103 protein-coding genes and 2 other RNA genes (1 of these 105 running past the window's edge) are annotated in these 113,591 nt (G+C 64.1%); 64 read left to right on the forward strand and 41 right to left on the reverse strand.

The genetic code is table 11. From position 1 onward, the window contains the following. The 6 genes from QM672_RS06645 to QM672_RS06670 all read left to right on the forward strand — a co-directional run. Positions 1–1,338: sugar ABC transporter ATP-binding protein (locus QM672_RS06645; RefSeq protein WP_415081424.1), on the forward strand; the 1,338-nt coding region annotated here is incomplete at its 5' end. Next, positions 1,331–2,356 (forward strand): ABC transporter permease, encoded by a 1,026-nt coding sequence (locus QM672_RS06650; RefSeq protein ID WP_367623268.1) that lies wholly within the window; start codon positions 1,331–1,333, stop codon positions 2,354–2,356. The genes QM672_RS06645 and QM672_RS06650, both read left to right, overlap by 8 nt. After that, on the forward strand, positions 2,353–3,384 hold the full coding sequence (locus tag QM672_RS06655) for an ABC transporter permease (RefSeq protein ID WP_311941845.1): 1,032 nt from the start codon (positions 2,353–2,355) through the stop codon (positions 3,382–3,384). The genes QM672_RS06650 and QM672_RS06655 overlap by 4 nt, the downstream gene beginning before the upstream one ends. Before the next feature lie 10 nt (positions 3,385–3,394). Then, positions 3,395–4,243: a sugar phosphate isomerase/epimerase family protein gene (locus tag QM672_RS06660; protein WP_311941842.1), complete on the forward strand. Its 849-nt coding sequence runs from the start codon at positions 3,395–3,397 to the stop codon at positions 4,241–4,243. Between the two features lie 381 nt (positions 4,244–4,624). Next, on the forward strand, positions 4,625–5,032 hold the full coding sequence (locus tag QM672_RS06665; RefSeq protein ID WP_415081428.1) for a hypothetical protein: 408 nt from the start codon (positions 4,625–4,627) through the stop codon (positions 5,030–5,032). 375 nt (positions 5,033–5,407) lie between these two features. Further along, the gene (locus tag QM672_RS06670; RefSeq protein WP_415081430.1) at positions 5,408–6,268 is read left to right on the forward strand and encodes a hypothetical protein; all 861 of its coding nucleotides are present in this window, start codon (positions 5,408–5,410) and stop codon (positions 6,266–6,268) included. A gap of 46 nt (positions 6,269–6,314) precedes the next feature. Here QM672_RS06670 and QM672_RS06675 read toward each other — a convergent pair whose 3' ends face one another. The 4 genes from QM672_RS06675 to QM672_RS06690 form a co-directional block, all read right to left on the reverse strand. Then, positions 6,315–7,766, reverse strand: coding sequence for a sensor histidine kinase (locus QM672_RS06675; protein WP_367623264.1), 1,452 nt, complete (start codon positions 7,764–7,766; stop codon positions 6,315–6,317). Further along, a complete protein-coding gene (locus tag QM672_RS06680; protein ID WP_311941833.1) occupies positions 7,763–8,437 on the reverse strand; it encodes a response regulator transcription factor in 675 nt (224 codons plus the stop codon). Before QM672_RS06680 ends, QM672_RS06675 begins: the two co-directional genes overlap by 4 nt. Positions 8,438–8,488: 51 nt before the next feature. Continuing rightward, positions 8,489–8,863, reverse strand: coding sequence for a hypothetical protein (locus QM672_RS06685; protein ID WP_311941830.1), 375 nt, complete (start codon positions 8,861–8,863; stop codon positions 8,489–8,491). 113 nt (positions 8,864–8,976) lie between these two features. Next, positions 8,977–9,603, reverse strand: coding sequence for an outer membrane protein (locus QM672_RS06690; RefSeq protein ID WP_415081433.1), 627 nt, complete (start codon positions 9,601–9,603; stop codon positions 8,977–8,979). A gap of 924 nt (positions 9,604–10,527) precedes the next feature. Here QM672_RS06690 and xylB point away from each other — a divergent pair. After that, on the forward strand, positions 10,528–11,985 hold the full coding sequence (gene xylB, locus QM672_RS06695) for a xylulokinase (protein WP_415081435.1): 1,458 nt from the start codon (positions 10,528–10,530) through the stop codon (positions 11,983–11,985). A 116-nt stretch (positions 11,986–12,101) separates the two neighbouring features. Next, entirely contained in the window at positions 12,102–13,316 is a 1,215-nt protein-coding gene (locus QM672_RS06700; RefSeq protein WP_311941821.1) for a hypothetical protein, read from the forward strand. Positions 13,317–13,406: 90 nt separating this feature from the next. Here the strand turns inward: QM672_RS06700 and efeO (QM672_RS06705) are convergent, their stop codons facing one another. From efeO (QM672_RS06705) to QM672_RS06725, 5 genes are all read right to left on the reverse strand, one after another. Continuing rightward, positions 13,407–14,237 carry an iron uptake system protein EfeO gene (gene efeO, locus QM672_RS06705; protein WP_311941818.1) on the reverse strand — a complete coding sequence of 277 codons (831 nt, stop codon included), beginning with the start codon at positions 14,235–14,237 and terminating at the stop codon, positions 13,407–13,409. Between the two features lie 41 nt (positions 14,238–14,278). Further along, positions 14,279–15,571, reverse strand: coding sequence for an iron uptake transporter deferrochelatase/peroxidase subunit (gene efeB, locus QM672_RS06710; RefSeq protein ID WP_415081438.1), 1,293 nt, complete (start codon positions 15,569–15,571; stop codon positions 14,279–14,281). Between the two features lie 13 nt (positions 15,572–15,584). Beyond that, the gene (gene efeO, locus QM672_RS06715) at positions 15,585–16,754 is read right to left on the reverse strand and encodes an iron uptake system protein EfeO (protein WP_415081440.1); all 1,170 of its coding nucleotides are present in this window, start codon (positions 16,752–16,754) and stop codon (positions 15,585–15,587) included. Next, on the reverse strand, positions 16,751–17,590 hold the full coding sequence (gene efeU, locus QM672_RS06720) for an iron uptake transporter permease EfeU (protein WP_311941808.1): 840 nt from the start codon (positions 17,588–17,590) through the stop codon (positions 16,751–16,753). Before efeU ends, efeO (QM672_RS06715) begins: the two co-directional genes overlap by 4 nt. Positions 17,591–18,061: 471 nt before the next feature. Further along, complete coding sequence (locus tag QM672_RS06725) at positions 18,062–18,571, reverse strand: hypothetical protein (RefSeq protein WP_415081442.1); 510 nt, start codon at positions 18,569–18,571, stop codon at positions 18,062–18,064. A 236-nt stretch (positions 18,572–18,807) separates the two neighbouring features. Between QM672_RS06725 and QM672_RS06730 the strand changes: the two genes are divergently transcribed. Further along, positions 18,808–19,767, forward strand: a complete 960-nt coding sequence (locus tag QM672_RS06730; protein ID WP_415081444.1) for a hypothetical protein — start codon at positions 18,808–18,810, stop codon at positions 19,765–19,767. A 43-nt stretch (positions 19,768–19,810) separates the two neighbouring features. Here QM672_RS06730 and QM672_RS06735 read toward each other — a convergent pair whose 3' ends face one another. Together QM672_RS06735 and QM672_RS06740 are read right to left on the reverse strand one after the other, a co-directional pair. After that, a complete protein-coding gene (locus QM672_RS06735) occupies positions 19,811–20,578 on the reverse strand; it encodes a glucose 1-dehydrogenase (protein WP_367623256.1) in 768 nt (255 codons plus the stop codon). A 125-nt stretch (positions 20,579–20,703) separates the two neighbouring features. After that, positions 20,704–21,000 carry a hypothetical protein gene (locus tag QM672_RS06740; protein WP_367623255.1) on the reverse strand — a complete coding sequence of 99 codons (297 nt, stop codon included), beginning with the start codon at positions 20,998–21,000 and terminating at the stop codon, positions 20,704–20,706. Between the two features lie 619 nt (positions 21,001–21,619). Between QM672_RS06740 and QM672_RS06745 the strand changes: the two genes are divergently transcribed. From QM672_RS06745 to QM672_RS06770, 6 genes are all read left to right on the forward strand, one after another. Continuing rightward, a complete protein-coding gene (locus QM672_RS06745; RefSeq protein ID WP_311941794.1) occupies positions 21,620–22,072 on the forward strand; it encodes an NUDIX hydrolase in 453 nt (150 codons plus the stop codon). Between the two features lie 153 nt (positions 22,073–22,225). Beyond that, entirely contained in the window at positions 22,226–23,257 is a 1,032-nt protein-coding gene (locus QM672_RS06750; RefSeq protein ID WP_311941791.1) for a transporter, read from the forward strand. Positions 23,258–23,332: 75 nt separating this feature from the next. Then, entirely contained in the window at positions 23,333–24,097 is a 765-nt protein-coding gene (locus tag QM672_RS06755) for a site-2 protease family protein (protein ID WP_415081447.1), read from the forward strand. 113 nt (positions 24,098–24,210) lie between these two features. Further along, a complete protein-coding gene (gene ettA / locus QM672_RS06760; RefSeq protein WP_311941785.1) occupies positions 24,211–25,866 on the forward strand; it encodes an energy-dependent translational throttle protein EttA in 1,656 nt (551 codons plus the stop codon). 279 nt (positions 25,867–26,145) lie between these two features. Further along, positions 26,146–27,129 (forward strand): cytochrome b, encoded by a 984-nt coding sequence (locus QM672_RS06765; protein ID WP_415081450.1) that lies wholly within the window; start codon positions 26,146–26,148, stop codon positions 27,127–27,129. Between the two features lie 147 nt (positions 27,130–27,276). After that, positions 27,277–27,957, forward strand: a complete 681-nt coding sequence (locus QM672_RS06770; RefSeq protein ID WP_415081452.1) for a hypothetical protein — start codon at positions 27,277–27,279, stop codon at positions 27,955–27,957. A gap of 49 nt (positions 27,958–28,006) precedes the next feature. Here QM672_RS06770 and QM672_RS06775 read toward each other — a convergent pair whose 3' ends face one another. Beyond that, positions 28,007–29,344, reverse strand: a complete 1,338-nt coding sequence (locus QM672_RS06775; protein WP_415081454.1) for an Hsp70 family protein — start codon at positions 29,342–29,344, stop codon at positions 28,007–28,009. Between the two features lie 378 nt (positions 29,345–29,722). Between QM672_RS06775 and QM672_RS06780 the strand changes: the two genes are divergently transcribed. From QM672_RS06780 to QM672_RS06805, 6 genes are all read left to right on the forward strand, one after another. After that, positions 29,723–30,448, forward strand: coding sequence for an SDR family oxidoreductase (locus QM672_RS06780; protein ID WP_149251462.1), 726 nt, complete (start codon positions 29,723–29,725; stop codon positions 30,446–30,448). Between the two features lie 169 nt (positions 30,449–30,617). After that, positions 30,618–31,388 carry a trans-aconitate 2-methyltransferase gene (tam, locus tag QM672_RS06785; protein WP_311941774.1) on the forward strand — a complete coding sequence of 257 codons (771 nt, stop codon included), beginning with the start codon at positions 30,618–30,620 and terminating at the stop codon, positions 31,386–31,388. 106 nt (positions 31,389–31,494) lie between these two features. Then, positions 31,495–32,133: an SGNH/GDSL hydrolase family protein gene (locus QM672_RS06790; protein WP_311941772.1), complete on the forward strand. Its 639-nt coding sequence runs from the start codon at positions 31,495–31,497 to the stop codon at positions 32,131–32,133. A 250-nt stretch (positions 32,134–32,383) separates the two neighbouring features. After that, on the forward strand, positions 32,384–33,466 hold the full coding sequence (locus QM672_RS06795; RefSeq protein WP_415081457.1) for a 3-deoxy-7-phosphoheptulonate synthase: 1,083 nt from the start codon (positions 32,384–32,386) through the stop codon (positions 33,464–33,466). Between the two features lie 95 nt (positions 33,467–33,561). Continuing rightward, complete coding sequence (locus tag QM672_RS06800) at positions 33,562–33,936, forward strand: hypothetical protein (RefSeq protein ID WP_415081459.1); 375 nt, start codon at positions 33,562–33,564, stop codon at positions 33,934–33,936. Positions 33,937–34,019: 83 nt separating this feature from the next. Then, the gene (locus tag QM672_RS06805) at positions 34,020–34,631 is read left to right on the forward strand and encodes an MOSC domain-containing protein (RefSeq protein ID WP_415081461.1); all 612 of its coding nucleotides are present in this window, start codon (positions 34,020–34,022) and stop codon (positions 34,629–34,631) included. A gap of 34 nt (positions 34,632–34,665) precedes the next feature. On the opposite strand, the gene QM672_RS06810 is transcribed toward QM672_RS06805, so the two are convergent. Next, complete coding sequence (locus QM672_RS06810) at positions 34,666–35,223, reverse strand: dihydrofolate reductase family protein (RefSeq protein WP_415081463.1); 558 nt, start codon at positions 35,221–35,223, stop codon at positions 34,666–34,668. 201 nt (positions 35,224–35,424) lie between these two features. Between QM672_RS06810 and QM672_RS06815 the strand changes: the two genes are divergently transcribed. Both QM672_RS06815 and metF read left to right on the forward strand, forming a co-directional pair. Beyond that, positions 35,425–36,423 carry an ArsR/SmtB family transcription factor gene (locus QM672_RS06815; RefSeq protein WP_415081465.1) on the forward strand — a complete coding sequence of 333 codons (999 nt, stop codon included), beginning with the start codon at positions 35,425–35,427 and terminating at the stop codon, positions 36,421–36,423. After that, positions 36,423–37,316 (forward strand): methylenetetrahydrofolate reductase [NAD(P)H], encoded by an 894-nt coding sequence (metF, locus tag QM672_RS06820; RefSeq protein ID WP_311941752.1) that lies wholly within the window; start codon positions 36,423–36,425, stop codon positions 37,314–37,316. The genes QM672_RS06815 and metF overlap by 1 nt, the downstream gene beginning before the upstream one ends. A gap of 115 nt (positions 37,317–37,431) precedes the next feature. On the opposite strand, the gene QM672_RS06825 is transcribed toward metF, so the two are convergent. The 3 genes from QM672_RS06825 to QM672_RS06835 form a co-directional block, all read right to left on the reverse strand. Then, positions 37,432–38,238: an aminoglycoside N(3)-acetyltransferase gene (locus QM672_RS06825; RefSeq protein ID WP_415081468.1), complete on the reverse strand. Its 807-nt coding sequence runs from the start codon at positions 38,236–38,238 to the stop codon at positions 37,432–37,434. A 26-nt stretch (positions 38,239–38,264) separates the two neighbouring features. After that, positions 38,265–38,798: a GNAT family N-acetyltransferase gene (locus QM672_RS06830; RefSeq protein ID WP_415081470.1), complete on the reverse strand. Its 534-nt coding sequence runs from the start codon at positions 38,796–38,798 to the stop codon at positions 38,265–38,267. Positions 38,799–39,027: 229 nt separating this feature from the next. Continuing rightward, positions 39,028–39,735 carry a B3/4 domain-containing protein gene (locus tag QM672_RS06835; RefSeq protein WP_415081472.1) on the reverse strand — a complete coding sequence of 236 codons (708 nt, stop codon included), beginning with the start codon at positions 39,733–39,735 and terminating at the stop codon, positions 39,028–39,030. 203 nt (positions 39,736–39,938) lie between these two features. Between QM672_RS06835 and QM672_RS06840 the strand changes: the two genes are divergently transcribed. The 7 genes from QM672_RS06840 to QM672_RS06870 all read left to right on the forward strand — a co-directional run bounded on the left by QM672_RS06840 (position 39,939) and on the right by QM672_RS06870 (position 45,823). Then, positions 39,939–40,967 (forward strand): CorA family divalent cation transporter, encoded by a 1,029-nt coding sequence (locus tag QM672_RS06840; protein WP_311941741.1) that lies wholly within the window; start codon positions 39,939–39,941, stop codon positions 40,965–40,967. Between the two features lie 61 nt (positions 40,968–41,028). Then, complete coding sequence (locus QM672_RS06845; RefSeq protein ID WP_415081474.1) at positions 41,029–41,784, forward strand: N-acetylmuramoyl-L-alanine amidase; 756 nt, start codon at positions 41,029–41,031, stop codon at positions 41,782–41,784. A gap of 156 nt (positions 41,785–41,940) precedes the next feature. Further along, positions 41,941–42,343: RNase P RNA component class A (gene rnpB / locus QM672_RS06850), an RNA gene on the forward strand. 211 nt (positions 42,344–42,554) lie between these two features. Continuing rightward, positions 42,555–42,806: a GlsB/YeaQ/YmgE family stress response membrane protein gene (locus QM672_RS06855; RefSeq protein WP_415081476.1), complete on the forward strand. Its 252-nt coding sequence runs from the start codon at positions 42,555–42,557 to the stop codon at positions 42,804–42,806. A 171-nt stretch (positions 42,807–42,977) separates the two neighbouring features. Continuing rightward, positions 42,978–43,160 carry a CsbD family protein gene (locus tag QM672_RS06860; protein ID WP_415081478.1) on the forward strand — a complete coding sequence of 61 codons (183 nt, stop codon included), beginning with the start codon at positions 42,978–42,980 and terminating at the stop codon, positions 43,158–43,160. 155 nt (positions 43,161–43,315) lie between these two features. Beyond that, a complete protein-coding gene (locus QM672_RS06865; RefSeq protein ID WP_415081480.1) occupies positions 43,316–44,845 on the forward strand; it encodes a PAS domain S-box protein in 1,530 nt (509 codons plus the stop codon). 147 nt (positions 44,846–44,992) lie between these two features. Further along, on the forward strand, positions 44,993–45,823 hold the full coding sequence (locus QM672_RS06870) for a transglutaminase family protein (protein ID WP_311941725.1): 831 nt from the start codon (positions 44,993–44,995) through the stop codon (positions 45,821–45,823). Positions 45,824–45,863: 40 nt separating this feature from the next. On the opposite strand, the gene QM672_RS06875 is transcribed toward QM672_RS06870, so the two are convergent. Beyond that, the gene (locus QM672_RS06875; RefSeq protein ID WP_367623239.1) at positions 45,864–46,898 is read right to left on the reverse strand and encodes a DUF4424 family protein; all 1,035 of its coding nucleotides are present in this window, start codon (positions 46,896–46,898) and stop codon (positions 45,864–45,866) included. Positions 46,899–47,149: 251 nt separating this feature from the next. On the opposite strand from QM672_RS06875, the gene rsmH reads away from it, so the two are divergent. The 6 genes from rsmH to murD all read left to right on the forward strand — a co-directional run bounded on the left by rsmH (position 47,150) and on the right by murD (position 54,714). Continuing rightward, positions 47,150–48,187 carry a 16S rRNA (cytosine(1402)-N(4))-methyltransferase RsmH gene (gene rsmH / locus QM672_RS06880; protein WP_415081483.1) on the forward strand — a complete coding sequence of 346 codons (1,038 nt, stop codon included), beginning with the start codon at positions 47,150–47,152 and terminating at the stop codon, positions 48,185–48,187. Next, positions 48,184–48,540, forward strand: coding sequence for a hypothetical protein (locus QM672_RS06885; protein WP_311941718.1), 357 nt, complete (start codon positions 48,184–48,186; stop codon positions 48,538–48,540). Before rsmH ends, QM672_RS06885 begins: the two co-directional genes overlap by 4 nt. A gap of 11 nt (positions 48,541–48,551) precedes the next feature. Next, positions 48,552–50,357, forward strand: coding sequence for a peptidoglycan D,D-transpeptidase FtsI family protein (locus QM672_RS06890; protein WP_415081485.1), 1,806 nt, complete (start codon positions 48,552–48,554; stop codon positions 50,355–50,357). A 151-nt stretch (positions 50,358–50,508) separates the two neighbouring features. Further along, on the forward strand, positions 50,509–51,960 hold the full coding sequence (locus tag QM672_RS06895) for a UDP-N-acetylmuramoyl-L-alanyl-D-glutamate--2,6-diaminopimelate ligase (protein ID WP_415081487.1): 1,452 nt from the start codon (positions 50,509–50,511) through the stop codon (positions 51,958–51,960). A 211-nt stretch (positions 51,961–52,171) separates the two neighbouring features. Continuing rightward, positions 52,172–53,293, forward strand: coding sequence for a phospho-N-acetylmuramoyl-pentapeptide-transferase (gene mraY / locus QM672_RS06900; protein WP_311941710.1), 1,122 nt, complete (start codon positions 52,172–52,174; stop codon positions 53,291–53,293). A gap of 14 nt (positions 53,294–53,307) precedes the next feature. Beyond that, complete coding sequence (murD, locus tag QM672_RS06905) at positions 53,308–54,714, forward strand: UDP-N-acetylmuramoyl-L-alanine--D-glutamate ligase (RefSeq protein ID WP_415081490.1); 1,407 nt, start codon at positions 53,308–53,310, stop codon at positions 54,712–54,714. Between the two features lie 11 nt (positions 54,715–54,725). Here the strand turns inward: murD and QM672_RS06910 are convergent, their stop codons facing one another. Continuing rightward, the gene (locus QM672_RS06910; protein ID WP_415081492.1) at positions 54,726–55,610 is read right to left on the reverse strand and encodes a LysR family transcriptional regulator; all 885 of its coding nucleotides are present in this window, start codon (positions 55,608–55,610) and stop codon (positions 54,726–54,728) included. Between the two features lie 113 nt (positions 55,611–55,723). Here QM672_RS06910 and QM672_RS06915 point away from each other — a divergent pair, with 113 nt between their 5' ends. Then, the gene (locus QM672_RS06915; protein WP_311942024.1) at positions 55,724–55,909 is read left to right on the forward strand and encodes a 4-oxalocrotonate tautomerase; all 186 of its coding nucleotides are present in this window, start codon (positions 55,724–55,726) and stop codon (positions 55,907–55,909) included. A gap of 82 nt (positions 55,910–55,991) precedes the next feature. On the opposite strand, the gene QM672_RS06920 is transcribed toward QM672_RS06915, so the two are convergent. After that, complete coding sequence (locus QM672_RS06920; RefSeq protein ID WP_415081494.1) at positions 55,992–56,960, reverse strand: alpha/beta fold hydrolase; 969 nt, start codon at positions 56,958–56,960, stop codon at positions 55,992–55,994. 78 nt (positions 56,961–57,038) lie between these two features. Between QM672_RS06920 and QM672_RS06925 the strand changes: the two genes are divergently transcribed. From QM672_RS06925 to QM672_RS06945, 5 genes are all read left to right on the forward strand, one after another. After that, complete coding sequence (locus QM672_RS06925) at positions 57,039–57,656, forward strand: TetR/AcrR family transcriptional regulator (RefSeq protein WP_415081778.1); 618 nt, start codon at positions 57,039–57,041, stop codon at positions 57,654–57,656. 178 nt (positions 57,657–57,834) lie between these two features. Beyond that, on the forward strand, positions 57,835–59,004 hold the full coding sequence (locus QM672_RS06930; RefSeq protein ID WP_311941699.1) for an FtsW/RodA/SpoVE family cell cycle protein: 1,170 nt from the start codon (positions 57,835–57,837) through the stop codon (positions 59,002–59,004). Further along, entirely contained in the window at positions 59,001–60,092 is a 1,092-nt protein-coding gene (gene murG / locus QM672_RS06935) for an undecaprenyldiphospho-muramoylpentapeptide beta-N-acetylglucosaminyltransferase (RefSeq protein WP_415081496.1), read from the forward strand. Before QM672_RS06930 ends, murG begins: the two co-directional genes overlap by 4 nt. A gap of 168 nt (positions 60,093–60,260) precedes the next feature. Next, on the forward strand, positions 60,261–61,664 hold the full coding sequence (gene murC / locus QM672_RS06940) for a UDP-N-acetylmuramate--L-alanine ligase (protein WP_311941693.1): 1,404 nt from the start codon (positions 60,261–60,263) through the stop codon (positions 61,662–61,664). A 190-nt stretch (positions 61,665–61,854) separates the two neighbouring features. Further along, on the forward strand, positions 61,855–62,535 hold the full coding sequence (locus QM672_RS06945; RefSeq protein ID WP_311941689.1) for a DNA alkylation repair protein: 681 nt from the start codon (positions 61,855–61,857) through the stop codon (positions 62,533–62,535). Positions 62,536–62,568: 33 nt separating this feature from the next. Here QM672_RS06945 and QM672_RS06950 read toward each other — a convergent pair whose 3' ends face one another. Both QM672_RS06950 and QM672_RS06955 read right to left on the reverse strand, forming a co-directional pair. Next, on the reverse strand, positions 62,569–63,120 hold the full coding sequence (locus QM672_RS06950) for a DUF4269 domain-containing protein (protein WP_415081499.1): 552 nt from the start codon (positions 63,118–63,120) through the stop codon (positions 62,569–62,571). Next, positions 63,117–63,638 carry a nucleotidyltransferase family protein gene (locus QM672_RS06955; protein ID WP_415081501.1) on the reverse strand — a complete coding sequence of 174 codons (522 nt, stop codon included), beginning with the start codon at positions 63,636–63,638 and terminating at the stop codon, positions 63,117–63,119. Before QM672_RS06955 ends, QM672_RS06950 begins: the two co-directional genes overlap by 4 nt. 307 nt (positions 63,639–63,945) lie before the next feature. Here QM672_RS06955 and murB point away from each other — a divergent pair, with 307 nt between their 5' ends. The 13 genes from murB to QM672_RS07020 all read left to right on the forward strand — a co-directional run bounded on the left by murB (position 63,946) and on the right by QM672_RS07020 (position 78,952). Beyond that, complete coding sequence (gene murB, locus QM672_RS06960) at positions 63,946–64,863, forward strand: UDP-N-acetylmuramate dehydrogenase (RefSeq protein ID WP_394308039.1); 918 nt, start codon at positions 63,946–63,948, stop codon at positions 64,861–64,863. A gap of 361 nt (positions 64,864–65,224) precedes the next feature. Then, positions 65,225–66,121: a cell division protein FtsQ/DivIB gene (locus QM672_RS06965; protein WP_415081503.1), complete on the forward strand. Its 897-nt coding sequence runs from the start codon at positions 65,225–65,227 to the stop codon at positions 66,119–66,121. Continuing rightward, complete coding sequence (gene ftsA, locus QM672_RS06970) at positions 66,118–67,443, forward strand: cell division protein FtsA (protein ID WP_068282115.1); 1,326 nt, start codon at positions 66,118–66,120, stop codon at positions 67,441–67,443. The genes QM672_RS06965 and ftsA overlap by 4 nt, the downstream gene beginning before the upstream one ends. A gap of 239 nt (positions 67,444–67,682) precedes the next feature. Further along, on the forward strand, positions 67,683–69,347 hold the full coding sequence (gene ftsZ, locus QM672_RS06975; protein WP_415081506.1) for a cell division protein FtsZ: 1,665 nt from the start codon (positions 67,683–67,685) through the stop codon (positions 69,345–69,347). A 326-nt stretch (positions 69,348–69,673) separates the two neighbouring features. Then, a complete protein-coding gene (lpxC, locus tag QM672_RS06980; RefSeq protein ID WP_311941670.1) occupies positions 69,674–70,633 on the forward strand; it encodes a UDP-3-O-acyl-N-acetylglucosamine deacetylase in 960 nt (319 codons plus the stop codon). Between the two features lie 262 nt (positions 70,634–70,895). Continuing rightward, positions 70,896–71,762 (forward strand): outer membrane protein assembly factor BamD, encoded by an 867-nt coding sequence (locus QM672_RS06985; protein ID WP_311941667.1) that lies wholly within the window; start codon positions 70,896–70,898, stop codon positions 71,760–71,762. A 116-nt stretch (positions 71,763–71,878) separates the two neighbouring features. Next, positions 71,879–73,552, forward strand: coding sequence for a DNA repair protein RecN (recN, locus tag QM672_RS06990; protein WP_367623225.1), 1,674 nt, complete (start codon positions 71,879–71,881; stop codon positions 73,550–73,552). A gap of 20 nt (positions 73,553–73,572) precedes the next feature. Next, positions 73,573–74,202 carry an REP-associated tyrosine transposase gene (locus QM672_RS06995; protein ID WP_415081509.1) on the forward strand — a complete coding sequence of 210 codons (630 nt, stop codon included), beginning with the start codon at positions 73,573–73,575 and terminating at the stop codon, positions 74,200–74,202. A gap of 105 nt (positions 74,203–74,307) precedes the next feature. Continuing rightward, positions 74,308–76,443: an NAD-dependent DNA ligase LigA gene (gene ligA, locus QM672_RS07000; RefSeq protein ID WP_415081511.1), complete on the forward strand. Its 2,136-nt coding sequence runs from the start codon at positions 74,308–74,310 to the stop codon at positions 76,441–76,443. Continuing rightward, the gene (locus tag QM672_RS07005; RefSeq protein ID WP_415081513.1) at positions 76,427–76,915 is read left to right on the forward strand and encodes a DUF3828 domain-containing protein; all 489 of its coding nucleotides are present in this window, start codon (positions 76,427–76,429) and stop codon (positions 76,913–76,915) included. The genes ligA and QM672_RS07005 overlap by 17 nt, the downstream gene beginning before the upstream one ends. Before the next feature lie 69 nt (positions 76,916–76,984). After that, positions 76,985–77,842: an AraC family transcriptional regulator gene (locus QM672_RS07010; protein WP_415081515.1), complete on the forward strand. Its 858-nt coding sequence runs from the start codon at positions 76,985–76,987 to the stop codon at positions 77,840–77,842. 98 nt (positions 77,843–77,940) lie between these two features. Continuing rightward, the gene (locus tag QM672_RS07015) at positions 77,941–78,660 is read left to right on the forward strand and encodes an AzlC family ABC transporter permease (RefSeq protein ID WP_246683796.1); all 720 of its coding nucleotides are present in this window, start codon (positions 77,941–77,943) and stop codon (positions 78,658–78,660) included. Continuing rightward, positions 78,650–78,952, forward strand: coding sequence for an AzlD family protein (locus QM672_RS07020; RefSeq protein ID WP_415081518.1), 303 nt, complete (start codon positions 78,650–78,652; stop codon positions 78,950–78,952). The genes QM672_RS07015 and QM672_RS07020 overlap by 11 nt, the downstream gene beginning before the upstream one ends. Positions 78,953–79,062: 110 nt before the next feature. Here QM672_RS07020 and QM672_RS07025 read toward each other — a convergent pair whose 3' ends face one another. The 4 genes from QM672_RS07025 to QM672_RS07040 all read right to left on the reverse strand — a co-directional run bounded on the left by QM672_RS07025 (position 79,063) and on the right by QM672_RS07040 (position 83,766). Next, on the reverse strand, positions 79,063–79,593 hold the full coding sequence (locus tag QM672_RS07025) for a hypothetical protein (protein ID WP_415081520.1): 531 nt from the start codon (positions 79,591–79,593) through the stop codon (positions 79,063–79,065). Positions 79,594–79,629: 36 nt separating this feature from the next. Continuing rightward, complete coding sequence (locus QM672_RS07030; RefSeq protein WP_415081522.1) at positions 79,630–81,441, reverse strand: aminopeptidase P family protein; 1,812 nt, start codon at positions 81,439–81,441, stop codon at positions 79,630–79,632. Between the two features lie 184 nt (positions 81,442–81,625). Then, positions 81,626–82,549, reverse strand: a complete 924-nt coding sequence (locus QM672_RS07035; RefSeq protein WP_311941643.1) for a 50S ribosomal protein L11 methyltransferase — start codon at positions 82,547–82,549, stop codon at positions 81,626–81,628. A 47-nt stretch (positions 82,550–82,596) separates the two neighbouring features. Beyond that, positions 82,597–83,766 (reverse strand): aminotransferase, encoded by a 1,170-nt coding sequence (locus QM672_RS07040; protein ID WP_415081524.1) that lies wholly within the window; start codon positions 83,764–83,766, stop codon positions 82,597–82,599. A gap of 95 nt (positions 83,767–83,861) precedes the next feature. Here QM672_RS07040 and QM672_RS07045 point away from each other — a divergent pair, with 95 nt between their 5' ends. Together QM672_RS07045 and QM672_RS07050 are read left to right on the forward strand one after the other, a co-directional pair. Continuing rightward, on the forward strand, positions 83,862–85,097 hold the full coding sequence (locus QM672_RS07045; RefSeq protein WP_311941637.1) for a cytochrome P450: 1,236 nt from the start codon (positions 83,862–83,864) through the stop codon (positions 85,095–85,097). Positions 85,098–85,317: 220 nt separating this feature from the next. Continuing rightward, positions 85,318–86,685 carry a dicarboxylate/amino acid:cation symporter gene (locus QM672_RS07050; RefSeq protein WP_367623216.1) on the forward strand — a complete coding sequence of 456 codons (1,368 nt, stop codon included), beginning with the start codon at positions 85,318–85,320 and terminating at the stop codon, positions 86,683–86,685. A 100-nt stretch (positions 86,686–86,785) separates the two neighbouring features. Here the strand turns inward: QM672_RS07050 and QM672_RS07055 are convergent, their stop codons facing one another. Together QM672_RS07055 and QM672_RS07060 are read right to left on the reverse strand one after the other, a co-directional pair. Further along, positions 86,786–89,146, reverse strand: a complete 2,361-nt coding sequence (locus QM672_RS07055) for an ATP-dependent helicase (protein ID WP_415081527.1) — start codon at positions 89,144–89,146, stop codon at positions 86,786–86,788. 118 nt (positions 89,147–89,264) lie between these two features. Next, the gene (locus QM672_RS07060; protein ID WP_415081529.1) at positions 89,265–90,158 is read right to left on the reverse strand and encodes a DMT family transporter; all 894 of its coding nucleotides are present in this window, start codon (positions 90,156–90,158) and stop codon (positions 89,265–89,267) included. Between the two features lie 104 nt (positions 90,159–90,262). Here QM672_RS07060 and QM672_RS07065 point away from each other — a divergent pair, with 104 nt between their 5' ends. Further along, positions 90,263–90,901, forward strand: coding sequence for a LysE family translocator (locus QM672_RS07065; RefSeq protein WP_415081531.1), 639 nt, complete (start codon positions 90,263–90,265; stop codon positions 90,899–90,901). Positions 90,902–90,984: 83 nt separating this feature from the next. Here the strand turns inward: QM672_RS07065 and QM672_RS07070 are convergent, their stop codons facing one another. The 3 genes from QM672_RS07070 to QM672_RS07080 all read right to left on the reverse strand — a co-directional run bounded on the left by QM672_RS07070 (position 90,985) and on the right by QM672_RS07080 (position 95,119). Further along, positions 90,985–92,964 (reverse strand): ABC transporter permease, encoded by a 1,980-nt coding sequence (locus QM672_RS07070; RefSeq protein WP_415081533.1) that lies wholly within the window; start codon positions 92,962–92,964, stop codon positions 90,985–90,987. Then, on the reverse strand, positions 92,961–94,037 hold the full coding sequence (locus QM672_RS07075) for a quaternary amine ABC transporter ATP-binding protein (protein WP_415081535.1): 1,077 nt from the start codon (positions 94,035–94,037) through the stop codon (positions 92,961–92,963). The genes QM672_RS07070 and QM672_RS07075 overlap by 4 nt, the downstream gene beginning before the upstream one ends. A 110-nt stretch (positions 94,038–94,147) precedes the next feature. Continuing rightward, entirely contained in the window at positions 94,148–95,119 is a 972-nt protein-coding gene (locus QM672_RS07080) for an ABC transporter substrate-binding protein (RefSeq protein ID WP_082979403.1), read from the reverse strand. A 318-nt stretch (positions 95,120–95,437) separates the two neighbouring features. Between QM672_RS07080 and QM672_RS07085 the strand changes: the two genes are divergently transcribed. Continuing rightward, positions 95,438–96,250, forward strand: a complete 813-nt coding sequence (locus tag QM672_RS07085) for a DUF817 domain-containing protein (protein WP_415081538.1) — start codon at positions 95,438–95,440, stop codon at positions 96,248–96,250. Here the strand turns inward: QM672_RS07085 and QM672_RS07090 are convergent. Next, complete coding sequence (locus QM672_RS07090) at positions 96,237–96,755, reverse strand: thioesterase family protein (protein WP_311941611.1); 519 nt, start codon at positions 96,753–96,755, stop codon at positions 96,237–96,239. The two genes, QM672_RS07085 and QM672_RS07090, sit on opposite strands and share 14 nt — an antisense overlap. A 209-nt stretch (positions 96,756–96,964) precedes the next feature. Between QM672_RS07090 and QM672_RS07095 the strand changes: the two genes are divergently transcribed. Continuing rightward, positions 96,965–98,377 carry an FAD-binding oxidoreductase gene (locus QM672_RS07095; RefSeq protein ID WP_311941608.1) on the forward strand — a complete coding sequence of 471 codons (1,413 nt, stop codon included), beginning with the start codon at positions 96,965–96,967 and terminating at the stop codon, positions 98,375–98,377. 222 nt (positions 98,378–98,599) lie between these two features. Here the strand turns inward: QM672_RS07095 and QM672_RS07100 are convergent, their stop codons facing one another. Then, positions 98,600–98,761 carry a hypothetical protein gene (locus tag QM672_RS07100; protein WP_156771335.1) on the reverse strand — a complete coding sequence of 54 codons (162 nt, stop codon included), beginning with the start codon at positions 98,759–98,761 and terminating at the stop codon, positions 98,600–98,602. A gap of 729 nt (positions 98,762–99,490) precedes the next feature. Between QM672_RS07100 and QM672_RS07105 the strand changes: the two genes are divergently transcribed. Continuing rightward, on the forward strand, positions 99,491–103,156 hold the full coding sequence (locus QM672_RS07105) for an AsmA family protein (RefSeq protein ID WP_415081541.1): 3,666 nt from the start codon (positions 99,491–99,493) through the stop codon (positions 103,154–103,156). A gap of 307 nt (positions 103,157–103,463) precedes the next feature. Here QM672_RS07105 and QM672_RS07110 read toward each other — a convergent pair whose 3' ends face one another. The 3 genes from QM672_RS07110 to fumC form a co-directional block, all read right to left on the reverse strand. Further along, a complete protein-coding gene (locus tag QM672_RS07110; RefSeq protein WP_068282176.1) occupies positions 103,464–103,679 on the reverse strand; it encodes a ribbon-helix-helix domain-containing protein in 216 nt (71 codons plus the stop codon). 9 nt (positions 103,680–103,688) lie between these two features. After that, entirely contained in the window at positions 103,689–103,877 is a 189-nt protein-coding gene (locus QM672_RS07115) for a DUF4169 family protein (protein WP_311941598.1), read from the reverse strand. A 112-nt stretch (positions 103,878–103,989) separates the two neighbouring features. Further along, positions 103,990–105,399, reverse strand: a complete 1,410-nt coding sequence (fumC, locus tag QM672_RS07120) for a class II fumarate hydratase (protein WP_415081544.1) — start codon at positions 105,397–105,399, stop codon at positions 103,990–103,992. A gap of 195 nt (positions 105,400–105,594) precedes the next feature. On the opposite strand from fumC, the gene ssrA reads away from it, so the two are divergent. Both ssrA and QM672_RS07130 read left to right on the forward strand, forming a co-directional pair. Continuing rightward, positions 105,595–105,945: a transfer-messenger RNA gene (gene ssrA / locus QM672_RS07125) on the forward strand. Between the two features lie 104 nt (positions 105,946–106,049). Further along, positions 106,050–106,664: an SspB family protein gene (locus QM672_RS07130; protein WP_415081546.1), complete on the forward strand. Its 615-nt coding sequence runs from the start codon at positions 106,050–106,052 to the stop codon at positions 106,662–106,664. A 56-nt stretch (positions 106,665–106,720) separates the two neighbouring features. Here QM672_RS07130 and QM672_RS07135 read toward each other — a convergent pair whose 3' ends face one another. The 6 genes from QM672_RS07135 to miaA all read right to left on the reverse strand — a co-directional run bounded on the left by QM672_RS07135 (position 106,721) and on the right by miaA (position 113,099). Then, entirely contained in the window at positions 106,721–107,533 is an 813-nt protein-coding gene (locus tag QM672_RS07135; protein ID WP_415081548.1) for an aminoglycoside phosphotransferase family protein, read from the reverse strand. Positions 107,534–107,671: 138 nt separating this feature from the next. Next, positions 107,672–109,177: a Do family serine endopeptidase gene (locus QM672_RS07140; protein WP_415081550.1), complete on the reverse strand. Its 1,506-nt coding sequence runs from the start codon at positions 109,175–109,177 to the stop codon at positions 107,672–107,674. Between the two features lie 189 nt (positions 109,178–109,366). Next, on the reverse strand, positions 109,367–109,570 hold the full coding sequence (locus QM672_RS07145; RefSeq protein WP_105862061.1) for a DUF2065 domain-containing protein: 204 nt from the start codon (positions 109,568–109,570) through the stop codon (positions 109,367–109,369). Between the two features lie 280 nt (positions 109,571–109,850). Beyond that, positions 109,851–110,768 carry a protease modulator HflC gene (gene hflC, locus QM672_RS07150; RefSeq protein WP_311941583.1) on the reverse strand — a complete coding sequence of 306 codons (918 nt, stop codon included), beginning with the start codon at positions 110,766–110,768 and terminating at the stop codon, positions 109,851–109,853. Further along, positions 110,765–111,895, reverse strand: coding sequence for an FtsH protease activity modulator HflK (hflK, locus tag QM672_RS07155; protein WP_311941581.1), 1,131 nt, complete (start codon positions 111,893–111,895; stop codon positions 110,765–110,767). The genes hflC and hflK overlap by 4 nt, the downstream gene beginning before the upstream one ends. Before the next feature lie 271 nt (positions 111,896–112,166). Beyond that, entirely contained in the window at positions 112,167–113,099 is a 933-nt protein-coding gene (gene miaA / locus QM672_RS07160; protein ID WP_394308079.1) for a tRNA (adenosine(37)-N6)-dimethylallyltransferase MiaA, read from the reverse strand. Between the two features lie 17 nt (positions 113,100–113,116). On the opposite strand from miaA, the gene serB reads away from it, so the two are divergent. Beyond that, positions 113,117–113,591: the 5' portion of a phosphoserine phosphatase SerB gene (serB, locus tag QM672_RS07165; protein ID WP_415081554.1), read on the forward strand. It continues 416 nt past the right edge of the window; only the first 475 of its 891 coding nucleotides appear in the window; its start codon is at positions 113,117–113,119; the stop codon falls past the right edge of the window.

The following is a 113,591-nucleotide window of genomic DNA, read 5'->3' on the forward strand; positions in this document are numbered from 1 at the left end:
AGCGGCGTCTATCGCCCCGAACCGGGCGGCGAGATGCTGTTCGATGGGCGCACCATAGACGGCCTCAGTCCGGCGCGCGCCCGGGCTCTGGGCATCCAGGTCATCTGGCAGGACCTGGCACTCTTTCCCGAAATGGCGGTGGCCGAGAACATTGCCTTCGAACGCAATCTCGGCGGCGCCCCGCGCCTGGTCAACTATGCGGCCATGAAGGCGGATGCGCGGCGCATCCTGGACCGGCTGGGTGTCGAACTCGATCTCGATGCGCCCGTGCGCACGCTTTCGATCGCCCAACGCCAGATCGTGGCGATCGCTCGTGCCCTGGTGGCCGACGCCCGGCTGGTCTTCATGGATGAGCCCACCGCCTCACTCAGCCAGGCGGAAACCGATGCGCTGCTGGTGATCGTGCGGCGCCTGTCGGCCGACGGTATCGCCGTGGTCTTCGTCAGCCATCGCCTGGCCGAGGTGCTCGATGTCTGCACCCGCGTCACCGTGCTGCGCGACGGCCATTATGTCGGCACCTATCCGACAGCCGGCATGACGCAGACCCGCCTGACCGAGCTGATGACCGGCAAGACCTTCGACCAGGCCGTGCAGGCGCGCGATCATTCCGCTTCGCCTGTGGTCTTGCAGGTGGAGAAACTGACGCGGCCGGGCGATTATGAGGATATCAGCCTCACGGTCCGGCGCGGGGAGGTCCTGGGCCTGACGGGGCGATTGGGGGCGGGGCGCACCGAACTCGCCCTGTCGCTCTTCGGCCTGACCCGGCCGAGTTCAGGCAGCATTCGTCTCGAGGGCAAGGCCTTGTCGCTTGCCTCCAACCGGGCCGCCATCGACGCCGGCATCGCCTATGTCTCGGAAGATCGCCTGCAGCTTGGCCTGGTCCAGCCGCAGTCGATCGGCGACAACACGGCCGTCACCGTGCTGGACAGGCTGCTCGATCTCTTCCGGCTGATTTCGCCGGCCCGGCGCAAATCGCTGGTCGATGACTGGGTCAAGGCCCTCGCCATCAAGGTCTCCAATCCCGACAATGCGGTGTCGACCCTGTCCGGGGGCAACCAGCAGCGCGTGGTGCTGGCGAAATGGCTGGCCACCAAACCGAAGCTGCTGATCCTGGATTCGCCCACGGTTGGCGTCGATGTCGGTGCCCGCGCCGGCATTTTCGCCATCATCCACCGGCTGGCGCAGGAAGGCATGGCCATCCTGCTGATTTCCGACGAGATCACCGAAGTCTATTTCAACGCGGATCGCATCCTGCACATGCGCGATGGTCGCATCATCGACGAATACATTCCGGGCGAAGTGTCCATCGACAAGATCGAGGAGGATGTGCATGCCTGACAAACGCAACTGGCCGATCGGCGCCACCGAGCGCTGGCTCATCCTGGTGATCCTGGCCCTCGTCGCGGGCCTTGCCCTCACCACCGACACCTTCTTCACCCTGTCGAACCTGTTCGACCTGATGAACACCTCGGCGGTGAACGTGATCTTCGCCGCCGGCCTCCTGGTGGTTCTGATCGCCGGCGGCATCGATATTTCCTTCGCCGTCGGTGCCTCGGTGGTGCAGTACCTCACAGCGCTGACGGTGATGCATCTGGGTGGCGGCAACTGGGCCGTCGGCCTGGTGGTCGCCGGCGGCTTCGGCTTCCTGCTCGGCGCCTTCAACGCCGCGCTGATCTATCATTTCCGCATCGTCTCGATCGTGGTGACGATCGCGACCTTCAACCTCTTCTTCGGCACGCTGATGTTCCTCACCGGCGGCGTCTCGCTTTACGACCTGCCGGACTGGCTGACGGACCGCATCGTGCTGTTCAGCGTTGCGACGGGCGACGGCTCGGCCGAATTGACGCTGCCCGTCGCCGTCATGGCGCTCTGCGTGTTCGCCACCTGGCTGTTGCTGCGCAGGACCACGCCGGGCCGCCAGCTCTACGCCATGGGTGACAATCCCGAGGCGGCGCGGCGGGTGGGCATCAATATCGGCGCCATGCATTATCTCGCCTTCGGCTGGCTCGGCCTGATGGCCGGTATTGCCGGGCTGATGCAGGCCCATTATGCGCAGGAAGTGGTGCCCAACGCGCTCTATGGCCGCGAGCTCGACGTTCTCGCCGCCGTGGTGCTCGGCGGCGCCCGCCTCGGCGGGGGCAGGGGCACGCTGCTCGGAGCCATTCTCGGCATCTTCCTGGTCGCCATCACCGAGAACGGCCTGAACCTGCTGGGCATCACGCCCTATGCCTTCAAGATGATCATCGGCGCCATCATCCTGATCGCCATCACTTTGTCGAGCGACGGTGTCGCGCGGCTGATCGGATCCATGAAAGCCGGGTCCCGGCGCGCGCCCACAGCCCGGAGGGCGGCATGACGACACCGACATCGACCTCCAATCAGGCCGGCAAGTCCGGTTTCGCGAACCTGCTGAGCAGTGACATTGCCGGCCTGATCGGCTTCCTCGTCCTGGTGGTGGCGGCGCTGAGTTTCAGCACCGATCGCTTCTTCACGGCCACGACGTTCTCATCCATCGCCTTCCAGCTGCCCGAACTTGGGCTGCTGACCCTGGCGATGCTGATGCCGATCATTTCGGGCGGCTTCAATCTGGCGGCGACCTTCACGGCCAATATCGCCGGCCTTGCCATGGCCTGGGTGCTGCAATCCTATGGCGGGGTGGATGCCGGCGTCGGCGCCTTCGTCCTCGGGGTGGCCGCGGCATTGATTACCGGCGCGGCGGCGGGCTGGCTGATGGGCATCATCATCGCCTATACCGGCGCCCATCCCATCCTCGTCTCGCTCTCGATGATGATCTTCCTGCGTGGGCTCGGGGAATTCCTCACCCATGGCGGCGATATATCGGGCTTTCCCGATTTCGTGCGCGAGATCGGCCACGGCACGCTGATCGGCATTCCCGTGCCGCTCTGGATCCTCGCCGCGGCGGCCCTGCTCTGGCATGTGGTGATGACGCGGGCCCGGCTCGGTTTCGCCACCCGCATGATCGGCTCCAACATCGAGGCGACGCGCTATTCCGGCATCGATACCCGCCGGTCGGTAACGCTGATCTACACGCTGTCCGGCTTAATGTGCGGCATTGCCGGCGTGGTGATGCTCGCCCGCTTCAACTCGGTGCGTGTCGGCCATGGCGAGGCCTATCTCCTGATTACCGTGCTTGCCTGCTTCCTCGGCCGCGTCGATCCCTTCGGCGGGTTCGGGCGGGTGATCCCGGTGGTGATCGCCCTCATCATCCTGCAGGTCATCGCCTCCGGCCTGAACCTGCTCGGCGCCAACCAGCATCTGGCCACGGCGATGTGGGGCGCCTTCCTGCTGGCGGTCATGATCCTGCGCTGGGTCTGGGCCCGCGAGTTCCTCCAGTCTCTCTTCACCCAAAAGCCAACACATTGAGGATATTGCCATGAAGGGCTTCGGCATTCACACCAGCCTGTGGTCGCATAGCTGGACCCGCGAGGCGGCGGAGCTGTCGATCGCGGAGGCAGCCAAATACGGGCTGGCCTTCGTCGAGATCGCCCTGCTGGAGCCGGCCAAGGCCGATACCGGCCACACCCGGGCTCTCCTGGAAAAGCACGGCGTCGATGCGGTCTGCTCGCTCGGCCTGCCCAACGACTCCCGCCCCACCAACAATCCGGACAAGGCGCTGGAATTCCTCACCCTGGCGCTGGACAAGACTGCCGAGATCGGTGCCAAGGCTCTGTCCGGCGTCGTCTATGGTTCGATCGGCGAGCGCACCGGCAACCCGCCGACCGAGGCCGAATATGACGCGGTCGTCAAGGTGATGGACAAGGCGGCCGCCCATGCCCGTACGCTCGGCCTGGAACTCGGGCTGGAGGCGGTCAACCGCTACGAGAACCACATGATGAACACCACCGAGCAGGTGGTCCGCGTCATCGAACGCATCGGCGCGCCCAACGTCTTCCTCCATCTCGATACCTACCACATGAACATCGAGGAGAAGGGCCAGGCCAACGGTATCCTCAAGGCCGGAGAGCATCTCAAATATATCCACCTGTCCGAGAGCGACCGCGGTGTCCCCGGCACTGGCACGATCGCCTGGGATGAGGTGTTCGCGGGTCTGGCCGGCATCGGCTTCAAGGGTGGCATGGCCATGGAGAGTTTCATCCATATGCCGCCGCAGCTCGCTTCCGCCCTGTCGGTCTGGCGCCCCGTCGCCAACAGCCGCGAGGAGATCCTGGCGGAGGGCCTGCCCTTCCTGCGCAACAAGGCCAAGCAATACGGCCTGATCTGAACCCGTCTGCCGGTTCGGCCAACAAAAATCCTCCGGCCTCCATGGGTCGGAGGATTTTTGTTTGTCCGGCATGAGGGGGCATGCCCTACCGGCGGAAGCCATGTCGACCGGTTGGCAGCCGGACGGAGGGGACGCAATGTCCGTGCAATATGGGCGAGCGATAGGGGAAACATCGAAGGTTTCAGGGTGATTCGCGCCCTATGCCGGAAGGTGTCATCGTGGAAGACAGGCCATGTGTCCCTATCCCATCGCCGATGCAGCTTTGCTCGGCCTTTGTAGATCGTCTCAATATCTCGCACACGACGATTGTCTGGACGGCCGCCGGCCCAACTCGCAGGCAAGGACCCCTCCCGGTCACGCTTGATCGGAGGCGGCTGCGCGATGTTGGATCCGATCAAGCCGAGTTTCGATCGCATGCCTCGCCCCAATGGTCTGGCGGCGGCCATGGCGACAGCCGGGGTGGACGCCGCCTCGCTTGCACGCCGTGCCGGAGTGAATGCGGGCGATATCGATGCCTGGGTCCACGGGCAACGCGACCTGCGACCGGCCATGGCCACGCGGCTTTCCGCCCATCTCCATACGACGGCGGCCGATCTGCTGATCGGTCTCGGCTGTGGCGAGCCGCTGCGGCAAACGGGCTTGCTGCCATGCGACGAGACCATCGCCGGAGCCGCCGGACCAGTCTGGCTGGAGCGTCTCGCCGGCCGGGACAACCTGGCCGAGACCGTATTGATGCTCTCTGCGGCCATTCTCATGGGGATCGTCGGCTGTCTGGCAGTGCTGGACTAATGGCCTCCTCAGATGTCGAAGGTGACATAGATGAGGCCCAGCAATGCCAGCATGACGAAGAGCATGGCTGCGATGGTCAAGGTCCCGCACCTTCCCGTGTGAAGGATGGCACTATAGCGGAAGGGTGTTTCCCGAGTTTTTCCGCTTTGTGAAGCGCTGCGTCGCTCCCGCGTCGCGCCGGTTTCGGCATTGGGCCAGCGGCATAGGCCTATGCCGTCATATCGTTCTGGCCGAAACCTCTCTTCATTTTTCGGCGCGTTGCTTGGGGTTTGCGGTTCTCCAGGGAACTGTGGCCCGGTATGCCCGAACCTATATCTCGGCGGGATCGGCGCGGCGGCAAGGCCTCTCGCGCAAGCGATTGTGCACGGAGGTTCCATGTGGAAGTTCACTGAGCTCGCGGATTGGTGGAGCCAGCAGCAGAAGGAATCCGAAGCGATCCTGGACAAGTGGGTCGAGGATTCAAACTACAGCCAAGGCGCGATGATCGTGGGGGCCGGTACCAAGGCCCTGATGACGTTCGGTGCCGGTTTCGTTGACGTCTTGCGGCTTGGGGATGGGCTCGCCAAGGGCACGGCGGCCGGCGCCGGGCAGGATGGGCTGCGGCTCCTCGCGATCCTGCCGGTAGGCAAGGCGGCCCAGATGGTCCGCTCCGTCAAGGGCGCGATCATGGCCAAGCTCATCGTCGACATCAATCCGAATGCCGGCATCTGCGCCTGGGTTGCTTCGGCCAAGGCCCTCACGCAGATCGGCGCCAAGGTCGACGGCAAGCTCTTCGTCACCGTGGACGACCTTGCCAAGGCGGCCGGCCTCGACATCGGTGCGCTCGGCGGCCTTTCCATGCAGGGGATGGAGAGGATGCTGACTCGGCTCGGTGCGCGTTGCGGCGCCATCCGTGTCATCAAGGCGGAGCAGGACGTCGCGCGTATGGTCGGACACGATGGCAGCGTGGTGATGGTCATTGTGGAATTCGAACGCTCCGGCTCGATGAGCTACCATGCCTTTTATGCCTATCGAACGCCGATCGGGCAGTTGCGCTACATGGACAGGACGGTGCAGGCGGCCAGTACCAAGATCTACCAGAGTATCGACGAGATCGCGAAGATCTATAGCACGGAAGCGATGAGGCCCATCCAGGCCATGAAGATCGAGAACATGTTCGTGAAGACCGTGGCGCATGAGCTACCGCGCCTGGTCCTGCCGGTACTCGGCGTCGTTGCCAGCGAAGACGGGCGCTGATCGCTCTGCGATTGGCCAGGCCCCGGTATGCCGAACGGGTATTGCCTCAGGCCGCCGCGCGGAGCGGCGGAAGCTCGATCCGCACGTGAGCTCCTTTCCAGGAGCCGTTGACGATCGCGATGCTGCCGCCATGCAGCTGCGCGATCTGGCGGGCGAGATTCAGCCCGAGTCCGGCGCCGCGCGAAAGCGGATGCAGGCGATAAAAGGGTTCGAACACGTTCCTATGCTCCTCGGCCGGGATGCCGGGCCCTTCATCGCGCACCTCCAGGCCACCGGCTGCGTCGACCGCCACCGTGATGGTGCCATGGCCGCCGCCATGCTCGATGGCATTGCGGATGATGTTGGCGAGAGCCTGCTCGATCTGCAGCACATTGGCTTCGACCTCGACCTTGCCGTGCGGCGGTTCGAAGGCCAGGTCGTAGCCGGCCTCGATCGCGAGCGGCGCAAAGTCGGCGGCGACGCGGCCGGCGAGTTCGGCAAGGTCGACCGCCTGCCGGTGGTTGGCGGGGCGATCGAGCAATTGATGGTCGAGCAGTTGCTGGGCCAGATGCGAGAGGCGCTCGATGTCCTGCCTCAGCCGCAGGCTCTGCGGTTCTTCCTTCAACAATTCCGCCCGCGTGCGCAGAATGGCGATCGGTGTGCGCAGCTCGTGGGCGGCATCGGTCAGGAAGCGGTTGTGACGGTCGAAGCCTTGGGCGAGGCGGGCCAATGCCTGGTTGAACGCATGCACCAGCGGCACGATCTCCTGGGGCACGTTCTCGACCGGCAATTGCATGGCGCGCGTGCTGACATCGATGCGCGCGGCCTCGTTGGCGGTGCCGACCAGGCCGGCCAGGGAGCGGCGCACCACGGCGGGCGTCGTCACCAATGTGGTCACGCCCATGACGACGATGATCGGCACCAGGAAGATGGCAAGGCCCACGACGATGCCCGGGAGGACCCGGGCCCAATTGGCACTGCCGTCGGGATTGCGGGCCATGTCGACGGTGGCGGTCACGTTGATGATGAAGCCGTCCGCTTCGGCCCGCGAATGCAGGGTGGAGGTGACGATCTGGACCGGGCCGGCCTTGGTGTCCACTTTCTGCACATAGGCTTCCGGGCGCATTTCCCGGCCCTCTTCCTTGCCGGCGAAGCCGATATTGGCGTGATCGACCGCCCGCAGCAGGTCGCCGAGATCGCGATCATAGTCAGCCGGAACCGAGCCGATGCGCAGGCTCTGTCCCGACTGGTCGCGGATGATGTACCAGACATAGGGATATTCGGTACGGAAGTCGGCCAGTTCCTTGGTGTCGCTGACGATGAGCTTGCCGTCCTTGTCGCGGTCGATGGCACTGGTGATCGCGGCAACCGCCGCCTCGTTGTCGACCATGAGCTGGGGATTGGCGACCGAGAGCGCGGTGATGAACAGCACGATGAAGAAGACGAGCATCGCCGCCTGCAGCAGGATCAGCCGCCGCACCAGGATCCATTGCAGGGAGCGCGCTCGCGCCTGCTTCATGAGGCGGCCCGCAGGAGATAGCCGAGATTGCGGATGGCGCGGATCTCGATGCCGGCGGCGAGGTCGTCCAGCTTGCGGCGCAGGCGGGAAATATGCGCATCGAGCGCGTTGGAGCCGATCTCGTCGTCGAGGGCGTAGACAGCTTCCTCCAGCGCGCTGCGCATGATGGTGCGTCCCGGTCGGCGGATCAGCGTTTCCAGGACGAGGCGCTCACGCCGTGGCAGGTCGAGCGTCTGGTCGTCGATCAGCGCCTCACGATGGCGGAAGTCATAGGTGAGGCGGCCGACGACGGCCTGGTCGGCCCGCAACGTATAGGGGCGGCGGTGCAGGGCGCGCAGGCGAGCGACCAGTTCCTCGGTGGCGAAGGGCTTGCCCATATAATCGTCGGCACCGGCGTCGAGCCCGGAGACCCGGTCCTGCAGGCCGCTCATGGCGGTGAGGGCGATGACCGGCGCCTCGACATGCAGGGCGCGCAGGCGCGGGATCAAGGTCAGGCCTTCGCCGTCGGGCAGGCGACGATCGAGCACGATGGCGTCATAGGACCCGATGCGGGCCATTGCCTCGCCATCGGCCAGGTTCGAGGCATGGTCGACCACGACGTCCTGGCGTTCCAGGGCCGTCTTGAGCACGGACGCCATTTCCGGTTCGTCCTCGATCAGCAGGATGCGCATGGGACCCTTCGTCCGTCTTCAGTTCGCGCCGGTCTCGACAACGAGCCCGGATCACTCGCATTCCAGGCTTGGCTTGCGGAAATTCGTGATGAGCCAGCGCTCGCCTGCGGCGCGGGCGTAGAAGGTATAGAAGCATTCCTGTCGCTCGACATAGCCGGGCGTTTCCGTGGTTTCGACGTCGGTGCCTCGCCGGGTCCGGCGGACTTCGCTCCTGGCGCTGCCGGGCACCACATTGGTGGAAACCTTGCGCCACTGGTAGGCGCGCTGGCCAGGGCCGAGATCGAGTATGCTGGTCGGCGGCCCATAGTCCAGCATCACCGTTTCAACCGGGCCACCGACATAGTTCTTCATGACGGCGGAAGCGCAACCCGCCAATAGGAGAAGGCCTGCGGCGAGCGCGACTGCGAAAGCGCGATGAAAAGACATTGATGATTCCAGACTGTATTTGGCTCTAGAAGCTGAAGATTGCGCCGACATTACGAGGGGCCGACCGGATCCGGCCTGGCGCCGGATCCGGTCGGGGACCCCAACAGCGATCCCTAGAATCGGTAGTTGAGGCCCGCTTTCAAAGCGTGGCTGCCGATGTCTTCCTTGGCATGGCCGAAGGACGAACGCGTCTTCAGGCCGGGGGTACGGACATAATTGTATTCGAGCTTGAAGGAGACCCTGTCGGAGAAGGCCTGTTCGACGCCGGCGCCCATCAGATAGCCGGTCTTCCAGCCGTCCCTGACGCGGGCGCCGCCGGTGCCCTCGAATTTGGTGAAGGCGAAGCCGGCCGTGCCGTAGAGCAAGGTGCGATCGAGGGCGATGCCGGCCCGGCCCTTCAGCGCGGCCCGCCATTTTTCCCTGATCTTGCCGCCTCGCGCCCGCCGCTCGGCGCCACCGAGATTGGACCCCTCGACTTCGGCGCCGATGACCGCCGGGCCAAGGCGCATGTCGTAACCCGTCTGGAGGCCCAATTGGAGGCTGTTGCCCTTGGCGAAGGGGTTGGCCGATTTGGCCGACGCTGCGCCGGCATGCACGCCGACATAGGAGCCGCTGAAGGACGGGGGCGGCGCGTAGCGGGGGGAAGTGTCGTAATAGTCCTCGGCCCAGGCAGGGCCGCAGCCGGTCACGGCGAGGGCCAACAGGCCTGCTGCGAGGGGGATGAGCAATTGCGTACGCACGTGTCTACTCCACTGCACGCGCCGACTGCTGCGCGGCAATTGCCACGGCGAGCCGGTGCGCGGATTGTCAGGTCCGGAGCCGTGTCTCCGCTAAGGGAGCGGCCCCTTCGGGCTGTCTTTCGCTGGTGGTGACGGTTTGCCGAGATCACAACGCCCTGCGACGCACCGGCATCGGTAAGAATCACAGGGACGTACCGCAGCCAGGCGTTGCAGCGCTCGGCGTCAGAGGAGGAAACGACCAATGGTGGTTCGCCTCATCTCACCTGTCTCGATTCGAGCACCTGAAAGACATGGGCCATCATGCAGGCGAACATTACGTCCACATTGCGCTAGTAAATCTTTTGAATTATTTTAGGATCTGTAGGTGTATTCAATTATTATTCACGAATATTTCATAAAATCATTATTCCGGCTTGTATCCGTCAGAAGGTCGTTCGCCCTGTCGTACGAATTGTGGGAGCGGACCCGTGCGCTTGGTGCAATTCCCATCGGCTCGGTGCACGGTTCATGCGCGAGCCGTCTTTCCGCCCGCCGATGCGCGGCCGTCAGGTTGTGTCCAAGCCCGCACGCCTCAGCCAGTCCCATGTCGAGTGCGAGGACGGGCCATTGAATCAGAGGCAAGCGCCGATGTTGTCAGAGGAGGATATCGGCATCGTGTTCACCCCACCGTACGACAAAAAAAGCATCAGGGGCTGTAGAGCGTAGGTGCCCTGGCCAGGACGGCGAATGGCGTCGCCGTCTACAGCCCCTGATGGAAGTCGGGGTCCACGAGCCCCTTGCATAGGTCAGGCGCAGTGACACGGCCGTGAAACTCGCGGTTCGACGCCCCGCGCCCGTATCCGCGCGCAGTTTCCGCAGGAGGGGGCTTGCCCCGGCTTTCCAGCCTGGCGCATGATCGATTCGAATAATTCTTCGGAGGAATACGTGTTTCTAGGGCTTGATATCGGCACGTCTTCGGTCAAGGCGCTGCTCGCAGATGGCGAACAGCGCGTCGTTGCCAGCCACGACGTCGCGCTCACGGTGCAGCGGCCCCATCCCGGTTTTTCCGAACAGGCGCCACAGGCCTGGGTCGAGGCGGTGATATCGGCCGTCGATGCCCTGAAGGCGACCCACCCCAAGGAGATCGCCGCCGTCGAGGGCATCGGCCTGTCGGGCCAGATGCATGGTGCCGTGCTGCTCGGGGCCGACCATCAGCCGCTCCGGCCTGCGATCTTGTGGAATGACGGCCGATCCCATGCCGAATGTGCGGAACTGGAGGCCAGATGGCCTGATCTGCGTGCGGTGACCGGCAACAAGGCAATGCCGGGTTTCACGGCTCCCAAATTACTGTGGGTCGCCCGCCACGAACCGGCGATTTTTGCCGCGACGCGCCTCGTCCTGTTGCCCAAGGCCTATGTGCGCCTGGCCCTGACCGGCGAGGCGATCGAGGAAATGTCGGATGCGGCGGGCTCGCTCTGGCTGGATGTCGGCCGGCGGGACTGGTCGGATGCGGCGCTTGCCGCCACCGGCCTGTCGCGCGAGGCCATGCCGCGCCTAGTCGAGGGCTCCGAGCCTGCCGGTCGCCTTCGGGCCGATCTCGTGGCGCGTTGGGGCATGGCCAAGGCCCCCTTGTTTGCCGGCGGTGCCGGAGACAATGCTGCCGGCGCGGTGGGCCTTGGCGCCATCAGGCCGGGCTCGGCCTTTCTTTCGCTCGGCACTTCGGGCGTGCTGTGGGCGACCACCGATCGCTTCCTGCCCAATCCCGCCCATGCCGTGCACGCCTTCTGCCATGCCGTGCCGAAGACCTGGCACCAGATGGGCGTGATTCTCTCGGCTGCCTCCAGTCTCGCCTGGATCGCCGGCGTGCTGCAGACCAAGGAGAGCGCCTTGCTGGCGCCGCTCGGCGACAAACCCGTGGCGCCGTCGCCGGTGCAGTTCCTGCCCTATCTTTCCGGCGAGCGGACGCCGCATGACGACACCGTCATCCGCGGCGCCTTTACCGGCCTCGCCCATGAGAACGGACGCGAAGCGATGGTGCAGGCCGTGCTGGAAGGCGTTGCCTTCGCCTTCGCCGATTGTCGCGATGCCCTGGCGGCAGCGGGAACCGACATTGCCGGCGCCGACGTGATCGGTGGCGGTTCGCGCTCGCGCTTCTGGCTCGAAATCCTCGCCAATGTGCTGGGATTTCCGGTTTACCGCCTGGCCGATGGCGAGACCGGCGGGGCTTTCGGCGCGGCGCGCCTGGCGCGTCTGGCCGTCTTTGGCGAGGATCCGCTGGCGGTCTGCACCCCGCCGCACCGCGTCGAGACGATCGAGCCCGACCCCGTGCTGGCCCCGGCCTATGTCGAGGCCCTGGCCCGTTGGCGCGGGCTCTATCCGGCGCTGCGATCGGCGACTGCCTGAAAGGCTATATCGCAGAGGTATTTTGCGCCGGGGCGAGCGCAATTTTGCCGTCTTGTACCGTAAGTTGGTCTGGAACAGGCGCCCAATTCCGCGGCGCCGTAGGGATGGCAATTCCGTTGACACGCACTTTGCTGCTCGCGTCCGTTCTGATGAGCCTTTGCCTTGCTCCTGCTGCGGCGCAGGACGCATCGCCTTCACCACCGCCGCCGCCGGCATTGCCACCCCAGCCGTCTTCTCCGCCACCGGCCAAGGCCCTGCCGAGTGCAGCCGCCTTCAAGCTCGCCGAGAGCATCGTCTTCTTCTACGTGCGCAAAGATCCTGCGGCGGTGCCCGACATGCTCGCTGCCATGAGGAACTCGCAAACGATCGCCGGCACCGGTCTCTCGCGTGCGACACTGGCCGGCTTTTTCTCCATGCTGTTCCTGCAGAACCGCGCCCGCGTGGGCGGCTGGATCGGGGCCGGCGCCGACTATCCGGCCGACAGCAAGTCGGTCCTCATCTTCGCGTTGTGGCAGTCGGGCAATGCCGATCTGATTGCTTCGCTTTTCCACGAGGAGCCCGGCTTTCTCAGGGACAAGCCCGGCAATCTCTACACGCTGGCGCCAAGCCGGCCGGTGGAGATGGATCTCAAATGGGGGGCCTTCTTTGCAACCGGCAATCCGGGTTTCCTCGCAACCTTGGTCGACGCGCTCGATCCGGGCAGGGCGTTGACCGGCAGCAACGAGCTCGACAAGTCGATCCGCATCAATGCTGCGCAAGGCCTCGCCTATAATCTGCGCCAGCATGAGGTGTTGGAACGCTATCTGCGGCGGCGGGCCGTAGAAGCTTCGGGCCCTTACAAGCAGGCGCTCGACGCCCTGTTGGCGAGTAGAAGCCAGATCTTCAAGCCTGCCCCCGACCGCGACGGTGATTTTTCAGGCAGCATCGCCATGCTCAAGCTGCCCGACAAGTCAGGAGCGAATGGTGACGTCCCTGAGGCGGCGGTTCTGACCGGGACGATGCCCCAGGCACGCCGCGGCGATACCATCGGCGTGACCGTGCTGTTTTCCGGCATGGCCCTGCAGGAGGATCTTTCTGCGAATGTGAGCTACGACATCAAGGTGACCGGGCCCGACGGCTCAGTCGATCCCCGTTCGGCGCAGCAGGACGTGACGGCGCTCAAGGAAAAGGTTGGCGGCCGCTTCAACCTGGTCGACAGCCGCTCGACCCTGTCCGTTCATTTCGAGCCGAACGACAAGCCTGGCCCCTATCGCATCGACGTCCTGCTCAAGGATAATGTCGGCGATCGCAAGGTCACATTGACCCGCTCGATCGAACTGATCGACAGATAGAGAGGCTGTCATGGTTCACAACAGCCTCTAGCCGCGAGCGATGGGCGGGCCCGAAGGCCCGCCGCCCGACAGAGCATTCCGCTCTGGATTTCAGTTCAAGCCGAGCGTGCCGCGCAGCTTGGAAAGATCTTCCGCCAGCGTGGTGATCGGACCCTGCAGGGCCGTACGGTCCTCAGGTGTCAGCTTGTCATAGGTCTCGTAGCCGTCCTTGGTCTTGTACTTGGCCAGGATCTTCTCGACCGTCTCGAAATTCGTGCCGATCTTCTTGGACAGGTCCTTGTCGGCCTTGACCGTCAGCGGATGCAGGAGATCGACGATCTTGCGGGCGCCGTCGATATTGGCCTTGAAGTCCCACAGATCGGTGTGGCTGTAGCGATCTTCCTCGCCGGTGATCTTGGTTGCGCCGACTTCCTCGATCAGCGCAGCGGCACCGCCCACCATTTTCTCGGGCGGAATGGTGAGGCCGGCGATGCGCTTCTGCAGTTCGGCGACATCGGTGTTCAGCTTGTCGGCGAAGCTGGAGAGACCCTCGGTGCTCTTCTTTTCGAACAGGCCATATTCAAGGCGATGGAAGCCGGTAAAGGCATCGTCGGCCTCTTTCTTCTCATGATCGTCGGCGCGCGAATCGATGCTGCCGTCGAGATCGGAGAAGAGTTCGGCGACCGGCTCGATCATCTCGTAGTGGAAGCGGGTAGGGGCGTAGAGGGCCTGGGCCTTCTTCAGATCGCCGGCCTTGACCGCGGCCGTGAACTTGGCGGTGTCCTCCACCAGTTTCTTGACACCCTTGCTGATGTAGACCTTGTAGTCGGCCACAGGCTGGACCAGGTCCAGCGGGGAGACGGCCGGCGCGTTGGCGCTGGCGGTCGTGGCAAGACCGATGATCGCGGCGCCCAGCAGCATGCGCCATTTGAGATGTGTCATGGGGTTCTCTCTCTCTCTTCAGTTCAAGGTTGAAGGATCGTTCAGGCGGTCTCCGCCAGCAGGGACTGGCCGAGAAATGCTGTCTTGTCGGGAATGCCGGGCAGGATGAAGAAATAGCCGCCGCCGACCGGCTTGATGTATTCCTCCAGCGGTTCGCCGTTCAGGCGTTGCTGGACCGTGGCAAAGCCGGCATCCAGATCGGACTGGAAGCAGATGAAGAGCAGGCCCATGTCGAGCTGGCCCGACTTGGTGATGCCGTTGGAATAGTTGAAGGGACGACGCAGGATCAGATTCTTGCCTGAGTCCGCCGTACGCGGATTGGCAAGGCGGATATGGGCGTCCAAAGGCGTGCGCTTGCCTTCCGGGTCGTCGTGGTAGCTGGGAATGTCGGCTTCGACCTTCATGCCGAGCGGAGCGCCGTTCGGCTTGTGCCGGCCCATGATGGCTTCCTGCTCGCCGAGCGGCGTGCGGTCCCAGCGCTCCACGAAATTGCGGATGATGCGCACCACGCCGTAGCTGCCGCCGGTCGCCCAGGCAGGCTCCGTGGCGCCATGCTGGACCCAGACCAGGCGGTTCATCTCGGCCTCGTCCTTGTGGTCGGGATTGGCCGTGCCGTCCTTGAAGCCGAGCAGGTTGCGCGGTGCCGATTGGGTTTCGCCTGTCGCGCGCGGCGGCGGCACGAAGCCTTCCTGCTTCCAGCGCACCATCAGCAGATCCGGCGTGTTCTTCACGATGTCGCGCAGGGCATGCAGGTTGCTGTCGGTGGTGTTGGAGCAGATCTGGATCATCAGATCGCCGTGGCAGAGTTCGGCCGACAGCGCGTCGTTGGGAAATTGCGGCATCTTGATCAGCTGCCGCGGCTTCTTGTCGGCGAGCCCGAAGCGTTGGTCGAACAGCGAGGCGCCCACGCCCACGGTGATGGTGAGATTGTCCGGGGAGACCACGGGCCCCATCAGCCCGGAATCGGGGGGCGGGAACTTCGGATCGATCACCGGCGGCGTGCCGCCCTGGGTGAGGAAAGCGATGCGATCGGTGAGGACACGGAACAGGCGTTCGAGATCGCTGCGTTTGGTGGCGAGGATGTTGAAGGCGACCACCAACCCCATCGGCGGGCGATCGGTGGTGACGCCGGCTTGGTGGGCCCCGAGATAGGTCACACGGTCGCTGAGATGGCCGGTGGAACCGGCTTCCTCCGCAGCTGCCTGCTGACTTGGCAGGGTAGCCAGCAGCGCGCCGCCGCCGGCGGCGCCGAGGCCCAGCAGCATGGAGCGTCGGCCCGGAGAACGCGGGGCGTCCGTGTCAGGTTGGGGCGGGCAGGGGGTCTTGTCGGTCATTGTTCCTTCCCCTTCAGTCGAGGCCTAGCGTGCCGCGTAGCGTCGACAGGCTTTCGGCCAGCGTCGTTACCGGCTTTTGCAGGGCCACACGATCGTCCTGGCTCAAGGTGTCATAGGATTTGAAGCCGCCGTCGGGCGTGCGGTATTTGGCAAGGATGGCATTCACGGCGGCGAAATTGTCGTCGATGCTCTTCTGGCGCGCCGCATCTGCCTTGGTGGTCAGAGGGGCGAGCAGTTCGACGATCTTGCGGGCCCCGTCGATATTGGCCTGGAAGTCCCACAGATCCGTGCGGCTGTAGCGGTCTTCCTCGCCGGAGATCTTGTTGGAGGCGACTTCCTCGATCAGCACGGCCGCGCCGCCGACCATCTTGGAAGGCGGTACGACCAGGGTCGAGATCCGGTTCTGCAGCTCGGTGACATCGGCCTGCAATTTGTCGGCGAAAGGCGCGAGCCCCTCGGTGCTGCCCTGCTTGAACAGGCCGTATTCCAGACGATGGAAGCCGGTAAAGGCCGGATCGGCCTCCAGCTTCTCGAAGACATCGGCGCGGGCGTCGATCGACTTGTCGAGATCGGAAAACAGTTCGGCAACGGGCTCGATGCGCTCATAGGACTGGCGGGTCGGCGCATAGAGTTCACGGGCCTTGGCGAGGTCGCCGGCCTTGATCGCGTCGGTGAAGGCCTTGGTCGCTTCGGTGAGGTCGTCGACCTCCAGGGTGACATAGACCTTGTACTCGGCCAGCGGCCCGATCAACTGCGTCAGGCTCGGCTTGACCTCCTTGGGGGCATTGGCGAGCGCGGTGACCTTGAGCTTGCCCCTGGGATTGGTGAGCAGGCCGCAGGCGATCTCGTAGTCGCCCGGCTCGAGCTTGGCGGTCAGCTTCTGGGTGAAGCCGGGAGCGATGTTTTCGCGCTCCTCCACCACCATCACGCCTTGCAGGATCTCCCATTCCATCGCCCGGTTGCTCTTGTTGGTGATGGCGAAGGTGGTGCGCCCTTCGGGAACCGTCAGTTCGTTCGGCTCGCAGGCCGTCGCCGTGACGGCGATGGCGACGGTATCGCCGGCCTTGGCCGTCTCGGATCCCGGCGGCTTGGCGACCAGGAAATAGGTGCCGACGCCCACCGCCACGATGAGGGCGAGCATGCCGGCCCCGACAGCCGGATAATTGATGCGCGGGGCTGTCACGATCGTGCGGCCTTCGATTTGGATGGGGACGGAGAGGTTGGCGCCATCAGGAAGAGGAACAGCGCCGGGATGAGATAGAGGAGATAGGCGATCACCTCGCCATGGGTGGGCGTGTCGTGATAGCCGAACAGGCCGCCGAGCACGGTGCCGAGCGTGCTGTCGCCGGGCAGGACGCCGGAGATGTCGAAGGCGATGCCCTGCAGATGGTTCCACAGGCCGGCTTCGTGCAGCGAGCGCACCGCCGTCGCCACCAGGCCGGCCGCCACGAAGATGATCAGGATGCTGGTCCAGCGGAAGAACAGGCGCAGATTGAGGCGGGCGCCGCCGTAATAGAGCGCGATACCGAAGACGGCCGCGCAGACGAGGCCGAGCGCAGCACCGAGCGGCGCGCCATAGCCGACATTCTGTTCGAAGGTCGCCAGCAGGAAGAAGGCCGATTCCAGCCCTTCGCGCGCGACCGCCAGGAAGACCATGCCGACCAGCGCAAGGCCTTGATGGTCCGATGAAGCCAGGGCGGCATCGACGGAATGCTGCAGTTCGGCCTTGATGCTGCGCGAGGCCCGCACCATCCAGAACACCATGGCGGTCAACAGGCAGACCGCGATCAGGCCGACCACGGCCTCGAACAGTTCCTGGGTGCGCTGGGGAAATTCGGCGCTGGCGACATGCAGCGCGACGAACACGGAAAAAGAAAGGCCAACGGCCAGGATGATGCCGCACCACACGGCCGGCATCCAGGCGCTTCGCCCGGTGACACGCAGATAGCTCGCAACAATGCCGACGATCAGCGCTGCCTCGATGCCCTCCCTGAGCATGATGAGAAATGGTACGAGCATTGTGTCGTTCCTGCGCGCCCCCACAGCCGATGCAAGATTAACAATCGGCAAGCTATTACACGCGTTCAATTCTGCTGAACAAGGGGCTATGACGCAGAAAACCGTTATGGATCAAAGATAAGAGTGATTCTAAATTATAGTTCATAGCAATTCTAAATTGTGCAATTCCCGATCTATTTTTAGAGTTATTCCAAAGCGGGTAAATAATCCTGTCTTCTCCGAGAGCTGCGCTCGGGCTAACTGCGCTGGCGAGCGTGTGCGGGAAGATTCGACCCGCCCACGATCCCGCTCATGCGGAAGGCCATGCGGTCTTGAATGGACCGTCCGAATGCCGGTGCGTTTGCGATTTGATGGCCTCTGCAAGAATCGCAAATGCGCACCGACTACGACGAGCGAGGGCGAAAAGGCATTCGGCCGGGAGCGCCTTGCTCCGGGATCGGTGAGAAGCCCCTTGTCCGGATGCCCGAAAGATTACCCGCGCCTTTGCGAGACGGCAGCCCGGAATACGGTGGCGACGCGGGCCGCAAAGCTGCGGGCGGCGGTGACCACGACCCAGATCGGGGTGCCTTCCAGCCAGTCGAGCAACATCCGGCGGATCCAGTCGATCAGGCCCATGAGCCAGGCGAACCAGCTTATGGTCATCAGCTTGGGCTTGCCGGCGGCATAGATGCGCTCGATCAGCAGGAAGCTCGCGAGATAGGCGATGGCCAGGATGAGGAGGCCACGAACCAGCCGGCCCTGGCCCAGGAGCAGCAGGCCGTAGATCTTCAAGGGTTCGGCTACGGCAAGAGGTACGGCGAGGAGAACGAGGATGACGAAACGCGGCAGCGCTGCGACGGCGCGCTCCCCGATTTCGACGAGGCGCAGGGCGGCGAAGCGGCGGATCAGCGGTCCGTAGATCGGGCGGGCCAGTTCGTCGATGATCACCAGGATCGCAAGGAGGACCTGCAGCGGCAGGAGGACGAGGCGCTTGAGCGTCATGGCAGTACAGGATCCTCGAACGGACGGCGGGCCAGGGAAAGCCGCATCCGGTGAATGTGAGAAGCTGCCGCGCGGTTGGCAACGCCCATTCCACGATATTCCCACGCGATGTTTACGCTTTCGACCGTCAATTGGGGAGTGGCGATGCTGCCTTGGTGGCATTTCTCCCACTTTTGCCTTATTGCGCGGGGTGTAATGAGCGAGCCCGGCAGGGGGCGTTCGGTTCAGGAGAGACGATGGAAGCGCGCGAACGTATCGGCCTGGCGGCTCTTGGCACGATCGGGCTGGTGTTGGCTGTCGGCGGTTTTGTGCTGCACAGCCCAGCCCCGCATTCCGCCGTGGCGGAAGCGGCGATGGCGGGCGCGGAGACGACGAACCCGCAGCCGGTACCCGCAGTAAAGGCGGGCCAGGCTCCTGCACCGATCCCCGCGGCACAACCCACCCCCTATGCCGACTGCCTGCGCAAGGGGATCGGGATGAAGCTCGGCAGGGCGAGCCTGCGTGTTTCCGGTCCGCCAGCCTTGACGCTGGTGACGGGAGAGAAAGCTGACGAGGAGATCAATTTCTCGACCAAGGCCGGATTGGAGAAAGCCTGTTCGCAGCCCGAGGTGACGGCCAAGGCGTTGGTGCTCACGCTGGAGGCGATGGACAAGCCCTTCGGCGCGGCAGCGAACTGGCGGGCAGAATTCTGCAAGGAGGGCGAGGATACCGCTACGCTCTTCCTGTGTCGCGGCGAGGAACGGCCGAGCGGGGCGCTGCGCTCGTTGGCCACCATTGCGCTCTATGAACCCGCTTCCTTCCAGGGCGACAGCATGTTCCAGACGCAGGCCCCGGACCTCGACAATTTCAAGGCTTGGAAGGATCGGCTGACCAAGGCGGGGACGCCGCCTCCCGCCCAGCCGGACGGCGACTATGACGTCTATCCAGGCGGGATCTGGCTCGAACGCGATGCCAAATCCGCTGCGCCCTTCCTGGTTTCCTGTGACGTGGACGGCCTGCCGGTCACGGGCGAGCATTATTGCGTCGGCACGCTCGGCCTTGAAGGGGGCCTGCGGGCGCGGCTGGAGTTTCGGACGGTGACGCCGCAGATCGGCCGCGAGGCTGCGGCAGCGGCGGCCCACTTCAAAGTCCTGCTGGCGGCCTGGCAGGCCGCAGCGTCGCAGTCTGCACCAGTCTCTTCCCAGTCCGGAAAATAGCTCTTGCCGCAGCGCTGTCGGGGCGATGATACCGTAGGATTCCTCAGACACAGGCCGTGAGGCCGCCGTCGACATAGAGGATGTGGCCGTTGACGAAATTGGAGGCATTGCCGGCGAGGAAGATGGCGGCTCCGGCCAACTCCTCGACCTTGCCCCAACGTCCCGCCGGCGTACGCGCCTCGACCCAGGCGGAGAAGGCAGCGTCCTGCATCAGCGCCGTGTTGAGCTCGGTTTCGATATAGCCCGGACCGATGCCGTTGACTTGGATATTGTAGCGAGCGAGTTCTGCGCACAGGGCCTTGGTCATCGTGCGCACGGCGCCCTTGGCAGCGACATAGGGCACGATGTTGGCGCGGCCAAGTTCGCTCATCACCGAGCAGATGTTGATTATCTTGCCGGAACGCCGTGCGATCATGCCGCGCGCCGCGGACTGTGCGACCAGGAAGACACCCTCGACATTGGTGGATTGCACGTCGCGGAAGGCGTCGAGCGGAAAGTCCACGAAAGGGGCCCGGCGCTGGATGCCGGCATTGTTGACCAGGATGTCGAGGCGGCCATGGCGGGCTTCGATGGCCGAGATCGTCGTTTCCACGCCGGCGGGGTCGGTGACGTCGAAGGCGGCCGTCTCCACGGTCAGGCCTTCTTCGGTGAGTTGGCGGGCGGCGGCATCGAGCCTGGCCTGGTTGCGGCCGTTGAGAACGACGGTCGCACCGGCGCCGGCCAGTCCGCGGGCAATGGCCAAGCCGATTCCCTGGCTGGAGCCGGTGACGAGGCCGATCCGCCCCGTCAGGTCGAAAATATCAGTGAGCATGGCGAACCTCCCGCCATCAAGCTATCGCTTGGGCCGGCAGGCAGCCAGGCGTTTTCATCTGACCAATAAAAAAGGCTCCGAGGCGGGCCTCGGAGCCACATCGAGCCGGTCTAGCCGGAGGAGGCTTACTTCTTGACGGCCGCGATCAGCTCGTCATAGGCCTTGCAGAGCTCGTCGGTCGGCTTGCCGCCGGCGGACTGGGCAGCCTGGGCCTTGGTGAGCAGCTCCTGCGCCTTCTGAGCCCAAGTCTGTGCGTTCGCCTGAGCCTTGGCCGGATCCTTCATGGCGTTGGTCATGGCTTCCGTCAGGTCCTTGCCCTTCTGGGTAATAGCCTCGACCGTGCAGCTCGAGCTGCCACCGCCACAGGAGGCGAGGGCGAGAGCGAGAGAGCCGAAAGCGGCGGCAAGCAACATTTTTCTCATGGGGCTTCCTTTCCTCACCGTGGAAGGTCGGTTTTGGATCGCCCAAAACTTCGTGGTGCTGCGGCACAGGTGAGAATGCGCCGGCGGCGAACCCCTAGCCGGCCATCATCATGCACGACGTGCGTTTGTGCACATCTCGCCCGAATCGAAAGCCGCCCAGTCCACTCGCCATAAGCGAAGCGATGAGGAGTTTCAACACAATGCTGCCGCATTCGACCCTGTACTGTTCGGTAATATGATGGTTATTCACAATGAAACAGCAAAATTGCACCGACATGACGCACATGTCTCCAGGGAGAGCAGATCGGCTATTCGTTCGCCTCCCGTAGTTTCTATTGCAATGCAACAAGACGGCATCGTTGCAGGAGAAAGGGATTGCATACGACAAAAAAATAACAACATAAGGGTCTATGTGGTGTCTTGTCAGACCAGAACGACCAGCTGTCAGAGGACGCCTGGAAACTTGCCCGCAAGTTCGTTGCCTATTGAGGAAACGCGCTTGTTCGAAAGTGGTAGAACAAAGTTGGTGTGCAAAGGCACGCGAATGCTAAGGAATATTTGATATATTTGCGGTATGAGTAGAGCTGCCGAGTGCAGTGTTGGAGTTTCCTCACGTTACATGGCCAGAGTCGACAAATATCCTCTCAAGTCACCCGTTGCAGCCACGGAGCTTCGCCAGGTCGGTGCGTTGCCCTTGCGGATCCAGCGCGGGAAGATCGAGGTTTGCCTGGTGACCACACGGGAAACGCGGCGCTGGACCATCCCCAAGGGATGGCCGATGAAGGGCCATAAGGACTGCCGCGCTGCCGCCATCGAGGCTGAAGAGGAAGCAGGGCTGCTTGGCAAGATCGGCAAGGAACCGGTTGGCGAATATCTCTACTGGAAACGCCGCGATCTGCATTTCGATCTCGTCCGCGTCTTCGTCTATCGTCTCGACGTCACCGGCCATCTGCCGGTCTGGCGCGAGATGAACGAGCGCGAAGTGCGCTGGTTCGCCCCGGGGGACGCCGCTCTTCTGGTCGAGGAGCCTGGTCTGTCCGCCCTGCTGGAGCAGGTCGCCAGCCCTGCATGACAGTCGCTACGCGACTGTCATCCCTCTGTCACATGGTTGATCTAGCCCCGTCATTCCAGGCGGCTATCCCAGGGGCGGGGCGTTGCCTGAACTTGAAGCTATGCGGCGTTCGGGCCTCGGGTGGGGAGGCGTGGACCGCTTGGCGGAGGCGCCATGGACAGTATTCAGCAGCAACAACTGCCGGGCGTCAATTTCGTGCCGGCGGCTATCGCCGGCCTGATTTGGGCCTACCGCTTTCGCGAGGGCTACGAGCCCGAAGCGATCGATCCGCGCGACGTGCCGGCAGCGCTGGCGGCGGAGGATGGCTGGCTCTGGCTGCATTTCAGCCTGACCGATCGGCTCGCCCGGGATTGGCTGTCTTCCTTCGAAGATCTTCCCGAACAGGTGCGGGCCCTGTTCCTGGCCAAAGACGAGCCGCTTGGCCTGCACACGATCGACCACGTCATCTTCGGCGTCATCGCCGATTTTCACAGCGAGCTCGGCGGGGAGAGCGACCATCTTGGCCGCCTGCGCTTTGCGCTGAACGAGAGGCTGGTGATTTCGGGGCGTCGGCATCCGCTGCGTTCGGTCGAGGAGATCCATCGTGCCGTGCAGAAGGGGCTCAACCTGCCCGCCGCGGGGCGTCTGATCGAGACGATCATCGATCGCTTCTGTGATTCGGTCGCTCGTCGCGTCGCCGGCATGACCGACGAGCTCGATACCGCCGAAGACCGCGTCGTCGAGGACATGGCCGCCACAGAGCGGGTCCGGCTGATCGAGGTCCGCCGCATGACGGTCCGGGTCCACCGCCAGCTCTCTTCGCTCGGCCATGTGCTGCGAGATTGGGAGGAACGTTCGGACGAGGCCGACAAGCCGGCCCTGCCGATTGCGGCCGAACGCCTGGCCGACCGGCTGGAATCGCTCGATCACGACATCCTCACCCTGCAGGAACGGGCCAAGCTCTTGCAGGATGAGGTCGGGGCGCGGCTGGCCGAAGAGACCAACCGCTCGCTGCGCGCGCTCTCGATCCTGACAGCCCTGCTGCTGCCCGGTAGCCTCGTTGCCGGCATTTTCGGCATGAACACCAAGGATCTGCCCTTCCTCGAGACGGAAGGAGGGTTCTGGTTCGCCATCCTGATCGGCGCGGCGGCGACGGCGTTGTTCTACTGGATCCTCCGACGCGTTGGGGCGGGGTTGCGCATCTGAGCGCCATGCCTGCCCTTGCGAAACGAGGCGCAACTTCCCACAATAGGGCAACCTTTTTTCGAGAATGAGTTCCCCTTGTCCAGAGTTGCGGCGATGCCCTGGCGCCTGAGCGCCAATTTCCTCCCGATCCTCGCCGTCTTCCTGGTGACGGCCGTCAGCCTGGCGACGGGCTGGTTCGATTCAGGCATTGCCGTGTTCGCTTTCGTGATCTCGGGCTGGCTGATCTCGCTATGCCTGCACGAAGGGGCGCATGCGCTCGCCGCCTATTGGGGCGGGGATCGGTCCGTGGTGGAGAAGGGCTATCTGAGCCTCAATCCGCTTGCCTATGCCGACCCGTTGACCAGCTTCGGCTTCCCTTTGCTCTTCCTCATCCTGGGCGGCATCGGCCTGCCGGGCGGGGCCGTCTATATCAACCGGGCCGTGCTCAAGAACCGGCACTGGGATGCCTTCGTGGCCCTGGCCGGGCCGATGGCCAATCTCGTCTGCCTGATCGCTTTGGGGCTGCCTTTCCTCATCGGCCTGCCGGAGACGATGGGCTCGCCCCAGCTTTGGGCCGGCGTGGCCTTCCTCGCCGCGCTGCAGGCCTCGGCCGTAGTGCTCAACCTCCTGCCGGTTCCCGGCTTCGACGGCTTTGCGATCATCCGGCCCTATCTGCCCTATGAGATGCAGGCCCAGGCCAATGCCATCGCACCCCTGGCGATGATGGGCTTCCTGTTCCTGTTGTTCACCACCCAGGTCAGCGGGGCGATCTGGAACGCGGTCTACAGGCTTGCCGCCTTGTTCGACATCTATCCGAACTATGTGGCGCTGGGCTATTATCTGTTCCGTTTCTGGCGGTAGCCCCATTCGCGGGCAGGGCTGCGCGCTAATTACGGCTGCGCCCTTGCCCCGCTGCCCCCGCTCGGCTACACACCGCCCCAATCCCCTTTCCACGAAAGCTCGAGCAGGCAGCAATGGCCGCGTATCAATTCGTCTACCACATGCAGGGTCTGAACAAGACCTATCCGGGCGGCAAGAAGGTCCTCGACAATATCCATCTGTCCTTCTACCCCGACGCCAAGATCGGCGTGCTCGGCGTGAACGGCTCGGGTAAGTCGACGCTGCTGCGCATCATGGCCGGCATCGACAAGGACTTCACCGGCGATGGCTGGGTGGCCGAAGGCGCCCGCGTCGGCTATCTGCCGCAGGAGCCGCAGCTCGATCCCAACAAGAGCGTGCGCGAGAACGTCATGGACGGCGTCGCCGCCAAGAAGGCGATCCTCGACCGCTACAACGAACTCGCCATGAACTATTCGGACGAGACGGCGGACGAGATGACCCGCTTGCAGGACGAGATCGACGCCAAGAATCTCTGGGATCTCGACAGCCAGATCGACCAGGCCATGGACGCGCTGCGCTGCCCGCCCGACGATGCCGACGTTTCAACGCTTTCGGGCGGTGAGCGCCGCCGCGTGGCGCTGTGCCGCCTGCTGCTCGAACAGCCGGAACTCCTGCTGCTGGACGAACCGACCAACCATCTCGACGCCGAGACGGTGGCCTGGCTCGAAGGTCATCTGCGCACCTATCCGGGTGCGATCCTGATCGTCACCCATGACCGCTATTTCCTCGACAACGTCACGGGCTGGATCCTCGAGCTCGATCGCGGCCGCGGCATTCCCTATGAGGGCAACTACTCCACCTGGCTGGTGCAGAAGCAGAAGCGCCTCGCCCAGGAAAAGAGCGAGGAAGCGAGCCGCCAGAAGCAGCTGGCCGCCGAACAGGAGTGGATCGCCGCGAGCCCGAAGGCGCGCCAGGCCAAGTCCAAGGCCCGCATCAACGCCTATGAGGACCTGCTCGCCAAGGCCAACGAGAAGGGCCCGACCACGGCCCAGATCATGATCCAGACCGGTCCGCGCCTCGGCGGCAAGGTCATCGAGGTCGAGGGTGTCTCCAAGGCCTTCGGCGATCGCCTCTTGATCGACGATCTCTCCTTCTCGCTGCCCCCCGGCGGCATCGTCGGCGTGATCGGCCCGAACGGCGCCGGCAAGACCACTTTGTTCCGCATGCTGCTCGGCCTGGAAAAGCCCGATGCCGGCACCATCACCTTCGGCGATACGGTGCAGCCGGGCTATGTCGACCAGTCGCGCGATGCGCTCGACCCGAACAAGACGGTGTGGGAAGAGATCTCCGGCGGCAACGAGATCCTCTATCTCGGCAAGCGCGAAGTGAATTCGCGTGGCTACACCTCGGCCTTCAACTTCAAGGGCGGCGACCAGCAGAAGAAGGTCGGCGTGCTCTCGGGCGGTGAGCGCAACCGCGTGCAACTCGCCAAGATGCTGAAGGAAGGCTCCAACGTTCTCTTCCTCGACGAACCGACCAACGACCTCGACGTGGAAACGCTGCGGGCCCTGGAAGAGGCGCTGGAGAACTATGCCGGCTGCGCCGTGATCATCTCGCATGATCGCTTCTTCCTCGACCGCCTCGCCACCCATATCCTCGCCTTCGAGGGTGACAGCCACGTCGAGTGGTTCGAGGGCAATTTCGAGGCCTATGAGGAAGACAAGAAGCGCCGCCTCGGCATCGATTCCACCATTCCCAAGCGCATCCAGTACAAGAAGTTCTCGCGCTAAGGGTTAAAAACGTGCAGGCCGATCTCTCGATCTGCCTCTGCGCATGATGCTGCGAGTCATTTGGGGGCGGGTCTTCTGACCCGCCTCTTGCCGTTTTGGGAGGCACGCAATCTAGCGCTGCCCGAGATCTCTTGGCTGAATCCTGGCCGTCGATCGCGAAAGCAGCATCTGGACTGCCGGGACGACGTCAGGCAATGACGGAAGGTTGTGTTTTCGCGGTCTGCCGATCAAGCTCGGCAGGAGGCCATCCTTGACCCCGAGGCGAGCATGGAGACGCCGATGGCATTGTCCCGTTCACCGGCAATCGTCGCGCGAGCCGTCGGGCTGTTGCTCTTCCTGGCCATAGGAAGCCAGAGCCTTGTGGCGATACTGCGCGGTTTTCCGGTAGGGCAGGGTGGCCTGTTCCTTTGTTTCTACATTCATGTCTGGGTGTCGATCTATGACGGCATCTTCGACAGGAAGCGTCGCATCGTCTGGTTCCTCATGAGCTTCGCCTGGATCGGCGCTCTGGCTGCCGATGTCCTCTCCTACGTCCTGCCCTGGGGCCAAATGGCGGGGTGGAGCGCGACGGTTCTTGCCAATCTGGTATCGCAACTGCCGGTGAGCCCCGAATGGCGGGCGGCGCTGCTCGATACGCTTGTCGCTTTCTTCGCCTCCGATATTGGATTGGGGCTTCGTGTGTCGATCATCTTGCTTCCGGTCTTGCTGCTGATGCTTGACGGTGCGCTGATGCATAATCGCGACGAAATGGGGCAATGGCGCCGGCGTAAGGAGGGGCGTGCGGGCCGCCTTGCAATCGCGACACTTGCCTTGGCACTGGGAGCCGCCTCTGCGCTTGTAATTGAAATGGTGACGGCGCCTGCGAGGAATGCGGCCTCGCCGGACGCGTACGCCATCCTGCCACCTTGGAATTTCCTGCCCTTCTACGCCATCCTGCGCAGTTCGCCCGATAAGCTTGCCGGATTGCTCGCCATGGTGGCGGCGATGGCAGTGATCCTGCCCGTGCCCTGGCTCGTCTCGGCCGGCAATCGCCTGCGCCCCTTGCGGCACTGGTTCCAACTGGCCTGTGCGTTGCTGATCACCTGCTGGCTTGGCCTTGGTTGGCTCGGTGGCCAGCCGCCTGAAGAGCCCATCATCTGGATGAGCCGGGGACTGGCCGCTTGTTATTTTGCCTTCTTCCTCGTTGTCTTGCCTTTCTTCGCGATTTGGGCGCGCCGGCAGACGAAAACCCAGGCACATGCGACCGCAGCCGCTTTCGACTAAGCGGATTGAGATTGCATGCCATCGCTATCGAATCGTCTGGCGCCGACCTACTTTCGGAGCTCCCATCGTGGAATGACAGTCGTGGGAAATGCAGCGTTGCCATCCAGACGTCGATCCGATCTGAACCGGTTCGGATTCTATCTGGGCATGCTTGTGATGCTGATCGGGCTGGGCAGTTGCGGCAATCAAGTCATTACCGACAAGCCTCTCTATGCGAAGGCCGGCGATGCCAATTCCGTGCGGCTGCGCGATGGTATCTGGATTGGCGGCGACAATTGCAGACAGCTGCATAACGGAACCCTTTCGGGCCGTGACTGCCAAGGGGTCTTCCGCATCGCCGGAAGGCGCCTGGATTTCATCGTCGAAGAACCCGGGAGCAGGCACCCCAATCCCTCTTTTCGGTATCAGATTGCCGATGGTGGTATTTTGGTCGCTCAAGCAAGATTACTGGTGGAGCCTGGAGAGGCTGCGCGTTCTCGCGAAATGGCGGATCTGAGGCGCAACCCCAAATATCTCTATGTTGGTCTGCGTCCACTTTCCAAGGACGAGCGCGGTCAAATCACGGCGGTGAAGGCCTGGATCCTTCAATGCGGCGTTCCCGGACCTATCGAACGCCGCTACTCAGACTCTGTCATCCGCAGGCCTGTCGCCGGGACATTATTGCCTGGGGTGACGATGGTCGGCGACAACTGCACCGTCGACGGGGCAACGACGCTGTTTGCATTGGCCCGCGCTGGCGAGAATTGGGAAGGGGCCATGATGGTAAAATGGCATTTTCCCCGTCTGGAGCAATTCGTGAAAGCGCAGCAAGGCCGGGGTAAACCATAGAGCTGCTCACGCAGTGTCTTCGTGCCGGTCTGAAGACCGGCACACCGGGTCACGCCGCCTTCCTGACCTCCCAGCGCTCCTTCTGCTTGTCCTGCCCGATCAAGGCGAGGCCATAGGCGATCGACTCGAACTGGTCGGTGGAGACCAGGCGCTCTTCGCCGAACCGCTCGGCGAAGAGCTTGCGGATGGCCGGCACGAAGGAGGTGCCGCCGGTGAGGAAGACGCGCTCGATCTCCTCGGCCCGGGTGTTGGCCCGGCTGAGGCCCTCGTCGAGGCTCGCCTCGATGCGGGCGACGTCTCCGGCGATCCAGCGCTCGAAATCGCGGCGCTTCAGCGGAGCCGTAATCTCGATGTCGCCGCCGGCGAAACGGAACTCGGTCTCGTCCTGGCTTGATAGCGCGATCTTGGCTTTCGATACCGCGCTGTAGAGTGAGAAACCCATGTCGAACTCGATGATCTCGATGAATTTTTCGAGCTTTTCCGGTTCCACCGCGACCTTGGCTAGGTCTTGCAAGCCCTTGAGATCGCCATTGGTCTTCATCATGGCGAGCTGGTGCCAGCGCGCCAAATTGGCATAATAGTGATTGGGGATCGACAGTTCCTTGTCGAAGGAGCGGAAGCGCCCGCCCTTGCCCAAGCGCGGCGAGACGATGCGGTCGACGATCGAATAGTCGAAGGCGTCGCCGGCAATGCCGATGCCGGAATGGGCGAGGGGCTCGGCCTTCAACTGGCCGGCGACCTGCTCGAAACGCATGATCGAAAAGTCGCTGGTGCCGCCGCCGAAATCGGCGACCAGCACGGTCGCGTCGCGCTTGAGCTGACGGGCATAGAAGAAGGCCGCGCCCACCGGCTCATAGACGTAGGTGGGGCTGCTGACGCCGAGGCGCTCGAAGGCGGTCTGATAGCGCTGCATGGCCAGGTCGTCATCGGGCTGGCGGCCGGCAAAGGTCACGGGACGGCCGATGACGAGGTTGGCCGCCGACAGATCGAGCCGGCCGTCCGCATGCTTGACCAGCGTGTTGAGGAAGGTCGCCAGCAGGTCCTCGAAACGGAAGCGCTCGCGGAAGATGCGGGTCTCCTGGAAGGTGGCGCTGGCGGCAAAGCTCTTGAAGGACTGGATGAAGCGGAAGGCGGTGGTCGCTTCGACGAATTGCTCGATGGCCCAGGGGCCGCCCTCGACGCGAATCGTGGACTTGCCCGGGCGGCGCTCGTCCCAGAAGCACAGGGCGGTGACGAAATGGTTCAGGCTCTGGCCGCCATGCTCGAAGTTCAGCGCCTCGGTGCGGCCGTCGGCATGGGCAAAAGCGACCACCGTATTGCTGGTACCGAAGTCGATGCCGATAGAGACAGGGGCGCTCTGTCCCGTTGCTGGGGATTGGGGCGGCATGAGGCCTCCTAGGGCGTTTTGCGATCCGTCGGGGCCGACAAGAATCGCAAGGACGCGTCGAAGCTGAGGGCAGAGCAGGTAAAGCGTCCAGGATTGAACGCGCTTTGCTCCGGCGATGGGGAAGAGGGCCGCGGGAAATAGCCCATGAGGCGCGCCAAAGCCAGAGCAAAGTGCGTTCAAGTGTGAACGTCCCTTTGCTCTAGCTCCTTGTTCCCAAGCCAATCCGAAAGATTGGCTCAAGCGTCTTTGCGATTCGAAGTGACTCCGTTGAATCGCAAAACGCTATCGTGCCGATCCAAAATTTCCTGACTTTGATTTGTCAGACTTGTCAGCAGCCTCCCGCCCGCTACCATGCCGCCAAACATGCGGGAGGACGCGATGGAATTTGCCGGCGAGCGTATCGTGGTAACGGGAGCAACCAAGGGCATCGGGCGGGCCACCGCCAAGCTGCTGGCGGCGCGGGGCGCTGAGATCATTGCCATCGGGCGCAACCAGGCCGAGCTCGAAAGCCTGTCCGCCGAGACCGGGGCGGAGATCCATGCCGTCGACCTCGCCGATCCCGAGGCCGTCCGCGCCGTGGCCCGTTCGATCCAGCCCGTCGACCGGCTGGTCAACAATGCCGGCACCACCACGCTCGAGCCTTTCCTCGAAACCAGCGTCGAGGCCTTCCAGGAATTGATGTCGGTGAACGTGGTCGCGGCCATGATCTTCGGCCAGGAATGCGCGCGTAGCATGATCGCCCGGGGCAAGAAGGGGGCGATCGTCAACGTATCCAGCATTTCCTCTTCGATCGGCTTTGCCGATCACGCGGCCTATTGCGCCAGCAAGGGTGCGCTCGACTCGCTGACGACGGTGATGGCGAACGAACTCGGGCGCCAGGGCATCCGCGTCAATGCGATCTGCCCGACGGTGATCCTCACGCCCATGGCGGTGAAGGCCTGGAGCGATCCCGCCAAGGCCGCGCCCATGCTGCAGCGCATCCCGCTGGGACGCTTCTTCGAGCCGGAGGAAGTGGCCGAGACCATCGCCTTTCTGCTCAGCGACAAGGCCTCGATGGTGAACGGCGTCGCCATGCCGGTGGATGGTGGCTTCCTGATCACCTGATGCGGCCGGCCTCGTTCCGTCTGCCGGTGCTGTGGCATCGTGCCGAACAAGCGTGCCTGTTCTCAGCATTCGCGGTGCGACAATGAGACCTGCAGCATCGGGTCCAGTTCCGCTGGCGGATACGGCGCGTTAGACGCTTCGTCGGGGCGAATGTTCAAGGATATTTTTCATGGCCGATTGGAATCCCTCGCTTTATCTGCGCTTCGAGGACGAGCGCACGCGACCGGCGCGCGACCTGCTCGATCGCGTCCCCCTGGCGGCGGCTGCTCTTGCCGTCGATTTGGGGTGCGGCCCCGGCAACTCCACCGAGCTCCTGGCCAAGCGCTGGCCCGCGGCCGAGGTGATCGGCATCGACACCTCCGAAACCATGCTGTCGGAGGCCCGCAAACGCCTGCCTGCGGCGCGCTTCGAGCAGGGGGACGTGACCAGCTGGCAGGCCGAAAAGCCGCCGGAACTGATCTTCGCCAATGCGGTGATGCAATGGGTTCCCGGACATGCGGCGCTGTTGCCGCGCCTGCTCGCCCAGACCGCGCCGGGCGGCGTGCTGGCCGTGCAGATGCCCGACAATCTGGCAGAGCCGTCCCATCGCCTGATGCGCGAGACGGCCGCGGACGGCCCCTGGGCGGCCAGACTCGGCGATGCCTCGCGCATCCGCGAGCGCATCCAGCCGGCTGAGGACTACTACAACCTGTTCGCCGGACAAGCGTCCTCGATCGATATCTGGCGAACCACCTATTATCACGTGCTTGATAATGCGCCGGCCATTGTGTCCTGGTTGCGGGCGACCGGTCTGCGCGCCTTTCTCGATCCGCTCGATCCCGAACAGCAGCCGGCCTTTCTGGAAAACTATACGGCGCGCATCGCGAAGGCCTATCCGCCGCGGACCGACGGCAAGGTGGTACTGGCCTTTCCGCGGCTCTTCATCGTGGTGCAGCGCTAGATCCTGGGATAGCAGGCGTCTCGCCTGCAATTCCCTTCACACCAAGCGCGGTAATTCCAAGAGCAGGCGAGACGCTTGCGATCCCAGAAGAAAGTTTGTCGTTCCCATGAAGAATGTTCTTTGTTTCGGCGATTCCAACACGTTCGGTACGCCGCCTCTGGCCAGCCTGGACGAGGCCCGCCGCTATGACGGCAAGACGCGGTGGCCGGGAGTGATGCGCAAGATCCTCGGCCACGCCTGGCATGTGATCGAGGAAGGCCTGCCGGGGCGCACCACCATCCGCGACGACCTCATTGAGGGCATCCACAAGAACGGCCGGCGCTATCTCGCCGCCTGCCTGGAGAGCCACCGCCCGCTTGACGTCATCGTGCTGATGCTGGGCACCAACGACCTCAAGGCTCGCTTCGGCGCGCCGCCGGAAGACATCGCCGCCGGGGTCGACATCCTCGCCGGCATCATCGCCGCGACGCCCAATCTCGACCGGCCACCGGCCAGGCTCCTGATCGCCTGCCCGCCGCCCATCCGCGTAGTCGGCTGCCTCGGATCGCTCTTCGCCGGCGGCGTGGAAAAATCGCAGGCTCTGCCGCCCCTCTACGAAGCGGTCGCGCGCAGGCACGGTGCCGAATTTCTCGACGTTGGCAAGCTGATCGAGGTGAGCCCGATCGACGGCATCCATTATGAAGCCGACGCGCATCTCGCCCTCGGGCAGGTGTTTGCCGAACGGGTGCAGGCGCTGGGAAGCTGATTGCTTGCCGGCAAATTCGCACGTGACAAAACCTTTCGCCGTCGCTATATGCCTGCCATGACCTTTGCATCCGCCCCCACCTTTTACTGGTATTTTGGCTTTCGCAGGCCTCAGGCGGAGGTAGGGGTGCGCTCGATCTGAACTTAGCAACAGATCAAACCCAGACAACCGCCAGCCCGACTGGCGGTTTTTTTATGCCGCCGGCCGGGACCCACCAGAACCCCAACGAACCGAGACTGGAACCCAGGCCATGTTGAGCACCACCGACGATCTTCGTATCCGTGAAATCAAGGCGTTGACCACGCCGGCTGACGTGATGGGCGAGCATCCCCGCACGCTGGAAGCCACCCGCACCGTCACGCAATCGCGGCAGGCCGTGCACGATATCCTGCGCGGCAGCGACGATCGTCTCGCCGTGGTGGTCGGCCCTTGTTCGATCCACGACCCGGTGGCCGCCCTCGACTATGCCGATTGCCTGATGAAGCTGCGCCAGCGCCTGGGTTCCTCGCTGGAAATCATCATGCGGGTCTATTTCGAGAAGCCGCGCACTACGGTGGGGTGGAAAGGCCTGATCAACGACCCCGATCTCGACGGTTCGTTCCAGATCGACAAGGGGTTGCGCATCGCCCGCAAGGTGCTGCTCGACATCAACAATCTCGGTCTGCCGGCGGCCTGCGAATTCCTCGACATGACCACGCCGCAATATATCGCCGACCTCGTCGCCTGGGGCGCCATCGGCGCGCGGACCACCGAAAGCCAGATCCATCGCGAACTGGCATCGGGCCTCAGCTGCCCCGTCGGGTTCAAGAACGGCACGGACGGCAATGTGCGCATCGCGGTCGACGCGGTGAAATCGGCCTCGCAACCCCATCACTTCATGGCGGTGACCAAGGATGGCCGTTCGGCCATCGCCTCGACGTCAGGCAATGAGGACTGCCATATCATCCTGCGCGGCGGCAAGAGCACCAATTACGATGCGGCGAGCGTCGAGGCGGCCTGCAGCGAAGTCGCCAAGTCCGGCCTGTCGCCGGTGGTGATGATCGATGCCAGCCATGCCAACAGTTCGAAGAAGCCGGAGAACCAGCCGCTGGTGCTGGCTGATATCGGCACGCAGCTTGCGGCAGGCGACAATCGCATCATCGGCGTGATGATCGAGAGCAACCTCGTTGCCGGCCGCCAGGACCAGGTGCCCGGCAAGCCGCTGACCTATGGCCAGAGCATCACCGATGGCTGCATCGACTGGGACACCACCGTCTTCGCCCTCGAACGCCTGGCACTGGCGGTCGAGCAGCGCCGCATCGCCAACCGCGACGCGGTGAAGGTCGGGGCGTGATCGGGGGGCGGGTCTTCGGACCCGCCTTCCACTGTCGCCGATTTGACGCGGCCCGCCCTGAGCCGGCATGGTCGCGCCGGAACGGAGGCGAGGACGTGAGCGATACACAGATCATCAAGAAGGTCGTTTTTGCCGTCTGGTGGCGGATCGGCATTCCCGTGGCCCTGTTCGTCTTCGCCGTAGGCTGGGCGCTGAATTTCCTGTTCTATGTCGCGCCGATGTTGCAGGTCACCGGTTCGATTTCCCATTATGGCGCCATGCTGATCGCCGGGCTGCTGGGTGGCGACGTCTCGGCCTTTCTGGGTGACGGCGGCCTCATTGGCAATGTGGTGATCGGATTCTTCCGCGCCATTCTCGATAATCTGCCGATGCTGGTCGTTCTGGTGCTGCTGACACGCTGGCAGATCCGGCTGCACATGCCCCGCATCCTGCGCGATTGTGGGTTGGTGAGCGCAGGCGAGGAGAGTTGAGGCCAGCCATCGAGCGGCATCTTTGCGTCGCTGCCGATTCGATGGCAGACCGAGATTCCCATGCTGCCAGGCGAGGTGAGACCATGCCGGATCCTTTGATCAACACCACCTCCGACATCGCCGTCAGGCCCGTGCTCAAGCGTGCGGGGCGGGTGGCCATGGTCGCTGCAGCCGGCGGAGATGCGATCGGGGCGGAAAGGCTTGCCGAGCTCGTGCTCACGCATGAGGGCATACCGGGCGATCGGCATGCCGGCTTCCTCAGGCCTGCCGATGTGCGTGTGCCCTGGTTCGAGCGTAATGCGCCGATTCACAACGAGCGCCAGGTTTCCATCGTCTCGATGGAGGAACTTGCGGTGATCGCCGGCAATCTTGGCGTCGAGCGCGTGGAGCCGGAATGGCTCGGCGCCAATCTCGCTGTGGGCGGCGTGCCGGATTTCTCCTTCTTGCCGCGCGGTTCCAGGCTGTTCTTTCCCTCGGGCGCCGTGCTTGCGGTGATGGGCCAGAACGATCCCTGCCGCATCGCCGGCGCTGAAGTCGAACGGCACCTCATCGGGCAGGAGGGGCTGGCCCTGCGCTTTGCCGCCGCGGCCAAGCGCTTGCGCGGTGTGGTCGCCACTGTCGACCGTCCCGGTTCGATCCGGAGCGGGGAGACGTTCAAGCTGCGGGTTCCCGAGCAATGGATCTGGCAGGGCTGAGCCGGCCTCCCCGGAGGGGATGCCGTTTCGCCTTTCAGCTGGCGGGCGCATAGCGCAGCAAGGTTACGCTCTGGGGCAGGCTTTCATTGCCGAGCGGCTTCAGTCCGAGCGACAGGCCTTGCTGAAAATAGGGCTTGCCGCCGCCCAGGACGATAGGGTGCATATAGAGCCGGTATTCATCGATGAGGCCCGATCGCGCCAGTTCGGCGGCGAGGGTCGGACCGGCAACGCTGATCTGGCCATCGCTGTCCGACTTGAGCGAGCGTACCACCGCCATGGCGTCCGAACTTACCAGCCTTGCATTCGGCCCGACCTCCCGCAATGTCGTCGAGAAGACGAGCTTTGGCGTCTCGCGCCAGGCGTGGGCAAAATCGATCTCGACCTCGTCAGCGTCCTGCTCGCGCTCGGGACTGTCCCAATAGCGCATCACCTCATACATGCGCCGCCCATAGAGGGCGACCGAAGTCTGCCTCATGAGCTGGTTGAAATGCCGGTGCAACTCCGCCTGGGGGATCGGCAGGCCAAATTCCTGCTGCGGCCCCGCGACATAGCCATCCAGAGACATCAGCATGGCATAGAAAATCGTGGCCATCGGTACCTCCCTCACGCTTCTCCCTACCATGCCCAAACCAATTGCATTATGCAATCAGTTTCGAAGAAGCGGAGGTGAATTAGCCAGTCTACCGGCACAAAAGTCGGCTGTTCACATTATGACGTCGCTTGTAAAACAAATTCCTTGCGCATTTTAGGAAATGACATAAACATATCTTTATGTGAGAGGCGGTTGCGCGGAATGACGAATTTGGCTCCTTTCGAGACGGTGTTGGGCACGCTCAAGGCGGCAGGCGAGCCGACGCGCCTGCGTCTGCTGGCCATTCTGGCGGAGGGCGAACTCAACGTCACCGACCTCACCGAGATCCTCGGCCAGTCACAGCCGCGTATTTCGCGTCACCTCAAGCTCCTGGTCGAGGCCGGGCTGGTGGAGCGCATCCGCGAGGGCGCCTGGGCATTCTTCCGCCTGGCCGAAGGGACGATGAAAGCCGAGATTTTCGGTGAGATTCTCGCGGGCCTCGACCGCAGCGACCGTATTCTCGCCCGCGACCGCTCTCGCCTCGTCGAGGTGAGGCGCACGCGGGCGGCGGTGGCTGCCGATTATTTCCGCGCCCATGCCGGCGACTGGGATCGCATCCGCGCCCTGCATGCGCCCGACGAGGCGGTCGAGGCGGCGCTGCGCGACGTGGTCGGCAGCCAGCCCATCCAGGCCTTCCTCGACATCGGCACGGGCACCGGGCGTATGCTCGAACTGTTCGCCCCCCTGGCGACCCGGGCCGTCGGCATCGACGCCAGCGCCGAAATGCTGGTGATCGCCAGGGCCAATCTGGAACGCAACGGCATCCGCAATGCGGTGGTGCGGCAGGGTGATCTCTTCGCGCTGTCGGTCGAACCGGGCGCCTATGATCTCATCATCGTGCATCAGGTCCTGCATTATCTCGACGACGGTGCCAAGGCCCTGCGCGAGATCGGGCGGGCCCTGCGCCCGGGTGGCCGGCTGGTCATCGTCGATTTCGCTCCGCACGAACTCGAATTCCTGCGCGAGGATTTTGCGCATCGTCGTCTGGGATTTGCCCGCGAGACCATCGAGCACTGGCTGGAGGCCGCGCATCTGCGGCCGGATGGCTGGCGCCTGGTGGATGCCGGGGAGGGGCCGTCGAGCCTCACCGTATCGATCTGGACCGGGCGTGATCCGCGCCGGGTTTCCGACACTATCACTCTTGGTCAGGAGGTCGCGTGATGGCTGGTCACGCCTTGCCCTCACACGGCGGTATCCGGGTTTCCTTTGAGTTCTTCCCGCCGAAGAACGCGGAGATGGAGGCCTCCCTGTGGGAGGCGATCGAGCGTCTGGCGCCGCTCGATCCCCTGTTCGCCTCGGTCACCTATGGTGCCGGCGGCACCACCCGCGAGCGCACGCATGGCACGGTGGCGCGCATGGTGCAGGAAACAGATATCCGCCCAGCGGCGCATCTGACCTGCGTCGGGGCCACGCGCGAGGCCATCGACGAGGTGATCCGCGGCTATGCCGAAGCGGGTGTGCGCCACATCGTGGCGCTGCGCGGCGATCCGCCGGCCGGCGTCGGTGCCCGCTACGAACCTCATCCGGGCGGCTATGCCAGTTCGGCTGACCTCGTCGCGGGCATCAAGGCACTGGGCGATTTCGAGGTCTCCGTCTCGGCCTATCCCGAGAAGCACCCCGAAAGCCCGTCGCTCGCCTTCGACATCGATATCCTGAAAGCCAAGGTCGATGCCGGCGCCACGCGCGCCATCACCCAGTTCTTCTTCGACAACGAGCATTATCTGCGCTTTGTCGATCGGGTCCGCGAGGCGGGCATCGATATTCCGATCGTGCCGGGCATCGTGCCGGTGCAGAATTTCAACCAGGTCCGCAACTTTGCCGAGCGCTGCGGGACCGAGGTGCCGCAACGCCTCGCCGATCGTTTCGAGGGCCTGGACAATGATGTTGCCACTCGTAAACTCGTGGCCGCCGCCGTCGCCGCCGAACAGGTCTTCGATCTCGTCGACCGCGGCGTCAGCGATTTTCACTTCTACACCATGAACAAGGCCGACCTGGTCTATGCCATCTGCCATCTGCTCGGCCTCAGGCCGAAGGTGGAGAAGGCGGCGGCTTAGCGGGAGCGCGGACTCCCAGTCCGCACCGGCAAACTAAGCGCCAGCCCAAAAGTGCGGACATCGCGACATGTCTGCATGTCGTTGCGATGTCCGCGCTCCAGGAAGGCTCGGTGCTTCATTCCATGCCACGCCAGCGCGCGACCGTGGCATCGACCGCCTCGCGGACAGGCAGGAGATAGGACCGGGCCGATCCCACGATGCCGCTTTGGGCGATGCCGGTCTCGACGAGATGCCGTCCAGCATCCTCCAGAAGATCCACACGCAGGACCGGTGTCTCGTAGGGCACCCAGCGGCGTTCGCCATCGACCATCAAGGGAGCGCCCTCCTGGATCAGGGCCTGATGCGGCCAGGTTCGGCGTTCGGCCAGATGCAGGACGGTGCAGCTCTCGAAGGTGACCCCGAGCAGGAGCACTCGGGCTTGCAGATCATACAATCTTGCCAGCGGCGAGTTCTCGCCGAAGGGGTCTTCGAGAGGCTGATCGCGAAGGATCGCGCTGGCCTGCGTCCCCCAGGCTGCCAGCGAGCTGGCGGGATGGCTGCTGCGCGACACCCCTGGCCAGGTCCGGAACAATTCGGCGATCCTGCCCATGCCCCGCGTCGGCGTCCGCTTGGGGTCGAAGGCCGGCATCGATTGGCGCACGGGTTCATGCCAGGCTTGCGGGATGGGCGGTGCGCCCCAGTGGACGGGATCGGTGAGATCCGCCGACATCGCCGGCATGACGAGCGTGCCTGCAGGCGTGATGACGTCGCAAAGCGCCTGGATCATCGCCGTTTCGGCGCCGTTGACCCAGCCGAGCGCCTTGAGGGAACTGTGCACGAGCAAGGTTTCGCCGGGCCTGACCCCCAGTGTCCGCAGGTCGGCGGCAAGGCTTTCCCGCGTTCTCGGCGTCGCGCTTTGCCGGATGATGCTTGCCTCGGTCATGATGTCCTCGGGGACAGGGCGCGGCGTCAACCCCGCAACCGTGCCATCAAATGGGCATCCGCGAACGCCCCGGCCCGGAATGCGTAATTGCGCAGGAACCCCTCCTGCTCGAAACCGAACCGTTCGTAAAGGCGTATGGCCCGCAGATTGTCGGCAAAGACTGTCAGTTCGAGACGTTCGATCCTCAGCCATTGATCGGCCGCGTCGATGATCTCCCGCAGCAGCGCGGTACCGATACCCTTGCCGCGATGGTCGTCGTGGACACCCATGCCAAGACCTGCGGCATGGGCTCGCCGGCCGCCATAGCGCTCCAGGCCGGCATTTCCCACGACGGTGCTGTCGAGCACGGCGACGAGGTTGAGGGCCTCGGGGCCGAGACCCTCCAGCCATCGTCGGGCCAGTTCCGGCTTCTGATAGGGCAGGCGGAGTGTGCCGTCCCGGTAGCCGGGAAGATTGGCGAGCGCGGTGATCGCGTCGACATCCTCCAGACGCGTGGCACGTATCGACAACCCCGGCGGTGCGGGCCGGGAATCTGAGGGATGGGACAGGGTCGAAGACATGGTCGCTCTCCTTTTTGCGGGGAGAGCCGGGCTGCCATGGACCCTGCTCGCCTCGCAGGGTTCATGGGTCGATCGTATCGCGCTTACAGCAATACCCTTCCCGTGCCCCTAGGCAGGTGCGTGGCGGGATGCATGCAGGTGATGCGCTTTGCGTTCATGCGTCGACACTAGGTCATTGGTTCGAGATCGGCAAGATCACGAGAACACCCTGCGAAAAGGCATTCGTCGCTCAACCCGGCGTAACCGTGGGATTGCTCCTGTCGGCATAGGCGATCGAGACCTTTGCGCCGCAATCGGTAGTGAGCCAGCCGGCGAGATGATTGGCGGCCTCCTCCAATTCGCCCCAGCCATTGGCCTGAACCGTCACCAGCGCCCGCCGGGTTTGCGGCGTGATGGCCGAGCGCATGTCCTGGCGCCAGTTCCAGCGGCGGCACAGCACATGCCTCGTATCGGCGAGCACCACCTCGCCATCCTTGGGCGGGTCGTTGGGATCCTCGCCGGCTTCGGCCCCCATGTCGAGAAAGCTGTCGCCGGGGCGCGAGAAGCGGAAGGCGACCGGTGGCGCGATCCTGTCGAGATCGTCGGCGCCGATGCAAAAGCCATGCTGCAGCGAGATCGTGTTGTAGATGTCGACGAAATTGTTGATGTCGGGCAGGCGATCGCCGGCCAGCACGCGCTTGATCAGCCGCTCGACCGAGGAGCGATAGCTGGTCTTCTTGATGCCGAAACCCTTATAGGCGCTGCGCCAGGCGGCGACGCCCGGGATGGCGGAAAGTTCCAGCCCTGCATGCTGGCTGCGGCAGGCGGCTTCCGAGGCCAGGATGGCCGTATCGAGATGGCCGGGGCGTCCGGTGGCGACAACCAGATCTTCGGCCACGAGGACGGCGACGCGGAAGTCGGGAAAACGCTCGGTCAGTTCGGCAATGGTCAACTGCATGGGCATATCGCTTGCGGGAAGAAGAGGGGGAGGCCGGCTCGAGCAGCACGGGTGTCAGAAAGGAATCATCATGCTTTTGATTGATCTTGCCACCGGATCGCGAATGGATAAGGTGAATCCGGCCGGCTGGGCAAGCTTTTGTGCGGGTTGGGCTTTTCGGTTTCGTCGGGAGGCCCTGCGCGCTCGGATTGTGGTGAGGCCGCATGGAAACGGTCAACGCGCCGATGGCAAGCTATGGTATCGAACCGGGGCTGCGCTTTGCGCTCCTGCTCGATGGGAAGGGCGGCTGCTGCCAACTCGACATGGCTCAGTCGAGGGCCTGGAAACCGGGAGACGGTGTGCTCTGGCTGCACCTGGAGCGTGATCATCCTGCGGCGGCCGACTGGGTGCACACCCGAGGCGATTTCGATCCGGTGGTCGCCGACGCCCTCCTGGAAGAGGAAACGCGTCCGCGTGTGGAACCGGTCGATGACGGTCTGCTCATCATCCTGCGCGGCGTCTGCGCGACTTCGCCCGAGGAGGGGGAAGAGAAGCCTGCCGACATCGACTTGGTACCGCTGCATCTATGGGTCGACGGCGATCGCGTGATTTCCCTACGTGACAAGGGTCACTATGTCACCGCGCTGCGCGACATCCGCAAAGCCCTGCACAAGGGCAAGGGGCCCAGCCATTCCGGCGATCTCCTCGCCATGATCGGGGACAAGCTGGTGCGCGACCTTGAGCCGGTGCTGGATGCCATGGACGAGGAGGTCGACGAACTCGACGACTTGATCTTCCACGGCGATGCCGGCGAGGTGCGCGAGCGCCTGAAGCTGCTCAGGCGGCGAGCCGTGCAACTGCGCCGCTATCTCGCGCCCCAGCGCGATGCGCTCAATCGGATGGAGCATGACGACGCGCCGTGGTTGAATGAGCGCGACAAGCTGCGCTTGCGCGAGGTGATCGACAAGCTGATGCGCTTCATCGAATATCTCGATGCGATCCGGGACCGGACCGGCATCCTGCATGACGACCTTTCCACCGTGATCGGCGAGCGCATCGCCCACAATTCCAATCGCCTTGCCGCCCTTGCCGCGCTGCTGCTGCCGCCCAGCGTGGTGGCCGGCCTGTTCGGCATGAATGTCGGCGGCATTCCCGGCGTCGACAAGGGCTGGGCCTTTGCGACCATTGTGGGCTTCGTCACCGTCACTTCGATCGTCACGCTATGGGTTCTCAAGCGCATCAACTGGCTGTAAGGGGTTTTGCTGCCGACACAGCGGATCGGCCGTTCCATCCGCCGCATCGAAAAGACCGCCCTTGCAACTCGATTCATCCCTCGCCAGCCATGCCGTCGCCTCGCCCAATCACGGCGAGCGCCTCGATCCCGTGTCGCCAGCTCTCTTGATCCTGCATTATACCGGCATGCCCGATGGCGCGTCGGCGCTGGCCCGGCTGTCCGATCCGGCTTCACAGGTTTCCTGCCACTATCTGGTCGATGAGGACGGGCGGATCGTCCAGATGGTGCCGGAGACTCGCCGGGCCTGGCATGCCGGCCAGGCGAGCTGGGAGGGGATGGCCGACATCAATTCCCGTTCCATCGGCATCGAGATCGTCAATCCCGGCCATGAATGGGGCTATCGGGATTTTCCCGCCGTGCAGATGACGGCGGTTAAGGCCCTATGCCGCGATATTGTCAGCCGCCACGCTATTCGGCCTTATCACGTACTCGGGCATTCGGATATCGCACCCCTGCGCAAGACCGATCCCGGCGAGCGCTTCGACTGGGCAGGTCTGGCCGGAGAAGGGGTCGGCCTTCACGTGGAGCCTGCCGCCATCCAGGGAGGGCGCTTTTTCTCCGCCGGCGAGGCCGGGCACCCCATCGAGGCGCTGCAGGCCATGTTCTCGCTCTACGGCTACGGCATCGAGGTGAACGGGGTCTACGACGCGCTCACCGAGGCTGTGGTGACGGCCTTCCAGCGCCATTTCCGCCAGGCCAGGGTCGACGGCGTCTGCGACGCTTCCACCATCGAAACCCTGCGCAGCCTCATCCTGGCGAAGCAGGCGATGATGTGACTTTTCGCACAGCGCGCCGGTTCGGCCGGCGCTAATGTCATTGGCGAATGGTTCTCCCATTTCCTCCCAAAGACACAACTTCCGGCGTCCATCCTATCGGTGGGCGCCGGTTTTTCTTTGTTGACGCCGTTGACGCTTGGCGTCACACAGGCGCGGCTAGCTGGCCGGGCGGCCGCTGTTGCCAGGTCTCGACCTGGGAATGGAGGAAAGTCCGGGCTCCACGGAAATAGGGTGCCGGTTAATGGCCGGCGGGGGCGACCTCAGGGAAAGCGCCACAGAAAGTAAACCGCCTCGGCAGGCTCGCTTGCCGAGGTAAGGGTGAAAGGGTGCGGTAAGAGCGCACCGCGCGGCCGGTAACGGCAGCGGCATGGCAAGCCCCACCCGGAGCAAGACCGAATAGGGACGGCCGCGGCGGTCTTCGGACGCGCCGGAGCGCATTTCCGCGCTGCCGTCCGGGTTGGTTGCGTTGAGGTCGCCGGTGACGGTGGCCCCAGATGAATGGTCGCCACGTCCGCGCAAGCGGGCCATACAGAACCCGGCTTACAGGCCAGCTAGCGTTGCCTTTCCTGCAGATGAAGCGATCCGGCCTTGAGCCCGGCCGTTCTTGTTTTTGTCACCGAACGCCGCCACATTGCAGCCGGGTGACTTTCCCGGCGGGTATGATTCCGATTCAGGGAGGCGCTGCAGTCAGTTGAAATCGCGCGGAATTCGGGAACGAGCCGCCTGTGGCGGTCCGGCGAGTTTCTGCGGACTTCGAACCGGGTAACATCATGGGTATCGTCTGGACCATCCTTATCGGCTTCATCGTTGGCCTGATCGCGCGTTTCCTCTCGCCGGGCCAGCACAATCCCAGCGGCTTCATCCTCACCACGGTGCTGGGCGTGGTCGGCGCCGCACTGGCGACCTGGCTCGGACAGCAGATCGGCTGGTACACGATCGGCGAAAAAGCGGGCTTCATCGGCGCGGTCGTCGGGGCGATCATCGTGCTGCTGGTCTGGCGGGCCTTTGCCCGTAGCGCCTGAGCTTCCAAAGCCTTCACGCCGGCCCTATCGATCATTTGCCTTATCGCTCCTGATGCAGATGGATCAGGCCGCTTGATGCCATGGCGTCTTTCGCGATTGCGCGCGACATGCGGCAATCGGGAAGGTAGCCGGACGCAGGCGCGCCGGCCGTGGCAATTCAGGAGGGCGGACATGGATAAGGATCGCGTCGAAGGGGCCGCAAAGCAGGTCAAGGGCACCATCAAGGAAGCTATCGGCAAGGTGACGGGCGATACCAAGACCCAGGCCGAGGGCAAGGCTGAAAAGCTGGCGGGCAAGGTCCAGAATGCGGTTGGCGGCGCCAAGGATGCGGCGCGCGATGCGCTGAAGAAATGAGGAGAGCGGGGGAGCGCTGCAACGCGCTCCCCTGCAGCAGTCATTCGGGCGCCTGGCAGCAGGCGCCGTTCCTTTCGCCCCATACCGTTCCGGACTATGGTTCCGTCTGCAAGAAAAGACGTGCCGCGGCTCTCGCCGGCAAGTGGGAACAGGTCATGGCGAACGAGGTTCCGGATGTGAGCATCCTGCGGCGACAGGTGGACCGGCGGCAGCTCCAGGAGATCATTGCAGGGCTGGCCGAAGGCATCTTGCTGATCGATCCTTCCGGGGGGATCGTCTGGGCCAATGAGAGGGCACTCGACCTGCACGATGCGGAAGAACTGGCCGCATTGGGCAGGACGCCGGCTGAATATCGGCAGACCTATCTGCTGAAATATCGCAACAACCATACGCTGGCTCCCGAACAATACCCGCTGGACCGCCTCCTGGCGGGAGAGGTGTTCGAGGATGTGGTCGTCGAAGTCGTCAAGGCGGCGCCGCCCAAAGGGAAAGAGGGATGGCGCAGCATCCATCAGCTCAGGGGACTGGCTCTTGCCGATTCCGCCGGCGATCCTGAATCCTATGTGCTGGTCATCCAGGATCTGACCGAGCGTTTTACAGCGGAGGAGCGCTTCGAGCGTACTTTTGCGGCTAACCCTGCGCCGGCGATCATCTGCCGGCTGGCCGATCTGCGTTATGTGAAAGTCAATCACGGTTTCCTGGAAATGACCGGCTACAAGCGCGAGGAGGTCCTCGGCCGCTCCACCTATGAAATCGACGTGCTGGAGAATGCCGCCGGTCGGGACAGTGCCATCGCCGCTCTGCGCGAGGGGCGCACGATTCCGCAGACCGAGGCTAGCCTGCGCATGGCCGACGGTGATCCGAAGCTGGTCATCGTTGCCGGGCAGCCCATCGAGGTAGGCGAGGAGCCTTGCATGCTCTTCACCTTCATGGACATGGAGCCGCGCAGGCGGGCAGAACTGGCCCTACGGCAGAGCGAGGAGCGCTTCGCCCGGGCCTTTCGCATGACCCCCGTGCCGACCATCGTGATGGCCCGCAAGGATTTCCGTGTGCTGGACGTCAACGAGGCCTTTGCCGTGGTGCTGGGCTATGCGCCTGATGAGGTGATCGACAAGCCCATCGGCCTGGTGCCGATCTGGTCTTCGAGCGCATCGCGGCGGCAGCTCGAACGGGACATCGAAAGCGATGGAACCCTGCGCAACAGGGAATTCGAGCTGCGCAGCCGGCACGGCGAAAGCCTGGATTGCCTGGTCTCGGCCGAGACCGTCGGCATCCAGGGCCAGGATTGCGTGCTGATCGTCCTGCAGGACATTACCGATCGCAAGCGATCGGAAGTCGAGCTGATGTCCGCGATCGAGGCTGTGATGCAGGATACCTCATGGTTCAGCCGCACCGTGATCGAGAAACTGGCCAATCTGCGCGACGGAGGAGCGTCGAATGGAGCTTCCACGGAACTCGCCGACCTGACTCCGAGGGAGTTGGAAGTGCTCGGCCTGCTTTGCCAGGGGCTGAGTGATGCTCAGATCGTCAAGGCCCTGAAGCTCACCCGCAATACGGTGCGCAACCACGTTGCGCGCATCTATGGCAAGGCTGGCGTGCACAGCCGGGCTGCCGCGGTGGTGTGGGCGCGCGAGCGCGGATTTACCGGGGCTTCGCAAAGGGCTGCACCGCGCCGCTTGAGCTGAAGTGACCTGATGCATCCATACTAGCAACGCTGATATAGCGGCTTCTATTGCTGTCGGTTCCCTGGCGCTAGCCTGCAATCCTCGGCGTGCCGCCACCTCTCCAGCGGGACGAGGATGCAGGCCGGCGCCGCTCATGGGAAAGCCAAGATGCATATCCGCTACGGTTTCGATATCGAGATGCAGTTCTCGCAACCGACCACGCTGATCACCGTCCTCGATGTTCATCCATCGCGGCGCGGCGATATCGTCCGCGAGCAGGACCTCTCTGCCTTGTCGAACCATCCGACCCAGGCCCATATCGACAGTTTCGGCAATCTCAGTCGGCGCATCCATGTCGAGGATGGTTTCCTGCATCTGCATTGCGATGGCATCATCCGCGACAGTGGCGAGCCCGACAAAGCGGTGCAGAGAGCGAGAATCCTGCCCATCATGGCCCTGCCGAAGGAAGCGCTGATCTATCTGCAGGGCAGCCGCTATTGCGAAACCGATCTCCTGGCCGATTTCGCCTGGAAGCATTTTGGAGAGATAACCGATGGCTGGCAGCGGGTTCAGGCCGTCACGGACTTCGTCCATTCGCATCTGAGCTTTGGCTACGAGCATGCCAGCGCGACGCGCTCGGCCCTGCAGGCCTTGGAGCAGAAGGTCGGCGTATGCCGCGACTTCGCCCATCTGGCGGTTGCGCTGTGCCGCTGCCTCAACATTCCGGCGCGCTACTGCAATGGCTATCTCGGCGACATCGGCGTGCCTGCCGATCCCGCCGCCATGGATTTCAGCGCCTGGTTCCAGGCCTATCTCGGCGGGGAATGGTACAGCTTCGACCCACGCCACAACCAGCGCCGGATCGGCCGGATCCTGATCGGTTGTGGCCGCGATGCCGCTGACGTCCCGATGATCAGTTCCTTCGGCCGCCACAGCCTGAGCAAATTCGAGGTTGTGACCGAGCTGGCCGCGGAAGAGCAGGAAGCCGCGAGTGCATAGCGGCAGCGCTCTCGGCTGAAAAGCGTGATCCGCAAGGAGTTTATGGTGCGACGTTCTTGTCGAGAATCAGGATGTCGATATTGCGGTCCGGCGCGTAATTGTTGCGCTTGAGCTCGTAGCGGGTGCTGCTGACCTTCTTGGCGCCGTCTGCACAGAAGGAGACCAGATTGTCGGGAAAGGCCTTGTCGATGACCAGGCCGAATCGGCCGGCAGGGCCGGACCAGCGGCCGCCACCGATAAAGGCATAGCCGAAATAGGTCTGGCGGGTCTTGGGTGCCTGTGCGGTCTCACCCGGCTGCGGCTTGGCTGCGGTGAGGCGCTTGGTCAAGGCATCGGCTGCGCGCAGGAAGCCCTCATTGACGCAGTATTTCTTCTGATATTGCGTCAGGGACTCGCCTGTCAGGTTGGCGCGGTCGAAATAGAGGCCGGCTGCCGAGCCCACGCTCGGCGTGTAGCTGTATTGCAGGATGATCTCCTTGCCGGCCGCCAGAACCTGCTGGCGGACGATCCTCGACCGCAGGGTCCAGAGCGGGACCCAGTTTTCGCCCGCCTGCTCGATGTAGCCCGGCGTGCTCAGCTTGGCTCGGTCTTCGCTGCTCAGGCGCTTGAGGGCCTCGGCCGTCGTCGTGCCGGCGGGTAGCAGCGGTATGTTCATGCCCTTGAGCAGATCGGTGATTTCGCTCTCCTTGCCGCCGTCGGCCGTGAAGAAGGCATGCTGTTCCACATTCGTCTCGACCGATTTGCCGGCGGCCCTGGCCTGGACATTCAGGAAATTCGGTGATGCCGGATTGGGAATGGCCAGATCGAGATCGGTTTCGCCGGTCACCTCGGGCAAGGGGAAGGCGACGGTCAGCGTCAGGTCCTGGCTGGCCTTGTTGAGAAAGCGATAGGCAGCCCGGACCTGCCTGGTCGAGAGGAAGATGTCCTCCGCCTTCAATTCGAGCTGGTCCGCCGGCTCGACGATCAGCCCGCCGGCATCGAGATTGGCAAGGCTCTCCTCGGCCGAGACACCCGTCATGGGTAGCGTGAGGGTCAGGGCTGCAGCGCAATAGAGCGCTTTGGCGGGTCGGGGCATCGGCTGCGAATCTCCACACCGTCGAAACGGTTCGGCGGCGATAGTGCCCGCCTTTGCGGCAGTGCGAAAGAGGCAGGGAGAGAAGGCAGCGGCTCAACTGCTTGGCGAGGATGATGACGTAACGGAATTTTCAAGGGACGAGCCGGGCTCCACGAACCCTTCATTAACCTTTCATGGGCGTTAATGGGATTGGAGAAATCTGCCCGATTTGCGGGCCGGTTCCGCCTGTAATTCCTGCCTTTGAGAGTTCGATGCCCGCTTCCTCCGCAACCGCCAACGATGCCGCCCGGCATGTGCCGGTGATGCTCGCCGAGGTGCTGAAGGCGCTCGAGCCCAGGGCAAACGAGCGCTTCATCGACGGCACCTTCGGGGCAGGGGGGTATACGCGCGCCATCCTGGCGGCCGCGCCCGACGTGCAGGTGCTCGCCATCGATCGCGACCGCAATGCCATCACCGACGGCATGGCGCTGGTGTCCGAAATGCAGGGACGCCTGACTTTGGTCGAGGACCGTTTCTCCCATCTCGACAAGCTCGCTCCCATGCTGGGCGAGGGCGGCGTCGATGGGGTGGTGCTGGACATCGGGGTGTCCTCGATGCAGCTCGACGAAGCCGACCGCGGCTTTTCCTTTCGCAGGGACGGGCCGCTCGACATGCCCATGTCGAGCGAGGGCTCGCATGCCGGGCTGAGTGCCGCCGATCTCGTGGCGCAATTGCCCGAAGAGGCGCTGGCGCGCATCTTCCAGGTGCTGGGCGAGGAGCGCCGGGCCCATGCGTTGGCCCGCGCCATCGTCACCGACCGACAGAAGGAACCCTTTCTCACCACCATGCAACTGGCGGATCTGTGTGGCCGGGTGATCCGTTCCAAGCCCGGCGACATTCATCCCGCAACCCGTGCCTTCCAGGCCCTGCGCATTGCGGTCAATGGTGAGCTCGACGAACTCGGCCAGGCTTTGCTGGCCGCCGAGAGGGCACTCAAGCCCGGTGGGCGCCTGGTGGTGGTGACCTTCCATTCGCTCGAGGACCGCATCGTCAAGACCTTCTTCGCCGACCGTACCCGCAGCCAGGCCGGCGGTTCGCGCCATCAGCCGGCGGCGGCGGTGCCACCCCCGACCTTCGTTCAGACCCATCGGGGGGCGCTGGCGGCGAGCGAGGCGGAAGCCGAGCTCAATCCCCGCGCCCGTTCCGCCAAGCTGCGCTTCGCTGTCCGCAGCGAGGCTCCCGCTCGTGACACCGGCACCAGTTTCCTCGGATTGCCTGAGGTAAGTCTTCAATCCGGGAGAGGCCGTTGACCCGTATTCTCAATCTCATCCTGGTCGGCCTGCTGGTGGCTTCGGCCATCGGCGTCTATTCGATCAAGTATGAATCGACCCTGCAGGCCGAGAAGGTGGCGAAACTCCGCCGCTCCATCGAGACCGAACGCCGGGCCATCGAATCGCTCAAGGCCGAATGGGCCTATATGAGCCAGCCCGATCGTATCGGCGCATTGGCCAAGCGCCATCTCGACCTCGTGCCGATGAAGGTCGTCCAGTCCGTCGATGTCGCCGATCTGCCCGAAAAAGCGCGTGAAGGCGATCTGATTGCCGAAAAACTCGAAGGGCTCGGCCTGGCCGGGGCGCCGCAAGTCACAGGATCGACCCCATGAGTGAGGGGAACATGAGCGACGGGACCATCGTGGATAATCCGGCAAGCACGCCGGTGCCGGAAACCGGCGCGAACCCTGATGCCACCAGCCCCGCCAAGGCGCCGCCTCGGCGCCTGTCCAAGCTCGAGAAGAGCGCTGGGCGCATCGTGCTGATCGTGGTGGGGTTCGTCTGCATCTACATGGCGATCATGGCGCGGCTTACCCAGTTCGGCACCGCTCCCGACCAGCAATATGATGCACGCCGCTCGGCGGCCGACCAGTTGGCGGCGGCTCGCCCCGATATCCTCGACCGCAACGGACGGATCCTGGCGACCGACGTGCAGGTGCCCTCGCTCTATGCCGAGCCGAAGAAGATCATCGACGTCGACGAGGCGACCGAGCTGCTCACCGCCCAGATGCCGGAGCTCGATGCTCGCGACCTCAGGGCCAAGCTCGCCTCCGGCAAGGGCTTCATCTGGCTCAAGCGCGAGATCACGCCCGAGCAGCGCAACCGTATCTACGCCCTTGGCCTTCCCGGCATCGGCTTCATCAACGAGAACAAGCGCATCTACCCCAACGGGCCGACGGTGAGCCACGTATTGGGCGCCGTCAACATCGACAACCAGGGCATTGCGGGCCTGGAGAAATATATCGACAACAAGCGCGGCCTCTCCGAACTGCAGGCGCTCGGCTATGCCTCGACCTCCGATGCGATGAAGCCGGTGCAGACCTCGATCGATCTGCGCGCCCAGGCGGTGATGCGCGACGAGCTCATCGCCGGCATGGAGCATTTCAAGGCCAAGGCCGCGGGCGGCGTGATCATGGACGTGACCACCGGCGAGATGATCTCGCTGGTGTCGTTGCCTGATTTCGATCCCAACAATCCCGCCGATGCCCTCGATCCCAACCGGATCAACCGCATCAATGTCGGCACCTATGAAATGGGCTCGACCTTCAAGGCGCTGACGCTGGCCATGGCGATCGAATCGGGCCGCTTCACCACCAATTCCATGCTGGATGCCCGGGCCGGCAGCGTCACCATCGGGCGCTGGACCATTCGCGACTACCATCCGCAGCGCCGCATGCTGAGTCTGCCGGAAGTGTTCACCTATTCGTCCAATATCGGCGTCATCCGCATGGCGCTGGGCCTCGGCGTGCCCGCCCATCAGGCCTTCCTGCGCCAGATGGGCCAGCTCGACCGCCTGGTGACGGAGCTGCCCGAAAACGCCGCGCCGATCCTGCCGCGGCGCTGGGGTACGCTGAACTCGGCCACCATCGCCTTCGGCCAGGGCATCACCGTTGCGCCCCTGCAGGCGATCATGGCGGTCGGCGCGATGATGAATGGCGGCCATCTGATGAAGCCGACCTTCATCAAGCGCAACCAGGACGAAGCCCTGGCCTTGTCCAAGACGGTGCTCAAGCCGCATACCTCGGACGTGATGCGCTACATCATGCGCCTCAACGCCACCAATGGCTCGGCCAAGAAGGTCGACATCTTCGGCTACCAGGTCGGCGGCAAGACCGGTACGGCCGAAAAGCTGATCGGCGGGCGCTACAACAAGAACCTGAACTTCACCACCTTCATGGCGGTGTTTCCCTTCGACAAGCCGAAATATCTGATCACCGTGCTCTACGACGAGCCCAAGGGCCTGCCCGAGACCTATGGCTACTCCACCGCCGCCTGGAACGCCGGCGTCACCACCGGCAAGATCCTGGAGCGTGTCGGTCCGCTGCTCGGCGTCAAACCCCGCTTCATGGAGGTTCCCAATCCGGTCCCGCCGCTCTACGCGCCCAAGGACCAGCTCAACCAGAGCATGGCGTGGCTGGCGGCTCAATAGGCCATTCAATGGGCGGGTCACAAGATCCGCCCATTGCAGTTCGGTCGATGCATGGCCGGGATGCATCGATCGGCCATTGAAACTGCATTGCCAATCCTCATAGGCACTCTAATAAAGCCGCCGATCCCGAATCGCCGAAAACAGGACGTTCATGACCAAGCGCCTCGCCGACATCGTTTCCGAAGGCTCCCTTGCCGCCGATGCCCGCGCGCTCGAGGTCACGGGGGTCACAGCCGATTCCCGCGCGGTGAAGCCCGGCTTCGTCTTCGTCGCCATTCCCGGCACCAAGAGCGACGGCGCCGCCTATGTCCCGCAGGCCATCGCCGCCGGTGCGGTGGCGATCGTCTCCGAAGCCCCGCTCGACGTGCCTGCGCCTGTCGCACTGATCAGGGTCGACAATGCCCGCAAGGCTCTGAGCGAGATCGCGGCAGCCTTCTATGATCGCCAGCCGGCAACCATCATTGCCGTCACCGGTACCAGCGGCAAGACGTCGGTCGCTGCCTTCGTGCGACAGATCTGGGCCAGGCTCGGTCATCAATCGGCGTCGATCGGTACCGTCGGCGTCGTGGCGCCCTGGGGCGAGACCTATGGTTCCCTCACCACGCCGGATCCGGTCGAGCTGCACCGTCTGATCGACGAACTCGCGGGCAGGGGTATCACCCATCTCGCCATGGAGGCCTCCTCGCACGGCCTCGATCAGTTCCGGCTCGATGGCGTGCGCCTTGCTGCCGGCGGTTTCACCAATCTGTCGCGCGATCATCTCGATTATCACGCGAGTTTCGAAGCCTATCTCGAGGCAAAGCTGCGCCTGTTCCGCGACCTTCTGCCCGCCGGCGCAGGGGCCGTCGTGGCAGCCGATCATGCCGAGGCCGGCGCCGTGCTGGCTGCCGCAGGCCAGAAGGGCCTGCGTATCCTCAGCGTCGGTGAGACGGGCGAGGGCATCCGCCTGAAATCGGTCGGGATCGAGGGCTTCATCCAGCATCTCGAACTCGACTATCAGGGCCGGGCCTATCGGGTCAGGCTGCCGCTCGCCGGACGCTTCCAGGTGGAGAACGCCCTGGTCGCCGCGGGCCTCTGCCTCTCGACCGGCGGCGAGCCGGATGCGGTGTTCGCTGCCCTCGAGCACCTCGAGGGCGCCAAGGGCCGCCTCGATCTCGTCGGTACCGTCGAGGGAGCTCCGGTGCTCGTCGACTACGCCCACAAGCCCGATGCGCTCGAGAAAGCGCTGGAGGCCTTGCGCCCCTTCGCGCAGGGCAGGCTGGTGGTGATCTTCGGCTGCGGCGGCGATCGCGATGCCGGCAAGCGTCCGATCATGGGCGAGATCGCCACAAGGCTGGCTGACAAGGTCATCGTCACCGACGACAATCCCCGCAGCGAGGATCCAGCCACGATCCGCGCGGCCATCATGGCGGCGGCACCCGGTGCGATCGAGATCGGCGACCGGCGCCAGGCGATCGAGACGGCCGTCGCGGAGCTGGCGCAGGGCGACGTACTGCTGATCGCCGGCAAGGGGCACGAGCCGGGCCAGATCGTCGGCAAGACTGTATTGCCTTTCTCCGATCACGACGTCGCCCGCGAGGCGATCGCGGCGAGGGCCGGATGATGGACGATTTGGTGCGACATGGCATCCTGGGATCGCAGGCGTCCTCGCCTGCTTTCCTCACCTGCCAGCCGCGACGCTTCCAAGAGCAGGCGAGGATGCCTGCGATCCCAGGGCGAGGCGATCGCCATACGGGCTGGTATCAGCGACGCAAATCCCGGGACAAATTACGGCTAGAATTACCGACGAAACGCCTGAGGTTGAAAGGATTTCCATGTTCTATCTGCTGAGTCGCTTCAGCGAACATTTCGAGCTCCTCAACCTGTTTCGCTACATCACCTTCCGGACCGGTGGGGCGATCTTCACGGCGCTGTTGTTCGTGTTCTTCTTCGGGCCGTGGACCATCTCCTGGCTCAGGGTGAAGCAGGGCAAGGGCCAGCCGATCCGCGACGACGGCCCGCAGTCGCATCTGTCCAAGCGGGGCACGCCGACCATGGGCGGGCTGATGATCCTGTCTGGGCTGGGCGTGTCGACCCTGCTGTGGGGGAACCTCGCCAATGTCTATGTCTGGGCCGTGCTCCTGGTGACGCTCGGCTTCGGAGCCATCGGCTTTTACGACGACTATCTCAAGGTGACCAAGCAGAGCCATAAGGGCTTTTCCGGGCGGGCGCGGCTCGGTCTGGAATTCCTGATCGCCGGCGTTGCCGTGATCCTGATGGCACAGGCAGGTGGGGCGCGCTTCCTCGGCTTCCTCTGGGGCAGCGGAGCGCCGATCTCGCAGGCGACATCGCTTGCCTTTCCCTTCTTCAAGGAACTCCTGATCAACCTCTCCTATTTCTTCGTGGTTTTCGGTGCCTTCATCATCGTGGGTTTCGGCAATGCCGTGAACCTGACGGACGGCCTGGACGGTCTTGCCATCGTGCCGGTGATGGTGGCGGCCGGAACCTTCGGTGTCATCGCCTATCTCGTCGGCAACGCCAATTTCGCCAATTACCTGCAGCTCCATTTCGTACCCGGCACCGGTGAACTCGCGGTGATCTGCGGCGCCATGATCGGGGCGGGGCTCGGCTTCCTCTGGTTCAATGCGCCGCCGGCGCAGATCTTCATGGGCGATACCGGCTCGCTCGCTCTAGGCGGCATGCTGGGTTCGATTGCCGTGGCGACCAAGCATGAGATCGTGCTGCTCGTCGTCGGCGGCCTGTTCGTGGCGGAAACCCTGTCGGTGATCATCCAGGTGCTGTCGTTCCGCTATACCGGCAAGCGCGTGTTCAAGATGGCGCCGATCCACCACCATTTCGAGCAGCTCGGCTGGAAGGAACCGCAGGTCGTGATCCGCTTCTGGATCATCGCGGTGGTGCTGGCCCTGCTCGGGCTTGCCACGCTCAAGCTCAGATAGGACGAAAGATCGTCATGATCCCGATCACTTCCTTCGGCGACCGCGCTGTCGCCGTCTTCGGCCTCGGCGGGTCGGGCCTGGTGACGGCCGAGGCTCTCGCTGCCGGGGGCGCCAGGCCGATCGTCTGGGACGATGGCGAGGCCGGCCGCAAGGCCGCCGCCGACAAGGGGCTTGACGTCCGTGACCTCAATGAGGTCGACTGGTCCTCCGTCGCCGCGCTGGTCCTGTCGCCCGGCGTGCCGCTCACCCATCCCGAGCCGCATTGGTCGGTCAAGCTTGCCGCTGCGCATGGGGTGGAAGTGATCGGCGATATCGAGCTCTTTGTGCGCGAGCGCCGGGCGAGGGCGCCGGGCGCGCCCTTCATCGCCATCACTGGCACCAACGGCAAATCCACCACCACGGCGCTGATCGCGCATCTGTTCGCGGCCGCCGGCCGTGACGTGCAGCTCGGCGGCAATATCGGCACGGCGATCCTGTCGCTGGAGCCGCCGTCGCCCGACAAGGTGCGAGGAATTGAAAGAGTTTATGTCGTCGAGTGCTCCTCCTACCAGATCGACCTGGCGCCGAGCATCGATCCCTCCGTCGCCATCCTGCTCAATGTCACCGAGGATCATCTCGACCGCCACGGCACGCTGGAACATTATGCGGCCGTGAAGGCGCGCCTGGTCGAAGGCGCGGCCACGCCGGTCGTCGGCGTCGACGATGCCTGGTGCGCCGCTATCGCGGACGAGATCGAAGCCAGGGGTGGCCGGCCCGTCCGCATCTCGGTCGAGAGACAATTGAGCGACGGCGTCTATGCCATTGGCGACAGGTTGTTTTCGGCTGAAGGGGGCAGGGCGGTCGAGGTGGCAAGCCTGGCCGGCATCGGCTCCCTGCGTGGCGCGCACAATGCCCAGAATGCCTGCGCGGCGCTGGCGGCAGCGCACGCAGGTGGGTTGACACTGGATCAGATCCAGGCCGGCATGCGTAGCTTCCCGGGCCTCGCCCATCGCATGGAGCAGGTCGGCCGGCTCGGTCCCGTGCTGTTCGTCAACGATTCCAAGGCCACCAATGCCGATGCCGCGGCCAAGGCCCTGTCGTCCTTCCCGACCCTGTACTGGATCGCCGGCGGCAAGCCCAAGACCGGCGGCATCGAGTCCCTGGCCGAGTATTTTCCCAAGATCCGCAAGGCCTATCTGATCGGCGAGGCAACGGACGAATTCGCGGCGACGCTGGAAGGGCACGTACCCTATGTGCGGGCCGAGACGATCGAAAAGGCGGTGCCGCTGGCCTCTGCTGATGCGGCAGCGTCCGGCCTCGACGAGGCCGTGGTCCTGCTTTCCCCGGCCTGCGCTTCCTTCGACCAGTTCCGCAATTTCGAGGAACGGGGCAAGGCCTTCTCCCGGGCCGTGCTGTCCTTGCCGGGTATCGGCAAGGCCTGACGGCCTTTCGGTCAGCCGAAGCGGGCCAGCAGGAAGTCGATGGCGCTGCGCAGCATGGCCGTCGGCCGACGATCCGGCGCGTAGACCAGATGCATCGGCGTGGGGCGATAGGACCAGAGCGGCAGCACGGGCTCGAGCCGGCCGGCCTCGATGTCGTTGATCAGCAGCAGTTCCGGCTGGAGCACGACGCCCGCCCCATGCAGCGCCGCCACGCGCAGCGCCGAACCCTGGTTGGTGGTGAAGCGGCCGCCGATATTCACCGTGCAGGTCTCCCCATCCGGGCCGACAAGGTGCCAGATGCCCTGCGTGCGCCAATAGGCATGGCCAAGGCAATCATGATCGCCGAGTTCGCGGGGATGCTGCGGCCGCCCGCGTCGATCCAGGTAGCAAGGCGCGGCGGCCAGGATGCGACGATAGGGCTTCAGCGGGCGGGCGACCAGGTTTTCGTCCGTGAGGTCGCCGATGTGAATGCCGAGTTCGCAGCCCTCGCCGATCAGGTCCACGGTGCGGTTGTCGAGCACGAGATCGATGGTGACGTCGAGATGGCGCTGCAGATAGTCGACCAGGGCCGGCACCAGGCTTTCGCTTCCGAAGCTCACCGGCGCGACCATTCGCAACCGTCCGCGTGGATTGGCCTGCAATTCGGAGGCGCTCGCTTCGGCCAGGGCCACCTCCGCCAGGGCCGTCTTGCAGCGTTCGTAATAGAGCCTGCCGACTTCCGTGAGCTGGTGGCGGCGGGTGGTGCGATGAAGCAGTCGGGCACCCAGGCGCTGTTCGATCTGGCGGACATGCTTGGCGACCATGGTCGCCGATACCCGGCTGGTCTCTGCTGCGGCGGCGAAGCTGCCTTCCTCCACCACCCTGACGAACATGGCCATGCCGGCGAGCTTGTCCATGATTGCAACCCATGCGGTTCTGAATGAAAGGCCTAAGCGGCTATTTATCAGCAAATCGGTTTGGAGAACATTGCGGCAGGTCGACTAACGGACCTTTTCATGAGGAAGTGACCATGCCTGTGCTGCGAGTGGAAATGCACCCCGGACGGACGCTCGAACAAAAGCGCGATTTCGTGCAGGCGGCGACGAAGGCCGTCGTCGAAACCCTGGTTTGCCCGCCGGAATCCGTCGAGATCATCATCATCGAAGTTCCGAAGGACGCCTGGGCCGTTGCCGGGAAGCTGAAATCAGACGGTTGAGCGTGCCTTTCCACGGCGGGACGACAGTCTTGCTGTGGCATATGCGGGAGCCGGGCAGGATCGCGCCGGCTCCACGCGGGCATCAGCCTCTTGTCGATGCAGTTGTGAAAGCAGCGAGTTCCCGTCCGAACCGCGCGGGCTCTTCGTAGAAGGGGCTGTGGCCGCTGTCGGCATAGACCGAGAGCCGGCTATCGGCATGAAGGGCCTTGATGCGCTCGGACATGGCCAGGCGCACCAGCCGGTCGTGGACGCCGTGCGTCAGCAGGACCGGGCCGGGATAGGCCTGGAACACCGGCTCGAGATCGGGCGTGGCCGTCTTGACGAACCCCTCGTTCACGGCGCGTTCGGTCATGCCGTTGACCACTAGCATACGCTGCAGTTCGATATCGGTGAGCGGTTTGTGAAAACAGGCCGCGAGAAAATCGGCCGTCGCAGCGGTTCGTTCGCCCAGGTCGTGTGAGACCGCCGTCTTGGCGAAGCTCACGGCGAGCGGGGTCAGAAGGTCGGGCGACAGCTTGGTGACCGCATCGACCAGGTTGATCCCGGCGATGCGCGAGCCGCCATATTTGCGCAGATAAGTGCCGGCGACATGGCCGCCCAGTGACCAGCCCACCAGGATGGGACGGCGCAGCTTCGCGGCCGCGATCACCGCAGCCACGTCGTCCGCCCAGCGATCCGGGTCGGAATAGGCGTCGGGCGAGGCAGGCTTGTCGGAATCGCCATGGCCGCGGAGGTCGAACCTCACCAGTCGGAAGCCGGTCAGGGCCGCATCGACAAACTGCTTGTCCCAGCTCAGCCGGCTCTGGCGCAGGCCGTGGATGAACAGGATCTCAGGGGCCGCCGGGTCGCCCTGTGCCTCGCCGGCCAGCAGCGTGCCATCGGCCGAACGGGTGAAGAAGCTTTCACGCCCTGAGCCTGGTTTACCTCCATTCGCAACATCGGAGTGTTTCTTACCGATTGCGCCCGCCGCGGAACCTGCAAGTCCCGATTCGACGGCGAGGGCGGTGAGGGCGGCGGCGGCACCCAGGAAAAGGCGTCTTGAAGGATCCATTGCGATCTCCGATGTTGTTTATCGATCACTATTCAACTTGCTTGACGATGCCTGTCAAGATGTTGTTTAGTGTTCGATATGGAACACGGTTCGAAATCGCGTGGCGGACGACCCTGGAGCTTCGATCGGGAACAGGCGGTCGAGACGGCCATGCGGCTGTTCTGGCGCCACGGCTATGAGGGCGTCTCGGTCGGCGATCTCACCAAGGCGATCGGGATCGCGCCCCCCAGCCTTTACGCCGCCTTCGGCAGCAAGGCCGGGCTCTACCAGGAAGCGCTGGCCCGCTACGAGGGTAGCATCGGCCTGCTCGATTTCGCCGCTGTCACGCAGGCGGACGATCGGCCAAAGGCGGTGCGCCTGCTGCTGGAAGCGGCGATCGAGGCCGTCACCCATCCCGATCGCGAGCGTGGCTGCATGATCTCGAGCGGGATGGTTACCTGCCATCCCGACCATGCCGCGCTCGCCCGTGACCTTGCTGCGCGACGCGAGGATATCCGCATGAGGATCGTGCAGGCGCTGCAGCCTTTTGGCGACAACGAGACGATCCCCGGGCTGGCTCGCCATTTAGCGGCCGTGATGCAGGGGATCTCGATCCAGGCCCGGGACGGCAGCAGCCGTGCCGAGTTGCAGGAGATCGTCGAGGACGTGGTGGCGGGACTCGACCGCCGGCAATCCAGGAGCCAAGCATCACGATAGAACAGGGCGAGGCGGCAGCCGATGCCGACCGTTGCGAACGGAAGGCGAGCCGGTTCAATCGGCATTTCCAGGCGCATTGCCGGCAAAAACGCGACGAGGCCTTCGCATTTAACCGTTCCTAAACCCTGTCGGGAGCACTGCTAGGGCGATCCTCCCTCAGCTGACGGACTCCCTGTTCATGGCCTCGCGTACCGAACGTTCAGCCTTCAATGCCTGGTGGTGGACCGTCGATCGGCTGATGCTGATGACGATCCTGGCTCTGATGCTGACCGGTATCGTCCTCCTGCTGGCGGCGAGCCCCGCCGTCGCCGAGCGTATCGGCATCTCCGACATGTTCCACTTCGTCAACCGCCAGGCGATGATGATCCCGGTGGCCCTGATGGTAATGATCGGGATTTCCTTCCTGTCGCCGCAGTCCATCCGTCGGCTGGCCCTGGTGATGTTCCTGATCTCGATCGCGCTTGTCGCGGCGACGCTGTTGTTCGGCGCTGAGGTGAAGGGTTCCAGGCGTTGGATCGCCGGTATCCAGCCTTCCGAGTTCCTCAAGCCCGCCTTCGTCGTGCTGGCGGCCTGGCTGTTTTCCGAAAACGTCAAGCGGCCGGACGTTCCCGCCAACATCCTCGCCATGCTGCTGCTGGCCTGCTCGGCGGGACTGCTCATCCTGCAACCCGACTTTGGCCAGACCATGCTGATCTCCATCGTCTGGGGTGCGCTGTTCTTCATGGCCGGGCTGCACTGGTTCTGGATGGTCGGGCTCGGAGGCGTCGGCGTCGTCGGCATCGTGGCCGCCTATCAGTTCATTCCACACGTCACCTCCCGCATCGACCGCTTTCTCAAGCCGGAGGGCACCGATACCTTCCAGGTCGACGTGGCGCGCGATGCCTTCCTCAGCGGCGGCTGGCTGGGCAAGGGGCCGGGCGAGGGTACCTACAAACTGATCCTGCCGGATTCCCACACCGATTTCATCATGGCGGTGACCGGCGAGGAATTCGGCCTTCTTTTCGTCATGGTGGTGGTGGCGATGTTCGCCCTCATCGTGCTGCGTGGCTTCTGGCACGCCTACAAGGTCGAAGATCCCTTCTGCCGCTTCGCCACCGCCGGCCTCACCCTCCTGTTCGGAATGCAGTCCTCGATCAATTTGATGGTCAATCTCCACATGATGCCCGCCAAGGGCATGACGCTGCCCTTCATCTCCTATGGCGGCTCCTCGCTGATCTCGGTGGCCTATGGCATGGGCATGGTGCTCGCGCTCACCCGCCGCCGCCCACGTACCGACATGCTCGAAAGCGCCTTCAGCTTCCGCGACCGCAGGGCCCAGGGCGCAGCTGGTATCGGATTGTCGTCGTGAGCGGCAAGATCGTACTGCTCTGTGCCGGCGGTACCGGCGGCCACCTGTTCCCGGCCGAAGCGCTGGCGGGAGCGCTCATGCCGCTCGGCTTTCGTCCGCATCTTGCCACCGACGAACGGGTGGAGCGCTATACCGGCACTTTTGCCTGGGAGGACATCCACGTCATCCCATCCGAGACCGTGCGTTCCCGCTCGCCGCTCGCCATGGCCAATACGCTCTGGCAGCTCGGCACGGGGACGTTTTCGGCCTGGCGCATGCTGGGGCGTCTGGCCCCCGCCGTGGTGGTGGGTTTCGGCGGGTATCCGACCCTGCCGCCGCTGACGGCTGCGGCTTGGCGCAAGATCCCCACCATGATCCACGAGGCCAATGCGGTGATGGGCAGGGCCAACCGCATGCTGGCACCCAAAGTGACGCGCATCGCCACCGGCTTTGCCGATGTGGCGATGATGGACAATGTGCCGAAATCGAAGCTCGTCCATACCGGCAACCCGGTCAGGCCGGCGGTGATGGAAGCGGCCAAGGTGCCCTATCCTGATCTGGACGGGCCCATCAACCTATTGGTCTTCGGCGGCAGCCAGGGCGCCGCTGTGATGTCGGCGATCGTGCCGTCGGCGATCGCGCGGCTGGACGAACCATTGCGCCGCCGGCTCAGGATCGTGCAGCAGGCGCGCCAGGAGGACCTTGCCGCCGTGCGTGAGACCTATGCCGGCCTCGGCGTTGCTGCGGACGTGCAGGATTTCTTCCGAGACTTGCCCGCCCGTATCGCGGGGGCTCATCTGGTGATCAGCCGCTCCGGTGCCTCGACCGTGGCCGAGCTTTCGGTCATCGGCCGCCCATCGATCCTCGTGCCGCTGCCGGGAGCGCTCGACCAGGACCAGGCTGCCAACGCCCGTACGCTCGCCAATGTCGATGGCGCCCGGATGGTGATGCAGCCGGACTTCACCGCGGAAACGCTGGCAGCCGATCTCACCGCGCTGCTCGCCGATCCGGTGGGGCTGCAGGCCATGGCCGCCAATGCCCGGAACGCCGGCATTCCCGACGCTGCCGATCGCCTCGCCGACTGGGTGGTGAAGCTGGCGGCGATGTGACGGGGGCGGGTCCTCGGAGCACGGACATCCTGTCCGCTCTTTGCAGTCTCGCAAGCGCGGCGTCTCCAAGAGGCGGACTGGAAGTCCGCGCTCCGAATTTTCTCCAAATTTGCCTCCCGGCCCTGTCGCCCCTATACGAACCGAAATCCCATCTTTTCGAGAGACCTCATGAAGCTGCCCCGTGAAATTGGCCCCATCCACTTTGTCGGCATCGGCGGTATCGGCATGTCCGGCATTGCCGAAGTGCTGGTCAATCTGGGCTACACGGTGCAGGGCTCGGACGCTGCCGACAATTACAACGTCAAGCGCCTGAAGGATAAGGGCGTGAAGACCTTCATCGGCCATGCCGCCGAGAATATCGGCGATGCCGAGGTGGTGGTGGTCTCCACCGCGATCAAGCGCGACAACCCGGAGCTCGTCGCTGCTCGTGAGATGCGCTTGCCGGTGGTGCGGCGTGCCGAGATGCTGGCCGAGCTGATGCGATTGAAGACCTGCGTCTCCATTGCCGGCACGCATGGCAAGACCACCACGACTTCGCTGGTGGCGACGCTGCTCGATGCCGGCGGTTTCGATCCCACCGTGATCAATGGCGGCATCATCAACGCCTATGGCACCAATGCACGGCTCGGTTCGAGCGACTGGATGGTGGTGGAGGCCGACGAGAGCGACGGCACCTTCCTCAAGCTGCCGACCGACGTCGCCATCGTCACCAATATCGATCCCGAGCATCTCGATCATTTCAAGACCTTCGATGCCATCAAGGATGCCTTCCGGACGTTCGTCGAGAACATCCCGTTCTACGGCTTTGCCGTGATGTGCCTCGATCATCCCGTGGTGCAGGAGCTGGTCGGCACCATCGAGGACCGCCGCGTCGTCACCTATGGCGAGAACCCGCAGTCCGATGTGCGCCTTCTCGATCTCGACCTCTCGGGAGGCCGTTCGCGCTTTCGTGTCGTCATTCGCGACCGCAAGACCGGCGCGGTGGTCGAGCTTCCCGATCTCGGCCTGCCCATGCCGGGCGGCCACAATGCCCTCAACGCGACCGCTGCGATCGCCGTTGCCCACAATCTCGGCATGGACGCCGAAGCGATCCGCAAGGGCCTGGAAGGCTTCGGCGGTGTCAAGCGGCGCTTCACGCGCACCGGGGAGTGGAACGGCGTCACCGTGTTCGACGATTACGGCCACCATCCCGTGGAGATCTCCGCCGTGCTCAAGGCGGCGCGGGCCTCGACCACCGGGCAGGTGATCGCGGTGGTGCAGCCGCATCGCTATAGCCGCCTGGCGAGCCTGTTCAACGAATTCTCCGCCTGCTTCAACGATGCCGACATGGTCGTGGTCGCCGATGTCTATGCGGCCGGCGAGGCCCCGATCCCGGGAGCCGACAAGGAAGGCCTCGTCGCCGGCATCCGGGCGCGCGGCCACCGCCATGTCGTCGCGCTCGATGGTCCCGGCTCGCTTGCCGGCCTGGTCGCTTCGGCGGCCAAGCCCGGTGACTACGTGATCTGCCTCGGTGCCGGTAACATCACGCAATGGGCCTATGCACTGCCGGGGGAACTGGCGGCGCTCGGGTGAGATGCAAACCGTAAGTGGGGTCTTGCACTTCGGTCGCGTTTTCATACCAAGAGGGGTTGGAGTGTCAGCCTCCCGGCTGACATCTTGAAAAGGAACGCTCGTCGGCAAGCGGGGTGTCAGCCGGGAGGTTGACACTCCACTGATCCGGCGTTCCCTCATGCAGCGCCGATGCGGTGCTGGGAGAATGGGCATGCGCCTGGCCGAGACGATCCGCGCACGTCTGGCGGCCGCTGCCGATCCCTCGCGTGCGCCGGGCATGCAAGCCTATATGAAATCGGCGATGCCCTATCTCGGTGTTTCCGCTGTGCCGCTCAGGCAGATCTGCAAGACCATCTTCGCAGATCTGCGCTTCGAGACCGCAGGGCACTGGCAGGCAGAGGTTCTCGCCATCTGGCGTGGCGCCCGTTTTCGCGAAGAGCGCTATGCCGCCATCGAGCTGACCGGCCTGCGGGCCGCCAGGGCGTTCCAGCGCTTCGACGTCCTGCCGATGTATGAGGAGCTGATCGTCACCGGCGCCTGGTGGGACTATGTCGATGCGATCGCCGCGCACCGTCTCCTGCCGATCCTGCGCAGTGACGGCGCGACGATGCGGCAGGCGATGCTCGCCTGGGCCGTCGATGCCGATATGTGGAAGCGCCGAAGCGCGATCCTCTGCCAGCTCGACGCCAAGGGGCAGACCGATCTCGATCTTCTCTACGCCTGCATCGCACCGTCGATCGGCTCCAAGGAATTTTTCCTGCGCAAGGCGATCGGCTGGGCTCTCAGGCATTATGCACGCATCGATCCCGCGGAGGTTGCCCGTTACGTCGACGAGCACCCCGAACTCAGCAATCTCAGCCGTCGCGAGGCCTTGAAGCATATCGCAGGGTGAGGTTGACCGGGGCTCATTAGTGGTTCCGAAGGGTCATTCCCTTTGCGCGATGGGAGCAGGGTAGCCGGCGGCGGCGAGGAGCACCTGGAGATGACCGTCCTCCCGTTGCCCGAGCTCGATCAGGGCCTGATAGGGATCGCCTTTCAGGCGCAGGGCCGCGGCGAAGGCGGGTTCGGTCTTCAGGCCGGCCCGGCGATGATGCATGACGCTGCTGCGGAAGGGCTCTCCTCCCAGCGTGAGCAAGCGCCGCTCTGCCAAATAATGGCGCCAGCCTGCCTGTTCGGCCACCGGTTGAATGGAGGCGAAGATCTCGAAGCACCAGCCCTGCGCCGTAAAGGTGGCGACCACCGGGCGCCCACCTGCGGTCCATTGATGGATGGAGAAGGCCGGCGCTTCAGCAAGAGCCTCCCAGACTGTCCGAGTGAAGGCGAGGGTATCCGGGGCGTGGCAGAGGATGTCGATGTCGCTGGCGGGCAGGTCGACGCCGAGAGGGGGCGTGCCCGCGACATGCGGATCATAGGCCTGCAACAATTCGAGCAGCCTGGTTGCCTGCAGGGCCTGCGCATAGCCCGGCCTTGCCGTCATGGCTGCAGATCCACCAGGCGCAGTTCGGGCCAGATCGCCTGGGCGCGTGCAGCCTTGGCGGACAGGCCCTTGTCACCCGGGCGCCCCGGATTGGGGCGGATGACCATGCCGAAGACGTCATCGAGGCCGAAGGGGGCGGCGATGTCGATCGTGTCGTCTTCTTCCAGCCGAATGCCGACCGCATGCACGATAGCGGCATAGTGCCCGAAGGCCTCGTCGGCCGAATGGAGTTGCGGATAGGGCAGGCCGAAACGCTGCTCGAACCACAGATGGACCCGGGCCTGGTTGCGGATCTCGACCGGCCAGCGCCCGTCGAAGAGGGGAGCAGCACGCCGGATCACGGCATCCTCGGCTTCCCAGCTCACATCGGTGGCGTCGAAATAGATGAGATCATAATCCTTGATGCCGGTGCCGGTGGATTTCCCGGTCAGGCTGTTCCACACGCTCTGGTAGACGCAGCCCGCCGCCAGCCGCCATTGCGGCAGACGCAGCGAGCGGGCGGCGACGAGAAAGGCCATGAGGTTCTCATCCGTGCGGACGATGGCGCGGAGGCGTTCTTCCGGGGAGGTGGACCGATCCGGCAATGTTCGCTCCAACTCGTTGGTTCGACACGTCTTTGCGCTTCCGCAAATCGCAAGACGCCTTGGCAGAATCGCTGGGCTTTTTAAGCGAATGTAGGCAATAAGGCCGGCATTCCAAATCCCTGATCCCGCTATGGGGCGATCAAGAAGACCCTGCAGGATTTTAAACACTTGCAGAATATCTCAATGCTGCCCATTCGTGGGCAACATTGAGATATTCCGCCATTGGATCTTTTCGGACCCCATGACCTTTCCCGACCTCATTCCCTCGCTTCGCCCACTCATGCCGGGATTGCGCGGTACGCTGGAAGCCAATGCGCCGATGGCGCCGCTCTCCTGGTTTCGCACCGGCGGTCCGGCGCAGCTGCTGTTCACGCCGGTGGACGAGGAGGATCTGGCGCAGTTCATGGCCGGCCTGCCCGCACAGACACCCTGGATGGTGGTAGGACTCGGCTCCAATCTTCTGGTCCGTGACGGCGGCGTCGAGGGCGTGGTGATCCGCCTCGGCAAGGGTTTCGGTGCTATCGCCGTCGATGGCCTCGCCATCACGGCCGGCGCGGGAGCCCCGGATGTCAAGGTGGCGCGTGCGGCAGCGGAAGCGGGCATCCAGGGCCTGTCCTTCCTGCGCGGCATTCCTGGCGCGATCGGTGGGGCGCTGCGCATGAATGGCGGCGCCTATGGTGGCGAGACCAAGGATGTCTTCGCCTCGGCGCGGGCGGTCGGCCGCGACGGCTCGATCTTGATCTATGACGCACCCGCCATGGGCTTCAGCTATCGTCGCTGTGCCGTGCCGACGGACGTCGTGTTCACGCAGGCGACATTCCGGGGCAGGCCGGGGGATCGCGAGGCGATCCTGGCGGAGATGCAGAAGATCACCGAGGCGCGTTCCTCGTCCCAGCCGGTCAATACCCGCACGGGTGGCTCGACCTTCAAGAACCCGCCCGGCCATTCGGCCTGGAAGCTGGTCGACGAGGCCGGTTGCCGCGGCTTGACCGTCGGCGGCGCCCAGGTCTCGCCGATGCACACCAATTTCCTGGTCAATCTTGGCACGGCCTCCTCGGCCGACATCGAAGCGCTGGGCGAGACCGTTCGCGAGCGCGTACGGAACCATGCGGGCATCGAGCTCGAATGGGAAATCAAGCGCGTGGGACGGGCGGCCTGACCCCGACCACGTTTCTCTCGATCGAGCCTCGGGCATGCCTGGGAGCAGCTCGCGAGACACGAACGTCCGTGGAAATTCCCGGCGTGATCCGGTCATGGGCCCTGCCGACAATCCCGGTTTGCCGGGTGCAGAGTGACCTTGCGGCATGTCGAGCCGGAAGTGGTGTCGATTTCTGAGCCGCGCCAGGGCCTAAAGCGGCAAAGCTGAAGCGCTGCTAACCGATTGTTTACTGATTTGTCCGAAAGCTAACCTTAATGGGGCATGAAGCATTTCCCGCTTGAGGGGGGTGGTCAGCTCCTGAGATCGCCCTTCAAAAGACCGTCCCAACCGGCGGTTCCTCAAGAGCGTTGGCTTCGAGCATATGCTGCGTTTGTTCAATCTGTCCTCCCTGCGCCAAGCCGGATTCACGACCAGGACGTTCGTGGATCAGCGCTCGTCGCGGCTGCAGCGTCTGCTGGCAAAGCCCCCGCGGGGACTGGGCCTCATGCTGTCGGCCGCCTTTCTGGTGGGAACCATCGTCTATGGTGCCCAGACCGGACCGGTCTGGCCGCAGATGAAGGTTCAGTATGGCGCGCCGCTCGACATGGCGGCCAATCTGTTCGGTTTCCGGGTCGAGACCGTCGCCGTCACCGGCCAGCGCGAGCTGACGGATCAGAAGATCTTCGCCGCTGCCGGGGTCACCAACACCTCGTCGCTGCTGTTTCTCGATGCCGAGGCGGCGCGCGAAGGGCTCGAGAAGCTGCCGCTGGTGAAATCGGCACAGGTCCGTAAGCTGTTTCCCTCCACGCTCTCGGTCACCATCGAGGAGCGCGCGCCCTACGCCCTGTGGCAGCGTGACGGCTCGGTCAGCGTGATCGCCGAAGACGGCGTCGTGATCGAGGATCATGTCGAGGCCCGTTTTGCCGCTCTGCCGCTGGTGGTGGGCGAGGGGGCCGAGAAGCGGGCCAGCGAAATCGTTGCGGCGGTTGCCGCCACGCCCGAACTGACCGGCCGGGTCAGAGGGGCAACGCTCGTTTCCCAGCGCCGCTGGAATCTCACGCTCGACAATGGCGTGGTCGTTCGCCTCCCCGAGGACAATCCGGACCAGGCCTTGAAGAGCCTGGCCGGCCTCGAGCGGAAGGGCAAGGTTTTGGAAAAGGATATTCTGGCAGTCGACATGCGTATGCCCGATCGCGCTACCTTTCGTTTGAGTGAGCAGGCCGCGGCTGCCCGGGCCGACGCGCTGTCCAAGAAGAAGGCAAAGGGGGGCAAGGCATGAGCCCCTTCGAGAATGGCCTGACCCCCAAGCTCAAGCCGTTGGCGCCGCGTCGCACCACGGTGATGTCGGTGCTCGACGTCGGCACCAACAAGATCGTCTGCCTGATCGCGCGGCTGCGTCCGCTCGAAGGGGCCGATCTTCTGCCGGGTCGCAGTCACCAGGCCCAGATCCTGGGTATCGGCCATCAGCGTTCGCGCGGGCTGAAGTCCGGCGCCGTCGTCGACATGGAGGCCGCCGAACAGGCGATCCGCCATGCGGTCGATGCCGCCGAGCGCATGGCCGGCGTGCGGGTGGACTCGGTGATCGTCAACATTTCCTGCGGGCGGGTGGCGAGCGAGCACTATTCGGCCACGGTGGAAGTCGGCGGCCATCAGGTCTGCGATCTCGACATTCATCGCGTTCTCGATGCCGGCGCCAGCCATTCGGTGCGTGACGGACGCGCCGTGCTGCATTCGCTGCCGATCGGCCACATGCTCGACGGCGTCGGCGGCATCTCCGATCCCCGAGGCATGCTGGGCCGCCAGCTCGGTGTCGACATGCATGTGGTGACGGCGGAGTCGACGCCGGCCAAGAATTTGATGCTCGCCATCGAGCGCTGCCATCTCCATGTCGAGGCGATGGTCGCTACGCCCTACGCCGCCGGCCTGTCGGCGCTCGTCGACGACGAGACCGAGATGGGCGTGACCCTGATCGACATGGGCGCTGGCACCACCTCTGTCGCCGTCTTCGCCAATCGTGCCTTCGTGCATGCCGACAGCCTGCCGGTGGGCGGGGCGCATGTCACGACCGACGTGGCGCGCGGCCTGTCGACCAAGCTGTCGGAAGCCGAGCGCTTGAAGGTTCTCTATGGTGCCACCATCGCCAGCCCCTCGGATGATCGCGAGACGATCGCCGTGCCGCCCGTCGGGGACGAGCAGGGCGACGGCATCCATCACGTGCCGCGTTCGCGGCTGGTGCGCATCATCCGCCCGCGCATCGAGGAGATCCTCGAAATGGTGCGCGACCGCCTGCGCGGGTCCGGTGCCTGGGCCGAGGCGGGCCGCCGTGTCGTACTGACCGGGGGCGCATGCCAGTTGACGGGCACGGTGGAACTGGCGCGCAAGATTTTGGATCGGCAGGTCCGCATCGGGCGTCCGCTCGGCATCGCCGGCATGCCCGAAGCCGCCAAGGGGCCACCTTTCGCTACGGCAGCTGGCCTGCTGGTCTATCCGCAAATCGCCGGAGTCGAGCATTTCGAACCGCAGGTTCGGACGCGTGCGCAGGCTACCGGAACAGACGGTTATTTCGGTCGGGTCGGGCGTTGGTTGAAACACAGTTTCTAAACTTCGATTTGCAAAAGGGAAATCGAGTTTCGAATCGCAAAGGTAACGTTGAGACATGAAGAATGGCCGGTTTTTCAAGGCCATTTTGACTAATTTTTCCGGTCAAATTTAACCGGATTACACAAATGCCTGCTTCGCAAATCAGTAACTTTCTGATTCAAAGGGCAGGAAGGGGTCGTAAGGCCTTGATGAAGGTCAATTAAGGGGCGCGGCGACGCGTCTTGCAAAAGAGGCGAACCATGACGATCAACCTCAAAATGCCGGATATCCGGGAGTTGAAGCCGCGTATCACCGTGTTCGGCGTTGGTGGGGCTGGCGGCAACGCCGTCAACAACATGATCGAGGCCGGACTGGAAGGCGTCGACTTCGTCGTCGCCAACACGGACGCGCAGGCGCTGACCCTTTCGAAGGCCGATCGTATCGTGCAGATGGGCATCCAGGTTACCGAGGGTCTCGGCGCGGGTTCGCAGCCTGAGGTCGGTCGCGCCGCCGCAGAGGAAGTGATCGACGAGATCCGCGATCATCTCAACGGCGTCCACATGGTTTTCGTCACCGCCGGCATGGGCGGCGGCACGGGTACTGGCGCTGCGCCGGTCATCGCCCGCGTCGCTCGTGAGGTCGGTATCCTCACCGTCGGCGTCGTCACCAAGCCCTTCCATTTCGAGGGCCTGCGCCGCATGCGCCTGGCCGAGTCCGGCATCGCCGAGCTCCAGAAGAGCGTCGATACCCTCATCGTCATTCCGAACCAAAACCTGTTCCGGGTCGCCAACGACAAGACCACCTTCGCCGACGCCTTCGCCATGGCCGACCAGGTGCTCTATTCGGGTGTCGCTTCGATCACCGACCTCATGGTCAAGCCCGGCCTGATCAATCTCGACTTTGCCGACGTGCGCGCCGTGATGCGCGAGATGGGCAAGGCGATGATGGGCACCGGCGAAGCGTCGGGTGAGCGCCGTGCGATCCTGGCCGCCGAGGCGGCGATCGCCAACCCGCTGCTCGACGACGTTTCGATGAAGGGCGCCCGCGGCCTGCTGATCTCGATCACCGGCGGCCCCGACATGATGCTCTACGAGCTCGACGAGGCGGCGACCCGCATTCGTGAAGAGGTCGATCCGGAAGCCAACATCATTCTGGGAGCGACCCAGGATCCGTCGCTGGAAGGCACGATGCGGGTGTCGGTGGTCGCCACCGGCATCGACTCGGCCATCCTGCCCCAGGCTTCGCCCTCCAAGGACGACATTCGCCTGGCGGAAATGACCCAGCGCGTGCGTGACCAGGCTGCAGCCCAGGCCGCTCAGGCTGCCCGCGTTGCCGCGCCGCGCAATGTCGCGCCGGCGGCTCCGGCCCCGGTGGCGGTCGAGCCCGCCCCGATCCAGCAGGAAATCGCCCAGCCGGTACCGGCCGCTCCGGTGGAGCCGGTGGCTGCCGCCAATGACGTGACGCTGCGCCCGCTGGCGCCCAAGCCGACCCTGTTCCGCGAGCCGGTGGTCGAAGAAGCCCAGCGTGCGCCCGAGCATCATCCCGAGCCCGAGCATTTCGTGCCGCCGGCGCCGGAGCGGGCCGTCGTTCGCCCGCCGCGCATGCCGCGCATCGAGGATCTGCCGATGCCGGCGCAGGCCCAGATTGCCGCCCAGCGTGGTCCGGAAGCCCCCCAGGCTGGCGACAAGAAGCGCATGACGCTGCTTCAACGCCTGGCTGCCGTCGGCCTCGGCCGTCCCGAGACGGATGAAGTCGAACATGAGCCGGCGCCCGTGGCGCGCCAGCCCGAGCCGCGCCCGGCTCCGCAGCGTCCGCCCGAAGCCCAGCGTCGTCCGCCGGCGCCGCGTCCGGCCCCGCAGCAGTCCCGCTCGATCGAGGACGATCAGCTCGAGATTCCGGCCTTCCTGCGCCGCCATTCGAATTGAGGCCGATTTCGCCTTCGTGACGAAATCGTAACCATAGTGCGGATCAATGACGGCCCGGGTCCATCGCCCGGGCCGTAATTTTTTGAAATGATTAAGGATTTTAAAACTAGGCTCACAAGCCGGAACTTGGCGAGCTTGTGTTACAGACCGTAAGAAAGCGTGATTTGGCTAAAGCTTTGGTTTTTGCTTTACGTATTTTCGAAGAAAGGTCCGAGTCCATGCCCCCGTGGCAGGGAATGAAAGGACCAAAGGGTCAAACAGAAAGCAGGCCGGTCTAGTTTCGGTTGGGTACCGCCACCCTGGCGGACGGCTTGTGGAATACGCACATGAAATCTGGTTTCCAGACGACTTTGAATGACCGTGTATCCCTCGAAGGGATCGGGGTCCATTCTGGCAAGCCTGTCTCCATCACACTGCATCCCAGCGAGGCCGACAGCGGCATCGTTTTCCTGCGCACGCATCTGGAGAACGGGCGCGAGCGGGAGATCCTCGCCCATTATCACAACGTCGTCGATACGCGCCTGTGCACGGTCGTCGGTGATGCCACGCGGGCTTCGGTTGCCACCATCGAGCATCTGATGGCGGCGCTGCGCGGCCTGGGCATCGACAATGTCACGGTTGAAGTCGACAGCGCCGAAATCCCGGTGATGGACGGTTCGTCCGCGCCCTTCATCGAGGCGATCGATCAGGTTGGCATCGCCACGCTACGGGCGCGCCGCCGGCAGATCAAGGTGCTCAAGCCGGTTCGCGTCGAAATGGGGCGCGCCTGGGCTGAGCTGACGCCCTGGGACAAGTCCGGCAATGCAGGCTTCCGCCTCGACGTCGAGATCGATTTCGAGACGCCCCTGATCGGCCGCCAGCGCCGCGCGCTCGACCTGACACCCGACAATTTCCGTCGTGAACTGTCGCGGGCCCGTACCTTCGGCTTCGTCAAGGATGTCGAACAGCTGTGGGAGAGGGGCCTTGCGCTCGGCTCCTCCCTGGAGAACTCGGTGGCCCTGAGCGAGGATCGCATCCTCAATCCGGAAGGTCTTCGCTATGCCGATGAATTCGTGCGTCACAAGATGCTCGATGCGGTGGGCGACCTGGCTCTTGCCGGTGCTCCGCTGATCGGCCAGTTCCGCTCCTATTGCGGCGGACATCGCGTCAACTACATGATGCTTCAGGCCCTGTTCGCCGATGACAGCGCCTGGACCATGGTCGATGCACCGGTACGTCGCGAGAGCGGCCATGCCGAGCTTTCCAGCGGCCTGGCCGCAGCGGCCTTCGCGCCCGATACCAATTGAGTGCGAAGGCTTTTGCCTCGCTTGACAGCGCCGCCGCAAAGCATTGTACAATTTTGCAGAGGCGGTGGCGCTTGGCCGGACAATCGGCTACAAGGGCCCCTGCATTGCCGCCGGTATAACGGCCTATCCGTCTGGACGGGCTGGTGCTGGCTGTGAATGTCGAACCACGAAGTCTTAACGTTGTGGTGCGAAGCTGATGGATGGGTTCATCCGCCGGAAACGCGCGACAATGCTGGTACTAGTCGAAGTAGAGGTCTGAGTGATGCCGCTGCGTTCCCTCTCGTCTTCCCGCACCGTCGCGACGCGGCTCGCGGTTCGTGCCGTCGCCATTGCGCTGATGGCGACGCCGCTGGCCGCCTGCGGTTTTTGGGATGACGATCCGGGCTACAAGACCCAGGCGACCGACCCGCCGGATCTTCTCTACAACCAGGGCCTCGTCGCCATGAAGGGCGGCGACTATTCCAAGGCCTCCAAGCGTTTCGAATCGCTCGACAAGCAATATCCGCAGACGGAATGGCAGAAGAAAGCCATTCTGATGATGGCTTATTCGAATTACACGTCCGGCAATTACGACGATGCCATTACCTCGTCGCGCCGTTACGTGACCCTGTGGCCGAACGACAAGGACGCGGCCTACATGACTTATATCTGGGCCAACTCCCAGTATAAGCAGATCCCCGACATCACGCGCGACCAGGACCGGGCCAGCCAGGCGCTTGCCGGTTTCCAGAAGGTCGTCACCGACTATCCCAAGTCGGAATATGTCAGCGACTCCAAGTTCAAGATCCAGGTCGTGCGCGACCAGCTCGCCGGCAAGGAAATGGAGATCGGCCGCTTCTACCAGAAGCAGCAGAACTATTCCGCTGCGGTCAACCGCTACAAGACCGTGGTGAAGGACTATGCCCAGACCCGGCAGATCGAAGAGGCGCTGAGCCGCCTGACGGAATGCTACATGGCGCTCGGCCTTTCCAGCGAGGCGCAGACCGCCGCTGCCATCCTGGGCCACAACTACCCCAACAGCCAGTGGTACAAGGATGCGTATACGCTGGTGAAATCGCACGGCCTGGAGCCGCGCGAGGATACCGATTCCTGGCTGAGCCGGACGTTCCGCAACGCGATCACGCTCTAAGGCGCTGGTAGCGACTGTCGAATTTGCAAAGGGCCGGTCGCAAGATCGGCCCTTTGCTTGTGAGCAGCCTCATGTTTTGTCATGCGGCGCAGGCGTAAGCCCGGTATAGATCTGTCATGCTCGTTCAACTCGCCATTCGCGATATCGTTCTGATCGATCGGCTCGACCTCGAATTCGTCGCGGGCCTGTCCGTGCTGACCGGCGAGACCGGCGCCGGCAAGTCGATCTTGCTCGACGCCTTTGCCCTTGCGTTGGGCGGACGTGGGGACGGCTCCCTGGTACGTCATGGTACGGGCCAGGGGCAGGTCAGTGCCGTCTTCGACGTTTCGGCCGATCATGCTGCCCGAGCCGTGCTGAAGGCCAACGACATTTCCGACGACGGCGACCTGATCCTGCGCCGTGTACAGATGGCGGACGGCCGCACGCGTGCCTTCATCAACGACCAGCCCGTCAGCGTGCAGGTGCTGCGCGCCACGGGGGCGGCCCTGGTCGAGATCCACGGCCAGCATGACGACCGGGCCCTGACCGATCCTGCTTCCCACCGCGCGCTCCTCGATGCCTTCGGGGGGCTGGAGGATCTGGCGGCGGAAGTGTCCGGCAAGCATGCGGCCTGGCGCAAGGCCACGCAGTCGCTGGCACAGCACCGGGCCCGGCTGGAAAAAGCCAGGGCGGAGGGCGACTGGCTGCGCCATTCCGTCGATGAACTCGGCAAGCTCGATGTCCAGCTCGGAGAGGAAGAAGCCTTGGCCGAGCGGCGCACCCATATGATGCAGGCCGAGAAGATCGCCGTCGATCTCAAGGAGGCCTATGAGGGGGTCGGCGGCAACGGCTCTCCCACGCCGTCGCTGGCGGCCATCATCCGGCGCCTCGAGCGGCGGGGCGCCCAGGCGCCACGCCTGGTCGAACCGGCCATCGCCTCGCTGGACCAGGCGCTCAACGCCCTGGAAGAGGCCCGCATCGCGTTGCAGACGGCATTGGACGAGGCCGATTTCGACCCGGCGGAACTGGAGCGCCTGGAAGAGCGCCTGTTCGCCCTGCGCGCGGCAAGCCGCAAATATGATGTCTCCGTGGAAGACCTGCCGGCCCTGGCCGAGCGTTATACGGCCGACCTGGCCGCCCTGGACGAGGGGGAAGGGCAGCTCCAGGCCCTGGAGCAGGCAGACCGTGCCGCTCGTCTCGCCTATGAGGCCTCGGCTGCGGTGCTCTCCGACAAACGCAAAGCCACCGCCGGCCAGCTCGATGCTGCCGTCAACGGCGAATTGCCGCCGCTCAAGCTCGACAGGGCGAAGTTCACCACTTCGGTCGAAAGCGACAAGACCCTGGCCTCGCCCGACGGGTTCGACAGGGTCGAGTTCTGGGTCCAGACCAATCCCGGCACCCGGCCCGGGCCGATGATGAAGGTGGCGTCCGGCGGCGAGCTTTCGCGTTTCATGCTGGCCCTCAAGGTCGCGCTGGCCGATCGCGGTTCGGCGCCGACCCTGGTGTTCGACGAGATCGATTCCGGCGTGGGCGGCGCCGTCGCCGATGCCATCGGCCAGCGCCTGGCGCGGCTGGCGGGCAAGGTGCAGGTCATCAACGTCACCCATGCCCCGCAGGTGGCCGCCCGGGCAGCCACCCATTTCCTCATCGCCAAGCAGGCCGAGGGCAAGGACAGGGTCGCCACCCGCGTTTCTCCTCTCGACACCGAAAAGCGGCGTGAGGAAATCGCCCGCATGCTCGCCGGCGCGCATGTGACCGACGAGGCGAGGGCGGCGGCTGATCGGTTGTTGGGAGGAGGGCTTCAGATCTAGCCGCATCCGAGGGGAGAACGTTGGAGCGAAAATACAGCGCAAATAATCTGCCAATGGAAGGTGGAGGCCACCGTGGCTGGTACCAACCGCACGGTTTGCCGCACTTTGATACCCCTGAGATCGTGCAGTTCGTAACGTTCCGGCTGGCAGATAGCCTCCCCGCCTGGGTCGAAGATCGCCGCGAAACATCAGTGGAGATGCGACGGCGTGTGGAAAGTAAGCTCGACGAGGGGATGGGGACTTGTTGGTTGGCGAATACGGACATTGCTTTGCTGGTCGAGGGTGCGTTGCTTGCTTTCCACATGCAACGCTATCGTCTGTGGTCTTGGTGCATCATGCCCAATCACGTGCACTGTCTTTTCGACTTGAAGGATGGTTGGCGCCTGGCGGATGTGGTCAAGTCGTGGAAATCTTACACTGCTGCAAGGGCCAATCGAATTCTGGGGCGGCAGGGCGTTTTCTGGCAAGCCGACTATTTTGACCGTTACATGCGTAGTGAAGATCAAATGGCTCGAACGATTGATTATATCGAGCGCAATCCCGTTAAGGCAGGACTTTGCACCCATTGCACTGAATGGCGGTGGTCGAGCGCGCGCCGAAAATTGGGGGGCGGGTCTTCAGACCCGGCGTCTAACTTCATCACCGAGTAGTAGTGGCGGGTCTGAAGACCCGCCCCCCAACCTGGTCGCTCCCCTCTGCCCCGATTGGAATGGTTGTGTTAAGCCACAGCAAAGCAATGCATCGGTTGGCCTGTCATGAACACTCCCAAGCCCGTCTCCGACCTCTCGCTCAAGGAGGCCCGCGCTGACTACGAGGAACTCGCGGCGCGGTTGATCGAGGCCGACAAGGCCTATTACCAGGAAGATGCGCCTGACATCAGCGATGCGGACTATGATGTCCTGCGACGTCGCTACACGGCGATCGAGGAGCGCTTTCCTGAGCTCAAATCGGCTGAGAGCCTCTCGGACAGGGTCGGTGCGGCGCCGTCCGAGAAATTCGCCAAGGTGCGCCACCGCGTGCCGATGCTGTCCTTGTCCAACAGCTTTTCCGATGAGGATGTCGAGGAGTTCGTGGCCCGCATCCGCCGCTTCCTCGGTCTTGCAGAGAGCGATGACCTAGCGATCACGGCCGAACCCAAGATCGACGGCCTGTCCTGCTCGCTGCGCTACGAGAAGGGCAGGCTGGTGGTGGCGGCGACGCGCGGCGATGGCGCCGAGGGCGAGGACGTCACCGCCAATGTCCGCACCATCGGCGACATTCCCAATGTGCTGAAGGGCAATGTCCCCGAGATTTTCGAGGTGCGCGGCGAGGTCTATATGAGCCACGCCGATTTCAATGCCATGAATGAAAGGCAGGCGGCTCTCGGCAAGCCCCTGTTCGCCAATCCGCGCAATGCGGCCGCTGGCTCGCTGCGCCAGCTCGATGCCTCCATCACGGCGAGCCGCCCCCTGCGCTTCTTTGCCTATGCCTGGGGCGAGGCCAGCGCGCTGCCGGCCACCACGCAGTTCGAGGTGGTGCGGGCTTTCGCCGAGTGGGGTTTTGCGGTCAATCCCCTGATGGTGCGCTGCCACGACGCTGCCGACCTGCTCGCCCATTACCACCAGATCGAGGCGCAGCGCGCCACGCTAGGCTACGACATCGACGGCGTGGTCTACAAGGTCGACCGCCTCGATCTGCAGCAGCGGCTCGGCTTCGTCTCGCGCTCGCCGCGCTGGGCGACGGCGCACAAGTTCCCGGCCGAGAAGGCGACCACGCTGCTGCAGGGCATCGAGATCCAGGTAGGGCGCACCGGAGCCCTGACGCCGGTTGCCAAGCTGCAGCCGGTGACCGTGGGCGGCGTCGTCGTCTCCAACGCCACGTTGCACAATGAGGACGAGATCGCCCGCAAGGATGTGCGCATAGGCGATACCGTGATCGTGCAGCGCGCGGGGGACGTGATCCCGCAGATCCTCGGGGCGGTGCTGGAGAAGCGGCCGGCGGATGCCGTTCCCTATATCTTTCCCGAAACCTGTCCCTGTTCCCTGAAGACGCCGGTCATGCGCGAGGAGACGGTGACGGGCGGGGAGGGAGCGGTGCGGCGCTGCTCGGGCGAATTCGCCTGTCCCTTCCAGAAGATCGAGCATCTCAGGCATTTCGTCTCCCGCCGCGCCTTCGACATCGAGGGGCTGGGCGAGAAGCAGATCGCCTTCTTCTTCGAGAACGAGGACCTGCCGATCCGCGAGCCCGGTGACATCTTCACCCTGGCAGCCCGCGACGGCCAGAACTTCAAGAAATTGAAGGATCGCGAAGGTTTTGGCGCAACCTCCACGAAGAACCTGTTCGCCGCCATCGATGCCCGCCGAGAGATCGCGCTGGAACGCTTTCTCTATGCCCTCGGCATTCGTCATGTCGGCGAGACCACGGCCCGCCAACTCGCTCGCGCCTATGGCTCCTGGCAGGCCTTCGAGCAGGCGGCGCTGCGCATCGCCGCCAAGGACGAGGAGGCGGCCGCCGAGATGGATGCGATCGACCAGATCGGCGAGACGGTGGTCGAGGCCATCGGCGCCTATTTTGCGGAAGAGCACAACCTTGCCATCCTCGAGCGGTTGACGGCCGAAATCCGCATCCTCGATGCGGAAAAGCCACGTGCCGAAAGCCCTGTCGCCGGCAAGACGGTGGTGTTTACCGGGGCGCTGGAGCGCATGAGCCGCGACGAGGCCAAGGCCATGGCCGATCGGCTGGGCGCGAAGGTCTCAGGCTCCGTCTCCAAGAAGACCGATCTGGTGGTTGCCGGCCCCGGCGCCGGCTCGAAACTGGCGGATGCGCAAAAGCACGGCGTCAAGGTCATCAATGAGGATGAATGGTTCGAGCTCGTGAATGGAGCGGGGAGCACGAATGACCAGGATACGTGAACTGTGCCTTGGCCTTCTGCTGGCGTCGGGGCTGGCAGTGCAGGCATTGGCGGCTGAGGCCACGCCCGAGGCGGTGGTGAAGCAGATCTATTCGGGAAAGACGCCCGAGACAAAAGGCATCGACCTCATCGGCGATGCCAAGCTGCGTGCCAAATATCTCAGCAAGGACCTGGCGGCCGCGGTGAAGCGGGATATCGATGAATCTGCCAAGTCGGGCGAGGTGGGAGCACTCGATTTCGATCCGGTGAGCGATTCACAGGATCCGATGATCAAGGATCTGAAGATCGAGCCGGCAGCGGTGCAGGGCGACCGGGCCCAGGTGGGCGTGAGCTTCAACCGCGGCGACCCCAAGCGCGACGAGCTCGTCTACGACCTGGTGCAGGAAAACGGCCAGTGGCATGTCTCCAACATCTCCAAGAAAGGCACTGCCGAGGAAGCATGGTCCCTGCGCCAGATGCTGTCGCTGAAATAGAGGCCGCGCATCGCAGCGGATGCAACTTTCATCCAAGCAATTTGCGGGCAAGGAGACTATCTTAGACGCATGCCGTCTGAATCCAGCGCTTTCACCACCCTCGAGGATGCCGCCGAACGAGGCGATGCCGTCCGGTTCTGGCGCGAGCAGCGCTATGACGGGTTGGAGTGCCTGAGCGCGATCTTTCGCCGGCACCGCTATGTGCCCCATACCCACGAGACCTATGCCGTCGCCGCCGTGCTCGACGGTTGCGAGGCCTTCTCGCATCGAGGTAGCCGGCACTACGCCTCGCCGGGAAGTTTCGCGATGGTCTGTCCGGACGAACTCCATGATGGCGAGCCGGCAGGTGAGGGATTCGTCTATCGCGTGCTCTACCCCACCATTGATCTGATGCGCTCCGTTGCCGAGGATACCTTCGGGCGTCCTGCCGCCGGCACGCCCTGGTTCGAGCGTTCGGTGATCGAGGATCCCGCCCTGGCCGCCGATCTGGTGACGCTGCAGATTGCACTCAGCGACCCCGCGGTGACCCTGCTCGAACGCGATGCCAGGCTCAGCCGCTTCTTTTCGACCTTGCTCGGGCGCTGGGGCGGCCATGGCGAGCCGATCAGGCTCGGCGACGAGAGCGGGCCGCTCGCCAAGGCGCGGGCCTATCTCGACCAGCATTTCGAGCACGATGTCGGCCTCGACGAGCTTGCTGCCGTGGCGGGGCTCAATCGCAGCCACCTGGTGCGTTCCTTCCGCAAGGCGATGGGCACCACGCCCCATGCCTATCTCACCGACCGGCGCTACCGGGCGGCCCGGCGCCTGCTGGCGGCGGGCGAAGGGCCGGCGGAAGTGGCGGCAGCCTGCGGCTTCTACGACCAGAGCCACCTCAACCGGGTTTTCAAGGCGCGCATGGGCGTGACGCCGGGGGCTTTTCGCGGATGATGGAGTGTCGGCCGGAGGCTGACACTCTCGATGCAACTTTTGTCCAAGACCGGCGATTGCGTTGTGCCTAATCAGGGCGCTCCATCAGGAGTTGTCCTTTGTCCGCCCGTTCCGAAATCCGTTCCGCGCTGATCGATATCGCGCCGCCAGCCCTGGCGGCGATCCCGATCGGCTTCCTGTTCGGCGCCATCGCCGTCTCCAAGGGTCTGTCGCCGGCCGAGATTGCGCTGATGTCCTTCACCGTGTTTGCCGGCAGCGCGCAATTTGCGGCGCTCGAACAATGGGTGCAGCCGGTTTCCATCCTCACTTTGGCCTTCGGCACGCTGCTGATCAATTGCCGCCATATCCTGATGGGGGCCTCGCTAACGCCTAAGACGGCGCTGTTCTCGCCCGCCCAGCGTTTTCTCGGCTTCTTCATGATGGCCGACGAGAACTGGGCGATGTCCGAGCGCAGGGCTGCGCGGGCCGAGCTGACGCCGACCTATTATTTCGCCATGTCGGTGTTCTTCTATCTCAATTGGGCGCTGTGGAGCACGGCGGGCGGGCTCGTCGGCCAGCTTCTGGGCGATCCCGCCCGCTATGGCGCCGATTTCGCCTTCACGGCCCTGTTCATCGGGCTGATCGCCGGCTTTTGGGAAGGGCGCAGCTCGGCGGCGACCATCCTCACCAGCGCTGTGGTGGCGGCGCTGGTCTATCTGAAGGTGGGCGCGCCCTGGCATGTGCCAGCCGGGGCCCTGGCGGGCATTCTGGCTGCCTTCCTGACGGGCCATCCCGGCCGCAGCAAGCTCGACGCCAAGGAGGCCATCGATGTCGTTTGATCCCCATACGGTGGCAGCCATCCTCACCATGGCCTTGGTGACCTACGTCACCCGCATCGCCGGCATCTTCCTGGCCGGCCGCCTCGCTCTGGCGGGCCGCACCAAGGCTGCCTTCGACGCCATCCCGGCGGCAGTGCTGGTGTCGGTGATCGCTCCGGTAGCGCTGGCCACAGGGCCGGCCGAAACCATCGCCGCCGGCATCACCGCTGTCTCCGCCACCCGCATGCCGCTGCTCGTCACCATCGCGGTCGGCGTGGTCAGCGTGGTGCTGCTTCGCATGGCGATAGGGTAGGGGCGGATCTTCAGGATCGGCCTTATCCTGGGTTGTCAACGCCGGATGGAAGTCTCTTCAGTCGAGAGCGTCTGGGTGCCCGTCCGTCAAAGGGGAAAGGAACCGCCACACTATTCCCTGACATTGCCGCCGGAATCGATGTTTACTCCGGCCTCTTTATAGAAAGTCGGCAACAGCTCCTGCCATGCGGCGTAGCGGGAAGCTGTCTTCTTGGCAAGATCGAGGGCAGATTGCGAGGGACAGGGAAGACCCTTGCCATTGGCCTGTGCCCGACCTCTTGCCTCAGCGATCATGGACGGCACATTCAGGCGCACACCGACGCAGCGTGCCATGGCGGCTTGCGCCCCGTAGATCTTGGCGATGCCCGTAAAACCCATCTCAGCAAGTTTTCGTTCCGGCAGGCCGCAACGATTGAGGCTCTCGATGAAGATGGTCGCTTCCAGGATGTTCATTTTCATGCCCTCGGCACCAATGCAGGCACTGGTGAGCGTCTCACCAGTCTGATGCATGCACAAGGTTTGCAAAATGCGCTGTTGACCCTCCTTCGAGATCTTGCAGACAGGAGCTGCCAACGCCGCCCCGGGTAAAAGCAAGGCTATGATCGAGACCATGGGCCGCAGATATCGAATCTGCCTGAACATGTAGGTTCTCCGTCGCGGAATCTTGGAGCAGATGGTTCACCCGATCGCCTGCGTCACCTCATCCAGCCACTGGCGTTCCGGCTCGTCGAGCAGGGGGCCGAGCGTCTCGCGCACTTGGGCGTGATAGGCGTTGAGCCAATCGATTTCCCGCTGCGTAAGCAGGGACAGCTCGATCGGCCTCACGTCAATGGGCGCCAAAGTGAGCGTCTCGAAGCCGTACATCGTGCGTTCGGCCCCCTCGATGGTGATCTCTTCGACCAGGACGAGGTTTTCGATGCGGATGCCGAAGGCGCCGACCCGGTAATAGCCCGGCTCGTTGGACAGGATCATGCCCGGTTCGAGCGGCGTGGTGCCGAGCTTGGAGATGCGCTGCGGCCCTTCATGCACGGAGAGATAGGAGCCGACGCCATGGCCGGTGCCGTGGTCGAAATCGGTGCCGATCTCCCAGAGCGCAGCGCGGGCGAAGCTGTCGAGCTGGGCGCCCGAGGCCCCCTTGGGGAAGCGCGCCAGGGAGATGGCGATGTGGCCTTTCAGCACGCGGGTGTAGCGGTCCTTCATCTCGGGCGAGACGTCGCCCACCGCGATGGTGCGGGTGATGTCGGTGGTGCCGTCGACATATTGCGCGCCGGAATCGATCAGGAAGAAGCCCGGCGTCACGGCTCGGTTGCTGGCGTGGCTGACGCGGTAATGCGGCAGGGCGGCGTTCGGCCCGGCCGAGGAGATCGAGGGGAAGGAGAGATCCTTCAGGACGCCCGTACCTTCGCGGAAGCGCTCCAGGGCCTCCGCCACCGAGATCTCGGTTTCCCTAGCCCCGGGCACGGTGCGTTCGAACCAGGCGAGGAAGTTCACGAAGGCGACTCCATCGCGGATATGGGCGGCCCTGGCGCCGGCGCGCTCGGCTTCGTTCTTGACGGCGCGCAGCAGCGCCACGGGATCGCCGCCCTTCTGCACCTTGCCGCCGGCCTGCTCGACCAGCGTGGCGAAGTGTTCGACCACCATGGCGGGGTCGAGCCTGACGGCCTTGCCTTTCACGCTGCCGGCCAGCACGGCCTCGATCTGGCGCGGCTCGGCGATCGCCATGTGCTGGGAGAGTTCGTCCCTGACGGCATTGGAGAATTTGCGGCCGTCGGCGAACAGGGTCGGTTGTCCCTCTGCCGGCACCAGGGCGTAGGAAAGCGGCAGGGGCGTGTGGGAGACGTCGCCGCCGCGGATGTTGAACAGCCAGGCGGAGGCATGGGCGTCGTTGGTGAAGACGGCGTCGAGCTTCTGCTCGCGCAGCTTGGCCTGCAGGCGCTCGATCTTGGAGGCGACACTCTCGCCGGCCAGGGCCACATCATGCAGGACGATCTGGGCCAGCGGCGGTGCCGGCCTGTCCGTCCAGATGGCGTCAACCGGATTTTCCTTGACGGCAACAAAACTTGCGCCGGCCTTCTCGCAGGCGGCACGAAGGCGCTCGACCTCGTTCATCGATTGAAGGCGCGGGTCGTAGCCGAGCTTCATGCCGGGCTTAAGCACGCTGCCTAGCCATTTCTCAGGCGGCTCCTCGATGAGATGGCGGGGGGTGTATGTCGAGGTGTCGACCTGCTCGCGCACCTGCACGGTATAGCGGCCGTCGACGAAAATCGAAGCCTCGTCCTTCAGGACGATGGCGATGCCGGCGGATCCCGCAAAACCGGTGAGCCAGGCGAGGCGCTCTTCCGAGGGCGGGCAATATTCGTTCTGGTGTTCGTCGGAGCGAGGGACCACGAAGCCGTCGAGCCCCAGTTCGGCGAGCTTGCCGCGCAAGGCCGTCGCACGAGACGGGCCGAGGCTGGGCTGGGAAATTTCGTCGAAGGACTGAAAAGCCATTTGATCACCCTTGAAGTATGAATGCCTTCTCCCCTTGCGGGTGTCGTCAACTCTCTTGAGTTGACTAGAGGTCCCGGCAGGGGGATGAGGGGAGAAACGCGTCTTTGCAGACTTGGCGCCAACACCCCTCATCCGGCTGCCGCCACCTTCTCCCGCAAGGGGAGAAGGGAATAGTCTTGTTCGCTCAAAGTTTCTTGGGCTTGCCACCGCCATAGGACAGCACCAGCGTCGTCCATTCGTCGATCTTGATCTGGCGGATGAGATGCAGGCCCTGGGCGCGATAGGCCGCCAGGGCCGCATTGGCGTGGGAGTGGAGCAGGCCGGACAGGATCACCGTGGCCCCGGGCGCCAGCAGCCGGCTCATCGGTGCCGCCAGACGCACCAGCGGACCCATCAGGATGTTGGCAAAGACCAGGTCGAACGGCTTGTTGGTCTGCATGGCCCGGGCAGTGGTGCCGCGCGCCACGAAGCTCTCGACATAGGCGCCGGCCTTGTTGAAGCGGATATTGTTGCGCGCGGTGGCGATGGCGATCGGATCGATATCGGAGGCGAGGACCCGAAGGCGCAGGGCGCGTGCGGCCGCGATGGCCAGCACGCCGGTGCCGGTGCCGATATCGAGCGGCCGATTGGGGCGCTTGCGCTTGAGGAGATCGTCCAGAGCGAGGAGGCAGCCGCGCGTGGTGCCGTGATGGCCGGTACCGAAGGCGAGCGCCGCCTCGATCTCGATGCCGATGCTGTTGGCCGGGACCTGCTGGCGGTCATGGCTGCCATGGACGGTAAAGCGGCCCGCCCGCACGGGCACCAGGCCCTCCAGCGAGGCCGCCACCCAGTCCTTGTCGCCGAAGCTGTCGAAGATCACTTCGATGTCGGGACCGGCCGCCAATGCGATCAGGTCCCGTACGGAGGCTTCGTCCGGCTCGGTCCGGAAATAGACCTCGACCAGCCAGGGTGGCTTGGCCGTGCCGTCTTCCTTCTCGAAGGCGGCGATCGCCGTTTCCGTGGGGTCGAAACTCTCGCCGAGCAGGTCGGCGATGCGACGCGCACGCATCTCGTCGGTGACGATGCGCGCGACATGGGTGGGATTGTTGGGATGAAGACCTTCGAGCATATCGCTTGGCTATCGCGCCCGCCGCCGAAGGGCAACGGAAATCGCGCTTACCCGCCGAAACGCTGGAAGCGTTCGCGCAGGGCCTGCAGCTGCTCCACGCCGGCATTGGCGAAGGCGACCCGCATATGCCCTTCCAGGCCGGGGCCGAAATAGGGACCGGGCAGGCAGAGCACGCCGGCCTTCTCCACCAGTTCCTTGACCACGCTCGCCGCGGTATGGCCATGGAAGGGATGGTGCAGGAAGGCGAAATAGGCACCCATCGCATCGATCCGCCAGCCATTGATGCCCTCGAAGGCCGCGCGGAAGCTGGCTGCCCGCCTGTCGATCTCCAGGCGGTTGGCCTCGCGCCATTCGGTCAGTCCGTCGATGGCCCAGGCGACGGGGGCCTGGGCGGTGCGAGGCGCGCAGATCTGCAGCGTGTCGAGGACCTTGCCGACCTCGGCCGCCACGGCGGGGGCGGCGACGAGTGCGCCAAGCCGATGGCCGGGAATGCAGTAGCTCTTCGAGAAGGAATAGAGGTAGATCAAGGTGTTGTCGAAATCACCGGAAGCGATGAGTCCGTGCGGCCGGCCGGTGACGAAGTCGCGATAGGTCTCGTCCAGGATGAGGAAGAGGCCGCGATCCCGGCACAGGCGGGCAAAGGCTTCGATCGTTTCGGGCGGGTAGACGGCGCCGGTCGGATTGTTGGGCGTGACCAGCAGGATAGCCCGCGTGGTGGGATCGATCAGTTCGGCAGCGCTCTCGACATCCGGCACGAAGCCGTTCTCGGGCGGGCAGGACAAGGCCCTTGCCTCGATGCCGAGCATGTCGAGCGTCATCTTGTGGTTGAAATACCAGGGGCTCGGCAGCAGGATGGAATCCCCCGCCTTGGCCACCGCCAGGGCCGCGACGAAGAACGCCTGGTTGCAGCCGGTGGTGATCGAGACGGTCTGCCAGTCGACCTTGCCGCCATAGAGGCTGGAAACATGCGCGGCATAGGCCTGGCGCAGCACGGTGTCGCCCTCGATCGGGCCATAGCTGGCGCTCGCCGCCGCGCTGGCATTGCGGCCGAGCCGTTCCAGCAGCTCCGCATGCGGCGGGTAGCCTGGAACCGCTTGCGAGAGGTCGATCAGCGGGCCGGCCGCACCGTTATAGGCGCGTGCCCAGGCCTGCGCCTCCGGGATCGGCGGGGTGGCGGTGTCGAGGAGATTGGGATTGATCGCGGGCTGGCTGCTCATGCGCCCCTAAATGCCTGCGGCGTCTTGCTCTGACAAGGGGATTTCCGGTAGCTGTGGCGATGACATTGTCGCAGGAATCTCCTACCCCTTCATTCATGTCTTTGCCATCAAGCCTCAGGATCGATGCCGCCCGTGCGGTCGTATCGCTCAGCCCCACCGATGCGGCCTTCGTGCAGCATCCCTATCCCGCCTATCAGGCCATCCGCGACGCCTGCCCGCTGTTCTTCTGGGAGGAATATGGCTGCTGGTGCGCGGTCTCGCACCAGGCGGTGTTCGACCTCTTTCGCGACAGGCGCTTCGGGCGTGAGGTGCTGCATGTGGCCAGCCGTGCCGAACTCGGCTGGCCGGAGCCGCAGGCCCACCTGGCACCCTTCGATGCGGTCGACGCCCATTCCATGCTGGAGCGCGAGCCGCCGGTTCATACAAGGCTGCGCACTTTGGTCAACCGCGCTTTCGTCACCCGGCAGGTCGAGCGTCTGAGGCCGCGGATCGCAGCGCTTGCCAACCAATTGATCGATGGTTTCAAGGGGCAGGGCAGGGTCGACCTGATCGAAGCCTTCGCCACGCCGATCCCGGTGATCCTGATCGCCGAACTCCTGGGTGTGCCGGTCGAGATGGCCCCGCAACTGCTCGACTGGTCGCATCGCATGGTGGCGATGTATCAGTTCAGCCGGAGCCGCAGTATCGAGGACCAAGCCGTTGCAGCTGCTGAGGATTTCTCCCGGTTCCTGCGCGGCTATGTCGAGCGGCGGCGAGCCGAACCGCGCGACGATCTCATAAGCCATCTCATCGCCGTCGAAGCCGAGGGCGACCGGCTCAGCGAGGAGGAACTGATCTCCACCTGCATCCTGCTGCTCAATGCCGGCCATGAGGCGACGGTGCACGCCATCGGCAATGGCGTGAAGTCCATCCTGCAGGCCGGTCTTGATCGCGAGGCGGTGCTGGCGAGCGGCGAGGGCTTGGTGGAGGAAATGCTGCGCTTCGATCCGCCGCTCCACATGTTCAAGCGCTATGCGCTGGAGGACGTCACGCTGGGGCCGGCCACCTTCCGCAAGGGCGATGAGATCGGCCTGCTGCTCGGTGCCGCTAACCACGACCCAGCCCGCTTCGAGGAGCCCGAGCGTTTCCTGACGACGCGGCAGCGCCCGCCTCATGTCAGCTTCGGCGGCGGCATCCATTTCTGCGTGGGTGCGCCCCTGGCGCGGCTGGAGCTGGAAGTGGCGGTGCCGATCCTGTTCGAACGGCTGCCCGGCCTGCGGCTGGAAGGGATGCCGGTTTATGCCGACACCTACCATTTCCACGGGCTGAAGGCGCTGGAGTTGAGTTGGTAACCCTGGGATCGCAGGCGTCCTCGCCTGCACCTTCCTTTCCGGCCACGCGGTGGGTCCAAGAGCAGGCGAGGACGCCTGCGATCCCGGGGACGAGCCCTGCATGAGGGGCGCCCCTGCTTTGTTTCGACTGTGGTTCTCTTTCAAATCCGCCCATGGTATGGATATTGAAAGTGTATAACATATATTTTGTGTTATATTATTGTCGGCACATCGCAAGAGAATGACCATGGCAACCCCTTCCGGCCCACAAGCGACGGCAGCTAAGCCCTTCTATGCCTCCTTCGGTTTTCAAGTGCTCGCCGCCATGGTGGTGGGACTGCTGCTTGGTCTTTACGCCCGCTCCCTCGGGCCAGACGCGGCGGGTAATCCGAATTGGCTGGTGCAGACGCTGACGACCATCGCCTCGATCTTCGTCCAGTTGCTCTATGCCCTGGTGCCGCCTTTAGTCTTCACCGCCATCGTCGCCTCGATCGGCAATCTGCGCAAATTGTCGAATGCCGCGGCCCTGGTCTGGCAGACGCTCCTATGGTTTGCCATCACCGCCTTGATCGCCGTGCTGATCGGCATCACCCTCGGCCTGGTCATCCAGCCGGGCCTGCATTCGAGTGTGCTGGCGGAGACCGCCAAGGCGCCGGCCACCACCGGCTCCTGGCTCGATTTCCTCAAGGGCCTGGTGCCCGCCAACGTCTTCGGCATCCAGGCCTCGACCAAGCTCGTCGATGGTGCCGCCTCCACGTCGCTGCAGTTCAACGTGCTGCAGATCCTGGTGATCGCCATTGCCGTCGGTGTGGCTGCCCTGAGCGTCGGCGAGCGGGCCAATGCCTTCCTCACCTTCAACGAGTCGCTGCTCGCCATCGTGCGCAAGATCCTGTGGTGGGTCATCCGCCTCACCCCGGTCGGCACGATCGGCCTGCTCGGCAAGGCTGTGGCGCAATATGGCTGGCAGACGCTGGGGCAGCTGACCTGGTATGCGCTCGCCATCTATATCGGCCTCGCCATCGTCCTGCTGATCGTCTACCCGCTGCTCCTGATCCTGCACGGGCTGAGCCCGGCCCGCTTCTTTGCGGGCGCCTGGCCGGCGATCCAGCTTGCCTTCGTCTCGCGCTCCTCGGTCGGCACCATGCCGGTCACCGAGGCGGTGACGGAGCGCAGCCTCGGCGTGCCCCGGGAATATGCCGCCTTCGCCGTGCCCTTGGGATCAACCACCAAGATGGATGGCTGCGCGGCGATCTATCCGGCGATTTCGGCGATCTTCGTGGCTCAGTTCTACCAGATCCCGCTTGGCATCGAGCATTACGCGCTGATCGTGTTCGTCTCGGTAATCGGTTCGGCCGCCACCGCGGGCCTCACCGGTGCCACCGTGATGCTGACCCTGACGCTGTCGACCCTGGGCCTGCCACTCTCCGGCGTCGGTCTGCTGCTCGCCATCGACCCGATCCTCGACATGGGCCGCACTGCGGTCAACGTCGCCGGCCAGGCCCTGGTGCCGCTGCTCGTCTCCAAACGTCAGGGCATCCTCGACGAGGCCCGCTACAACCAGGCCGGCGGCATCGACAATCTCGACGCCGGCGTGCCGGCCAAGGGGTGAGGGGGCTTTCGAAGCCTTTTTCAACGCTCGGCGCAATCGTCTTCCCCACTTCGTGGAGAAGGCTGGCTGCGTCTCACTGTTCTTGCAGCAGTGTCTTCCTTCAGGCTGCCTCGACGAAGCTGTCGACCACGCGCTTGCGGCCGGCCTTGTCGAAATCGACGGTGAGCTTGTTGCCGTCGACTTCGGCCACCTCGCCATAGCCGAACTTCAGGTGGAAGACGCGGGCGCCCACCTTGTAGGCCGAGGCCGTGCCGGTGGAGCGGGCCACCAATTCTCCCTCGATGGTCAGGGGCTCGCGGCGGAGCGGGGCCTGGGTGGTACGGAACCCGGAAGCCATGTTGCTCTGGGCCCGCTGCCAGCCGGGCGTCGAATAGTTCGAGCCGGAAAAAGGCTGCGCCTTGTCGAAGCGGCTCATGCCGAGTGAGCCGCCGGAGCCGTAGGAATTGGAAGCCTCCATCACCTCGACATGGGCGGCTGGCAGTTCGTCGACGAAACGCGACGGCATGGTCGATTGCCACAGGCCGTGGATGCGGCGGTTGGAGGCGAACCAGACCTTGGCGCGGCGGCGGGCGCGGGTGAGGCCGACATAGGCGAGGCGCCGCTCCTCCTCCAGGCCGGCGCGGCCGTTCTCGTCGAGCGAACGCTGGTGCGGGAACAGGCCTTCCTCCCAGCCGGGCAGGAACACCGTCTCATATTCCAGGCCCTTGGCGCCGTGCAGGGTCAGGATCGAGACTTTGTCCTCGCTGGCGCCTTCCTCGCTGGCATCCATCACCAGCGAGATATGCTCGAGGAAGCCGGCCATATTCTCGAAGCCCTCCATCGAGCGCACGAGTTCCTTGAGGTTTTCCAGCCGGCCCGCGGCCTCGGCCGTGCGATCCTTCTGCCACATGTCGGTGTAGCCGGATTCCTCCAGGATCAATTCCGCCAGTTCCTGATGGCCGAGCACCTCGCTCTGGGCGGCCCAGCGCGAAAAGGAGGCCATCAAGTCGCGCAGTGTCTGGCGCGGCTTGGGCTTGAGTTCCTCTGTCTCGACCAGCACCCGCGTGGCCTGCATCATCGGCACGCCGTTGTGGCGGGCATAGTCGTGCAGGATCTGTACGGTGGCGTCGCCGAGGCCGCGCTTGGGCACGTTGACGATGCGCTCGAAGGCGAGATCGTCGGCTGGCTGCATGGTGGCGCGAAAATAAGCGAGGGCGTCGCGGATTTCGGCGCGCTCGTAGAAGCGGGGGCCGCCGATGACGCGATAGGGCAGGCCGAGCGTGACGAAGCGATCCTCGAATTCGCGCATCTGGAACGAGGCGCGCACCAGGATGGCGATGTCGTTGAGGGCGTGGCCCTTGTGCTGCAGTGCCTCGATCTCGTCGCCGATGGCCCGGGCTTCCTCGCCCGAATCCCAGGAACCGGCGACGGTGACGCGCTCGCCCTCCTCGTCGTCGGTGAACAGGGTCTTGCCGAGGCGTCCCTCATTATTGGCGATCAGGTGCCCGGCCGCGCCGAGAATATGGCCGGTGGAGCGGTAATTGCGCTCGAGCCGGATCACGGTGGCACCCGGAAAATCCTTCTCGAAGCGCAGGATGTTGTCGACCTCCGCGCCGCGCCAGCCATAGATCGACTGATCGTCGTCGCCGACGCAGCACAAATTCGGCTTTTCGCCCGCCGGCGTCTGGGCCAGCAGGCGCAGCCAGAGATATTGCGCGACGTTGGTGTCCTGGTACTCGTCCACCAGCATGAAGCGGAAACGGCGGTGATATTCGGCCAGGACGCCCGGATTCTCGCGGAACAGGCGGATCGATTCCAGCAGGAGATCACCGAAATCGGCGGCGTTCAGGGTCTTGAGCCGGGCCTGGTAGGCGGCATAGAGCTCGCCGCCTTTGCCATTGGCAAAGGACATGGCCTCGCCGGCGGGTACCTGCGCCGGCGTCAGGCCGCGGTTCTTCCAGCCGTCGATGGCATTGGCGAGCTGGCGGGCCGGCCAGCGCTTTTCGTCGATCCCGGCGGCGGAGATCACCTGCTTCATCAGGCGGACCTGATCATCGGTGTCGAGGATGGTGAAATTGGATTTCAGGTCGACCAGCTCGGCGTGGCGGCGCAGGATCTTCACGCCGATGGCATGGAAGGTGCCGAGCCAGGGCATGCCCTCCACGCTCTGGCCGATCAGCACGCCGATGCGCTCGCGCATTTCCCGTGCTGCCTTGTTGGTGAAGGTGACGGCGAGGATCTGGTGGGGCGCGGCGCGGCCGGTGGCGAGGATATGGGCGATACGGGTGGTCAGCACGCGCGTCTTGCCGGTTCCGGCGCCCGCCAGCACGAGTACGGGGCCGTCCAATGTCTCCACCGCCGCGCGTTGTTCCGGGTTCAGGCCGGTGAGATAGGCGGCAGGCCTTGCGGCGGCCATGGCACGCGCAGCAATGCCGCCGGCGGCCGGCTGATGGGCAAGGGAAGGGGAGCGTGGATCGGACAAATCGAGTTTTCGCGTGATTCTGGACGGCCGGATAATGGCTTAGATGGGGAGCCGCGTCGAGATTGCGAGCGGCAGGCGGTGCTTTGCGTCAACAGGCAAGGACATCCGGTCGTCTGTCTCATTGCCCCGGAGCGCGCTGGGCGATGGTGGTGACGATCACCCCGGCGGCGATCACCCCGGCGCCGAGCCAGGTCAGCCAGTGATAATGCTCTCCCAGCAGGAAGGTGCCGACACCGAGGCCCAGGGCGGCGGCGACGTAGCCGATCTGGGAAAGATAGACCGGCCCGCCCGCCATTTGCAGGCGAAAGAAGAAGGCAAGCATGGCGGCGCTTGCCGCGACCTGGGCCGTGCTGACCAGCGGAGCGTTGGCGAGTGTCCCGAGGCCGAGCTCTCCGCTCGTGGCGAGCAGGGCTGCCGACATCACAAGGGCGGCGGCAAGATTGCTGCCTGCCGCCAGAGCCAGGGGCCGGGCGCCCGGCGGCCAATCCAGAGTGCGGTAGACATTGCCGCTTGCCAGCGTGAGCGGAATGAGGAAGCCGATGGCGATCCAGAGGAAATTGACTTCGCCGACGCGGCCCTTGCCAAGCACGATGAGCATGGCTCCGAGGAAACCGATCAGGATACCGCAGATGCCGAGCAGATTGGGGCGCCGCGCATTCAAGGCGGTCGCCAGGATCGTGGTGATGATCGGCGACAGCGTGTACATGATCGAGGTGTAGCCCGAGCCCAGGTGCGGAATGATCAGGTAGACCAGGAAATTGGGCAGGGCGTAGGAAATGATGCCGCCTATCGCGTAAAAGCGCAGAAAGGGCGACGTCAGGGGCAAGGCCTCCCGGCGGAGGACCAGCACGGCGCCGATGACCAGGGCGCTGCCCGCCGAGATCAGCAGCGTCCATACGGCCGGCGGAATGCCAGCCGCGCCCGACAACTTGCCGAGCGGAAAATACAGACCGAGAAATGCGCCGGTCACGAGAAGCAGAAAGACAGGTGCCGGTGTGTTGGAAGCGGGCATGGATGGGCTTGTGCGGGCTTGATGGAAAGGAAACGCATGCCCGCTTGCGCCGGGACGCCGGCCGTGCAGCAATGGCAAATCCCTTCGCCGCCGGGCCGATTCCCATGTTCGATGTTTCCCTGCTTGCCGCAACCTTTTTTGCCGGCTTCCTCTATACGATCTCACCCGGACCGGCCTTCCTGGCTTTGTTCGCGCTCGGCGCGGCGAAGGGGCGCACGCCCGGCGCCTGGTTCATGACCGGCCATCTCGTCGGCGACATCCTGTGGTCGGTGGCGGCCTTGGCGGCGATCGTCGGGGTGAGCCAGATCGGTCCGACCCTGTTCGACATTCTCGGCATCGGCTGCGGGCTCTATCTGATCTATATGGGCGCGCGGGCCGTGATGACCCGGCGGGACGGCAAGGCGGCCGTGATCGGTGCCGACCGGCCGCTGGTCAACGGGGTGATCTTCGGCATCACCAATCCGAAATCCTATCCGGTGGCGCTCGCCACCTTCGGGGCCCTGGTGGCGCCCTATGGCGATCACATCACCTGGGCTGCAACGCCGGGCCTGATCGTGGCCGCCTTCCTCGGCTTTGTGGCGGCGGATTTCATCCTCTATGTCGCCATCGGCCTCAGGCCGGTGCGGGCCTTCTTTGCCCGTTATGGCCTGTGGGTGACGCGGATCGTCGGCGTCGTCTTCATCGGCTTCGGCCTGAAGTCGCTGCTCGACGGCGCGCGGGGGCTGGCGAGTTCGGCACGGTGACGAGCGGCTTTTTGAGCGGATCTCTGGATAATTGCCACCGGGGGCGTGCTGCCCCTCAGCGAGAAGGTACGAATTCGAACCAATCACCCCAAACGCTGGCGTGCCTTGGCGCTGGCGCCGCCGATCAGGCGGTCGGCGATGATGCCGATGAAGGCGATGGCGAGGCCGGCGACGATGCCGCGGCCGGCATCCGCCTTGGCGAGGGCGATGAAGACCTCCTGGCCGAGATCGCGCGTGCCGATCATCGCGCAGATGATGATCATGCTCAGCGAGAGCAGGATGGTCTGGTTGATGCCGAGCATGATTTCCGGCAGCGCCATCGGCCATTGCACCAGGCGGAAGGTCTGCCAGCGCGTGCAGCCGGCCGTCTTGGCTGCCTCGATCAGGGTCGGCGGTACCTGGCGCAGGCCGTGATTGGTGTAGCGGATGGCCGGTACGATGGCGAAGGAGACCGTTGCGATCAGGGCGGTGACGTCGCCGACCCGGAACAGCATGACGATCGGGATGATGAAGCAGAAGGACGGCAGGGTCTGCAGGGTGTCGACGACAGGCTCGATGATGCGGAACACCCGATCGCTGCGCGAAGCCCAGACGCCGATCGGCATGCCGATCAGCATGGCGAGGACGGCCGAGACGCCACAGAGATAGACGGTCGACATCGTCTTCTGCCACAGCCCGGACGAGGCGCAGAACAGCACGAGCAGGCCGACGAGGAGGGCAAGGCGCCAGCCTGCCAGGCGGTATCCGGCCAGCACCAGCAGCACCAGGGCGGCGAACCAGGGAATGGCTTCGCAGAAGGCCCTGATAGGATTGAGCACATAGACCAGCAGCCCGACGCGCAGGGTTTCGATCAGGTCGAAGAAATGCACGGTGATCCAGTCGACGCCGGCCTTCCACCAGGGCGCGGTCGACAGGGTCCAGCCCGCCGGGATCTTGGCGAGAGCCGGCAGGACGAGGCTGGCCAGCGTGGTCGCAGCCAGCAAGGCCAGGGCCAGGACAAGATGGGGATGGCGGGCGACAAGCCCGACACCCTCGTGATGCACGGGCCGGCCGCCACGATAAGCGAAGGCCTGCGAGAGACGGTCGAGCGCGATGGCGAGCACCACGATGGCGAAACCCGCCTCCATGCCCTGGCCGATCTTGAGGGCCCGGAGGGCGAGCAGCACGTCATAGCCGAGCCCGCCCGCGCCGATCATCGAGGAGATGATCACCATGTTGAGCGCCAGCATGATCACCTGGTTCACGCCGACCATCAGCAGGGGACGCGCGGTGGGGATCAGCACGCGCCAGAGCTTCTGGCGCGGCGTGCAGCCCGCCATCACGGCAAAATCGGCGATCTCGGAGGGAATACGCGACAGCGCCACCATGGTGGCCCGCACCATCGGCGGCGTGGCGAAGATCGAGGTGGCGATCATCGCCGAGACCGGGCTGTTGCCGAACAGGATCAGCATGGGGATGAGATAGGCGAAGGTCGGGATCGTTTGCATCAGGTCGAGCGCCGGCGTGACCGCCAGCCGTTCGAGCTTCGGAAAGCGCCAGGCGGCGACGCCGAGCAGCAGGCCTGTCAGCACGCAAAGCGGCACCGAGATCAGGATCAAAGCGAGGGTGAGCATGGCCCCCTGCCACTGGCCGAAGAGCGCGATATACCCAAAGCAGGCTGCCATCAGTGCTGCGAGCCGCAGGCCACCCGCTGCGTGGCCAGCAATGATCGCCGCCGAAATCACGCCGAGCCAGGATAGCGTCGGCAACGGGATGCCCCACAGTTTCAAAGGCTTGGCCAGCAATCCGAAAGCGATCTGGAGCGGAAGGTCGAGAACGGAGGCGATTGCTCGCGTCAGCCAGCTCAGATTGGTTTTCATCCAGGCCATGAGGGCCGACATCCAGCTCGCGAAGGGCACGATCCAGTCGTCGGGCCAAGCAGACAGCCAACCCGTATTCGATCTCAAGAGGTAGAGCGTGACGGCGAGCAGGAAGGCGAGGCTCCAAATCGCCGCCCAGGCCGTTACCCGGCCGCCATGCGGTGCCTGCGGTTGAGCAAGGGAAAGGGGGGCTGGCTTGCTCAAGCGGCGGTCCTGCGCTGATCGCTGCCGGTCAGGATGTCGAGCACGGCATTGGGCGAGACCTCGCCGAGTAGAGTGCCGGTGAGATCACGGACCGCAAAGGGCGCGGCGGCGCCGATGACGTCGGCGGCAAAAGAGGAAACCTTGTCCGTCGGAGCGAGATTGCCGGCATAGGCGGAGCCTGGCTGGGGAGGGCGCATGAGGCCATGGGCCGAGACCACCTTGGCCCGCTGGACGTCACGGGTAAATTCGGCAACGTAATCGGTCGCTGGCCGCGTAACGAGTTCCTCGGGCGTACCGGTCTGGATGATGGCACCGTCTTTCATGATGGCAACGCGATCGGCAAGGCGGATCGCCTCGTCGAAGTCATGCGTGATGAAGACGATGGTCTTGTGCAGTACCTTCTGCAGCCGGACGAGCTCGTCCTGCATCTCCCGGCGGATCAGCGGATCGAGCGCGGAGAAAGGTTCGTCGAGGAACCAGAGTTCGGGCTTGGTGGCGAGGCTGCGCGCGATGCCGACACGCTGCTGCTGGCCGCCCGAAAGCTCGCGCGGATAGAAGCCCTCGCGGCCGCGCAGGCCGACGAGGTCCACCATGTCCTGGGCCCGTTTCAGCCGCTCGGCCTGGGCGACACCCTGGACCGCCAGCGGGAAGGCGACGTTCTCGATCACGCTCAGATGCGGCAGCAGGGCGAAGTTCTGGAACACCATGCCCATCTTGTGCCGGCGAAGCTCGATCATCTCCGCTTCGCTGGCCTTGAGCAGATCCATGCCGTCGAACTCGACCGTGCCGGCGGTCGGTTCGATCAACCGGGCCAGGCAGCGCAGCAGCGTGGATTTGCCCGAACCGGACAGCCCCATGATGATGAAGATCTCACCCTCATGCACAGTCAGGCTGGCCTCGCGCACGGCGGCGATCAGGCTCGCCTTGGCAAGGTCCTCATCCGTCGGTCGCTGGCCATGCCGGGCCAGCTCGCGGGCAGCATTGGGGCCGAAGACCTTCCAGACGTCACGGCAGGCGAGCTTCACGGCTCGCATGGTGGCGTCCGAGCCCGGCGAAGCGATCGCGCCTTGCATCGGTGCCTCTTGAATGCATCGGGTAGCCGACGGACGGATTTTCGGATCCGCCCGCAACGACGGCGTCAGCCAGGGAGCAGGGCAGGTTGGTCACCCCCTGCCATCGCGATTCACTGCGCCCAGGCTTTCCAGGTCGCTTCGTGATCGGTGACCCACTTGGCCGCGACCTCGTCCAGGCTCTTGCCTTCCAGATCGACCTGGCCGCTCAGCTTGTTGAGCTCGTCGGTTTCGATCGTGTAGGCCTTGGCGACCTTGTAGGCCACGGGCCATTTGTCCTTCATGCCGGACCAGGCATATTTCCAGATCTCGCCATGCGGCTTGCCGCAATCATATTTGGCATCGGGGTTGGTGCCCCATTTCGGATCGGTATAGCAGGCCGGCTCATATTCGGGGAATTGCACCCACTCGCCCTGATATTTCGCCGTGGCCCAATGGGGCGAATAGATCCACAGCATGATCGGCGCCTTGCGCTGATAGGCGGAATCGAGTTCGGCGAACATGGCGCCATCAGTGCCGGCATGAATGACCGTGAAGGGCAGCTTCAGCGCTGCCACGCGTTCGTCATCGAAGCCTTCCCAGGTCACGGGCCCGCCGAGATAGCGGCCCTTGGGCGCGGTATCGGGCGTGGAGAAGGCTTCGGCGCATTTCGGGTCCAGCAGGGCCTTCCAATCGGGCAGGCCGGGGCATTTCTCCTTCATGTAGATCGGGTACCACCACTCCTCCTTGGCCTTGGGGCCGAGCTTGCCCAGGCGTTCGGTCTGCTTGGTGGCATCGGAAGCCTTCATGGCCTCGCCGGCGGTGGTGTCCCAGAATTCGACGCCGAGGGTGAGATCGCCATTGGTGAGGCCGGTTGTCAGGCTGGAGAGATAGTCGGCAGTCGGATATTCGACGGTGTATCCGAGCTTTTCGAGGATGCCGCCCAGGATCTTGGCGTTGAGATTGACGCTGGTCCAGTCGAACAAGGCAATCTTGATGGGATCAGAGGATTCCGGCGACGCCGCCGAGGCCGGCGAAATCCCCACGAGCAAAGCGAGCGCCGCGGCCGCAAAGCCGCTGCGTTGAAATACTTTCAGGCAGTCCATGATTGGCACCCTTCCGTCTCTCTGAATGGCCGGCCGGCGCTTGTGCCTCTTGTGGGCGAGTCTGTCGCCCTGGGTCTGTCGCCACTGCCGATCGTGAAAGTGTGGCCCAGAGATCGCTCTTGGGCAAGTTATTTTCGTACCAAGAATATTGGCTATATTTCAGGACGTTACTGATACTTCTTTGGGCGCTTTGCTCGAAAAGGCGGCGCCCGCTTCATGCCGAGTTCTTGCGTAGTGTCGCCCGATCCTGCACCGGGATTTCACGGTGGGACCAATGCGCCTGCATCGAGGCTGCAAATGCGCCTGCGAGGATTGGGCATGGCAATGTTCAGGCTCTTCCTTCGCGAATTCTGGTTGTTCGGCCTCAAGCAGGCCTGGGCCTGCCTGTTCGGCGGTTCCTTCCTCGCCCTGATCCTGGTAACGCGCTTCTACTATCCGGAGGGGGCCTGGCTCGGCCGCTACGACTTCCTCTGCTTTGCAGCGCTGGGCATCCAAGGCCTGCTGCTCGCGCTCAAGCTCGAGACCTGGGAAGAGGCCGCCGTGATCGCGGTCTTCCATGTCGTCGGTACCATCATGGAGATCTACAAGACCCAGGCCGGTTCCTGGGCCTATCCCGAGCCGAGCCTGCTCAGGATCGGCGAAGTGCCCCTGTTCTCGGGCTTCATGTATTCGGCCGTCGGCAGCTACATCGCCCGCGCGGCCCGCTTGTTCGACTTCCGCTACAGTTCCTATCCCCGCATGCGCTGGACGATCCTGCTGGCAGCACTGATCTATGTGAATTTCTTCACCCACCATTTCCTGCCGGATATTCGCCTCGGCCTGTTCGCAGCCATTGCCATCCTGTTCTGGCGTACGCGGATCTACTTCACGGTCGACCGGGAGCCACGCTCCATGCCGCTGCTGCTCGGCTTCCTCCTGGTCGCCTTCTTCATCTGGATCGCCGAGAACATCGGCAGTTTCGGCCAGGTCTGGATCTACCCCAACCAGCGTCACGGTTTCGCCCTGGTTTCGCTCGGCAAGCTCGGCGCCTGGTATCTGTTGATGATCGTCAGCTTCGTGCTGGTGTCGCTGGTGCACCGGCCGGTGTTGCTGAAACGTGCTTCCCGCCGACCGGCGCCTATTGCCGGCTGAGCGGCGCCGGGGTGCGTATGGCCCGGCCGACGATTTCGGGGGTAGGCAGATAGCCGTGCGAGGTGCGCATCTCGGCAAGATTGTCGATGATGTCGCAGGGGAACGGGGCCACCCGCCGGGTCGCCATGTCGATGTTGAGGGAAATCAGCTCACAAGTCGCCGACACCCAGCCTTCGGTGGCGTGGCAGAGTTCCTCATAGATGTGCAGGCGCTTTTCGTCATAGCCGACCAGTTGCAGGCGCACCCGCACGGGATCGTCGAGGTGAAGTTCACGCTTGTAGATGACATGCACTTCGCCTGTGAAGAACGACATGCCGCGCTCGCGGATGTAATCCTCGCCCAGACCGACGAGCGACAGCGCCTCGCCAAGGGCGTTGTCGAACAGCACGTGATAATAGGCCATGTTCAGATGGCCGTTATAGTCGATCCAATGCGGTTCGATGCGCATCTGCGAGGATACGAACGGCGCGAAGAACAATGCCGGCAATTTGCTGGTGTCAAACATCTCCGCCCCCACGCCACAAAGTCTTCTGCCCTCTCACCCACTTCAAACTGAATATCCGAACCTGTTGGGCAGGCTCGGATATTCAGTTCGTTTCAGAACTGTCCGCACCGAACGGGGGCCGATCGATCACGATCGCGATACCCTCTGGCGCAGGCCTTTCAAGTCAGTGTATGCCAAATGGCTCATACCTCAAGACAAAGTAACATATTATGGTCAATCCCGGCGCAAATTCCCGGCGCTACCAGCCCGAAGATCTGTCCGCCGTCCGCGATGCCCTTGCCGGGCAATTCGGTCCGCGCTTTTCTGCAGGCCAGGCCCTGCGCGATCAGCATGCGAGCACGCTGACCTGGCTGCCCGCCCAGGCGCCGGATGCCGTGGTCTTTCCGGACAATGAGAGCGAAGTGGCCGACATCGTCCGGCTGTGCGCCCTCCATGGCGTGCCCATCATTCCCTATGGCACCGGGACTGGCCTGGAGGGGCATGTCAATGCGCCGGAAGGCGGCATTTCCGTCGACACCAGCCGCATGAACGCCATCGTGGCCGTGCATGCCGAGGACCTCGATGCCGTGGTGCAGCCGGGGGTCACGCGCAAGCAGCTCAACGACTATCTGCGCGACCAAGGATTGTTCTTCCCCATCGATCCCGGCGCAGACGCGTCGCTGGGGGGCATGGCGGCGACGCGCGCTTCGGGCACCAATGCCGTGCGCTACGGCACCATGAAGGACAACGTCCTTTCGCTGCGGGCGGTGCTGGCCAATGGCGAGATCATCTCGACGGCGAGCCGTGCCAAGAAGAGCTCGGCCGGCTATGATCTCACCCGCTTGCTCGTCGGTTCGGAGGGAACGCTCGGCCTCATCACCGAAGTGACCCTGCGCCTGCACGGCATTCCCGAGGCCATCAGTGCGGGTATCTGCCCCTTCGGCAGCGAGAAGGCCGCCTGCGATGCGGTGATCGCCACCATCCAGTCCGGGCTTGCCGTGGCGCGCATCGAATTGCTCGACACGTTGATGGTGAAGGCAGCCAATGCCTATTCCGGTCTCGGCCTGCCGGAGACCCCGATGCTGTTCCTGGAATTTCACGGCAGCGATGCCGGCGTGGCCGAGCAGGCCGAACGCTTCGGCGAAATCGCCGCCGAATTCGGCGGCGGTCCCTTCACCTGGGCCACCAAGCCCGAGGAGCGCACCAGGCTATGGGCGGCGCGCCACAATGCCTATTGGGCGGTCAAGTCCATGTGGCAGGGGGCCGAGATCGTCGCCACCGATGTTTGCGTGCCGCTGTCGCGTCTGGCCGAATGCGTCGCCGAAACACGCCGGGATATCGATGCCACCGGCCTGATCGCCCCGATCGTCGGCCATGTCGGCGACGGCAATTTCCATGTGCAGCCGATGATCGACATGAGCGATCCCCACGAGGTTGCCGCCTGCGAGGGCTTTCTAGAACGGCTGGTGGAGCGGGCGCTGGCCATGGAAGGCACCTGCACGGGCGAGCATGGCGTGGGGCAGGGCAAGCGCAAATATCTCAAAGCCGAACATGGGGCTCCGGCCCTGGCGGCGATGCGGGCGATCAAGCAGGCCCTCGATCCGGCAGGCATCATGAATCCAGGCAAGATCTTTCCCGATTGAGCGGGCAAGCCGAGGCGGATCCCCGTTCGACGTAGCGGCTTTCCGGGCCACTGCAAAAAGCGACAGGCGGATGCTTCCCCTGGAAACATCCGCCTGTCGTCTTCATTCATCTTGGGCACCCGTCCCGGATGCCTGTCGAGCCTTGCCTGCGGCCAGGCCCAGCTCTGGTTGTTCAAGGACAATTCCGGCCCGGTCCCTCCCAGCCGTGGAACCTGTCCTCTCCTATGGCGTCACCACCACCGGCTGACCAGCGGCCTTTCCTTCAGTAGCGTCCTTGGGTTTGACACGGACGATGATCGGCATCGTCAAACCGGAAGGGACGGGCCGACCATCGAGATAGCCAGCCTGTTGTGTTTGCTTGTCCACCGAAAGAAATACCAGCATGTTTGCGGCTGCTACACGGCTTGTCGGCTCGCTACGGGCCAACGGAGACTGCCCCGTGCTAGTCCCAACCGTATAAAAGCCTGCGCCGAAGACACCTAACGCCAATACGACTCCGACGGAGCTGATCAAGCGTAACATTGTGTACCCACCTCACTGAAAGCGAGAGATACCGTTCCTCTATTGACGCGACGCTGTTGTGACGAACGGCCAGGAATTCGACCGCCCTTTTTGCCCGCCGCTCATTCTTTTGTGTGGAGCATCCAGGCACAGCACAGCCGGCTCATGCTTTAGCATTTATCCCGGCGGAGGATGTCATAGCACAAATTTTGTACGGGTCTTAATGAAATCTAAAGAATTGGTGAAAATGTGAATATGCAGGGTCGTTCGTAAGACAATTGCCGCCGAATCTGTTCATACTGAGATTTTTGCGCGCGATTTCGGCCTCAAAGGCTACCCGTTCGCTGCCTTGTGCGGTGACCCGGGACCACAGTTTCTCCCTGTTCCCGGTTTCGTCTCGCCTTGGTTTTCGCGTATGGTCGGAGCTGGTAGGGGAGGAGCTTCGAAACCGGATTCACCACGCCGCGATTGGTCGGAATGGAAGGTTTTCCGGCTCGGGAGCAAAGCGCGTTCCGACAGAACGCATTTTGCTCCAATGCTTTGTTTGGACGCGTTTTTGCGATTCGTGACGACAGGAATGGATCGCAAAAGGCTTTGGAAAGGACGTGCGGCGTGCGCGAGGCGCTCACCGTTATCGGTTTTTTGTTGATCGTGGCGTTTGCGGCCGTGTTCACCGCGCCCCTCTACGTCGACTGGAACGCTTGGCGCGAGGACATTGGTGACCGCCTCACGCAGCATTTCGGCACGCCCGTCATCATTCGCGGCCCGATCGAAGCGCGCCTCCTGCCTCAGCCTTGGCTCTCCTTGTCCGATGTCAGCATCGGCGACCCCTATGGCACCACCAGGTTGAACGTTGCCCGCATCGACGGAGACGTCAGTCTCGGCGGCCTGTTGCGTGGCGACGTCGATCTTTCCAATGTCGTGGTACGTGATCCGGCCTTGTCGGTGACGGCCGATGACGAGGGCACGATCGCCCCTCTCTCGAAATATCCGGTGTCTCTCGGGGCGGCGGTCGAGAGCTTCGAGGTCAGCGGTGGCTCGCTTCATTATGTGAACAAGGTCGACGGCCAGGACATCAGTCTCACCGGCATCAATCTGGTCGGTGAATCCGGCTCGGTGCTCGGTCCCTACAAGGCCGAGGGCGGGATCAAGATCGCCGGCGTGCCGCATACGGTGAAGATCGCCACGGGCGTCGCCGAGAAGGGCAGCCTCAATCTGCGTGTCACGGCGGTGCCGGCGGACAAGCCGGTAACGCTCGATCTCGACGGCCAGGTCAAGCTTCAAGGGGGGAAGCCGACATTCGTGGGCGCGGCAACGCTGCTGCGTCCAACTTTCGCCGCGAAGGCAGCGGGGGAGGGAAGCGCCGATGATCAGGGAGCCAGCGAGCAACAGGCCTGGAGCATGTCGGGGCCGGTGACGGCGACGCCGGCAGGGGTGGTCTCCGACAAGGTGGCGATCCAACTGGGGCCGGACGAGCGTGCCCTCAAGCTCACCGGAAGCGTGAACCTGGCTTTCGGCACCACGCCGGTGCTGGAGGCGAACCTCGTCGGCAAGCAGCTCGAGCTCGATCGTTTCGTCGGTATCGGCCCCGACAAGCGCCAACCACCGGCTGCAGTGCTGGCCAGGCTTGCCAGGGTCGTGCCCGTGCTGGCGGGTGCGGCCACCAACGCTCAGATCGATCTGGCCGCCGACGGCCTCATGCTGGGCGGCGAGTTGACCCAGAATGCCCGGGCGAGCATCCGGGTGGCCGACGGGAAACTGCAGGTTGATCGCCTCGAGGCGGACCTGCCGGGCAACAGCCATCTCTTGCTGGCCGGTGACGTCAATGACGAAGGCGGCGGTTTCAAGGGCAATCTCGACCTCAAATCGGATCGGGCCACCGGCCTGATCGGCTGGCTGCAGGGCCAACCCGTCCTGGGACGGCCGGATGCTGCCCGCAAATTGTCCCTGAAGGCTGCTCTCGAAGCCGACGCCGACAAGGTCGATTTTTCGCAGCTGACCCTTGCCATCGACGATGCCGCGGTCAGGGGCAGGCTGGCCTGGAACCGCTTGGCGCAGGGCCGTTCCGCCGGACGGGTCGAAGCCAATCTCGCCGCGCAACGCATCGATCTCGACGTGCTGCCATCGGTGGCCGCTCTTCTGCCTGGCAGCAGCGATCTGTTCAGTGAAGCCGATGTCCGCTTGAAGGCCGAGGCTTTGGCCCTGTCCGGAATCGAGGCCAAGTCGGTCAGCGGGCATATCAAGGCCGGCGGCAAGCTGATCGCCTTGGAGGACGTGGTCGTCAGCGACCTCGGCGGTGCCAATCTCACGGCCAATGGCCGTATCGACAATATCGGCGCCGAGCCCCAGGGCGAAATCCGCATCGTGCTGAACGGCAAGGACCTTTCAGGGCTGGCGACAGCGCTCAAGCGCAGCACGCTGCCGGCTTTCTGGGTCGACGCCTTTGCGGCCCGCGCGGCAGCGCTCTCGCCGGCCAATGCCAGCCTTTCCGTCGCCTTCGGCGCGGCGCGGCGTTACTCGGTCGACGGCAAGTTCGGTGGCAGCGTCCTGCAACTCGACACGCAATTCGCAGGCAAGGGGACAGGGGAGAGTGCCGATATCAGGGTGAAGGCCGACAGCCTCGACGTGGCCACGCTGATGCGCCAGGCCGGGTTCGATTACAGGGCGGGTTCCGTGCCCGGGCGCGCCTCGCTGGAAATGGCTTTGTCGGGCCCGCTCAATGGCGCGATGCGTTGGAACGGCAGTTTCGGTGGAGCGGGGCTGCAGCTTTCCGGTACCGGCAAGATGACCGGCTCATTCGAGGCACCAGCCTTTGACGGACGTTTGACGGCCAGCACCGACGATGCGCTGGTACCCGCCCAGCTCCTGGGTCTGCCGCTTCCCGGCGTGGTCCCGTCTCAGGGCGCCACGCTGGATTCCGGCTTTCGTGCCAGGGCAGGACGCTACGTCTTCGACGACCTGACGGGGACCGTGCTCGGCATGCCGGTCAGTGGTGCGCTCACCGTCAGTGCCGGCAGGCCGGCACGCCTCGACGGGCGGCTGAATTTTCTCAAGGCCGACGGCCAATTGCTCGGCTCGCTGTTCTCAGGAGCGGATCTGAGCGCCGGAAATACCAATGGCAATGCCTTTTCCGATGAGACCTTCGGCCCGGGAACCTTCGATGCCCTGGCCGGTCGGCTCGCCATCTCGGCCAAGACGTTGCGCCTGTCGCGGCGCTTGCCGGAGCTCGACGATGCGCGTGCGGTGCTGAATTTCGGCGCCGGCAAGGTCGCCGTGGACGATTTTGCGGCGAAACTCGCCGGTGGCGACGTCAGCGGTGCCCTCCAGCTTTCGCATGCCGCCCTCGATACCGCGGCGAGCGGGCGTTTCTCGCTGCGCAGGGTGGCGCTGCAAGGACATCAGCTCTCGGGCGAGTTGGCCATGGGGATGGAATTCCAGGGCAATGGCCGTTCGCCCGATGCCGTGATGTCCTCCCTCACCGGTGGCGGAACTGCCGAACTCGCCGAGGCATCGCTGGCCGGGCTTTCGGAAAAGGCCTTCGACCAAACGGTGGCGGCGGTGGATGGCGGGCTTTCCGGCGATGCCAGTCACGTCCGGGAAGCCTTCGAACGCAGTCTCGACGAGGCGCCGCTGCAGACCGGCGCGATCAATGGCAATCTCTCCCTCGCGGGCGGCGTCCTTCGCCTCTCCTCGACGAGGGCGACCTCGGCCCAGGGCAGCGTTGCCCTTTCCGGCCTGCTGGATCTGTCGGACCTGACGGTGAAGGCGGATATCGCCCTCTCGCCTACCAACCCTGCCGATGGTTTTGGCGGCCCGGCCCCGACAATTCCGGTGCAATTGCGCGGCACTATCGACGCCCCGCAAAAGCAGGTCGACGTGTCGAGCCTTGTCGCCTGGCTCAGCATCCGCGGCGTCGAGCAGCAAGCCCGCAAGCTCGAGGCGCTGGAGGCCCAGCGGCGGATCGAGGAGAAGGCGCAGGAAGATGCCCGACGCGCCGAAGCCCTGAAGATGCAGAAGGCAATCGAGGATGCCCGTCGGAAGGCACTGCCGCCGCTGCAATTGGGGCCGGTCGCGCCGGCAACCGGCGGGGCGGGCGTGCCGCTCGCGCCGTCGTCCGGCCTTCCCGGCGCGCCGCCGGTGAAACTGCCTGCGCTCGAAAACCTGCCTGTCTCGCCGGTGACACCCGGGCATACCACGGTGGTGCCGGCCCCGCTTCTGCCGAATGCCGGGCCGGCCTTGCCGCAGGCACCCATCGAGTCCCCGCCCGTTGGTCCCTGAGACGAGGCTGGAAGCCTGGCTTCCCGCTCTCTTGGTTGAAATGAATGTTCAAGACCGCGAGTGGTATTATAACGCCGGCAATTCTGGGCCGCGAAATGAGCCGGCTGGACCAACCATGGTGGCAGGGCTGAGTCCGAAGGAGGCCGTGTCTGCTCGCTTGAAGGGAAAAATGGCCGTTGCCGTAAAGGCAGTCCTTATAACTCGACGACAAACAGCGGACAGGGGCCAAGCCGGTCTTGGTAGCTGTGCATGCTTTTCAAGCAATCGGGCGAATATGATTGCCGCCCGTGTCAAATCATCTCGCGCCTCATCCTCGGCGTACATTCTCCAGGACGAAGAGCCGGATTGCGGAAGACAGATTTCCTTGGGCGCGCGTGGCATCGATCTCGGCAACGACGTCCGAGAGCGTGAGATCGCGCTTGGCGGCCAGTTCCTTCAACGTTTCCCAAAAGGCGTCCTCGAGGGATACGCTCGTCTTGTGGCCGGCAATGACGATCGAACGTTTAACGACTTTGCTTTTCATGGCAGCCCATCACTCTACATTATTGGGCTCCAGGCGGTGTCTGTCGAGGTGCCTTTCGGCCTCCTGCTTGTCCGCCTGCAGCCTTTCCCTATCGATGCGCGAGAGTCCATGGATCGAGCGTTTCCGGGCGGCCTCCTGCCCGGCTTCGGCCCTTGCCCGAGCCTTGCGTACTCTCCTCAAATTCACGATCTCAGCCATCAGCTTACCGGAAAGGAACTTTCTCTCAAGTGAACAACTTCAATATCGACTTGAGGCTCGATTGGGTTGCATCTTGTAAGACATATGCGTTGGTTAGAAAACAACGTTCCTGTCATTCTTTATCTGGCGTGATCATCCGTGCAAGGCTCATCGCACTTTCAAAAGCTCTTTCGTCCATTATTTTTGCCGCCAATATTTCCTGAAGTAGAGTGGTACCGTTACGGTGCGCCGTCTTGGCAATATAAGCTGCCTTATCATAACCTATGACAGGTGTTAGCGCGGTCACCAGCATCAAGGAACGCGCTACGAGATCGCTGATTCGCGACGTGTCGGCCTCGATGCCGCTGACGCAGTGATCGGTAAAGCTGTTGGTTGCGTCGGCAAGCAACCGGACCGATTGCAGCACGGCGTCGGCGATCACCGGCTTGAATACGTTCAGTTCCAGATGTCCCTGGCTGCCGGCAAAGGTGACGGTACTCTGATTGCCGAACACCCGGGTGCAGACCATGGTCATCGCCTCGCACTGCGTCGGGTTGACCTTGCCGGGCATGATGGAGGAGCCCGGCTCGTTTTCGGGCAGTATCAATTCGCCGAGCCCGGCCCTGGGCCCCGAACCGAGCAGGCGGATGTCGCTGGCGATCTTGAACAGGCTGACGGCCAGGGTATTGAGCGCACCATGGGCCGACACCAGGGCGTCGTGGGTGGCGAGGGCTTCGAACTTGTTGGGCGCGGTGACGAAGGGCAGGCCGGTCAGGGCGGCAAGCTCGGCTGCGATTCGCTCCGCAAAGCCCTCGCGGGTGTTGAGGCCGGTGCCGACCGCGGTGCCGCCCTGCGCCAGCGGCATCAATTCGGCGAGGCCGGCCTCGACCCGCCGGATGCCTTGCTGCAACTGTGTGACATAGCCCGAGAACTCCTGGCCGAGCGAGAGCGGGGTGGCATCCTGCAAATGGGTGCGCCCGATCTTGATGATGTCCTTGAAGGTCTCGGCCTTGTGCTCCAAGGCGGAGGCAAGATGGCGCAGTGCCGGCAGCAGGCGGTCGTGGATCTCGCGGGCTGCAGCCACGTGCATGGCGGTGGGGAAGGTATCGTTCGAAGACTGGCCGCGATTGACATGGTCGTTGGGGTGAACGGGCTTCTTGGAACCCATGGCGCCGCCGAGCATCTCGATGGCGCGGTTGGAGATCACCTCATTGGCATTCATGTTGCTCTGCGTGCCCGAGCCGGTTTGCCAGACGACCAGAGGAAATTCATCGTCGAGCCTGCCGTCGGCGACTTCGCGGGCGGCGCGCTCGATGGTGTCCGCCAGAGCGGGGTCAAGCACACCGAGCTCGCGGTTGGCGCGAGCTGCCGCCAGCTTGATCAGTCCGAGGGCGTGAATCAGCGGGCGAGGCATCTTTTCGGCGCCGATACGGAAATTCTCGAGCGAGCGCTGGGTCTGGGCCCCCCAATAATGTCCGGCCGGCACGTCGATCGGCCCGAAGGAGTCGCTTTCCTGGCGGGTGGCGGGGGTGGCTTCGATCATGATGGTCTCCTGCAACTGGCCCTGTGCGTTCATGCCCGGATTCGGGGCTCGCATGGCAGCTCATACTCGGCATTTCCGTGGATCACCTATGGCCGCCATTATGCGCCGGACATGGATGACACAGGCAGGGCAAGATGCCCTCATCCTCAAATAAGGCATGCCAAGCCTGAGGAAAGCTCCGTCAAACCGCAATCGCCTCTTTTTTCTGCCGAACAGGCAGCTTATATTCAGTTTGCCGGCTCGCGCCGGCTATGGCGATAAATGGTCATCGAAATAAACCTATCGGACCCGGGGGCAGTACCCGGCGCCTCCACCAGAGCCCGTCAGGGCGGGCTGCGGCGGGGGCGAAACAGGATCGACGAGGGTGTAAAGGGTGTGCTTTCGCTCGGCATGGTTCCGCCGATATCGGGCCTTTTTTATAGTTGCCAACGACAACTATGCTCCGGTTGCGGTTGCCGCGTAAGCGGTAACTAGACCGAAATCAAGTCCTGACGGGTAGCACCGGCAGGCGGGGTCCGGAGGCACCTGGCAACAGAAGCCTCCACTTCATTCCGGTCTGCCTGCAGGCCATCCGAGATGCGGTCTGCGAGGCGTATGCACGTGCCAGCGGGCCCGACCTAATAAGAGCTGGCCTGGTAAGAAATTGCGCGATGAGTATTGACCATATCCGTTATGATCTTCTCACTCAGGATGCGCTGCGCGGCATGGTTCGCCGCGTATTGGCCGATGCTGCGCGCGTCGGACTGCCTGGCGACCATCATTTTTTCATCTCCTTCAAGACCCAGTTCCCCGGCGTCAGTATTCCGGCGCGCTTGGCGGAAAAGTTTCCGGAGGAGATCACCATCGTTCTCCAGCATCAGTTCTGGGACCTTACCGTCAGCGACTACGGCTTCGAGGTCGGATTGTCCTTCGGCAATGCTCCCGAACGGCTGATCGTACCGTTCGCCGCCATGACGGCCTTCTTTGATCCGTCGGTCGATTTCGGCGTGAAGTTCGAAGTCGACGAGGGCGAGTCGGAAGAGGAGGCCGCGCCCACGCCGGCGCCGGCTGCGATCCGTGCGGTTCCGCGTGGCGACGAGGGCGAAGCCGGCAAGGGTGCGCCGACCAAGGAGGCCGGGGCCAAAGAGATGGCAGCCAAGCCCGCTCGCAAGAAAGCCAGTCCGCCTGTGGAAGAGCCGGTGGCGGCGGATGAGGGCGGTGAGGACGACCGGCCCGCCGAGAGCGAGAAGATCGTCAGCCTCGATCATTTCCGCAAAAAGAAGTAGGCGCGCTTTCCCGCATTTTTGCCGGTGAGCCGCGCGTCGCGGATCTGCGCGGTACGTCAGCTCTTATCGATCTCCGCGACAGCGATGTTCGCGACCTCGAGGGTTCGCGCCACATGCTCGTCCTCGCCATCCTCGATCAGCCAGGTCGCTGAAAGCCCTGCCCAAGCCAGGATCCAGTGAAGCAGGCGGCCGCGCTCCAGCTGCGCAGCCCGAGCGACCACTTCGACCTGCCGCGCAAGGCGTCCCCGCGCGGTGGCGACCGTATGGTCCGGATTGCAGAAGAGATTGGCGTAGTCGAAACCCCGCTCGCCCTTCAGGCGTTTGGGGGCGATGGCAAGCCAGCCTCGCTCGCCGAAATCGAGAATGTTGGCGTGATGAATGTCGCCATGAAGGGTGACGACATCGCGCGGATTGGCGAGAAGCGCTCTGGCAGCGACGGCAGATCGCGCAAAAATCTCCCCTTCGAGTGCAGCCTCCAGTGCCTGAAACCGCTGTTCGAGCGGGATCAAGTCAAGCGGAGGCATCGCGCGCGCCTCATGCAACGCACCGACGACTTTGCAGATGATGCGGCTGGCCTCGTCATCCGCTCCGTTTTTGGCCATGTGGACCAGCGAATGGCGGCCGGTGGCGCGCTCGAGCAGGATGGCCCGGTCGTCATGCGCAAGGACACGGGCAGCGCCACGCCCGCCCCACCAAATCATCAGGCCGGCACCCCAGCGTTCTTCCGCCTCAGTGGCGACCTTCAGCATGGCCGGCGCGCCAGCGTGCAGAACCGGCAGAAGGCGGCTCGAATGGGTCACGATCGGATCACCGTCGGGAACCAGCGCCCATCGTCGGACATAGGGGGCGAAATCAGTGGCCGTCGCCATGCCGTCTCACAGGGTATGCTCCCGCTTTTCCTGCCCGGCCATGACGGTCGCCCGATGCGGATTCGCAAAACCCCCTTTGCCGGAGCCGGAAAGGGGGTTTTTTTGCTCTCTTGAACGCTCAAGAAGTCCGCGAGCGGCTCAGTTCAGCGCCAGCGCTACGAAGCGCAGCTCACCCTGGGTGTTCGACAGCAGCAGCAGGGCCTGCTTGGTGCCGGACTTCTTCAACTCCTCGATGCGCTTGCTCACATCCTCGGGATTGGAGACCGCCTGCTGGCCAACCTGCAGGATGACGTCGCCGACCTTGACCTGCTTGTCCTCGGCCGAGGAGCCATTGTCCACCTTGGTGACCACCACGCCCTTGGCGTCGTTGGCAAGCTTGTACTTGTCGCGCAGCTCCTTGGTGATGCCGGACATTTCCAGGCCGAGCGCCTTGGTGATCTTCGGCTTTTCGGGCGTTTCGGTGCCGCGGGTGGATGCCTTGATCGCCCCGTCGCTCTCATCGAGCCGGGCGACGGTCACGGTCTTGGTCAGGGTCTGGCCCTTGCGCAGGATCACCACCTCGACCTTCTTGTCCACCGGCGTGTCGGCGACGAGACGGGGCAGGTCCCGCATTTCCTTGATGTCGTGGCCGTCGAATTTCAGGATCACGTCGCCCGGTTCGAGGCCTGCCGGCTTGGCAGGTCCCTTGTCGTCGACGCCGGCGATCAGCGCGCCCTGGGCCTTCTGCATGCCGAGACTCTCGGCGATGTCGTCGCTGACGCCCTGGATCCGCACGCCCAGCCAGCCGCGCCGCGTCTCGCCATAGAGCCGGAGCTGCTCGATCACCGGCTGCACGGTCGCCGACGGCATGGAGAAGCCGAGGCCGATCGAGCCGCCCGTCGGCGAGATGATGGCGGTGTTGATGCCGATGACGCCGCCGTCCATGTCGAACAGCGGCCCGCCGGAATTGCCCTTGTTGATGGCAGCGTCCGTTTGCAGGTAGTTGTCGTAGGGTCCCGAATTGATGTCGCGGTTGCGGGCCGAGATGATGCCCAGCGTCACCGTGCTCGACAGGCCGAACGGGTTGCCGATCGCCATCGCCCAATCGCCCACGCGGACCTTGTCGCTATCAGCGAACTTCACGGCCTTCAGCGGCTTGGGCGGATCGACCTTCAGCACGGCGACGTCGACTTTCTTGTCGCGACCGAGCAGCTTGGCCTTGAGCTTGGAACCATCGTTGAAATTGACCTCGATGTCGTCGGCATCGTCGATGACGTGGTTGTTGGTGACGATGATGCCGCTGGGGTCGATGACGAAGCCCGAGCCGAGCGCCTCGGTTTTTCGCGGTCGCTGCAGGCCCTTGCCGTCCTTGTTGTTGAAGAACTGGTTGAAGAATTCTTCGAAAGGCGATCCGGGCGGCAGCTTGGGCATGGGCTGCTTGGGCGCATCCTCGTCGTCATCGTCATTGCTGCCGGCGGCAACCGTCTGCGACGTCGAGATGTTGACGACGGCATCGATCAGCTCGGCCGAGAGATCGGCGACGGAAGGCGGACCTGCCGCAGCCATGGCCGGCGGCGCTACCAGCGTGACCGGGCTCGCGGCAAGGAGGGCGGCGATGGCAACGGCGCCGCTGCGGCGCATCAGGGTGTTGAGTTGAATCGGCATCAAGTCCTCGGATGGTCACCCGCATCGGTGTTGATGTGGGGCGCGGTCGGATTGAATTTCAAGTGCGGAATGCGGCGCGAGCGTGACGTACTCGCAAGTTCACGCAAAGTTGGGGCTTGTCAGTTTCACCCGCAACAGGATGGGACGGTGCATCGGGCCCCGAGGTGTCCGGCTACCGAGCCGACGACGTCACATGCCCCTTACGGCCCAGATTATGATGATACCGATGATGGCGGAAATGAATCCGGCGAGGCGGAGCTGCGCATTGGGGGAGTTGGCGACCGAGACCATCATGCGCCGTACCGGATCGGGAAAGGCCAGGAAGAACAACCCTTCGATCGCAAAGGCCAGTCCGAGCGCAGTGATGAAATCACCGAAAGAGAAACTATCCATCCGCCCCACACATTATGTGAACCGCACCCGAACCTTCCGACGGTTTGCGATCCTGGAGCAAAATGCGTTCATGTCTGAACGCTTGTTCGCTCCAGCTCCTTGTTTTCAGCCAATCCAACCGATTGGCCAGAGCGTTTTTGCGATTCTTGGTGAACCCGTCAAATCGCAAGACGCTTTTGGCAAGGGCAGCCGTCAGAATGTTCACGGCGGTCCTAAGAAAAACGCCGGCCGCAATGAAGCGGTCGGCGCAATGGAGCTTTATATAGGGCCGGCGTCAAGCCTATTGCGCCGGAGGAGCCGGGGGAGAGGCTGCCGGGGCCGGTGCTCCCGTAGGGGCGGCCGGCGAACGCAGATAACGGAAATAATCCCAGTCCGGGCTGATGAAGACCTGCGTGTTGTCGGGCTTCATCGCATCGACGTAGTTCCGCATCGATAGGTAGAACTGGAAGAATTCCGGATCCTTGTTGTAGGCATCCGCCAGGATCTTGATGCGGGCCGAGTCGGCCTGGCCGGTCGTCTCCGCCGCCTTACCGCGTGCCTCACCGAGGATCTTGGCGACCTGACGGTCGGCATCCGAGCGGATGATCTGAGCCTGCTGCGTGCCCTGCGAGCGAATCTGCTGAGCCTCGGTCTGGCGCTGCGACTGCATCCGCTTGTAGACGGCCTCGGAGTTGGCCTGCGGCAGGTCGGCGCCGCGGATACGCACGTCGACCACCTCGATGCCGAGGCCGCCGGCTTCACGATTCACCTCGGCGCGAATCTTCTCCATCAGCGCGGTACGCTGGTCACGTACGACGGCGGCGAAGGTCGATTGGCCGAGAACGCGGCGAACCGCCGAGGACAGGATCGAGGAAAGCTGCAGTTCCGCACCCTTCTCCGACCGCGAGGTCTGGAAGAAGCGCAGCGGATCGGAGACGCGATAGCGGGCGAAGGCGTCGACCTTCAGGCGCTTCTGGTCACTGGCGATGACTTCCTGCGGCAGGCTGTCGAGGTCCAGCACCTGCTTGTTGATGTACTCGACATTCTCGATGAACGGCCATTTCCAGTACAGACCGGGTTGGGTCTTGGCCGGCTGCGGTTCGCCGAAGCGCAGGGGCAGGGCGTAGTCGCGCGGCGTCACCGTATAGGCCGACAGATAGACCAGGACCAGGATGGCACCGGTCGCGATCAGGGCGATGGTTCCGAGCGGGGATCTCATTGTGCCGCTCCCTGCTGGGGTTGTGCCGTGCCGGCCGGTCGCTTGAGCAGACGGTCGAGCGGCAGATAGGGCACCACACCCTGGCCTTGCGTCTTCGAGTCCAGGATCACCTTGTTCGTATCGGTGAGGATGGAGGTCATGGCTTCCAGATACATGCGTTCGCGGGTGACCACAGGAGCCTTCTGATAGGCGCTGTAGACTTCGTTGAAGCGCGACGCCTCACCGGTGGCTTCGGCAACGGTACGCGCACGATAGGCCTCGGCCGCCTGGGTGATACGAGCGGCTTCACCGCCTGCTTCCGGGATCACTTTGTTGGCATAGACCTGCGCCTGGTTGATGGTGTTTTCCTGGTCGGCGCGCGCGGCCTGGACGTCACGGAAGGCATCGATCACCTGGGGCGGCGGATCGACATTCTGCAACTGCACCAGGCGAACCAGCACGCCAGCCCGGTAGCTGTCGAGGGCTCGCTGCATCTCGCCTTGCACCTGCTGCTCGATCGCCTGGCGATCGCCGGTCAGGATCGGCGTGATGTTGCGCTGGCCGATGGCTTCGCGCATGGCGCTCTCTGCGACGGCCCGGATCGTGCCACGGGGATTGGCCAGGTTGAAGGCGTAATCCTGCGGCGCGGCCGGGTTGATCTGCCACTGCACCGTGAAGCCGATATTGACGAGGTTCTCGTCGCCGGTCAGCATTTCATTGGCGCTGTCGCTGTCGCCACGCGTGCCGACATTGATGGTCTCGACATTGGTCACGGTGGGCTTTTCGACCGTGCCGATCGGATAGGGCACATTGTAGCGCAGGCCCGGCGGGCTCAGCGAAACATATTTGCCAAAGACGAGATTGAGGCCGACCTCATTGGGCTGCACGCGATAGAAGCCGGTGAGGAGCCACAGGCCGATCAGCGCCACCGCGCCGATGGCGATGTTGCGCGGCGTGAAACCGCCGCCGCCCTGGAGATTTTTGAGGCCGTCCTTGCTGCGGCGAAGCCAGTCTTCGAGATCCGGAGGCTGCGAACCGCCGGATGGACCACCACCCCAGGGGCCACCGCCCCCCGGACGCCCGCCCCCGCTGTTGCCGCCGCCGCTACCCCAGGGGCCACCACCGCCGCTCTGGTTACTCCAAGGCATGTCTTGGTCCTTTGATTGTTCGTCTGCCCAAAGCAGGACGAAAGCCCATTCCAAAGAACGGAATAAGCTGGAGAGAAGCTGCATATAGGAATGCAACCCCCCCGATCAATCCGAAACCATGTTTGAAAACAAGCCTCTAAATCGACGAAACGGCGTTCGAACGAAGCTGTCTCCACATGGCAAAGCTGCGGAAACTCCTATGCAGCCCCTTGAAATTCCTATGTAAACCCGGCGTCGGGCCGCAATTGGCGAACATCGCGACGGGCACGTGTTAAATTTCGTTCATCAGCGCATCCGAAGCAACCGCAAGTGCTTGAGCAGGCTCGACGAAGCGCCAGCCCGGCATCTGGTGGCGGAACCAGGTGAATTGGCGTTTCGCATAATGGCGGGTGTCAGCCTTGGCACCGGCTATGGCCTCCCCGAGCCCGATTTCCCCGGCGAGGTAGCGGCAGAGCCCGGGCACGCCATGGGCCCGCATCACGGGCAGGGCCGGATCGAGGCCGCGCCGGGAGAGCGCGCGAACCTCCTCGATCGCGCCTTGCCCGACCATCAGGTCGAAGCGGTGATCGATCCTGGCATAGAGCTCGGCGCGCTGCGGGCTGAGAAAGAGGCGCAGGCATTTGCCGGCATCGAGCAGGGGGGGCGAATGGGGTTCGCTCTGCCATTCCGACAGGGAGCGGCCGGTTGCTTCGAAGATTTCGAGAGCGCGGATCAGGCGCTGGCGATCACTGGGTCGCAGGCGATTCGCCATGGCAGGATCCTTCTGGCTCAGCCAGCCATGCAAAGCCTGCGTCTCCAGGCCCTCGGCCTTGGCGCGTACAGTGTCGCGCACGCTGTCGGGAACGGCGGGCATTTCGGCCAGCCCCCGCTCCAGCGCCTTGAAATAGAGGCCGGTACCGCCGATCACGATGGGCAGGCGTTGCTGCCGGCGGACGTCATCGAGCGCGGCTGCCGCGTCCGCGCGCCAGCGTCCCACCGAATAATTGACGGCGCCATCGACGTGGCCATAGAGCAAATGAGGTGCGCGCGCCGTCTCGCTGGCATCCGGGCGAGCACTGAGCACGGCAAGATCGCGGTAGACCTGCATGGAATCGGCGTTGATGATGGTGCCGGTGAAGCGCTCGGCGAGAGCCAGGGCCAAAGCCGACTTGCCGCTCGCCGTCGGACCTGCGAGAAGCACGGCGTCATATTGAATGGCTGTCACTCCGGATACCTGTCCTCATGTCCCTTGTCGCCACGCTGATCTCCCATCCGGACCGTCCCGCCGTCGACGCGGCCGCTTTGTCGCGCGCGGTCGAGGCGCTGGCTGCACCGGGGAAGCCCAGCGTTCTGGCTCCCGGCGTGGCCGTCGACATCGCCTGTACAGCCGATGCGCCGATCGTCGAGATCGAGGCTCGTCTGCGCGAGGCTCTCGCGGGGACTACCGTCGATCTGGTGGTGCAGGAAGCCGAGGGGCGGCGCAAGCATCTTTTCCTCGCCGACATGGACTCCACCATGATCGGCCAGGAATGCATCGACGAGTTGGCCGATTTCGTCGGTGCCAAGGCGATGGTGGCCGAGATCACCGAGCGTGCCATGCGCGGCGAGATCGCCTTCGAACCGGCTCTGCGCGAACGCGTGGCCCTGCTGAAGGGATTGCCCGAGAGCATCGCCGACGAGGTCATCCGCGACCGCCTGACACTGACCTCGGGCGGGC

Source organism: Labrys sp. (in: a-proteobacteria), from assembly GCF_047605565.1.
Lineage (GTDB): Bacteria > Pseudomonadota > Alphaproteobacteria > Rhizobiales > Labraceae > Labrys > Labrys neptuniae.

Bases quoted from the DNA above. Each gene is read 5' to 3' on its own strand.
- QM672_RS06650 (WP_367623268.1), top strand. From the start codon at position 1,331: ATGCCTGACAAACGCAACTGGCCGATCGGCGCCACCGAGCGCTGGCTC.
- QM672_RS06655 (WP_311941845.1), top strand. From the start codon at position 2,353: ATGACGACACCGACATCGACCTCCAATCAGGCCGGCAAGTCCGGTTTC.
- QM672_RS06660 (WP_311941842.1), top strand. From the start codon at position 3,395: ATGAAGGGCTTCGGCATTCACACCAGCCTGTGGTCGCATAGCTGGACC.
- QM672_RS06665 (WP_415081428.1), top strand. From the start codon at position 4,625: ATGTTGGATCCGATCAAGCCGAGTTTCGATCGCATGCCTCGCCCCAAT.
- QM672_RS06670 (WP_415081430.1), top strand. From the start codon at position 5,408: ATGTGGAAGTTCACTGAGCTCGCGGATTGGTGGAGCCAGCAGCAGAAG.
- QM672_RS06675 (WP_367623264.1), bottom strand. From the start codon at position 7,766: ATGAAGCAGGCGCGAGCGCGCTCCCTGCAATGGATCCTGGTGCGGCGG.
- QM672_RS06680 (WP_311941833.1), bottom strand. From the start codon at position 8,437: ATGCGCATCCTGCTGATCGAGGACGAACCGGAAATGGCGTCCGTGCTC.
- QM672_RS06685 (WP_311941830.1), bottom strand. From the start codon at position 8,863: ATGTCTTTTCATCGCGCTTTCGCAGTCGCGCTCGCCGCAGGCCTTCTC.
- efeO (WP_311941818.1), bottom strand. From the start codon at position 14,237: ATGACACATCTCAAATGGCGCATGCTGCTGGGCGCCGCGATCATCGGT.
- efeB (WP_415081438.1), bottom strand. From the start codon at position 15,571: ATGACCGACAAGACCCCCTGCCCGCCCCAACCTGACACGGACGCCCCG.
- efeU (WP_311941808.1), bottom strand. From the start codon at position 17,590: ATGCTCGTACCATTTCTCATCATGCTCAGGGAGGGCATCGAGGCAGCG.
- QM672_RS06725 (WP_415081442.1), bottom strand. From the start codon at position 18,571: ATGACGCTCAAGCGCCTCGTCCTCCTGCCGCTGCAGGTCCTCCTTGCG.
- QM672_RS06730 (WP_415081444.1), top strand. From the start codon at position 18,808: ATGGAAGCGCGCGAACGTATCGGCCTGGCGGCTCTTGGCACGATCGGG.
- QM672_RS06735 (WP_367623256.1), bottom strand. From the start codon at position 20,578: ATGCTCACTGATATTTTCGACCTGACGGGGCGGATCGGCCTCGTCACC.
- QM672_RS06740 (WP_367623255.1), bottom strand. From the start codon at position 21,000: ATGAGAAAAATGTTGCTTGCCGCCGCTTTCGGCTCTCTCGCTCTCGCC.
- QM672_RS06745 (WP_311941794.1), top strand. From the start codon at position 21,620: ATGGCCAGAGTCGACAAATATCCTCTCAAGTCACCCGTTGCAGCCACG.
- QM672_RS06750 (WP_311941791.1), top strand. From the start codon at position 22,226: ATGGACAGTATTCAGCAGCAACAACTGCCGGGCGTCAATTTCGTGCCG.
- ettA (WP_311941785.1), top strand. From the start codon at position 24,211: ATGGCCGCGTATCAATTCGTCTACCACATGCAGGGTCTGAACAAGACC.
- QM672_RS06765 (WP_415081450.1), top strand. From the start codon at position 26,146: ATGGCATTGTCCCGTTCACCGGCAATCGTCGCGCGAGCCGTCGGGCTG.
- QM672_RS06770 (WP_415081452.1), top strand. From the start codon at position 27,277: ATGCTTGTGATGCTGATCGGGCTGGGCAGTTGCGGCAATCAAGTCATT.
- QM672_RS06775 (WP_415081454.1), bottom strand. From the start codon at position 29,344: ATGCCGCCCCAATCCCCAGCAACGGGACAGAGCGCCCCTGTCTCTATC.
- QM672_RS06780 (WP_149251462.1), top strand. From the start codon at position 29,723: ATGGAATTTGCCGGCGAGCGTATCGTGGTAACGGGAGCAACCAAGGGC.
- tam (WP_311941774.1), top strand. From the start codon at position 30,618: ATGGCCGATTGGAATCCCTCGCTTTATCTGCGCTTCGAGGACGAGCGC.
- QM672_RS06790 (WP_311941772.1), top strand. From the start codon at position 31,495: ATGAAGAATGTTCTTTGTTTCGGCGATTCCAACACGTTCGGTACGCCG.
- QM672_RS06795 (WP_415081457.1), top strand. From the start codon at position 32,384: ATGTTGAGCACCACCGACGATCTTCGTATCCGTGAAATCAAGGCGTTG.
- QM672_RS06805 (WP_415081461.1), top strand. From the start codon at position 34,020: ATGCCGGATCCTTTGATCAACACCACCTCCGACATCGCCGTCAGGCCC.
- QM672_RS06810 (WP_415081463.1), bottom strand. From the start codon at position 35,223: ATGGCCACGATTTTCTATGCCATGCTGATGTCTCTGGATGGCTATGTC.
- QM672_RS06815 (WP_415081465.1), top strand. From the start codon at position 35,425: ATGACGAATTTGGCTCCTTTCGAGACGGTGTTGGGCACGCTCAAGGCG.
- metF (WP_311941752.1), top strand. From the start codon at position 36,423: ATGGCTGGTCACGCCTTGCCCTCACACGGCGGTATCCGGGTTTCCTTT.
- QM672_RS06825 (WP_415081468.1), bottom strand. From the start codon at position 38,238: ATGACCGAGGCAAGCATCATCCGGCAAAGCGCGACGCCGAGAACGCGG.
- QM672_RS06830 (WP_415081470.1), bottom strand. From the start codon at position 38,798: ATGTCTTCGACCCTGTCCCATCCCTCAGATTCCCGGCCCGCACCGCCG.
- QM672_RS06835 (WP_415081472.1), bottom strand. From the start codon at position 39,735: ATGCAGTTGACCATTGCCGAACTGACCGAGCGTTTTCCCGACTTCCGC.
- QM672_RS06840 (WP_311941741.1), top strand. From the start codon at position 39,939: ATGGAAACGGTCAACGCGCCGATGGCAAGCTATGGTATCGAACCGGGG.
- QM672_RS06855 (WP_415081476.1), top strand. From the start codon at position 42,555: ATGGGTATCGTCTGGACCATCCTTATCGGCTTCATCGTTGGCCTGATC.
- QM672_RS06860 (WP_415081478.1), top strand. From the start codon at position 42,978: ATGGATAAGGATCGCGTCGAAGGGGCCGCAAAGCAGGTCAAGGGCACC.
- QM672_RS06865 (WP_415081480.1), top strand. From the start codon at position 43,316: ATGGCGAACGAGGTTCCGGATGTGAGCATCCTGCGGCGACAGGTGGAC.
- QM672_RS06870 (WP_311941725.1), top strand. From the start codon at position 44,993: ATGCATATCCGCTACGGTTTCGATATCGAGATGCAGTTCTCGCAACCG.
- QM672_RS06875 (WP_367623239.1), bottom strand. From the start codon at position 46,898: ATGCCCCGACCCGCCAAAGCGCTCTATTGCGCTGCAGCCCTGACCCTC.
- rsmH (WP_415081483.1), top strand. From the start codon at position 47,150: ATGCCCGCTTCCTCCGCAACCGCCAACGATGCCGCCCGGCATGTGCCG.
- QM672_RS06890 (WP_415081485.1), top strand. From the start codon at position 48,552: ATGAGCGACGGGACCATCGTGGATAATCCGGCAAGCACGCCGGTGCCG.
- QM672_RS06895 (WP_415081487.1), top strand. From the start codon at position 50,509: ATGACCAAGCGCCTCGCCGACATCGTTTCCGAAGGCTCCCTTGCCGCC.
- mraY (WP_311941710.1), top strand. From the start codon at position 52,172: ATGTTCTATCTGCTGAGTCGCTTCAGCGAACATTTCGAGCTCCTCAAC.
- murD (WP_415081490.1), top strand. From the start codon at position 53,308: ATGATCCCGATCACTTCCTTCGGCGACCGCGCTGTCGCCGTCTTCGGC.
- QM672_RS06910 (WP_415081492.1), bottom strand. From the start codon at position 55,610: ATGGACAAGCTCGCCGGCATGGCCATGTTCGTCAGGGTGGTGGAGGAA.
- QM672_RS06915 (WP_311942024.1), top strand. From the start codon at position 55,724: ATGCCTGTGCTGCGAGTGGAAATGCACCCCGGACGGACGCTCGAACAA.
- QM672_RS06920 (WP_415081494.1), bottom strand. From the start codon at position 56,960: ATGGATCCTTCAAGACGCCTTTTCCTGGGTGCCGCCGCCGCCCTCACC.
- QM672_RS06925 (WP_415081778.1), top strand. From the start codon at position 57,039: ATGGAACACGGTTCGAAATCGCGTGGCGGACGACCCTGGAGCTTCGAT.
- QM672_RS06930 (WP_311941699.1), top strand. From the start codon at position 57,835: ATGGCCTCGCGTACCGAACGTTCAGCCTTCAATGCCTGGTGGTGGACC.
- murC (WP_311941693.1), top strand. From the start codon at position 60,261: ATGAAGCTGCCCCGTGAAATTGGCCCCATCCACTTTGTCGGCATCGGC.
- QM672_RS06945 (WP_311941689.1), top strand. From the start codon at position 61,855: ATGCGCCTGGCCGAGACGATCCGCGCACGTCTGGCGGCCGCTGCCGAT.
- QM672_RS06950 (WP_415081499.1), bottom strand. From the start codon at position 63,120: ATGACGGCAAGGCCGGGCTATGCGCAGGCCCTGCAGGCAACCAGGCTG.
- QM672_RS06955 (WP_415081501.1), bottom strand. From the start codon at position 63,638: ATGGCCTTTCTCGTCGCCGCCCGCTCGCTGCGTCTGCCGCAATGGCGG.
- murB (WP_394308039.1), top strand. From the start codon at position 63,946: ATGACCTTTCCCGACCTCATTCCCTCGCTTCGCCCACTCATGCCGGGA.
- QM672_RS06965 (WP_415081503.1), top strand. From the start codon at position 65,225: ATGCTGCGTTTGTTCAATCTGTCCTCCCTGCGCCAAGCCGGATTCACG.
- ftsA (WP_068282115.1), top strand. From the start codon at position 66,118: ATGAGCCCCTTCGAGAATGGCCTGACCCCCAAGCTCAAGCCGTTGGCG.
- ftsZ (WP_415081506.1), top strand. From the start codon at position 67,683: ATGACGATCAACCTCAAAATGCCGGATATCCGGGAGTTGAAGCCGCGT.
- lpxC (WP_311941670.1), top strand. From the start codon at position 69,674: ATGAAATCTGGTTTCCAGACGACTTTGAATGACCGTGTATCCCTCGAA.
- QM672_RS06985 (WP_311941667.1), top strand. From the start codon at position 70,896: ATGCCGCTGCGTTCCCTCTCGTCTTCCCGCACCGTCGCGACGCGGCTC.
- recN (WP_367623225.1), top strand. From the start codon at position 71,879: ATGCTCGTTCAACTCGCCATTCGCGATATCGTTCTGATCGATCGGCTC.
- ligA (WP_415081511.1), top strand. From the start codon at position 74,308: ATGAACACTCCCAAGCCCGTCTCCGACCTCTCGCTCAAGGAGGCCCGC.
- QM672_RS07005 (WP_415081513.1), top strand. From the start codon at position 76,427: ATGACCAGGATACGTGAACTGTGCCTTGGCCTTCTGCTGGCGTCGGGG.
- QM672_RS07010 (WP_415081515.1), top strand. From the start codon at position 76,985: ATGCCGTCTGAATCCAGCGCTTTCACCACCCTCGAGGATGCCGCCGAA.
- QM672_RS07020 (WP_415081518.1), top strand. From the start codon at position 78,650: ATGTCGTTTGATCCCCATACGGTGGCAGCCATCCTCACCATGGCCTTG.
- QM672_RS07025 (WP_415081520.1), bottom strand. From the start codon at position 79,593: ATGTTCAGGCAGATTCGATATCTGCGGCCCATGGTCTCGATCATAGCC.
- QM672_RS07030 (WP_415081522.1), bottom strand. From the start codon at position 81,441: ATGGCTTTTCAGTCCTTCGACGAAATTTCCCAGCCCAGCCTCGGCCCG.
- QM672_RS07035 (WP_311941643.1), bottom strand. From the start codon at position 82,549: ATGCTCGAAGGTCTTCATCCCAACAATCCCACCCATGTCGCGCGCATC.
- QM672_RS07040 (WP_415081524.1), bottom strand. From the start codon at position 83,766: ATGAGCAGCCAGCCCGCGATCAATCCCAATCTCCTCGACACCGCCACC.
- QM672_RS07045 (WP_311941637.1), top strand. From the start codon at position 83,862: ATGTCTTTGCCATCAAGCCTCAGGATCGATGCCGCCCGTGCGGTCGTA.
- QM672_RS07050 (WP_367623216.1), top strand. From the start codon at position 85,318: ATGACCATGGCAACCCCTTCCGGCCCACAAGCGACGGCAGCTAAGCCC.
- QM672_RS07060 (WP_415081529.1), bottom strand. From the start codon at position 90,158: ATGCCCGCTTCCAACACACCGGCACCTGTCTTTCTGCTTCTCGTGACC.
- QM672_RS07065 (WP_415081531.1), top strand. From the start codon at position 90,263: ATGTTCGATGTTTCCCTGCTTGCCGCAACCTTTTTTGCCGGCTTCCTC.
- QM672_RS07075 (WP_415081535.1), bottom strand. From the start codon at position 94,037: ATGCAAGGCGCGATCGCTTCGCCGGGCTCGGACGCCACCATGCGAGCC.
- QM672_RS07080 (WP_082979403.1), bottom strand. From the start codon at position 95,119: ATGGACTGCCTGAAAGTATTTCAACGCAGCGGCTTTGCGGCCGCGGCG.
- QM672_RS07085 (WP_415081538.1), top strand. From the start codon at position 95,438: ATGGCAATGTTCAGGCTCTTCCTTCGCGAATTCTGGTTGTTCGGCCTC.
- QM672_RS07090 (WP_311941611.1), bottom strand. From the start codon at position 96,755: ATGTTTGACACCAGCAAATTGCCGGCATTGTTCTTCGCGCCGTTCGTA.
- QM672_RS07095 (WP_311941608.1), top strand. From the start codon at position 96,965: ATGGTCAATCCCGGCGCAAATTCCCGGCGCTACCAGCCCGAAGATCTG.
- QM672_RS07100 (WP_156771335.1), bottom strand. From the start codon at position 98,761: ATGCTGGTATTTCTTTCGGTGGACAAGCAAACACAACAGGCTGGCTAT.
- QM672_RS07110 (WP_068282176.1), bottom strand. From the start codon at position 103,679: ATGAAAAGCAAAGTCGTTAAACGTTCGATCGTCATTGCCGGCCACAAG.
- QM672_RS07115 (WP_311941598.1), bottom strand. From the start codon at position 103,877: ATGGCTGAGATCGTGAATTTGAGGAGAGTACGCAAGGCTCGGGCAAGG.
- fumC (WP_415081544.1), bottom strand. From the start codon at position 105,399: ATGATCGAAGCCACCCCCGCCACCCGCCAGGAAAGCGACTCCTTCGGG.
- QM672_RS07130 (WP_415081546.1), top strand. From the start codon at position 106,050: ATGAGTATTGACCATATCCGTTATGATCTTCTCACTCAGGATGCGCTG.
- QM672_RS07135 (WP_415081548.1), bottom strand. From the start codon at position 107,533: ATGGCGACGGCCACTGATTTCGCCCCCTATGTCCGACGATGGGCGCTG.
- QM672_RS07140 (WP_415081550.1), bottom strand. From the start codon at position 109,177: ATGCCGATTCAACTCAACACCCTGATGCGCCGCAGCGGCGCCGTTGCC.
- QM672_RS07145 (WP_105862061.1), bottom strand. From the start codon at position 109,570: ATGGATAGTTTCTCTTTCGGTGATTTCATCACTGCGCTCGGACTGGCC.
- hflC (WP_311941583.1), bottom strand. From the start codon at position 110,768: ATGAGATCCCCGCTCGGAACCATCGCCCTGATCGCGACCGGTGCCATC.
- hflK (WP_311941581.1), bottom strand. From the start codon at position 111,895: ATGCCTTGGAGTAACCAGAGCGGCGGTGGTGGCCCCTGGGGTAGCGGC.